The 115343-nt window shown below is 45.0% G+C and carries 104 protein-coding genes and 1 riboswitch (1 of these 105 running past the window's edge); of the genes, 77 read left to right on the top strand and 27 right to left on the bottom strand.

The genetic code is table 11. The features are described from left to right. Nucleotides 1–417 precede the first annotated feature (417 nt). From WH46_RS13975 to ptsP, 7 genes are all read left to right on the top strand, one after another. Nucleotides 418–1581 carry an iron-containing alcohol dehydrogenase gene (locus WH46_RS13975; protein ID WP_046227097.1) on the top strand — a complete coding sequence of 388 codons (1164 nt, stop codon included), beginning with the start codon at nt 418–420 and terminating at the stop codon, nt 1579–1581. Between the two features lie 371 nt (nt 1582–1952). Beyond that, nucleotides 1953–2495, top strand: coding sequence for an NfeD family membrane protein (locus tag WH46_RS13970; protein ID WP_017813496.1), 543 nt, complete (start codon nt 1953–1955; stop codon nt 2493–2495). A gap of 150 nt (nt 2496–2645) precedes the next feature. Beyond that, nucleotides 2646–4250 (top strand): flotillin family protein, encoded by a 1605-nt coding sequence (locus WH46_RS13965; RefSeq protein WP_046227280.1) that lies wholly within the window; start codon nt 2646–2648, stop codon nt 4248–4250. 288 nt (nt 4251–4538) lie between these two features. Then, entirely contained in the window at nt 4539–5390 is an 852-nt protein-coding gene (gene glcT, locus WH46_RS13960; RefSeq protein WP_046227096.1) for a glucose PTS transporter transcription antiterminator GlcT, read from the top strand. A 411-nt stretch (nt 5391–5801) separates the two neighbouring features. Continuing rightward, entirely contained in the window at nt 5802–7856 is a 2055-nt protein-coding gene (gene ptsG / locus WH46_RS13955; protein WP_046227095.1) for a glucose-specific PTS transporter subunit IIBC, read from the top strand. A gap of 514 nt (nt 7857–8370) precedes the next feature. Then, complete coding sequence (locus tag WH46_RS13950; RefSeq protein WP_017813500.1) at nt 8371–8646, top strand: HPr family phosphocarrier protein; 276 nt, start codon at nt 8371–8373, stop codon at nt 8644–8646. Further along, nucleotides 8639–10351, top strand: coding sequence for a phosphoenolpyruvate--protein phosphotransferase (gene ptsP, locus WH46_RS13945; protein ID WP_017813501.1), 1713 nt, complete (start codon nt 8639–8641; stop codon nt 10349–10351). Before WH46_RS13950 ends, ptsP begins: the two co-directional genes overlap by 8 nt. Before the next feature lie 217 nt (nt 10352–10568). Here ptsP and WH46_RS13940 read toward each other — a convergent pair whose 3' ends face one another. From WH46_RS13940 to gcvT, 5 genes are all read right to left on the bottom strand, one after another. Next, nucleotides 10569–10892 (bottom strand): putative quinol monooxygenase, encoded by a 324-nt coding sequence (locus tag WH46_RS13940; protein WP_046227094.1) that lies wholly within the window; start codon nt 10890–10892, stop codon nt 10569–10571. 147 nt (nt 10893–11039) lie between these two features. Further along, nucleotides 11040–11591 (bottom strand): GNAT family N-acetyltransferase, encoded by a 552-nt coding sequence (locus WH46_RS13935; protein WP_046227093.1) that lies wholly within the window; start codon nt 11589–11591, stop codon nt 11040–11042. 701 nt (nt 11592–12292) lie between these two features. Beyond that, the gene (gene gcvPB, locus WH46_RS13930; RefSeq protein ID WP_231584337.1) at nt 12293–13828 is read right to left on the bottom strand and encodes an aminomethyl-transferring glycine dehydrogenase subunit GcvPB; all 1536 of its coding nucleotides are present in this window, start codon (nt 13826–13828) and stop codon (nt 12293–12295) included. Further along, entirely contained in the window at nt 13825–15180 is a 1356-nt protein-coding gene (gcvPA, locus tag WH46_RS13925) for an aminomethyl-transferring glycine dehydrogenase subunit GcvPA (protein ID WP_046227092.1), read from the bottom strand. Before gcvPA ends, gcvPB begins: the two co-directional genes overlap by 4 nt. Before the next feature lie 79 nt (nt 15181–15259). After that, nucleotides 15260–16375 carry a glycine cleavage system aminomethyltransferase GcvT gene (gene gcvT / locus WH46_RS13920; protein WP_046227091.1) on the bottom strand — a complete coding sequence of 372 codons (1116 nt, stop codon included), beginning with the start codon at nt 16373–16375 and terminating at the stop codon, nt 15260–15262. 272 nt (nt 16376–16647) lie between these two features. Then, a riboswitch (glycine riboswitch) is annotated at nt 16648–16745 on the bottom strand. Nucleotides 16746–16926: 181 nt separating this feature from the next. Here gcvT and gcvH point away from each other — a divergent pair. The 4 genes from gcvH (at nt 16927) to WH46_RS13895 (ending at nt 19997) form a co-directional block, all read left to right on the top strand. Next, the gene (gene gcvH / locus WH46_RS13915; RefSeq protein WP_046227090.1) at nt 16927–17319 is read left to right on the top strand and encodes a glycine cleavage system protein GcvH; all 393 of its coding nucleotides are present in this window, start codon (nt 16927–16929) and stop codon (nt 17317–17319) included. A 496-nt stretch (nt 17320–17815) separates the two neighbouring features. Further along, nucleotides 17816–18661, top strand: coding sequence for an SDR family oxidoreductase (locus WH46_RS13905; RefSeq protein WP_046227088.1), 846 nt, complete (start codon nt 17816–17818; stop codon nt 18659–18661). A 208-nt stretch (nt 18662–18869) separates the two neighbouring features. Further along, nucleotides 18870–19403, top strand: coding sequence for a DUF2569 family protein (locus WH46_RS13900; RefSeq protein ID WP_046227087.1), 534 nt, complete (start codon nt 18870–18872; stop codon nt 19401–19403). An 81-nt stretch (nt 19404–19484) separates the two neighbouring features. Next, nucleotides 19485–19997, top strand: coding sequence for a GNAT family N-acetyltransferase (locus tag WH46_RS13895; protein ID WP_046227086.1), 513 nt, complete (start codon nt 19485–19487; stop codon nt 19995–19997). 162 nt (nt 19998–20159) lie between these two features. On the opposite strand, the gene WH46_RS24085 is transcribed toward WH46_RS13895, so the two are convergent. Further along, nucleotides 20160–20330, bottom strand: a complete 171-nt coding sequence (locus WH46_RS24085) for a hypothetical protein (protein WP_156172265.1) — start codon at nt 20328–20330, stop codon at nt 20160–20162. A 342-nt stretch (nt 20331–20672) separates the two neighbouring features. Here WH46_RS24085 and map point away from each other — a divergent pair, with 342 nt between their 5' ends. From map to WH46_RS13865, 6 genes are all read left to right on the top strand, one after another. Further along, complete coding sequence (gene map, locus WH46_RS13890) at nt 20673–21419, top strand: type I methionyl aminopeptidase (protein ID WP_046227085.1); 747 nt, start codon at nt 20673–20675, stop codon at nt 21417–21419. Between the two features lie 396 nt (nt 21420–21815). Beyond that, entirely contained in the window at nt 21816–24710 is a 2895-nt protein-coding gene (gene pulA, locus WH46_RS13885; RefSeq protein WP_046227084.1) for a type I pullulanase, read from the top strand. Between the two features lie 204 nt (nt 24711–24914). Continuing rightward, nucleotides 24915–25880: a Ppx/GppA phosphatase family protein gene (locus WH46_RS13880; protein ID WP_052714234.1), complete on the top strand. Its 966-nt coding sequence runs from the start codon at nt 24915–24917 to the stop codon at nt 25878–25880. Nucleotides 25881–26059: 179 nt separating this feature from the next. Then, the gene (locus WH46_RS13875) at nt 26060–27433 is read left to right on the top strand and encodes a GntP family permease (protein ID WP_046227083.1); all 1374 of its coding nucleotides are present in this window, start codon (nt 26060–26062) and stop codon (nt 27431–27433) included. A 77-nt stretch (nt 27434–27510) separates the two neighbouring features. Beyond that, on the top strand, nt 27511–29088 hold the full coding sequence (gene gntK / locus WH46_RS13870; RefSeq protein WP_046227082.1) for a gluconokinase: 1578 nt from the start codon (nt 27511–27513) through the stop codon (nt 29086–29088). Nucleotides 29089–29294: 206 nt separating this feature from the next. Next, entirely contained in the window at nt 29295–29765 is a 471-nt protein-coding gene (locus tag WH46_RS13865; protein ID WP_046227081.1) for a GNAT family N-acetyltransferase, read from the top strand. A gap of 196 nt (nt 29766–29961) precedes the next feature. On the opposite strand, the gene WH46_RS13860 is transcribed toward WH46_RS13865, so the two are convergent. Then, nucleotides 29962–31677 (bottom strand): glycoside hydrolase family 13 protein, encoded by a 1716-nt coding sequence (locus WH46_RS13860; protein ID WP_046227080.1) that lies wholly within the window; start codon nt 31675–31677, stop codon nt 29962–29964. A 223-nt stretch (nt 31678–31900) separates the two neighbouring features. Continuing rightward, the gene (locus WH46_RS13855) at nt 31901–32485 is read right to left on the bottom strand and encodes a GNAT family N-acetyltransferase (RefSeq protein ID WP_017813520.1); all 585 of its coding nucleotides are present in this window, start codon (nt 32483–32485) and stop codon (nt 31901–31903) included. Nucleotides 32486–32780: 295 nt separating this feature from the next. On the opposite strand from WH46_RS13855, the gene WH46_RS13850 reads away from it, so the two are divergent. The 4 genes from WH46_RS13850 to WH46_RS13835 all read left to right on the top strand — a co-directional run bounded on the left by WH46_RS13850 (nt 32781) and on the right by WH46_RS13835 (nt 38528). Next, a complete protein-coding gene (locus WH46_RS13850) occupies nt 32781–34250 on the top strand; it encodes a carboxylesterase/lipase family protein (protein ID WP_046227079.1) in 1470 nt (489 codons plus the stop codon). A 248-nt stretch (nt 34251–34498) separates the two neighbouring features. Further along, nucleotides 34499–35554 (top strand): HD-GYP domain-containing protein, encoded by a 1056-nt coding sequence (locus tag WH46_RS13845; protein ID WP_046227078.1) that lies wholly within the window; start codon nt 34499–34501, stop codon nt 35552–35554. A 328-nt stretch (nt 35555–35882) separates the two neighbouring features. Further along, nucleotides 35883–37910, top strand: a complete 2028-nt coding sequence (locus WH46_RS13840) for a S9 family peptidase (RefSeq protein ID WP_046227077.1) — start codon at nt 35883–35885, stop codon at nt 37908–37910. A gap of 33 nt (nt 37911–37943) precedes the next feature. After that, complete coding sequence (locus tag WH46_RS13835) at nt 37944–38528, top strand: GNAT family N-acetyltransferase (protein WP_046227076.1); 585 nt, start codon at nt 37944–37946, stop codon at nt 38526–38528. Between the two features lie 112 nt (nt 38529–38640). Here the strand turns inward: WH46_RS13835 and WH46_RS13830 are convergent, their stop codons facing one another. Beyond that, on the bottom strand, nt 38641–39381 hold the full coding sequence (locus tag WH46_RS13830; RefSeq protein WP_017813525.1) for an S-layer homology domain-containing protein: 741 nt from the start codon (nt 39379–39381) through the stop codon (nt 38641–38643). A gap of 401 nt (nt 39382–39782) precedes the next feature. Between WH46_RS13830 and WH46_RS13825 the strand changes: the two genes are divergently transcribed. Both WH46_RS13825 and WH46_RS13820 read left to right on the top strand, forming a co-directional pair. Then, on the top strand, nt 39783–39962 hold the full coding sequence (locus tag WH46_RS13825; protein ID WP_017813526.1) for a hypothetical protein: 180 nt from the start codon (nt 39783–39785) through the stop codon (nt 39960–39962). A gap of 300 nt (nt 39963–40262) precedes the next feature. Then, nucleotides 40263–41051 carry an alpha/beta hydrolase gene (locus WH46_RS13820; protein ID WP_046227075.1) on the top strand — a complete coding sequence of 263 codons (789 nt, stop codon included), beginning with the start codon at nt 40263–40265 and terminating at the stop codon, nt 41049–41051. Nucleotides 41052–41269: 218 nt separating this feature from the next. Here WH46_RS13820 and WH46_RS13815 read toward each other — a convergent pair whose 3' ends face one another. From WH46_RS13815 to WH46_RS13805, 3 genes are all read right to left on the bottom strand, one after another. Further along, entirely contained in the window at nt 41270–42343 is a 1074-nt protein-coding gene (locus tag WH46_RS13815; protein WP_046227074.1) for a mechanosensitive ion channel family protein, read from the bottom strand. Between the two features lie 180 nt (nt 42344–42523). Then, complete coding sequence (locus tag WH46_RS13810) at nt 42524–42781, bottom strand: GlsB/YeaQ/YmgE family stress response membrane protein (protein ID WP_046227073.1); 258 nt, start codon at nt 42779–42781, stop codon at nt 42524–42526. 257 nt (nt 42782–43038) lie between these two features. Then, on the bottom strand, nt 43039–43938 hold the full coding sequence (locus WH46_RS13805) for a manganese catalase family protein (RefSeq protein ID WP_017813530.1): 900 nt from the start codon (nt 43936–43938) through the stop codon (nt 43039–43041). A gap of 414 nt (nt 43939–44352) precedes the next feature. On the opposite strand from WH46_RS13805, the gene WH46_RS13800 reads away from it, so the two are divergent. The 3 genes from WH46_RS13800 (at nt 44353) to WH46_RS13790 (ending at nt 47491) form a co-directional block, all read left to right on the top strand. Continuing rightward, on the top strand, nt 44353–45294 hold the full coding sequence (locus WH46_RS13800; protein WP_017813531.1) for a sugar-binding transcriptional regulator: 942 nt from the start codon (nt 44353–44355) through the stop codon (nt 45292–45294). Between the two features lie 289 nt (nt 45295–45583). Continuing rightward, nucleotides 45584–46033, top strand: a complete 450-nt coding sequence (locus tag WH46_RS13795; protein WP_046227072.1) for a MarR family winged helix-turn-helix transcriptional regulator — start codon at nt 45584–45586, stop codon at nt 46031–46033. A gap of 87 nt (nt 46034–46120) precedes the next feature. Next, on the top strand, nt 46121–47491 hold the full coding sequence (locus tag WH46_RS13790) for an MFS transporter (protein ID WP_046227071.1): 1371 nt from the start codon (nt 46121–46123) through the stop codon (nt 47489–47491). Nucleotides 47492–47579: 88 nt separating this feature from the next. Here the strand turns inward: WH46_RS13790 and bglS are convergent, their stop codons facing one another. Then, nucleotides 47580–48293 carry a beta-glucanase gene (gene bglS, locus WH46_RS13785; protein WP_046227070.1) on the bottom strand — a complete coding sequence of 238 codons (714 nt, stop codon included), beginning with the start codon at nt 48291–48293 and terminating at the stop codon, nt 47580–47582. A gap of 62 nt (nt 48294–48355) precedes the next feature. Beyond that, on the bottom strand, nt 48356–49885 hold the full coding sequence (locus tag WH46_RS13780; RefSeq protein ID WP_046227069.1) for a glycoside hydrolase family 43 protein: 1530 nt from the start codon (nt 49883–49885) through the stop codon (nt 48356–48358). 596 nt (nt 49886–50481) lie between these two features. Between WH46_RS13780 and WH46_RS13775 the strand changes: the two genes are divergently transcribed. The 32 genes from WH46_RS13775 (at nt 50482) to WH46_RS13610 (ending at nt 78185) form a co-directional block, all read left to right on the top strand. Continuing rightward, the gene (locus WH46_RS13775; RefSeq protein WP_046227068.1) at nt 50482–50778 is read left to right on the top strand and encodes a hypothetical protein; all 297 of its coding nucleotides are present in this window, start codon (nt 50482–50484) and stop codon (nt 50776–50778) included. Nucleotides 50779–50974: 196 nt separating this feature from the next. Then, nucleotides 50975–51670 carry a hypothetical protein gene (locus WH46_RS13770; RefSeq protein ID WP_046227067.1) on the top strand — a complete coding sequence of 232 codons (696 nt, stop codon included), beginning with the start codon at nt 50975–50977 and terminating at the stop codon, nt 51668–51670. 405 nt (nt 51671–52075) lie between these two features. Further along, on the top strand, nt 52076–52615 hold the full coding sequence (locus WH46_RS13765) for a hypothetical protein (protein ID WP_046227066.1): 540 nt from the start codon (nt 52076–52078) through the stop codon (nt 52613–52615). Between the two features lie 530 nt (nt 52616–53145). Next, the gene (locus WH46_RS24430; RefSeq protein ID WP_046227065.1) at nt 53146–53349 is read left to right on the top strand and encodes a hypothetical protein; all 204 of its coding nucleotides are present in this window, start codon (nt 53146–53148) and stop codon (nt 53347–53349) included. Then, nucleotides 53350–53601 (top strand): polymorphic toxin-type HINT domain-containing protein, encoded by a 252-nt coding sequence (locus tag WH46_RS13755; protein WP_046227064.1) that lies wholly within the window; start codon nt 53350–53352, stop codon nt 53599–53601. Between the two features lie 15 nt (nt 53602–53616). Beyond that, nucleotides 53617–53859: a polymorphic toxin type 47 domain-containing protein gene (locus WH46_RS13750; protein ID WP_046227063.1), complete on the top strand. Its 243-nt coding sequence runs from the start codon at nt 53617–53619 to the stop codon at nt 53857–53859. A 50-nt stretch (nt 53860–53909) separates the two neighbouring features. Beyond that, nucleotides 53910–54365, top strand: a complete 456-nt coding sequence (locus tag WH46_RS13745) for a hypothetical protein (RefSeq protein ID WP_046227062.1) — start codon at nt 53910–53912, stop codon at nt 54363–54365. A gap of 181 nt (nt 54366–54546) precedes the next feature. After that, nucleotides 54547–54801: a hypothetical protein gene (locus tag WH46_RS13740; RefSeq protein WP_046227061.1), complete on the top strand. Its 255-nt coding sequence runs from the start codon at nt 54547–54549 to the stop codon at nt 54799–54801. A gap of 434 nt (nt 54802–55235) precedes the next feature. Beyond that, nucleotides 55236–55733, top strand: coding sequence for a hypothetical protein (locus WH46_RS13735; RefSeq protein WP_046227060.1), 498 nt, complete (start codon nt 55236–55238; stop codon nt 55731–55733). A 235-nt stretch (nt 55734–55968) separates the two neighbouring features. Then, on the top strand, nt 55969–56478 hold the full coding sequence (locus WH46_RS23435; protein WP_052714233.1) for a hypothetical protein: 510 nt from the start codon (nt 55969–55971) through the stop codon (nt 56476–56478). Between the two features lie 474 nt (nt 56479–56952). Next, complete coding sequence (locus tag WH46_RS13725; protein WP_046227059.1) at nt 56953–57282, top strand: hypothetical protein; 330 nt, start codon at nt 56953–56955, stop codon at nt 57280–57282. A gap of 515 nt (nt 57283–57797) precedes the next feature. Beyond that, entirely contained in the window at nt 57798–58376 is a 579-nt protein-coding gene (locus WH46_RS13720; protein WP_046227058.1) for a hypothetical protein, read from the top strand. 79 nt (nt 58377–58455) lie between these two features. After that, complete coding sequence (locus tag WH46_RS13715) at nt 58456–58965, top strand: hypothetical protein (RefSeq protein WP_046227057.1); 510 nt, start codon at nt 58456–58458, stop codon at nt 58963–58965. A 133-nt stretch (nt 58966–59098) separates the two neighbouring features. Further along, a complete protein-coding gene (locus WH46_RS13710) occupies nt 59099–59746 on the top strand; it encodes a hypothetical protein (protein WP_046227056.1) in 648 nt (215 codons plus the stop codon). Nucleotides 59747–60203: 457 nt separating this feature from the next. Further along, complete coding sequence (locus WH46_RS13700; protein ID WP_046227054.1) at nt 60204–60575, top strand: hypothetical protein; 372 nt, start codon at nt 60204–60206, stop codon at nt 60573–60575. 37 nt (nt 60576–60612) lie between these two features. Further along, a complete protein-coding gene (locus WH46_RS23880; RefSeq protein ID WP_052714232.1) occupies nt 60613–60990 on the top strand; it encodes a hypothetical protein in 378 nt (125 codons plus the stop codon). 571 nt (nt 60991–61561) lie between these two features. Next, nucleotides 61562–62227: a deoxyribose-phosphate aldolase gene (deoC, locus tag WH46_RS13690; protein WP_017813539.1), complete on the top strand. Its 666-nt coding sequence runs from the start codon at nt 61562–61564 to the stop codon at nt 62225–62227. 193 nt (nt 62228–62420) lie between these two features. Then, entirely contained in the window at nt 62421–62816 is a 396-nt protein-coding gene (locus WH46_RS13685) for a cytidine deaminase (protein WP_017813540.1), read from the top strand. A gap of 216 nt (nt 62817–63032) precedes the next feature. Further along, nucleotides 63033–64214, top strand: coding sequence for a NupC/NupG family nucleoside CNT transporter (locus tag WH46_RS13680; protein WP_017813541.1), 1182 nt, complete (start codon nt 63033–63035; stop codon nt 64212–64214). 190 nt (nt 64215–64404) lie between these two features. Continuing rightward, nucleotides 64405–65586: a phosphopentomutase gene (gene deoB / locus WH46_RS13675; protein WP_046227053.1), complete on the top strand. Its 1182-nt coding sequence runs from the start codon at nt 64405–64407 to the stop codon at nt 65584–65586. Nucleotides 65587–65899: 313 nt separating this feature from the next. Then, entirely contained in the window at nt 65900–66613 is a 714-nt protein-coding gene (gene deoD / locus WH46_RS13670; RefSeq protein WP_046227052.1) for a purine-nucleoside phosphorylase, read from the top strand. 230 nt (nt 66614–66843) lie between these two features. Then, nucleotides 66844–68145, top strand: coding sequence for a pyrimidine-nucleoside phosphorylase (locus WH46_RS13665; RefSeq protein ID WP_017813544.1), 1302 nt, complete (start codon nt 66844–66846; stop codon nt 68143–68145). A gap of 416 nt (nt 68146–68561) precedes the next feature. Next, nucleotides 68562–68735 (top strand): aspartyl-phosphate phosphatase Spo0E family protein, encoded by a 174-nt coding sequence (locus WH46_RS13660; protein WP_145953948.1) that lies wholly within the window; start codon nt 68562–68564, stop codon nt 68733–68735. Nucleotides 68736–68946: 211 nt separating this feature from the next. Further along, nucleotides 68947–70308: a helix-turn-helix domain-containing protein gene (locus tag WH46_RS13655; RefSeq protein ID WP_046227051.1), complete on the top strand. Its 1362-nt coding sequence runs from the start codon at nt 68947–68949 to the stop codon at nt 70306–70308. A gap of 209 nt (nt 70309–70517) precedes the next feature. Continuing rightward, the gene (locus tag WH46_RS23425) at nt 70518–71138 is read left to right on the top strand and encodes a DUF1269 domain-containing protein (protein ID WP_156172262.1); all 621 of its coding nucleotides are present in this window, start codon (nt 70518–70520) and stop codon (nt 71136–71138) included. A gap of 307 nt (nt 71139–71445) precedes the next feature. After that, the gene (locus WH46_RS13640) at nt 71446–72477 is read left to right on the top strand and encodes an FIST signal transduction protein (protein WP_046227048.1); all 1032 of its coding nucleotides are present in this window, start codon (nt 71446–71448) and stop codon (nt 72475–72477) included. An 11-nt stretch (nt 72478–72488) separates the two neighbouring features. After that, nucleotides 72489–73439, top strand: a complete 951-nt coding sequence (locus WH46_RS13635) for a methyl-accepting chemotaxis protein (protein WP_046227047.1) — start codon at nt 72489–72491, stop codon at nt 73437–73439. A 511-nt stretch (nt 73440–73950) separates the two neighbouring features. Continuing rightward, nucleotides 73951–74802 carry an amino acid ABC transporter substrate-binding protein gene (locus WH46_RS13630; protein WP_046227046.1) on the top strand — a complete coding sequence of 284 codons (852 nt, stop codon included), beginning with the start codon at nt 73951–73953 and terminating at the stop codon, nt 74800–74802. Between the two features lie 156 nt (nt 74803–74958). Next, the gene (locus WH46_RS13625; protein ID WP_046227045.1) at nt 74959–75627 is read left to right on the top strand and encodes an amino acid ABC transporter permease; all 669 of its coding nucleotides are present in this window, start codon (nt 74959–74961) and stop codon (nt 75625–75627) included. A gap of 74 nt (nt 75628–75701) precedes the next feature. After that, complete coding sequence (locus tag WH46_RS13620; protein ID WP_046227275.1) at nt 75702–76454, top strand: amino acid ABC transporter ATP-binding protein; 753 nt, start codon at nt 75702–75704, stop codon at nt 76452–76454. Nucleotides 76455–76784: 330 nt separating this feature from the next. Continuing rightward, nucleotides 76785–77810 (top strand): Gfo/Idh/MocA family protein, encoded by a 1026-nt coding sequence (locus WH46_RS13615; RefSeq protein ID WP_046227044.1) that lies wholly within the window; start codon nt 76785–76787, stop codon nt 77808–77810. Nucleotides 77811–77948: 138 nt separating this feature from the next. Next, nucleotides 77949–78185, top strand: a complete 237-nt coding sequence (locus WH46_RS13610) for a hypothetical protein (protein ID WP_046227043.1) — start codon at nt 77949–77951, stop codon at nt 78183–78185. Here the strand turns inward: WH46_RS13610 and WH46_RS13605 are convergent. Then, nucleotides 78182–79507 (bottom strand): MFS transporter, encoded by a 1326-nt coding sequence (locus WH46_RS13605; protein WP_046227042.1) that lies wholly within the window; start codon nt 79505–79507, stop codon nt 78182–78184. The two genes, WH46_RS13610 and WH46_RS13605, sit on opposite strands and share 4 nt — an antisense overlap. A gap of 118 nt (nt 79508–79625) precedes the next feature. Continuing rightward, entirely contained in the window at nt 79626–79952 is a 327-nt protein-coding gene (locus WH46_RS13600; RefSeq protein ID WP_017813557.1) for a DUF3817 domain-containing protein, read from the bottom strand. A 419-nt stretch (nt 79953–80371) separates the two neighbouring features. Between WH46_RS13600 and WH46_RS13595 the strand changes: the two genes are divergently transcribed. Continuing rightward, nucleotides 80372–82057, top strand: coding sequence for a methyl-accepting chemotaxis protein (locus WH46_RS13595; protein ID WP_046227041.1), 1686 nt, complete (start codon nt 80372–80374; stop codon nt 82055–82057). A gap of 177 nt (nt 82058–82234) precedes the next feature. On the opposite strand, the gene fabV is transcribed toward WH46_RS13595, so the two are convergent. Then, nucleotides 82235–83425, bottom strand: a complete 1191-nt coding sequence (fabV, locus tag WH46_RS13590; protein ID WP_046227274.1) for an enoyl-ACP reductase FabV — start codon at nt 83423–83425, stop codon at nt 82235–82237. Between the two features lie 394 nt (nt 83426–83819). On the opposite strand from fabV, the gene WH46_RS13585 reads away from it, so the two are divergent. The 3 genes from WH46_RS13585 to moaA all read left to right on the top strand — a co-directional run bounded on the left by WH46_RS13585 (nt 83820) and on the right by moaA (nt 86533). Next, on the top strand, nt 83820–84248 hold the full coding sequence (locus WH46_RS13585; protein ID WP_017813562.1) for a LysM peptidoglycan-binding domain-containing protein: 429 nt from the start codon (nt 83820–83822) through the stop codon (nt 84246–84248). 350 nt (nt 84249–84598) lie between these two features. Continuing rightward, entirely contained in the window at nt 84599–85426 is an 828-nt protein-coding gene (gene fdhD, locus WH46_RS13580) for a formate dehydrogenase accessory sulfurtransferase FdhD (protein WP_046227040.1), read from the top strand. 75 nt (nt 85427–85501) lie between these two features. Beyond that, entirely contained in the window at nt 85502–86533 is a 1032-nt protein-coding gene (moaA, locus tag WH46_RS13575; RefSeq protein ID WP_017813564.1) for a GTP 3',8-cyclase MoaA, read from the top strand. A gap of 248 nt (nt 86534–86781) precedes the next feature. On the opposite strand, the gene WH46_RS13570 is transcribed toward moaA, so the two are convergent. Both WH46_RS13570 and WH46_RS13565 read right to left on the bottom strand, forming a co-directional pair. Next, on the bottom strand, nt 86782–88518 hold the full coding sequence (locus WH46_RS13570; RefSeq protein ID WP_046227039.1) for a methyl-accepting chemotaxis protein: 1737 nt from the start codon (nt 88516–88518) through the stop codon (nt 86782–86784). 103 nt (nt 88519–88621) lie between these two features. Continuing rightward, on the bottom strand, nt 88622–89635 hold the full coding sequence (locus WH46_RS13565) for a BMP family lipoprotein (RefSeq protein ID WP_231584336.1): 1014 nt from the start codon (nt 89633–89635) through the stop codon (nt 88622–88624). 371 nt (nt 89636–90006) lie between these two features. On the opposite strand from WH46_RS13565, the gene thrC reads away from it, so the two are divergent. The 5 genes from thrC (at nt 90007) to WH46_RS13540 (ending at nt 96913) form a co-directional block, all read left to right on the top strand. Continuing rightward, a complete protein-coding gene (gene thrC / locus WH46_RS13560; RefSeq protein WP_046227037.1) occupies nt 90007–91401 on the top strand; it encodes a threonine synthase in 1395 nt (464 codons plus the stop codon). A gap of 407 nt (nt 91402–91808) precedes the next feature. Then, nucleotides 91809–93146 (top strand): SMI1/KNR4 family protein, encoded by a 1338-nt coding sequence (locus WH46_RS13555; RefSeq protein ID WP_046227036.1) that lies wholly within the window; start codon nt 91809–91811, stop codon nt 93144–93146. A gap of 106 nt (nt 93147–93252) precedes the next feature. After that, nucleotides 93253–94662, top strand: a complete 1410-nt coding sequence (gene aspA, locus WH46_RS13550; protein WP_017813569.1) for an aspartate ammonia-lyase — start codon at nt 93253–93255, stop codon at nt 94660–94662. 275 nt (nt 94663–94937) lie between these two features. Beyond that, nucleotides 94938–96203 (top strand): hypothetical protein, encoded by a 1266-nt coding sequence (locus WH46_RS13545; protein WP_046227035.1) that lies wholly within the window; start codon nt 94938–94940, stop codon nt 96201–96203. A gap of 83 nt (nt 96204–96286) precedes the next feature. After that, a complete protein-coding gene (locus WH46_RS13540; protein ID WP_046227034.1) occupies nt 96287–96913 on the top strand; it encodes a DUF4309 domain-containing protein in 627 nt (208 codons plus the stop codon). Between the two features lie 208 nt (nt 96914–97121). Here WH46_RS13540 and WH46_RS13535 read toward each other — a convergent pair whose 3' ends face one another. Then, on the bottom strand, nt 97122–98066 hold the full coding sequence (locus tag WH46_RS13535) for an FUSC family protein (protein WP_046227033.1): 945 nt from the start codon (nt 98064–98066) through the stop codon (nt 97122–97124). 310 nt (nt 98067–98376) lie between these two features. Here WH46_RS13535 and WH46_RS13530 point away from each other — a divergent pair, with 310 nt between their 5' ends. After that, nucleotides 98377–98799, top strand: coding sequence for a MarR family winged helix-turn-helix transcriptional regulator (locus WH46_RS13530; protein ID WP_017812025.1), 423 nt, complete (start codon nt 98377–98379; stop codon nt 98797–98799). 47 nt (nt 98800–98846) lie between these two features. Next, nucleotides 98847–99494: a nitroreductase family protein gene (locus WH46_RS13525; RefSeq protein WP_017812024.1), complete on the top strand. Its 648-nt coding sequence runs from the start codon at nt 98847–98849 to the stop codon at nt 99492–99494. 179 nt (nt 99495–99673) lie between these two features. Here WH46_RS13525 and WH46_RS13520 read toward each other — a convergent pair whose 3' ends face one another. Then, nucleotides 99674–100426, bottom strand: coding sequence for a YdcF family protein (locus WH46_RS13520; protein WP_046227032.1), 753 nt, complete (start codon nt 100424–100426; stop codon nt 99674–99676). 92 nt (nt 100427–100518) lie between these two features. Next, on the bottom strand, nt 100519–101745 hold the full coding sequence (locus WH46_RS13515) for a VanZ family protein (protein ID WP_046227031.1): 1227 nt from the start codon (nt 101743–101745) through the stop codon (nt 100519–100521). Nucleotides 101746–101828: 83 nt separating this feature from the next. Here WH46_RS13515 and WH46_RS13510 point away from each other — a divergent pair, with 83 nt between their 5' ends. The 5 genes from WH46_RS13510 (at nt 101829) to WH46_RS13490 (ending at nt 106591) form a co-directional block, all read left to right on the top strand. Then, nucleotides 101829–102563: a response regulator transcription factor gene (locus WH46_RS13510; RefSeq protein WP_046227030.1), complete on the top strand. Its 735-nt coding sequence runs from the start codon at nt 101829–101831 to the stop codon at nt 102561–102563. After that, nucleotides 102560–103954 carry a sensor histidine kinase gene (locus tag WH46_RS13505; RefSeq protein ID WP_046227029.1) on the top strand — a complete coding sequence of 465 codons (1395 nt, stop codon included), beginning with the start codon at nt 102560–102562 and terminating at the stop codon, nt 103952–103954. Before WH46_RS13510 ends, WH46_RS13505 begins: the two co-directional genes overlap by 4 nt. 252 nt (nt 103955–104206) lie before the next feature. Beyond that, entirely contained in the window at nt 104207–105118 is a 912-nt protein-coding gene (locus WH46_RS13500; protein WP_046227028.1) for an ABC transporter ATP-binding protein, read from the top strand. Between the two features lie 5 nt (nt 105119–105123). Then, nucleotides 105124–105846 carry an ABC transporter permease gene (locus tag WH46_RS23420; protein WP_231584356.1) on the top strand — a complete coding sequence of 241 codons (723 nt, stop codon included), beginning with the start codon at nt 105124–105126 and terminating at the stop codon, nt 105844–105846. 13 nt (nt 105847–105859) lie between these two features. Then, on the top strand, nt 105860–106591 hold the full coding sequence (locus WH46_RS13490) for an ABC transporter permease (protein ID WP_046227027.1): 732 nt from the start codon (nt 105860–105862) through the stop codon (nt 106589–106591). A gap of 76 nt (nt 106592–106667) precedes the next feature. Here WH46_RS13490 and WH46_RS13485 read toward each other — a convergent pair whose 3' ends face one another. The 4 genes from WH46_RS13485 to WH46_RS13470 all read right to left on the bottom strand — a co-directional run bounded on the left by WH46_RS13485 (nt 106668) and on the right by WH46_RS13470 (nt 111449). Continuing rightward, nucleotides 106668–108014, bottom strand: a complete 1347-nt coding sequence (locus WH46_RS13485) for an amino acid permease (protein ID WP_046227026.1) — start codon at nt 108012–108014, stop codon at nt 106668–106670. 282 nt (nt 108015–108296) lie between these two features. Continuing rightward, on the bottom strand, nt 108297–109283 hold the full coding sequence (locus tag WH46_RS13480; protein WP_046227025.1) for an ABC transporter substrate-binding protein: 987 nt from the start codon (nt 109281–109283) through the stop codon (nt 108297–108299). A gap of 119 nt (nt 109284–109402) precedes the next feature. Then, on the bottom strand, nt 109403–110662 hold the full coding sequence (locus WH46_RS13475; RefSeq protein ID WP_046227024.1) for a PstS family phosphate ABC transporter substrate-binding protein: 1260 nt from the start codon (nt 110660–110662) through the stop codon (nt 109403–109405). 16 nt (nt 110663–110678) lie between these two features. Continuing rightward, complete coding sequence (locus WH46_RS13470; protein ID WP_046227023.1) at nt 110679–111449, bottom strand: exodeoxyribonuclease III; 771 nt, start codon at nt 111447–111449, stop codon at nt 110679–110681. Nucleotides 111450–111610: 161 nt separating this feature from the next. Between WH46_RS13470 and WH46_RS13465 the strand changes: the two genes are divergently transcribed. Both WH46_RS13465 and WH46_RS13460 read left to right on the top strand, forming a co-directional pair. Next, nucleotides 111611–112309 (top strand): alpha/beta hydrolase, encoded by a 699-nt coding sequence (locus WH46_RS13465; protein WP_046227022.1) that lies wholly within the window; start codon nt 111611–111613, stop codon nt 112307–112309. Nucleotides 112310–112530: 221 nt separating this feature from the next. Further along, the gene (locus WH46_RS13460) at nt 112531–113370 is read left to right on the top strand and encodes a hypothetical protein (RefSeq protein ID WP_052714229.1); all 840 of its coding nucleotides are present in this window, start codon (nt 112531–112533) and stop codon (nt 113368–113370) included. Here the strand turns inward: WH46_RS13460 and WH46_RS13455 are convergent. Beyond that, complete coding sequence (locus tag WH46_RS13455) at nt 113365–114255, bottom strand: helix-turn-helix transcriptional regulator (RefSeq protein ID WP_046227021.1); 891 nt, start codon at nt 114253–114255, stop codon at nt 113365–113367. The genes WH46_RS13460 and WH46_RS13455 overlap by 6 nt on opposite strands. A gap of 268 nt (nt 114256–114523) precedes the next feature. Here WH46_RS13455 and WH46_RS13450 point away from each other — a divergent pair, with 268 nt between their 5' ends. After that, on the top strand, nt 114524–115343 hold the beginning of the coding sequence (locus tag WH46_RS13450; RefSeq protein WP_082208402.1) for a S9 family peptidase. Its footprint extends 998 nt past the window's final position; the window shows 820 of its 1818 coding nt (coding positions 1–820); its start codon is at nt 114524–114526; its stop codon lies beyond the right edge, outside the window.

Genomic DNA, 115343 nt, shown 5'->3' with positions numbered 1-115343 from the left:
TGGAGCTGTTTCCCTTGGTTGAATTTCTGCCTCATCTATTTGGATGAAATCGAACCAACTATTATGCTCTGATCTCATTATCAGTATCCGCATAACTATCGCCGTATAGAATAAAGCCAATCATTCAGGGAACAGATAATCCCGATGTCAGCAGAACAGTTGGCTAATCCAGTATCTGTAAACGATTCGTGTTGAAAAGCTATGAAGCTCCCGTTTGGCAGGTGTCTGTTGTGGTTAAATCTGCAAAAGGACACGTCGGATTTTATTTTTGTGCCATGACAGTGTATACTTGTAAAGTAGTGAGAAACCGTAACTTACTTATTACTTCCTATCAACATTCTGATTCGAGGAATGAGAAGGGAGTCGTTTCTCATGTGTTTTCCTAAATCTTATATCCTGTAAGGGAGGCTATTTCAGATGAAATCATTTGAATTTTATAATCCAACACGCCTGATTTTTGGTAAAGGCCAATTGGAGACATTGAAGCGTGAAGTGCCAAAATACGGCAAGAATGTACTGCTGGTATACGGCGGCGGTAGCATCAAGCGTGCAGGTCTGTATGATCAGGTAATCAAATACCTGGGCGAGATCGGTGCGAATGTAACCGAACTGGCAGGCGTAGAACCTAACCCGCGCCTGACCACAGTCCATAAAGGTGTAGAACTGTGCAAAGCCAATAATATTGATCTGGTACTCGCTGTCGGCGGCAGCGTTATCGACTGCGCCAAAGCGATCGTAGTCGGTGCCAAATACGATGGCGACATGTGGGATATCATTGAACGTAAAGCGGCTGCAACCGATGCACTGCCACTCGGCGTGGTACTGACAATGGCAGCAACCGGTTCCGAAATGAACTCCGGTTCTGTTATCACTAACAGCGACACGCAAGAGAAACTGGGCTGGGGCAGCGCGTATTCCTTCCCGGCATTCTCGATCCTGGATCCGGAATTCACGTATTCCCTGCCTAAAGATCAGACAGTATACGGTATGGTGGATATGATGTCCCATGTACTGGAGACGTACTTCCATCCAGAACAAAATACACAGGTACAGGATGGCTCCTGCGAATCCGTACTGCGTGCTGTTATCGAAGCAGCTCCACAACTGATCAATGATCTGGAGAACTATGAACTGCGTTCGACTATTATGTATTCCGGTACAATGGCGCTGAACGGCGTACTGAGCATGGGCGTAACCGGTGACTGGGCAACCCATAATATTGAGCACGCGGTATCCGCAGTGTACGATATTCCTCATGGTGGCGGTCTGTCGATCCTGTTCCCGAACTGGATGCAGTATAACCTCAAAGTCGACCCTGCCCGTTTTGCGAAGCTGGCGGTTAACGTATTCAACGTTGATCCTGCAGGCAAGAGCGACGAAGAGGTAGGTGCAGCAGGTATCCAGGCTCTGCGTGATTTCTGGACATCGATCGGTGCACCTAGCCGTCTGGCCGACTACGATATCGACGACAGTCAGATCGACCTGATGGTCGAGAAAACACTGAAGTTCGGACCTTCCTTTGGTAACTTTGCCAAACTGCAGGCAGACGATGTACGCGAAATCTATCGTATGTCCCTGTAAGCAGGGGAGTTTTGGAACCGAAGTATTAGGTTTAATGAACGAACTGTAATGGTAAGACCAGTCCGACTATAACATTTCGTATTCAAAAGCACAGTTTCTTTGATCCTATGGATCATGGGAAGCTGTGCTTTTTTGACGTATTCCAAAGGAATAGAACCATCTGAATATGCGTAGCAATGAGAGATGAATAGAAGAGGGAAAATCGAATTTTTGTAATTTGATTTCCTTTAAAGGTAAAAATATGCAACCTCATCTGTATTTATACGTAAATAAAGGTATATCGCCAACCAGCATTACTTTTGCTTTGAATAAAGCCGGTCTTGAAGGCTATGCGGCGATTATGTCACAAAAACGGAAAGGAGACCGCAGTTATGGAAACGCTATATTGGACCTGTCTGATTATCGGAGCGGTATACGCGCTGTTCAGCCTGCTTTTCGGTGACTTGCTGGGTGACGTCCTGGGCGGATTGGAATTGCCTGGAGTTGACGTGTTCAAGCCGATTGTGCTGGCAGGTATGGTTACCGTATTTGGTGGGGCTGGTATTTTGCTCGCCAGGTATACAGATATGTCTATAGGTGTCGAGTTATTACTATCCATTCTGGCGGCTATTGCAGGTGCATTGTTCGTGTTTTTCGTCTATGTCAAACCGATGGAGAACAGCGAAGTATCCACATCCTATTCGATTCGGGAGATGATCGGACGAATTGGAGAAGTGACCATACCTGTACCAGGTAAAGGGTATGGCGAAGTCATGATCAAGGTAGCAGGTGGCAATACGGTACATATCGCGTCGAGTTTTGAGCATTGTCCTATCGCGGCAGGTGTCCGTGTCGTCATTGTAGAGGAGTCGGCAGGTGTCTTGGCAGTAGCGGAATTCGAACAGGGTCTGGCAGCAGATCCGGCACCATTATAAATAAAACTATACAGCTGTAATCCAGCGATGTCTGACTCAAGCAGGTCGTATTTGGAAATAAGCACGTGACGGAAGTAGTAATCATAAAAACAAGCAGTCTTATCCATTTAGATTAAATACATGTTCAAAGGGGAGAATACAATGACAATAATGAACGAAATGATTCTGATTCCTGCCATTGTAGTAGTTGTTCTGATCGTACTGGGTATTACATTCTGGGCACGGTACAAAACCGTTAGTACAGATGAGGCAATGGTCGTGACCGGTTCTTTTCTCGGCAGTAAAAACATCTCGGATGATGGTGCCGGGCGCAAAATCAAGATCGTGCGCGGCGGTGGTGCATTTATCTGGCCAATTTTCCAGAAATCCGAATTTTTGTCCTTGCTGTCCCACAAGCTGGATGTCACCACACCGGAAGTTTATACCGAGCAGGGTGTACCGGTACTTGCTGACGGAGTAGCTATTATCAAGATCGGCAGCTCTGTCGAAGATGTAGCAACAGCTGCAGAGCAGTTCATGGGCAAGCCGATCCAGGCGCTGCAGGGAGAAGCCCAGGAAGTGCTGGAAGGTCATCTGCGCTCGATTATGGGTTCCATGACCGTAGAAGAAGTGTATCGCAACCGTGACCGCTTTGCGCAGGAAGTGCAGAGTGTTGCCGCCCGTGATCTTAAAAAGATGGGTCTGCAGATCGTTTCCTTTACGATCAAGGATATCCGCGACAAGCATGGTTATCTGGAATCCCTCGGTAAACCGCGAATTGCAGCCGTGAAACGGGATGCCGATATCGCTGAAGCCGAAGCGCTGCGCGACTCACGCATTCAGAAAGCCCGTGCCGAAGAAGAAGGACAAAAAGCCGAGCTGCTGCGCGATACTCATATCGCCGAGGCAGAAAAAGAAAAAGAACTGCAAATTGCCGCTTTCAAAAAAGATCAGGATACGGCTCGCGCTGAAGCCGATCAGGCGTATCAGATTCAGGAAGCCAAAGCCAAACAGATCATGATCGAAGAACAAATGAAAATCGAACTCGTTCGCAAAGAACGCGAGATCGATCTGAAAGAAAAAGAAATTACGGTACGTGAGAAACAATACGACGCCGAAGTGAAAAAGAAAGCTGAAGCTGATCGTTTTGCTGTCGAGCAGGCAGCGCAGGCAGACAAAGCTCGCAAAATGCGCGAAGCCGAAGCCAAACAGTACTCTATTGAAACCGAAGCCAAAGCATCTGCCGAGCAGCAGCGTCTGGCGGGTATGGCGACAGCCGATGCCGAACGTGCCAAAGGTACGGCGGAAGCCGAAGTCATCCGTCTTCGTGGTCTCGCCGAAGCCGAAGCCAAGCAAAAACTGGCTGAAGCCTTCGAAAATTATGGCCAGGCAGCTATTCTTGATATCGTTGCCAAAATGCTGCCGGAACTGGCAGGCAAGATCGCAGAACCACTTGGCAGCATTGACAAGCTGACCGTAGTTGATACAGGCAAAGGAGAAGGTGGAGGCGCGACCAGAGTCAGCAATTATGTGACTGAACTGATGGCGACTGCTCCTGAAATGCTGAAAAGTGTATCCGGTCTTGATCTGGAGCAGCTGATTCAGGGATTCGCTGGCAAAAACAACACTTCTACCGACCGTCAACCTGTACTTTCCGATAAGGCTTATACAGCGCCTATCGAAGCAGGCGATATTCACCCGGTGGAGCTGACAGCACCGACTATGGATGTCCAATCGACCAACCGCATCCCGGATGCAACACTAGATAAAGAATAAAAGTAATCGATGCTTCATATTCTTATGATATAGAGTAGCAGCCATTTGCATACTGGTTTATTGTTTGTAACTGTAAGGTAGTAAGTGTATAATACATGTATCTGTGTACAACGATTCTGGATATCCGGCAGGGATATTCATGAAATAGGTCAAAAGACGATGAAGCCGGATAAATAAAGGCTTCATCGTCTTTTTCGCTCTGACGGAGCAATGTGCAGATTATGTTGACTAGCCTGTTATTTTTTGATAACTTAGTCGGGATAAGGCGATAGTAAAAGGGGTGCAACTGTGAGCAGCCTACAAGTGGCTAAAGTACTGAATAATAACGTAATTATTGCAGATCATCCTCAGTATGAAGAGGTCGTCGTGATCGGCAAAGGAATCGGATTTAACCGCAAGACACGCGATCAGATTCCACTCAACGTCGTCGAGAAAATGTTTATTCTAACCAATCAGCAGGAGCAGGAGCAGTACAAGCAGCTGGCTACACAGATTGATGAACAGATCATTGAAGTGATTAACGAGATTATTCACTTTATAAATAAAGAAAGCAAAACTCCGCTCAACGAGCATATTCATATTGCATTGACCGATCATATCGCATTCGCCATCAAGCGTGCCGAACAGGGTATGACCGTACAGAATCCTTTTTTGTACGAGACACGCGAAATGTATCCGACCGAGTATCGATTGGCGGAACATGCCCTGGAAATGATCAAAAACAAACTGGGTGTCAGTCTGGAGGAAGACGAGATCGGCTTTGTCGCCCTGCATATTTACAGCGCATTGACGGACCAGCATATTACCCAGATCAAAGCGCATTCCCGTCTGATTGCCGATATGGTCAAGGTGGTGGAAGACAGTCTGAATATTACTATCACTGGTGACAGTCTGGATTATTCGAGGCTGCTGACCCACCTGCGCTTTGCCATTGAGCGTATCCGCCGCGGCGAGAAGGTGGCGGCTACCCATCGGCTGGAAGAAATGCTCAAGGTCGAATATCCCGAAGTATATTCGCTTGCCTGGAAGCTGACCAAAATGATGGAACGTCGTCTGCGCCGCCCTGTATATGGAGCAGAAGTTAGCTATCTAACGATGCATCTGCAGCGGTTTGTCGAGAAAAATGAAACCGAAAATTAAGTCTGTAATTTTTTTGGTTGAAAAGGCTTGCATGTTCAAAATGAGAGTGCTATAATTCAGAACGTAATCAACAAACGAATAGCGGTTATAACGTGTTACTGATTCGATCAGGCATGAGTTAACAACGTATTTGTAGCGAAGCTGCATGGCAGAGGGCGTATTCTATCCTTATCTGCACGCATAGCTTTATGTTACAGGTACATTGTTTGCTCATGCCTTTTTTGCATGCTATCCGCAAAGCGGTTGTTGAACGCAGTAAGGTCGAGGAATCATGAAAGTTCCATTTATGTAATAAATTAGACGAATTGGTTTAAATTATTACATGTTTGGGTCATACACATTGAAGAAGTGAATCCTGCCTGCACTGCAACTCAAAATCATACATTATATTCAAGAGGGGAAGTGGCTGTATTGTTTAGACGTCTGTTCGGCGTTTTGCAAAAAGTTGGTAGAGCACTGATGCTTCCGGTTGCAATTCTGCCAGCTGCAGGTCTGCTGCTGGGTATTGGTAACCTATTGGTTAATCCGGACTTTTTGCAGTATATACCTGCACTGAATGCCAAGTGGGTTCAAATTACTGCTGAAGTAATGATGAACTCTGGGCAAATCGTATTTGATAACCTATCCTTGTTATTTGCCGTCGGGGTTGCCGTCGGTCTCGCAGGAGGAGAAGGCGTTGCCGGTCTGGCAGCAATTATCGGTTATCTGATCATGAACGTAACCATGGGTACAGCAATGGGTATCAAAGCTGCGGATGTAGGTACAGGCAACTTTGCTCTGGCTTCCGTACTGGGTATTCCTACACTGCAAACCGGTGTATTCGGCGGTATTATCGTCGGTATTCTGGCAGCATCCATGTACAAGCGTTTCTTCAAGATCGAACTGCCGTCTTACCTGGGCTTCTTTGCAGGTAAACGTTTCGTTCCAATTATGACTGCTGTAACATCCCTGATCCTCGGTCTGATTATGATCGTGGTATGGCCTCCGATTCAGTCTTTGCTGAACAACGTATCTCACAACATGGTTGATGCGAACCCTACATTGTCCGCATTTATCTTCGGTGTGATCGAGCGTTCACTGATTCCTTTCGGTCTGCATCACATTTTCTACTCACCGTTCTGGTTTGAATTTGGTGAATATGTCAATAAAGCGGGCGAACTGGTACGTGGTGACCAGAAGATCTTTATGGCTCAGCTGCGTGACGGTGTACCGTTCACAGCGGGTACATTCATGGTTGGTAAATTCCCGTTCATGATGTTCGGTCTGCCTGCGGCAGCACTGGCGATCTATCATGAATCCAAGCCACAGCACAAAAAATATGTTGCAGGTATCATGGCTTCTGCAGCACTGACTTCTTTCCTGACAGGTATTACAGAGCCGCTGGAATTCTCATTCCTGTTCGTTGCTCCAATCCTGTTCGGTATTCACGCAATCTTCGCAGGTCTGTCTTTCATGACAATGCAGATTCTGGGCGTTAAGATCGGTATGACTTTCTCCGGTGGTCTGATTGACTTTATCCTGTTTGGTGTTATTCCGAACCGTACCCCTTGGTGGGACGTTATCATCGTCGGTCTGATTCTGGCGGTTGTGTACTACTTTGGTTTCCGTTTTGCTATTCGCAAGTTCAACCTCAAGACACCAGGTCGCGAAGACACTGTTGCTTCCGAGGAGAACAGCTCTGGTGGCAGTGCAACACAAGACGAACTGCCTGGCAAGATTCTGGACGCATTTGGCGGCCAGGAAAACATCTCCAGTCTGGACGCTTGTATCACTCGTCTGCGTATCCAGGTTAAAGAACCGAAAAATGTTAACAAAGACCGTCTGAAATCCCTTGGCGCTTCCGGCGTACTGGAAGTGGGTAACAATATTCAGGCAATCTTCGGTACACGTTCCGATACGATCAAGTCCCAAATGCAGGACATTATCGCTGGACGCACACCGCGTGCCACACCTCCAAGTGTAGATAATGAACCAGCCAAAGGAACTGCTGAAAATCAGGTTAACGTAATGACGGAGGAAGTAATCGTTGCTCCGGCAAGCGGTGAGCTACTGAATATCAGTGAAGTACCAGATCCGGTATTCTCGCAAAAAATGACCGGTGACGGATTCGCGATCCTGCCTTCGAGCGGAACTATCGCTTCTCCGGTAAACGGTAAAGTATTCAACGTATTCCCGAGCAAGCATGCGATCGGTATCATGTCCGAAGCAGGCAAAGAGATTCTGGTACACGTTGGCGTGAACACTGTCAAATTGAAAGGCCAGGGCTTCACTGTTCTCGTTGCCGAAGGTGACGATGTTATGGCAGGTCAGCCAATCCTTGAAGTAGATCTGGAATATTTAAAAGCAAATGCTCCATCTATCATTACACCAGTGATCTTCTCCAATCTGCCGGAAGGTGCAGCGGTAACGCTGAAAAAATCTGGAACAGTTAAAGGCGGAGAAGGCGACATCATCACCCTCAAGTAATCGAAGTTCCTTTACAACTTGTATAATACAATCCGGCAAATACAGTCTCTGGACAATGTTTTTGCCGGATCATAGGCTCTGTAATACACTAAGTACTTGATAGCCAATCCTGATTATCCAACTGAATAGTCCAACATCCAGAAAAACAATCATAAATTTGACGAATCAGCTTGATAAGGCTTGGTAAGCTGCTTAACCTCAGGGTTTTCTGTCTAAGTAGTATTAAGTGTATGTATGCAGGATGTGTTCCACAGCAAACTATAGGCGGTTCTTCGGAACTTCGCCTATAGTTTGCTATCATTATAAAATGAAAGCATATTTTGGTAAAAACGAGCATTTGTTTGGTAAAGAAATGAATTTGCCTAAATTTTGCCGCAAATTGCTAGGATTTGCTGAAAAAAGTCGAAATTTTTTCTTCCAGAACGTGCATCATGGTTTATAATGCTGTACAATAGAGTGGATGGCTTGATATTCACATCTATACTACTAATAACAGAAAGCGAGTGACTTTATAATGGAAAAAACATTTAAAATCGTTGATGAAGATGGTATCCACGCACGCCCAGCAACTGCACTGGTAACAGCTGCTAACAAATTTGCTTCTACAGAATCTTTCGCTGAAGCTAAAGGTAAAAAAGTAACCCTGAAATCTATCCTGGGTGTTCTGTCTCTGGGTCTGGAGCAAGGTGACACTATCGTTCTGTCCACTACTGGTGCAGAAGAAGAAGCGGCTCTGCAAGCTCTGACTGACGTAATGGTTAACGAAGGGCTAGGCGAAATCAATGGCTAATATTTTGGGAATTGCGGCGTCTTCGGGCATCGCCATTGCCAAAGCATTCCGTCTGGAACATCCTGAGTATGAAATCACCAAACGCTCAGTAAGTGATACCGATGCGGAACTGGCTAAACTTGATTCTGCTTTGGCACAATCCAAAGTGGAACTTGAGGCGATCAAAGAGCGCACACTGCAAGAAATGGGAGCAAAAAAGGCAGAGATTTTCGAATCTCACCTGCTCATTCTGAATGACCCTGAATTGATCGATCCGGTAAAAGACAAAATCTCTTCCGATATGATCAATGCTGAATATGCACTGAACGAAGTAGCTTCTCAGTTTGTAACCATGTTTGAGAACATGAAGAGTGCTTATCTTCAAGAACGTGCTGCGGACATGCGCGACGTAACGAAGCGTGTGATCAACCATCTGATGGGCGTTAATTTCCAAAGCCCTGCTGAAATTCGTGAAGAAGTGGTCATCATTGCTGAAGACCTGACGCCTTCCGATACAGCTCAGCTGGACCGCAACTATGTAAAAGGCTTCACAACGAACATTGGCGGACGTACTTCCCACTCTGCGATCATGGCACGCTCCCTGGAGATCCCGGCAGTAGTAGGAACAAAAGAAGTTATGGACGTTGTACAAAACGGTGATATGGTTATCGTCGATGGTCTCGAAGGTAACGTAATCGTGAATCCGGATGAAGCGACTCTGGCAGAATACCGTGCAAAACGTGAGGCTTATGAAGCTCAGGTAGCAGAATGGCGCAAACTGCGCGATGAAGCAACGGTATCCAAAGACGGCGTTCACGTCGAACTGGCTGCCAACATTGGTACACCAAACGATGTAGCTGGCGTTCTTGATAACGGCGGCGAAGCGGTGGGTCTGTACCGTACCGAGTTCCTGTACATGGGCCGTGACGAACTGCCATCCGAGGATGTTCAGTTCAACGCCTACAAAACAGTACTCGAAAAAATGGCAGGCAAGCCTGTAGTTGTTCGTACACTGGATATCGGTGGCGACAAAGAATTGCCTTACCTGGTTCTGCCAAAAGAAATGAATCCGTTCCTCGGTTTCCGTGCTATCCGTCTGTGTCTGGATCGTCAGGATATTTTCCGCACTCAACTGCGTGCGCTGCTTCGTGCAAGCGTATATGGTGAACTGCGCGTTATGTTCCCAATGATCGCTACACTGGGCGAATTCCGTGAAGCGAAAGCGGTTCTGATGGAAGAGAAAGAAAAACTGGTTGCTGAAGGTGTATCTGTATCGGATAACATCCAACTCGGCATCATGGTTGAGATTCCTTCTACAGCTGTTCTGGCTGATCAGTTTGCCAAAGAAGTGGACTTCTTCAGTATCGGTACTAACGATCTGATCCAGTACACAATGGCAGCTGACCGTATGAACGAACGTGTATCCTATCTGTATCAACCATATAACCCGTCCATTCTGCGTCTGGTTAAAATGGTTATCGATGCAGCGCACAAAGAAGGCAAATGGGCTGGAATGTGCGGCGAGATGGCAGGGGACGCTACAGCGATTCCATTGCTGCTCGGTCTGGGACTCGATGAGTTCAGCATGAGTGCAAGCTCGATTCTGCCTGCACGCAGCCAAATCGCCAAACTGTCCAAAGCTGAAATGCAAGAGCTGGCTACCAAAGCACTCGATATGCAGACAGCAGAGCAGGTTGTCGAACTCGTTAACGCTATTCAGGCGTAATTGCCGGATACCGTTTTCGGTCTAGTTATTCTTTTTTCCAACAATCCCATTAAGCTGATTTCCTGAAATGATTCGGGAAATCAGCTTTTTTTCTTTTTTATTTGTGCAAAGATGAACAAGAGTTATGAGGGGATTCGCTTCGGGAAAGGATCATTCCGGTGGCCTCCGGTTAAGAATGGATATTTTTGAATCGCCGCTGCGCGGTAAATATCCATTCTTAAATGTCAGCCTTTGGAATGATTCCTTTACCACCGAGAGGGTGGAGGAGGCTGATTCTTTCCATGCCGGTGATAATGGGTTTGGCTTTTTGGATTAGAGTCTGGGTGACTTCCAGTTGAAGGGATGCCTGGTGGGCTTGTTCGCTGCTCCATACTTCATAGACGTACACACAGTTCGGTTCGTTTTCGGTGATGTTGACCGTGTAGATTTCGCATTCTTGCAGATCGTTCATGGATTCTGCAGCGTCGAGCAGGATATGGACCATGGTATCGCGCTGATTTTCCTGTACGGTAAACTTGCCAAATAATCCGAATCGGCTCATAAGAATCCTCTTTTCGTAAAGTAATAGGTGGTATTTAGCGAAAATAGTTGGGCTGGATAACATAGAACAGGATGTCTAAATTGTTTTATTATATGGTCGCATCTCATCGGAGTCGATTTGCAGAAATCGAATTGCTTGAATGTTAAATCAATTCGATGTGTGGCAGCCTAGTTCATAGTAGTTGTTATTGTTGAACTCAAAGCTTTTGATCACATCGAGGCCAAGCTTCTGGGTGTGTGCAGCGTAGGATCTTGGATTGATATGATTGATAAAAGTAATCAGGATCGGGTATCTTTGGCTCATTTGTGTTTTAGAGAATTCAAAAACCTTTTTAAGTACTTCTGTACCCCGGTATTCAGTATCGATACAGATCGGTCCATATTGATAGCTGTTTTCGGTAGATAGCACCGTTCCTTTGTACTCGGTGCGCTGTAGATCACCGATCATATGTTGGAAAAGAGGCCATTTGGACCAGTATTCCCAAGAAGCTGCCATGACGTAAGCAACGACTTTATTCTGATCACAGGCGATAGTGATACCATTTTCTTTTTCAATCAATTCCTGAAATTGCTCATCTGTAAAGAGCGTGGTAACAAAGCCATGTGGTTTGTCTTCTTCGCTGATGGTAGTGACATGGTATTTTTGTTGTAATTCTGCGATAGCAGGGATATCCTCGATAGTAGCATTTCTATAAATCATGATTGTCCTCCTGTGTGGGATGAAATGGAATTTCTCGATCTGAGCTTATGCTCCAGTTACAATTCCTATGTAGAGTACGTATGGAATTGTTTTGAGTATAGCTTTTAAAAAACGATCTTTCAACTGCTGGGTAGCTTTCTTGTGGTCATAAACAAATAGCCGTTCAATGCACAATGATAGGTAGTTGCTGATGAACTCTATGTACTTAGTACATGGGGTTGAAAAGAAAGCTTGTATGACTATTTCCAGTATGCATAGACAAGGTACGATACATTAAGGAATCAATCTGGGTAGACCAGCAGATACCTCAAGAAAGTATATTAAGGAAATGATGTAGTAAAGTCGGCAGAGAAAATAAAATACGAAGGAGCTTATCATCATGATAAGCTCCTTCGTATTTTTTTATGGATCATAGTAATCATATAAAAGAATACGGATATCTTTTACACTGAATATTGTCTTTTATGATCAACACGAGCTTCTATCATCAACATGATCTCATGCGATAAATATTATCTTTTATGATAATCGTGACCTGTTGCGCTGAATATCCTTCTTTGCGATCAACGTGATCTCTTATAATAATTATTACCTCTCATAATAATCATTATCTCATAGAACCAATATTATCTTTTCGATAAACACCATCTCGGGCATAGTGAAGATGCCCTTACAATAACGCATCCTGAAATCTTCTGGAATTAACTGCAAGCGCAGTTGAGTACCGGCTTGCGTGCTGCAGTTGCTTCATCCAGACGTTTGACCACTGTCGTGTATGGTGCATTAATTACCAATTCCGGTGTTTCTTTAGCTTCATTTGCAATCTGGATCATCGTGTCGATAAAAGCATCCAGTGTTTCTTTGCTTTCCGTCTCGGTCGGCTCAATCATAATACATTCTTCCACATTAAGCGGGAAGTAGACGGTAGGCGGATGGTAGCCAAAGTCGAGTAGTCGTTTGGCAACATCGAGAGTACGTACGCCATACTGCTTCAATCCTTTACCGGACATCACGAATTCGTGTTTGCATACATTGTCATATGGCATGATGTAATGATCTTTAAGACGATGCATCATATAGTTGGCGTTCAGTACAGCACATTCGGATACCCGGCGCAGACCTTCCGGACCGTAGGTACGGATATACGTGTACGCACGCACCAGGATACCAAAGTTGCCATAGTAGGCTTTAACTCGTCCGATTGAATCCGGTGAACCGGAGCGTAGTGTGTAGCTTCCATCTTCTTTTTTCTCAACGACCGGCTCCGGCAGGAATGGCAGCAGTTTGTTTTTCACACCAACAGGGCCAGCACCTGGACCACCACCGCCATGCGGGGTACTCATGGTCTTGTGCAGATTGAGATGGACAACGTCGAAGCCCATATCGCCTGGACGGGTAATTCCCATGATCGCGTTGGAGTTGGCTCCATCATAATAGAGCAGACCGCCAGCTTCATGCACAACTTGAGCAATCTTGGTAATCTGTTCTTCGAACAGTCCTAGTGTATTCGGGTTGGTCAGCATCAGCGCTGCTGTATCCGGTCCAACGGCTGCACGCAGAGCTTCCAGATCGACCAGACCTTTTTCATTCGAAGGAATAGTAATGGTCTGGAATCCGGCTACAGTGGCACTTGCCGGGTTCGTACCGTGCGAAGAATCAGGCACGATGACTTTGGTTCGATGTTCACCGCGTTTTTCGTGATAGGCACGAATCATCATCAGACCGGTCCATTCACCATGTGCTCCGGCTGCAGGTTGCAGGGTTACAGCATCCATGCCGGTCAGAGCCGCCAGATCGTTTTGCAGGGTATGCAGCATCTCCAGTGCACCCTGAATACTGGTCTCCGGCTGATACGGATGAATTTTGGCGAATCCGGCATAACGGGCTACATCTTCATTGATTTTGGGGTTATATTTCATCGTACAGGAACCAAGCGGGTAGAATCCATTATCCACACCAAAGTTCAGGCGGGACAGCTCGGTATAGTGACGGATGACATCGACTTCGTATACTTCCGGCAGGGCAGCAGATTCACTACGCAGCATCTCCTGAGGAATTACCGAACTGGTCTCTACGCGAGGAACATCACATTCTGGCAGAGAGTAGCCGACCCGTCCAGGCTGGCTGAGTTCGAAGATCAGTGCTTTTTCCTTGATTACTGCACCAATCAATTCATTGGATGCTGTAGCTGTAGACGGAGTATCTGTATTGGTTGTCGTTACCGTTTCGTTTATCATAGGGATGCCTCCAGTTGGGTAGCCAATTGATCAATCTCGGATTTGGTACGCTTTTCCGTTACGGCAAACAGCATGTGACCGGATAATTCCGGATAGGATAGACCCAGATCATATCCACCGATAACGCCCTGCTCCAGCAGCTTCAGATTCAGCTCGGCAGCAGAGGTGCCTTCCGGCAGAGTAATCACGAATTCATTGAAGAATGGGGACTGGAATGTCAGCTTCAGACCAGCTACAGAAGACAGTTTCTGTGCAGCATAGTGGGCTTTTTGAATATTCAGATCTGCGACGTCGATCATGCCTTGTTTGCCCATAATCGACATATAGACCGAGGCAGACAATGCAAGCAGCGCCTGGTTGGAACAAATATTGGAAGTCGCTTTGTCACGGCGGATATGCTGTTCACGGGTCTGCAGTGTCAATACAAAGCCGCGCTTGCCATCACGGTCTTTCGTCTGGCCGACGATTCGTCCAGGCATACGGCGCATCTGTGCTTGCGATACAGCGAAGAATCCACAGGTAGGGCCACCGAGAGACATGGAGATACCAAGCGGTTGTGCATCACCGACTACGATATCGGCTCCGAGCTTGCCCGGTGCTTCCAGCAGTCCGAGTGAAATTGGATTGGTACTGACAACGAGTAGAGCGCCTTTCTCATGAGCCAGATCCGCAGCAGCGCGAATACCTTCAATACCACCAAAGAAGTTCGGGGATTGTACCAGTACAGCTGCTGTCTGATCGTCCAGTACTTCGGCGAGTGCGCTGATATCCGTTACTCCGTCACCATAGGCAACTTCAACTACTTCCAGATTCAGACCGCGTGCATAGCTGCGTACAACAGCGCGTGCTTCCGGATGAATTGTGGAGAAAGCGACAATCTTGGTCCGGCCGGTTGCGGAAGCTGCCAGTGAAGCGGCTTCTGCCAGAGCAGTTGCTCCATCGTACATACTCGCATTGGCTACAGCCATTCCGGTCAGTTCACAGATATAGGACTGGAATTCAAAAATCGCCTGTAGCTCGCCCTGGCTGATCTCCGGTTGGTATGGAGTATATGCGGTGTAGAATTCGGAGCGGGAAATTACATGGTTGATGACCGATGGGACATGATGATCATAAATGCCTGCTCCAAGGAAGCTCGTATAACGATCGGTATCGGCATTACGCCCAGCCAGTTGTCCCATATGACGGGTGAGTGCATACTCGTCCAGCATCTCCGACATAGGCAGCGTACCCTGATAACGGACAGCTGCAGGAATATCTTTGAACAGATCCTCGATGGATGACGCGCCGACAACAGCCAGCATATCGGCTTCATTTTGCGGCGTCATCGGAATATAGCGATGCAATTTCATTGTATATACTCCTTTCGGCAGATCAGGCTGCCGGATAATGGGGGAAGATGTTCAGTGTGAAGAATACTTAAGCGAACAATCAGACAGTTACCGGCTTTCTCTTATAAAAAGGAGCCTTGACCACTTCGGCTTTGAGCATTTTGCCGCGAATCTCTACCTCGATGACAGTGCCGATAACAGCATGTTCGGCTTCAATCAAAGCCAGTCCCAGATTGCGTTTGAGAGTAGGAGACTGTGTACCGGTAGTGACTTCGCCAATCTGGCGACCTTCCAGGAATACGGGATAATGGGAGCGGGGAATACCACGATCGATCATCTCCACGCCAACCAGCTTGCGGGGAGCACCCTGTTCCTTTTGCTTCAGCAGCACATCGCGACCGATAAATTCACCTTTATCCAGTTTTACAAAGAAACCAAGACCAGCTTCCAGTGGTGTAATATCTGCAGACAGCTCCTGGCCATACAGCGGCAGCTTGGCTTCAAAGCGCAGTGTATCCCTTGCTCCTAGTCCGCATGGCACGAGTCCATCCGGTTCACCTGCTGTCAGCAGTCCGGTCCAGATCTGACCTGCCTGATCGGCAGGAGTATAGATCTCATAGCCGTCTTCACCGGTGTAGCCGGTACGGGACAGGATTACTTTGGCACCAAAGAGCTCCGCATCCGCAATAAAGGAAAAACCGGGAATATTGCTGTACGCTTCACTGCCAGCTGCTTTGGCCAGAATACTGGCGGCCAGCGGACCCTGCAGAGCGATCAGCGCAGTCTGCTCGGAAATGTTCTTCAGGGTTACACTTTCCGGTAAATGCTTCTCCAGCCATTCGATGTCTTTGTCGATATTGGAGGCATTGATAACGAGCATATAATGTTCTTCGCCCAATCGGTACACGAGTAAATCATCCACGACTCCACCAGTCGGATAGCACATTAGTGTGTACTGAGCCTGACCGTCCTGCAACCGTGATACATCATTGGTAAGCATATTTTGCAGATAAGCTAGTGATCCGTTGCCGCTGATCATAACCTCACCCATATGGGAAACATCGAATAGTCCTGCTTGTTCGCGAACGGCTTCATGCTCTTTTTGGATACCTGTAAACTGGACAGGCAGGTCCCAACCGCCAAAATCAATGCAGCGTGGAGAACCGGATGCAGCATATAACGGATATAGCGGTGTACGCTTGAGTTCTGTAGTCATGAATGATTCACCTCATGGTTTATTTGATAAAAACAAAAAACAGAGAGGATCAGGAAATAAACAGGCATCGCCCGCATTTTCCTTTTCCTCCCTGTCCTTGGTACCTGAGAGTTACCTTATTCATCCGATGCGTAATGATCATACAGCATAATCCATTGTGGTATGCTATACTCCTCATAAAAGCACAGAGCCGATATAAGTTTCCCCTTTGGTGATCCGCTCAGGTATGATTATGATAGCTGTTCATAACCGTCGGATTCTCTCCAGAGCCGCGTCCAGTACAGGTCCTTTTGCCTGAGAGATTCACCTTGACGGCTTACTCCTTCGGCGCTGCCCTGGTGCTGGTGGCAGTCTCTCCCTGTACGTTCATCCGCTCACATATGATGTTATGTATTTCCGAACATTCAGTAATAAAATTGTTAAAAATGTATGTATATTATATTAATACTTGATTCATAGAGGGATGTCAAGACTCTTGACAGCGTAATCTTCCTTACTATACGCTTGTGGCATCATAACCAAATCATGACATGAATCGGAGGAATAGGACAATGAGTGAGATCAAAGACCAATTGTTGTACAGTGAAGAGCACGAATGGGTAGAACGTATTAACGAAGACACCGTACGTATCGGCATTACCGACTTTGCCCAGCACCAACTGGGAGATATCGTGTTTGTAGAACTGCCAAAAGCAGGACGCGAAGTAGCTGCTGATGAAGAAGTAGGAACAGTTGAATCTGTCAAAACGGCATCGGAGTTGTTCTGTCCGCTGGCCGGTACGGTCGTTACGTTCAATACGGATCTGGAAACCGAGCCTGAACTGGTTAACTCCGACCCTTATGGACGCGGATGGATGATCGAATTGAAAGTTACCGGTGATCTGGAAAGTGCGTTATCCAAACTGATGGATGCCAAAGCCTACGCCGAGCACGCTCAGGATTAATCGGTCGGCCAACAGATGGTGATAGCATGTTTATTTCTTGTATAGTTGGCTGTAGATGAGTCACTGCAGGTACAGGATTAACAGTCAACCATACATATAACCTTTACAGAACCAATACTTATCCGAAAATGGATATCATATCTGTTTCCTGGATAAATCGTATTTCAACTGCGAACACATTACGTACAAGCACATTACGCAAAAAGAGATCCAGCAGCTTGCATACTGTAACTGGGATAGCATACAGCTATCCTGGAGTAGCCAAGCTTGTCTGCTGTCTGCCGCTCATCAAGCAGGCCATCTTTTTGGTGTAATGTGCTTTTTGGTGTAATGTGCTTTTTGCTGTACAGATCGTTATCTAGGATGCAGTCTAGGACAGGATGCATGTAATTAGGAGTGGCTAGCAAGGATATCCGGTACGTCCTACTGCATAGCATATGCGTGAAAAAGTCTCCTGACGTTTATTTAAAAGAATAAACCCAACAGGAGGAATACGATGAACGCAAAGCGGATATTCATTACAGGCGCCAATTCCGGCATGGGTCTGGCAGCAACTATCGAACTGGCCCGGCGTGGACATGAAGTAATTATGGGCTGTCGCAATGAAGAACGCGGCCAACAAGCGCTACAGCAGGCGCGTCAGGAGAGCGGATCGGACAATATTACGTTGATGAAATGCGATCTGGGATCACTTGCGACCATCCGTCATTTTGCAGAAGAGTATAACAAGCGTTACGATTATCTGGATGTACTGCTTAATAATGCCGGAGTCGTTAACCTCAAACGTAAAGAGACATCCGACGGCTTTGAAATGAGTATCGGAGTGAATCATCTGGGACATTTCCTGCTGACCCATCTGATGTTGGACAGCCTGAAGCAAGCCAAAGCAGGACGTATTGTGGTCGTCAGCTCGGGAGCTTACAAATTGGGCAAAATTCACTGGGAAGACCCCAATCTTCACAGTGGCTATAATGTTATCAAAGCCTATGCGCAGTCCAAATTAGCCAATATTTATTTTACCCGCATACTGGCCCAGCGGCTGGAAGGAACCTCGGTAACAGTTAACAGTCTGCATCCTGGGGCAGTAGCTACCAGTATCGGAGTAGACCGGGAGACCGGTTTTGGCAAACGAATCCTCGCTTCAGTCGCCCATATGCCGTTTTTCCAAACGCCGGAGCAGGGAGCGGAGACAGCGATTTTCCTCGCAGATGATGCGTCGGTAGAGGGCAAATCGGGTGCTTATTATTACCGTAAACAGCTGCATCCCCTGCGCTCCAAAGCGGAAGATCAGCAGGAAGCCGAGCGGCTGTGGACATGGAGCGAACAGCAGGTGGGTCTGTAAAAAACTGCAGCTGAATCTATACCCTATGTATACTCTGACATTTACCATATATCGACTTGGTGAATACCGGGGAAATCAGATCATAATCACCCCATCCATAGTAAGAGTTAAAATGTGATTCTTCTGGAACCTGTGGTAGACTGAATAAGAATGTTGTTGCGGCATCAGGGACTGATGCTAATTTTCAGAGAAAAGAAGGTACGAAAAAATGAATAATAATTATCCGCCTAATCCGAATGACCATGAACGTGAACGTCCGCCCTATGGTGCACCCCAGCCACCGGGCCCACGTCCTCCGCTGGTCGGTCTCGGTGGCTGGTTGGTCGTGTTCCAGATCTATATGTATTGGAGCCTGTTTATAGCACTGGTATCGATTCCTACCTACATAGCGGTGTTGTTCCTGGCAGCCAACGAAGATGCGCTTCCGGAGGAAGTACGCTCTGTGCTGTCCATGTATGGAGATAATCTGCAGTCGCTGTCGGTGTATGAGCTGATTGTAGCGATAATCCAGTTTGTGCTGCTGGTATTGATGATGGTACTGCTGTATACACACAAAAAGTCATTCCCGCGACTGGCCAGAATGTATCTGATTCTTAGTCTGGCTTTTGCTGTTATCGCCTTTTTCGTGGTGCCGCCTACATCGGGCATGGTAGCTTCGATGATCTGGGGAGCCGTATTAACACTGGCATGGAATATGTACTTTACACGTTCGGTACGTGTCAAAAACACATTTATTCGTTAAATTCTGCTCCCGGGCGAGGGAATAGACGAATCAGCATTCAGGTGGTATCGTAGATAAAAATAAATTGCGGGAGTGATACCCTTGAACAATGCTGTTTCCTATGAAATCAAAATTGCCCGGCAGGAGGATCTGCAGCCAATCGTAGAGATCTACAATGCTTCCATTCCAGCGCGTCTGGCAACAGCCGATACCGAACCGGTCACGGTGGAGAGCCGTCATGCCTGGTTTGACGAGCATGTACCGGAACGCCGCCCGCTCTGGGTACTGTGGCAGGAAGGACAGATTGCCGGATGGGCGAGTCTGCAGACTTTTTATGGACGTCCTGCTTATAATGGAACTGTAGAATTGAGCGTTTATGTGCATAATGATTTTCAGGGAAAAGGTATTGGCAGCAAGCTGGTCAGCTATGCGATCGAGCAGGCTCCGGCGCTGCATATACATACACTGCTTGGATTCGTATTTTCCCATAATGATCCGAGTCTCAGTTTGCTGCGCAAATTTGGTTTCGAGGATTGGGGTCATCTGCCGCGTGTAGCCATTCTCGATGGAGTGGAGCGCCATCTGGCTATTCTGGGCAAGCGTCTGGATGCTTGACGGTACAGTTCGAGTATAAATAGGTAAAACAGCAAAACCGCCTGTTCCTCTTGGGGACAGGCGGTTTTGTATGTAACTGTATTCCTATAACAAGTTCGTTCTCATACGAAAAATGTTGTGAGGCTGGTGCAGAACGATACTTTTACAAGCTGCAACTGCACGTCAGATGTGGACTTTTTCAATCTGATTGTATAGTTGTTGACCTTCATGCTGCTGCTTGCCGCGAATAATGTCTTTTAAAAGTAGTACATAGTCATCCAGATTGAGCAGTCCAGCGAGTAGTATCAGGGGAGTGAATAACATCCATTTGCCTATGCGAATCAGAGTACGCATCCTAACAGCTCCTTTCCAAAGAGAATAGTTGTTATACGATAATACGTACCTAAGGTTTCAATGCTGGATATGCGACCAGTTGCTCAAACCGAAAGTTAGGTTTACTATATAATAGATAGTGATAGCTGCTGAAGCAGCTTCGTATGTATAGAAAAAGAGCATATAGATATCTTCATAGCCTGATCTCGATATCTGTTCCATCTTAATCTTCATGCTCTATATAAACAAATAGTTGTCACAACAAATAAATTCCAAATATTGTAAATTAGATAATAACAATCATATTATCTTTCTCATCTGCTCCAGAATGGGATTGTCGATTACGAAAGGAAGTCTATATCCATGATTATACTGAAATCAGCCAAAGAAATTGAAGAAATGAAAACAGCGAGCCAGATCGTAGCTGACTGTCATCGTCATCTGGCACAGATGATTGCACCAGGCATTACCACAATGGAGATCAATGATTTTGTGAAAAAGCATATCAAAAAATTGGGTGGTCAGCAGTTCACAAATGGATACAACGGATTTCAATACGAGACCTGTGCCTCGGTCAATGATGTCATTGCTCACGGATTTCCAAGTCGTCAGCCTTTGCAGGAAGGCGATGTACTCAAAATTGATATTGTCGCCGAATATGGCGGTTGGCTGGGCGATTCTGCCTGGTGTTACGCTGTTGGTCAGGTATCCCCGGCTGCCGAGCAGCTGATGCGGGTGACCAGGGAATGTCTGTATATGGGCATCGAACAGGCTGTGTCTGGCAACCGTCTGGGAGATGTGACCTCTGTCATTCAGCAGCATGCCGAGAGTCATGGTTACGGCGTGGTACGCGATCTGCTGGGACACGGCATCGGACGAAATCTTCATGAGCAGCCAAGCTTTGCTCACATCGGGCAAGCCGGCAAAGGACCGCGCCTCAAAGAGGGGATGGTATTTACCATTGAGCCAATGATCAATGAGGGAACGTATCGCATGACTGTCGATCAGGACGGATGGACTGCACGAACAGCCGACGGTACACTGTCTGCCCAGTACGAGCACACCATTGCGATTACGGCCGATGGCCCTATTATTCTCACAGAGCAATAACAAACGGAGAAGCAGCTGTGGAATAATTCCGCAGCTGCTTCTTATATTCCCGAAGGAAACTCAAAATTGTAATTTTTTATTCAAATGAGGTAATTTGCGGTAATAATAATTCAAATCATAAGCATATACCTGTATAGAATTATAAAACCCAAAAACGACTATATCCTTCTATGCTAACGATTGCACTGGATAGATATTCCTTCTTTCCCATATCCAATCGAAAAGATATAGGACTAAAGTTTTACAAAACCTTCAAAAATTCGACAAAATTTCCGATGAATAAAATAGATGAATAACTTCGCCGTATGGGTTAATAAACCGATAGAGAAAGAAATAGATTCTTCAATCGTGAATAAATACAGAATACAAAAGTCTATGTAAATGGTGGTGAATAATATGCTGGATAAAATGAATCACTCGCTGACCCGTAATATGGATATTGCGACTGACTACTTTTATGATATAGATGATTTGGGCATTCAATACACGCCGCAGCACAGCATTTTCAAGGTGTGGACACCGGATGCAATGCGTGTGGATCTGGTCTTGTATAATGAGCCTGGGGAGTATGACTATGAAGGTCTGGTTCATGATCACACCGGTGGTCTGGAGATCCCGATGGAATCGGAAGAAGGCGGCGTATGGGTACTGCATCATGATGGCGATCTGGCCGGCAAATATTATATGTACCGGGCAGAATTCCGAGATGGCAGTGTAGAATATGCTGTGGATCCTTATGCCCGTGCAGTCTCGCCGAATGGACAGCGTACTGCTATTGTAGATCTGCGCAAGACGGATCCGGAGGGTTGGGAAAATGATATTCGTCCGCCGATGGCAAGCCTGACGGATGCAGTCATTTATGAATTACATGTACGGGATTTCTCGGTGGATTCCGAAGCGCCGATCCAGCACAAAGGTAAATTTCTTGCTTTTACCGAAACCGGACTATGTGATGAGTATGGCAATAGTATCGGGATAGACCATCTGCGTGAGCTGGGTATTACGCATGTGCATTTGCTTCCAATTGCGGACTTCCAGACAGTCAATGAACTGACTGTGGATGATCCGAATTCCGAACAGGTCAAATACAACTGGGGCTATGACCCGCAGCATTACAATGTACCGGAAGGTGCTTATTCAACCGATCCATGGGATCCGACATCGCGTATCCGTGAATTCAAAAAAGTAGTACAGGCACTGCATGGCGAAGGTATGCGTGTTGTACTGGATGTAGTGTATAATCATACTTTTTCGGTCGACGATGGTCCGTTTGACCGTCTGATTCCGGGCTATTTCTATCGTACCGATGAGCGCGGACAACTGACCAATGGCTCTGGCGTGGGCAATGAGATTGCCACCGAGCGTCCGATGGTACGCAAGTATATCAAGGATTCTCTTCGTTACTGGGCAACGGAATATCATCTGGATGGATTCCGTTTTGACCTGATGGGACTGATCGACACCGAGACAGTTACCCAGCTGACTCAGGAGCTGCGCCGGGATATCGATCCATGTATCCTGATCTATGGCGAGCCGTGGACAGGTGGCTGGTCGCCGCTGCCGCAGCAAACGCTCAAAGGTGCCCAGCGCGGCAAGGGGTTCGCTTTATTTAATGATAACTTCCGCAGTGCAATCAAGGGTGGAAGCGATGATGACACTCGTGGTTTTGCTACTGGTGAATTTGGCAAGGAAGGTGATCTGGTCAAAGGCATCTACGGCTCTATTGGTGACTTTACCGATCATCCAAGCGAGAGTATCAACTATGTAACTGCCCATGACAATCTGAATTTGTGGGATAAAATTGTACGTGTAAGCGGAGCGGAGAAAGAGCTGTCATTCCTGCATATGGACAACGGCAGACTGCCTGATGGACGCGATGTAACAGCAGCCGTACAAGAAGCGGATCCTTATAAATATATTGATCCCGAGCATGTACTGGATCAAGAGTGGGTACGCCGTTCTATTCTGGCCAATGGTATCGTATTGACCAGCCAGGGGATTCCTTTTATCCACGCAGGCGATGAGCTGCTACGCAGCAAATATGGTGATCATAACAGCTACCGAAGCCCTGACGCGATCAATGCGATCCGCTGGAGCAACAAGCAGCGTTTCCGCCAGGTATTTGATTATTATCAGGGACTGATCCAGCTGCGGATGAGCCATCCGGCATTCCGTATGATCGACCGCAAGGAAGTGGAAAAGAATCTTCGTGTGCTGCGCAGTGACCAGCAAGTTGTGGCCTTCCAGCTGGGAGAGTATGCGCATGGTGATATATGGCGCCATATTATCGTGATCTATAATTCGGCTACTACCGAACAATCGGTGACTTTGCCGCAATTCAGCCGCCAATGGCAGGTTGTCGTCAATGATCGTGCAGCAGGTGTACATCCACTTGCCTCGGTGCTGGGTGGAGAAGTACTGGTGGCGCCATTATCAATGATGGTGCTGTTCGATGAAGAAGATCAGTACAAGCCTATTCCGGCGAGTCTGGAATGGGAATATACACCAAGCATTATGGAACCCGGTGAAAAGCTGCATCTGAGAGTAGTACCTCGCGATCAGCGGGGACGGATCTACACGGCGGAGCGCGTGCGCTATCAGTCCTCCAATGACAAGGTCGTCTCGGTTCGCTCTGACGGACAAATGAAAGCACTGAGCGAAGGTTCCAGTACAATCTGTGTATCCTGTGGAAATGTAGAAAGCTGCCTGCTGCTGCATGTAGAAACATTGGTGCCGCATATGGTGAATCTGCAAGGAGAACATCAGGTATACATTGGTAAAAGAATGCGCCTTAAAGCAGATGTTCTTGATCAGTACGGACGTCCGATTGCGCGTCCCAAGCTGACCTGGAATTCCAGCGACAAGCGTGTCGCCCGCGTCAACAAAGATGGTGTAGTCCGCGGTATTCACCCGGGCAAGACCAAAATTACCGTTACTTCGGGCAAAGCAACAGCCCAATGGTTTGTAGAAGTTATGCCTTATGTACCTCGCAGTATTGAAGTCGAATACGAACGTCCGAATCAGGATTACCGCGGCTGGAATCTATGGGTATGGGGATCGGTACTCGGTCACCGTCAGGTGGATTTTGAACGTGTAGAGAATGGTCGTGCGATTGCAAATATTCTGATTGCTCCTGATGAGACCAATATCGGATTTATTATCCGGCTAAAGGAATGGCAGGCCAAAGATATTGATACCGATCGCTATATTTTTGTTGATACCAAACAGGATACGATGAAAGTGGTTATCAAGAGCGGCGATCCTGAGTTTGATATTGAACCAACCGGCTGATTAGAACAGAGCCGCCCTGAATAGGGCGGCTTTTTGTCCTTTTGTCGAAGCCGATCCAGTGATCTGGTGCATTGGTTGTGGAAATCATGGACTGTTCCTGTTAAAATCATAACCAACCCGTAAACGTGAATAATGACTTTACCGAAGGAGGAACTCGTTAATGACGATGATTACAACCAGGGATGCGTGCATGGCGAGGACACAATGAGCGATAATCGTAATCGGCTCGGAGTCATTGATATTGGTTCGAACTCCATCCGTCTCATTATCTATGAAGCGGGTAGTGACCGTACCAGCCGTATGGTACACAAGGCCAAAGAAACGGTACGTCTTGGTGTACGCAGGGATGAAAACGGCAATATGAGTGAGCAGGATATCTGGACAGTGATTCCAATCCTGCACAAATTCAAAGATATTTGCAAAGCCAATAGAGCAACACAGATCCGGGCAGTTGCTACGGCTGCGGTTCGCCAATCGAACAATACACAGGATATCATCGCCCGCTGGGAAGAAGAGACGGGGATTGCTGTGCAAGTATTATCCGGGGAAGAAGAAGCTTATTATGGTTTCTTGGGAGTGACCCGTTCGCTGCCTGCCCATATTCATGAAGGATTCATCGTGGATATTGGAGGCGGCAGTACAGAGATCTCTTATTTCAGGCATGAAGAACTTTTGCATAGTACGTCGCTGCCCTGCGGAGCGGTTAATATGACGATGCAAAATGGCGGCCGGGATACATGGAACGAAGAGTCCAGACAGCGTCTAGCTGACAAGATCAGCGGTCAGCTGCAGGACTACCCATGGACAGCGGATCATGCGGGTCTGCCGCTTATCGGTCTGGGTGGCGGTATTCGGGCATTGGCACGCATGGAAAGGGAACGCAGGCATCAGCTCAAACCTGCCGGCGATCCCTTTCCGATCGAAGCGGATACGATCCGTTTTTATGCAGATGCATTGGCCGGGCTCAATCTGGAAGAACGTATTCACCAATTTGATCTCGCTGCAGATCGGGCGGATATTATTGTTGCTGGCACCATGATCCTGAGTACCGTGTTTGAGCATATGCAGTGCTCGGTACTGCTGGCCAGCTGGCGCGGACTCAGCGATGGACTTGCTCATCATACCTTTAATATTGCACAGACGACGCAGCGCCAGATGAATGGCCAATAATAAATGAACAAACAGCTCCTTTTGTATACTCCGGTATATAAAGGGGGCTGTTTGACATAGATCAGGAATACGCATAAATACGCGTATACAGGCAGTGCATCGTTTGAAAAATATCGAAAACAGGTTAATAAGAAAAAGATTCATACCTATCACGGTGAGCGGACAGGAGGAAGAAGCGAATGTATTCTCTTTTTGGACTGAGTCATGAAGCGACCTTGCTATTATGGGCACTGATAGCTATTGTCATTTTGATTGTCATGATTGCCAAGTTTAAATGGAATCCTTTTGTTGTACTGCTGATGGCATCATTATTTCTCGGCTTGATTATCGGGATGAAGCCGCTGGATGTAGTGGATTCGGTACAGAGCGGACTAGGCGGAACACTGGGATCTATCGCTATCGTCATTGGACTGGGTACAATGCTTGGCAAAATGATGGCGGAGTCCGGTGGAGCCGAGCAGATTGCGACTACACTGATTAACCGGTTCGGCGAAAAACGTATACCATGGGCGATGCTGATCGTAGGATTGATCGTCGGTATGCCGGTCTTTTTTGAAGTAGGTATTATTCTGCTGATCCCTATTCTGTTCACCGTGATCCGCAAAACAAATATATCACTGCTCAAAGTAGGTATACCGATGCTGGCCGGATTATCGACCGTTCATGGTCTGCTGCCGCCGCATCCTGCACCGATGATTGCGATTGATGCTTTTGGCGCCAATATCGGAATGACGATTATGTATGCACTAATTGTCGGTATACCGACTGCCATTATTGCAGGCCCGCTGTTTGGTACATATATCGGTAAGCGGATTGTGGTACACCCTCCGCAGGGACTATCCGAACAGTTCACTTCCCATCGGTCGGATCAGTCTGAACGTTCATTGCCGGGGTTTGGCCTGACGATGCTGACGATTCTCATGCCGGTGATTCTAATGCTGACCGGTTCTATTGTCGAGATTGCTGCGCCGGATAGTAGCAGTGGTCTGGCGATGTTTTTCCGTTTTCTCGGTAATGAGGTTGTTGCAATGTTTATTGCGACGGTATTTGCCTTTTTCTCCCTCGGATTTGCTCAGGGATTCAGCAAGGAGGAGATCTCCAAGTTCACCAGTGAATGCCTGGCACCGACCGCTTCGATTATTCTGATTATTGGCGGAGGCGGCGCGTTCAAGCAAATACTGATTGATAGCGGCGTAGGCGAAGCCATTGCCAGCGTAGCGACAGCTGCCCATGTCAATGTCGTAGTATTCGCCTATCTGGTAGCGGCGCTGATCCGTGTTGCTACGGGTTCGGCTACTGTCGCCATGACCACTGCAGCGGGCATTGTAGCACCTGTACTGGCACTGACGCCGGGAGCCAATGTTGAACTGGTCGTACTTGCTACCGGTGCAGGATCACTGATTCTGTCCCATGTGAATGATGCCGGTTTCTGGATGGTCAAGGAATTCTTCAATATGTCTGTACCGCAGACACTGAAGTCATGGACAGTGATGGAGACCCTGCTGTCGCTGGTCGCGTTTATTATCATTTTCATATTGAATATAATGGTATAGAGACATAGCTGTTCAGATACAGAATTGTGATACGGAAAAATAACCACGAATTTATGACGGAAAGTAGGTAGACGAGTATGAGCGAAGCCAAATTTATGATTGGTGTGGATATGGGAACTACCAGCACCAAAGCAGTCCTATTTGAAGAATCAGGTAAAATCGTCGCCCAGGGCGCTGTGGAATATCCACTGCATACCCCCGTTCCGTCGGTAGCCGAGCAGGACCCCGATCAGCTGTTTCGCGCGGTGATTGATTCTATTCGCCAGGCGATAGATAAGAGCGGCAGAGGACCGGAAGATATTTTATTTGTTTCTTTCAGCTCGGCAATGCACAGCATGCTGGTTGTAGATAAAGAAGGCAAGCCGCTGACCCAGTGCATGACTTGGGCAGACAACCGTAGTGCTCCTTATTTCAAACAGCTCAAAAGTGAGAAAAAAGGTCACGAACTATACATGCGTACAGGCACACCGATCCATCCCATGTCTCCTTTGACCAAGATCATGTGGATTACGCGGGAGCATCCCGAGATTGTCAGTGCAGCGCACAAATATATTTCTATCAAGGAATATGTATTCATGAAGCTGTTTGACGAATATGTAGCCGATCATTCCATGGCTTCGGCAACCGGACTCATGAATCTGAAGCAGCTGGACTGGGATGAAGAAGCCCTGTCGACAGCAGGTATTACCCGTGAGCATCTGTCAAAACTGGTGCCAACCACTCATATTATGCACGGATTACATGATACGTATGCCGCAGAGATGGGCTTGAGCTCTTCGGTTCCCTTTGTACTGGGAGCTAGTGACGGCGTACTGTCCAATCTGGGTGTAGGTGCGATTGATCCGGGCGTTGTCGCTGTAACGATCGGTACGAGTGGAGCGATCCGTACGGTTACCGATAAGCCTGTGACCGATCCCAAAGGCAGATTTTTCTGTTATGCACTGACTGAAGATAAATGGGTTATTGGGGGCCCGGTGAATAACGGAGGCATTATTTTCCGCTGGATTCGGGATGAGTTTGCTGCTTCCGAAGTGGAAACAGCCAAGCGGCTTGGCCTGAGTGCCTATGATGTGCTAACACGGATCGCCGAGAAGGTACGTCCCGGTGCAGATGGACTGCTGTTCCATCCGTATCTGTCCGGTGAACGGGCGCCGCTGTGGAACCCGGATGCACGAGGATCGTTTTTTGGCCTCGCTCTGCATCACAAAAAAGAGCATATGATTCGCGCTGCTCTGGAAGGCGTGCTATTCAATCTGTATACAGTGATGCTGGCTGTGGAAGAACAAATTGGCGTTCCTCAGAAAATCCACGCGACCGGCGGATTTGCACGTTCCGAGCTGTGGCGCCAGATGATGGCCGATATTTTCGATCAGCGGGTGATTGTACCGGAAAGTATCGAAAGCTCCTGTCTTGGTGCAGCAGTACTTGGTCTGTATGCCCTGAAGCGAATTGATTCCCTGGATGAAGTATCCAAGATGATCGGTACAACCTACGAGCATAAGCCGTACAAGGAACATGCGGCTATTTACCGGGAGCTGCTGCCCATCTATATTCGTATTTCCCGCAAATTTGCCGAAGATTATGAAGATATCAGTGCTTTCCAGCAGCGTATGCTGGAGAAGGGAATGACGAGCGAGCCTGTAGAAGATCTATAATGTATTTGCAGCCCGGCCGCCGGATCTGGCACACGAAGATCCGGCGGCCGGGTTATATGTATTGGGTGAAATTGGTGCCGAATAAATGAAGAAAGATACGATCCAGTGGATTATTCGACGTCAATCAACGAAGAGGGTAAAATAGAAGAGAACCTGATCAAACAGTAAGATTCAGCCATCCCAATACAGCGAGAGGAGATTAGAAGATGATTGAATTGATCCCAATGGACAGCAAGCAGTATGCGGAGTTTTATCAACTGTCGACGACAGATTATGCTGCCGAGAAAGTGGCGGCCGGAGAATGGAGCGAAGAGGAAGCCATGGATCGGGCTGCCGAATCCTTTCATAAATATCTGCCGAATGGAGCGGATACAGAAGGGGCTTTTATTTACAGTATATTCGAGACAGAGAAGCAGCAAGCTGTAGGACATGTCTGGATGAATATCACGGATACGCCAAAAGGAAAATATGCTTTCCTGTATGATATCCTGATCTACGATGGTTATCAGAACAAAGGGTACGGACAGGAAACCATGAAGGCGCTGGATGAACTGGCAATTCAGCAGGGGGCTATCCGTATTGGACTGCATGTGTTCGGTCATAACCAGCGCGCTTTGCATGTCTATCAAAAGGCCGGATATGTGATCACCGACTATCAGATGTCGAAGACGTTATAATCAGGTCTAAACTGGCAATACAATTATCTTATGTATTGAAATAGAACGGCTATCGATGTGACCAAGACCGTACATACACCAGCTGCTGACAGCACCATGACCGCTGAATAACATCCAAAAAGCTCTGCTAGCATGCCACTGTATCCATACAGGGCATATACTGCAGGGCTTTTTGAATTATTCATAATTGAGCGTATTACATACGGTAAATTAATGCTTCGTACGGACGCAGATGCTTCAGTTCTTCAATCGTATGTTCATCTTCCCGGACGACCGGACGCGAGAACTTGGTATAGTTACCATGCAGCTTGATCATATGGTCTGCCCATTCCACACCTTCGCCGCTCCAGTCAATGTCTACTTCACGATCAGCAAAATTCAGAACGACCAGCCACTTCTCATCTTCCCATTCTCTGATAAAGGCAAAGATCTCTTCGTGCTCTGGCAGCAGCAGTTGAAACGAGCCATGGGACATAATCGGATTCTGTTTGCGCATCTGGATAAGCTGGCGATAATAGTAGAATACCGAATCCGGGTGATTTTCCTGCTCGCTAACACGTTTGCCTTCGATCTGGTCCGCAGGAGGCAGACTCATCCACGGCTCTGCTGTACTAAAGCCTGCGTATTCATTACTGTCATCCCACGGGATTGGAGAGCGTGCCCCATCACGGCTGCGACGCTGGATATTGGCAAGTGCCTGTTCAGGAGAGAGGCCATCCTGCAGCGCCTGCTGATAATAAGCCAAAGTGCCGGCATCCCGGTAGTCTTCAATCCGGTCATAGTTGGTATTGCCCAGACCAAGTTCTTCTCCCTGATAGATAAGCGGTGTACCCGGAATCGTATGGAGAAAAGTCGCAATCAGCTTGGCTGCAGTCACTTCATATTCACCAGTGCCAATCAGATCCGGTATAATGCGTGGATGATCATGCGTGCTGAGATAGAGAGCATAACCTCCCTGGCCAAATACACCCGAATACCAGTTACTCACCGATTCTTTTAACTCGCGAATAGACCATTCCCGTGATCCCCATGGGTTTTTGGGATCTTTGCCGATCCGGATCAGATCCATGGCGAGTACCATATTCATTTCTTGTCGTTCGGGAGCGGTATAGCGTACGACTTCCTCCATCGTTACCGAAGGTGCTTCTCCAAGCGTGATGACTTCAGGATACCGGGAGAAGGTCTGCTCATACATTTCCTGCAGAAACTCATGAATCCGCGGTCCATTTTTGTAAAACTCCTGTCCGGGTGGATGAGGTGCATCTGCTGGAGCATCCGGCAGTTCCGGATCTTTGGAGATCATATTAATCGCATCCAGACGGAATCCATCAATGCCTTTGTCCAGCCACCAACGGATCATGGTGTATAGCTCCTGACGCATATTTTCATTTTCCCAATTCAGATCGGGCTGCTTGCGGTCGAACAGATGCAGATAATATTCACCGCTCTGTTCATCACGAGTCCAGGCCGGTTCATTCAGGAAAGACATCCAGTTGTTAGGCTCCTGTCCATCACTTCCCGGTTCCTTCCATATGTAATAATCCCGGTAAGGGCTGTCCTTGGAACTTTGGGCCTGCTGGAACCATGGATGCTCGTCCGACGTATGGTTGATCACCAGATCCATAATTAGTTTGATACCGTTCTCATGAAGTTTGGACAGTAGCTGTTCAAAGTCTTCCATTGTGCCATAACGGGGGTGAATCTGTTGATAATCGCTAATATCATAACCGTTATCTACCATGGGTGATTCACAGATTGGCCCAAGCCAGACAATATCGACGCCCAGCTTAACGAGATAATCGATTTTGGAGATAATACCCTGCAGGTCTCCCCAGCCATCGCCATTACTATCCTTAAAGCTTTGTGGATAAATCTGATAAATGACGGATTCTTTCCAGGATGGTGCATTCATGTGTCAGCCCTCCGTTAAAGTAATATAAAACGATAAACAAGATATGAAAATAAAGATAGGATTTCTATATTCTTCCTAATGAATGGTTAAACGTAACCAACCTTCATTAAACAGCAAACAACCGGACACACTAAGCGTCCGGTTGGTCCTACAGGCTATATAATCAAATTACAAAAGTAGTACATGTGGTCGTACAGATAACTAGTAGCGTCTTACAGTCAATCTACTTGTTCGAAGGGGAGATAATGGGCAGCTGCTTGATCATCCGGTGATAGGCATGGCCGCGAATGTGAATCATTCCATCTTCGGCATACCCGAGCCGTTCATACAGTGCTCTGGCTTTGCTATTATCTACATCGACGATTAACAATAGACGGGGGTATTCCTGCTCTGCGGCCAGCTGCTCAAAGCTGGCAATCAGCTGTGACCCTATTCCCTGACCCTGAAAAGAAGGATGAACCGCTATCGAATCCAGATAGTACTCATCTGGATGTGCTTCCGGAATCACATCATCAGTCGGCTGTCCCAGCTGCTGCAGTCGCTCGATAATAGGTGCATCCAGCTGATCAATATCTTTGCCGTGATAAGAAAGTGCGAAGCCTGCTACCTGTCCTTCTTGCTCGGTCACCATTACATTCTCGTAACTAAGCCGATTTCCTGGACTGCGAAAAAGCTGCTCCATTACTTTCATAGCCTGGTCGATCTGTTCGGTGCCTGTCAGTACATAGGCAATATCACCAATGGCATCATAGATCAGGGGGATTACAGCGGATGCATCCTCCGGTCGTGCTTTTCTTATTATCATCATTGTTGACCTCCTTTGAAAGAACTGTATATTTTGAGTATATCATGTCAATTCCGTATTTGCAGAAAGGGAAAGTCTTTCCAGGAAGACAATAGATTGATCCGGGAAGCTTATTCGGTCTGGCTGTTCGTTTTGCTGAATATTGTGGCAGAATGGCTGGTTCTGTTTAATGAAGATAGTGGGGTATTTAGTATACTTAACGATTGTATGATAGCAAACAGGGTACAGATACGAGTATTCGTGCAGGAATCAGATGATACTGTACCAATCATAGCAGACGGAAGGATGGCGATTGGCAATGGAAACGACTCAAATTCGTACTCAATATGGAGAAGTACAGGGTGTACGGGAGAATGGTGCAGTGATATGGAGAGGGATTCCATATGCCGAACCTCCGGTTGGAGATCTGCGGTTTCATATGCCTCGTCCGCCGCAACCATGGGAAGGTGTACGGGAAGCGACCCGGTTCGGTCCCGTCTGTCCGCAGCCCGGTAATGAACTGGACAATAGCATGTTTGGACCATCCAATGCGCGTCCGGTACAGTCAGAAGATTGTCTGTATCTGAATATATGGGCATCCGACAAATCCACAGAGAAGCGCCCGGTCATGGTATGGATTCATGGAGGAGCCTTCGTGACGGGAGCAGGCAGCCTGCCGATCTACGATGGGACTTCGCTTGCAGTAAATGGAGATATGATCGTGGTAACGATTAATTATCGTCTTGGACCACTCGGCTTCTTGGATCTGTCTTCGTATGGCAATGCATATGCAGCCAATCTTGGACTGCTCGATCAGATCGCAGCACTGGAATGGGTACGCAGCAATATTGCAGCTTTTGGCGGAGATCCCGAGAAGGTTACCATATTTGGCGAATCCGCAGGGGCGATGAGCATAGGTGCTCTGCTGGCGATGCCGTCAGCCAAAGGATTGTTCCGCGCAGCCATTATGCAGAGCGGCGCATCACAGGTTCTGCCACCGGAAGCGGCCAAGCGAATCGCGGACGGTTATCTGCGGGAACTGGGAGCAAGTCCGGATGATCTGTCGGTTCTGCATTCGGCATCTACAGCAGAATTGCTGCAGGCAGCAGAGCGGCTGCGGCAGTCCGGACAGGAAAATATTCTATCCCTGCTGTTCCAGCCAGTGATCCATCCGCAGACACTGCCGGTAGAGCCGGTGGTCGCGATCGAGAATGGTGCAGCTAAGGACATTGCACTCATTATCGGTACCAATCAGGATGAAGGTTCATTATTTATCAATCAATCTTCGCAAATCCTGCCACGCGAGCAGGTCAGCAGCGCACTGGAAATGATGACCGGACTCAATGGAGATCATCTGGTTGACCAGTATCCGATGACAGTGCAAGGACAGGCGCAGATTATGACGGATCTGTTCTTCTGGCGTTCTGCGGTTCGGTATGCGCAGGCACAGATCGCTCATGGCCCGGTGTGGATGTACCGATTTGACTGGAGTCAGCCTGGTCATCCATGGCTTGGAACGGCTACTCATGCAGCGGAAATTGCTTTTGTATTCAACAATCTGCCGCTGCTGAGACATATCGGTGTACAGCCGGATGAATTGACTACCAATCTGGCTGTACAGATGCAAAAAGCATGGATTACATTTGCCCATACAACGACACCGGCGACGATGGAGATTCCATGGGGCGATTACAAAAAGCATGATCGCACTACGATCATATTTGACCGTCAGATCAATCTGGTAGAAGATCCGGATCATGACAAGCGGGTACAGTTGATCGGAGACTAAGCCTGCAGGATATGAAATATGAAGTAGAAAAAGCGAAGCGGAATCCCCGTTTCGCTTTTTTTATTTCTAAAGAGCGGGGAACTTACATAAATGTGCAGATAGCTACCGAATTATTAAGCAGTAAGTGCTATATAATTAAAGGCTGCATCTGCCGATAACTATTATATTTCACAGATATCTGCTCTACATAATGCAAGACTATCTGACTAGACACTAAATAGCAGGTATACATAAACGGAGGGGTACTATTGTTAATCCATATTTTTGATCTCAAGCAGGGAGATACGCTGCTTGCAGATGCATTTAACCGTCAGGGAGTTCCTCTCTTAAAACAAGGAACTCAACTGACCGATGAAGATATTACGCTGCTTACGCGTCATCAGCTCGATTATGTGGATGTTGCTTCCTCGCAGGGAACAGCAGCATTTACCGAACGGGATACAGAGCATGACCTGATCGGACTGCCAGCCGGTCTCAAGGAAAGTGTAGAACAGTCTCTGCAGGCGTACCAGTCTCTGTTTCTGGAAGCGCTGACCAAGGGCAAATTCAGTGCCGAACTGGCAGATCATCTGATGGAGCCGCTGCTGTTGAATTTGAATGGGCAAAATGATATTGTCTCCCTGCTCTTGATGCTGGAAGCCGAAGATGATCATATCTACAGCCATTCACTAAAAGTTGGTCTGCTCAGTTATTACATTGCTGACTGGCTTGGTTACTCTGAAGAAGAATGTTACCGGATCAGCCGCGCCGGCTATCTGCATGATATCGGCAAAAGCCGTCTTCCTTCTATTATACGTTCCGACCGCGAGAGCATGAACGAATCGGAACGCAAAGAGCTGAAAAAGCATACCCAGTACGGTTACGACCTGATTATGGAATCCCTGAACGACAAAACTACCGCACTCGTCGCGCTTCAGCATCATGAGCGTAACGATGGTACCGGTTATCCGCAACGCCTTTACAAAAATGGAATTCATGCGTACACCCGGATTGTATCGGTAACCGATGTATTTGTGAATATGACTTCTGCCAGCAGCGATGGCAGCAAGCAAGGACTGGTGACTATCTTGCAGAACATCCATGAACTTGGATTCTCCAAACTGCATGAGAAACCGGTACAGGCATTGATTCATCATATGTCTCCCAACCTGGTCGGCAAAAAAGTCCAGTTGGATAACGGCGAAAATGGCATGATCGTGCTTGCCAACCAGACCGATATGTTCCGTCCGCTTATTCAGACAGACAAGCAGTTTATCGACCTGTCCAAAGAACGCAAGATTCGCATCAGCAAAGTATTTATTTAAACCGCTAAATTAATGTTCTCGTTAAGCATGTAATCAAACGTTCTCCATCAGAATACGATTCAAGCTATTGTAATCTATCTATAGTATTTCAGATCACCCGGAAGAAATAGTTGGCACCATGTATTTGATGCCGATTGGTTCTTCCGGCTTTTTGTATTGAAATACAGATGTATACGCAGTTAGCGGAAATAAAAGACTCTGCAAATGTATTCACATGGTCTGTTACATTGCGGAACCTGTCTCCCTGCGCTACTATGCATATAAGGGTGAGGCTGGAAGATGCTAACAGATTCATTTCCAGAAAGCGCCCCGAAGGGAGACAATGGATATGACCGACAAAAGAAATGTACAGGCAGAAGATTTATATCAGTTTCAATGGACAGAACAACCGGCAGCCTCTCCGTCAGGCGAGTGGGTCGTCTATGTAAGTCGGCAGGTCAATGACAAACGTGACGGGTACTACTCCCATCTGCGTATGATCCGGCAGGATGGAAGCGGAGATTATCGGTTTACATCAGGAGAGAGAGATCACTCACCCGCATGGTCACCGGATGGTCGCAAGTTGGCTTTCCTGCGTAAAAAGGATGATCATACCCAGGTGTGGATGATACCCGCAGATGGAGGGGAAGCTTATGCAGCGACGGATTTGAAGCATGGCGTTGCTTCATTCGCATGGTCACCCGATGGCAGTTGGCTGCTCTTGCTGGCAGAAGAGAACAAAGAAGAGCATCTATCAACAGAAAATACCAAAGTAGAACAAAACAAGTCCTCTGACTCGGCATCCTCCAAATCATCTGCCAGTAAAAAGGCAGTCGTTATCGACCGAATTACATACAAGTCCGATGGTGGAGGCCTCTGGCAGGGACGTCGTACACATCTGTATCTGCATTCACTGGTAGATGATTCTGGACGCTGGCTGACAACAGGTGATTATGATGTGCAAAGCTATGTCTGGTCACCAGATAGCACCCAGGTAGCTTTTACTGCCCATATTCCATCTGCAGATGAAGCAGATCCCGATTTTGTACTGACCAATGATTTGTATACGCTCCCTATTCAGGGAGAGGGATTGCACCGCTGGACACAAAATGACTATGGAATCGTCTCGCTGGCATGGTCACCGGACGGTCAACAGATCGCTTTTATTGCAAGTGATCAGTCCTATCATAATGCCACGTTGACCCGGCTGTATCAGCTGACGTTGCCGGATGGTACTATTTCCTGTCTGTGTCAGGATTCCGATATGCTAATTGGCAATTACCTGGTCGGAGATAGCGGTATATCGTCAACGGCAGAACCGGTATTCAGCGCAGATGGCCAGCTGATTTATACGCTGCTGTCCGAACGTGGAGCGGTTCAGCTGATTGCAACGGCGGTAGATGGTTCGGGACATCAGGTGATACTGGATGGCCAGCGGAATATTCATTCCTTTACCCTGACAGCGGATGAACATGTGGTGTTCGTCGCTGCGGACAGTCTGCAGCCGGGTGAGCTATTCCTTCGCGATACGGCTCAGCTGCAGGAACAGCAGCTTACTCACTGGAATGACGAACTGTTGTCAGGGCTTCGGCTCAGTGTCCCGCAGGAGCTTGAGCTTACGGCCGTGGATGGTCGTCCGCTGCAGGCATGGCTGATGCCTCCGGTTCAGGAATATGACGCCGATAACCGTGCACCTGCTGTTTTGGAGATTCACGGCGGACCGCATATGATGTACGGATTTACATTTATGCACGAATTCCAGCTGCTTACTTCACAAGGATATGCCGTAATATTCACCAATCCCCGTGGTAGTCAGGGATACGGTCAGCAATTTGTAAATGCTTGCCGGGGTGACTATGGTGGTGGTGATTATCGTGATCTGATGGAAGTGACCGATTATGTACTGGAACATTATGACTGGATCGACAAAGACCGGCTCGGTGTAACCGGCGGCAGCTATGGTGGGTTTATGACCAACTGGATCGTCGGACATACCGACCGCTTCAAGGCTGCTGTCACCCAGCGCTCGATCTCCAACTGGATTTCCTTTTACGGCGTGAGCGATATCGGCTTTTACTTTACCGAAGATCAGATTGGCGGTACACCGTGGCAGCAGCTGGAGACGCTTTGGAAGCATTCGCCGCTGGCTTATGTGGAGAATGTGAAGACGCCTATTCTGATTCTGCATGGCGAACAGGATCTGCGTTGTCCGATTGAGCAAGCCGAGCAGTGGTTTACCGGACTCAAGCGGCTCGGTGCCGTAACACGCCTCGTGCGCTTCCCGGATGCCGATCATAATCTATCGCGCAATGGACATCCCCAGCTGCGAATCCAGCGTCTGGAACAGATTGCGGGCTGGTTTGAGCAGTATCTATAGAATCTATTTGCAAATGGAGCTGATGAGCTATTGATGTATAGAGACGGAGAGGTATGCATACGCCCGATGGAACAACAGGATATGTATCGCCTCTGGGAAATCGGTTATCAGGAAGCAGCACCCGAATGGAAAAAGTGGGATGCTCCTTATTATGAGCATATTCCACTTACTTATGAGCAGTTCTGTGCGGGAGAGCAAGAGATGCTGCTGCAAAGGCCGGATCGTTGGGGTATTAAAGTCAGTGGAGAGCTGGTAGGAATGATCAGTTATTACTGGGAGCATGAGGCATCACTGTGGCTGGAGATGGGCATTGTGATATTCGTTCCTTCCTACTGGAGCGGAGGCTATGGTACGCGTGCAATTCGAATGTGGATGAATCATCTGTTTACGACGATGCCGCTGGTGCGGGTTGGCTATACGACCTGGTCAGGCAATGAGCGGATGATTGGCGTAGGTTACAAGCTGGGGATGACGATGGAAGCGCGTCTGCGCAAAGTCCGTTTGTACAATGGAGTATATTACGATTCGATTCGGATGGGTATTCTGCGTGAAGAGTGGGAAAGTCATACCGGGTCTCCACATCAGGAAGTGGAACAGGTCAGGTCTGTGCCGGAGTAGATATTTGAATAGTCAAAAGGAAGCTATATAATAGTCCAGCTATAAAATCAAAGAACCCGAAGCGGTCCAACAGCCGCTTACGGGTTCTTTGATTTTATGAAATGATCTATCGTTATGATTGAGGTGTGTTCTCGCTTGATGCTGTATCGGCGGTGCCTTCTCCGGCTGCAGGATCAGCATCTGCTGCAGGCTGACTCATTTGAGGATGCTTTTGCAGATAATCCAGCGCATTGTAGATCATGACTGCGGCTTCTGCACGGGTGATTTTTTCCTTGGGTGCAAAGTTGCCTTTGGCATCCAGTTTATTGATATTCATTGCCAATGAACGCTGCACTGCTCCCTGGTAGGAAGGGTTGAGCTTGGCATCATCATTGATCGTAACCGGTTTGATATTGATCATCGGTAGATTGCCTGCTTTTTGCATGGATGCCATCAGATAATTGGTAAATTGCTCACGGGTCAGCTCGGCTGCAGGATCAATCGAGCGCGGAACTTCAACTCCATTTACAGCAGCGATAATAAATGCATCCGAATACCATGCTCCATCTTTGACCTTGGTATAAGAGTCGCTGGCTTGTGGTGCCTTGATAAATGTATATTGTGCCAGACTCAACTGGAAGCTGTTCACCAGCATCTGGATGCCCTGAGCGGCATTTAATGTCTGATTCGGTTTGAACTCGGTAGCTGTTACCCCACTGACAAACCCACGATCTTTGAGAGATTCGATCTTTTGTTGTCCCTGCACATTACGAATATCCGTAAAAGTACCCTCTGCTGCCAGTGCCTGTCCGCTAATTGAAAGTGTCAGCACCGAAGCTGTCAGAAGAGACAACCATTTAGGCTGTATTCCCATTTCCTATTCCCCTCTCCAGACTATATTTTGGTCATTCCTACTCCTACAGACGTGACTACTTCCTATTAGGTTGCAGTTTCGATACCTTTAATTATTTATTTTAGAAATAAGTATCACCCAATCATGACTGCTTTTTTCGACATATGTAGGTCTTTGGTTTTAGTTATAGTCAAATAATTACAAAATTAATCCTAAGTAAGGTTGAGAGATTTTTGACGAAACCAGGACTGCTGAATCATTTATGAAATACTGCCAAAAACGGGACTATTTAATGTTTTCAATAGGAAGAATAGAGGGTATAACTTAATTAACTAAAGTATCACGTAGGAAACAATAGGAAGTCACTTCCTATTCCGGATAAACGAAACTTAAACCACTATCATAAAGGAGCGTGAAAGGTTATGAACATCAACTTAAGCGTATATCAAGCAACTCCCTACAATCATCAGCAATTCAGACCACAAGCGGCAACTATGACAGCGGACAACACCAGTGTAAATACTGGCGGACAAAGTTTCCAAGAACTGCTGAATGCTCAAATGGCAGCTACTACAAGTGTAACTACGTACAGAAGACGTTAATAGGATCACCATTTCATTAGCAACCGTCATCTTTATTTATAGGGTGGACGGAATATAAATAACAGACTTTCCAGGACCACACATAAGCAGCAAAGTCTTGAAGCATTCTATTTAACGTTAATGATTATGTACGGTTATGGAGAGAATCCATGAAGTACTAGGGTGAACTACATATCAGGGCATGTTCCGATCCGGAGCATGCCCATTATTATGTCTACAAGAGAAATCGCTTTCATTATTAAAAAGAGGTATGATAAAAGAGGCAACGACAGCAACTTCATTTCCGGGAGGTATTCGAGTATGGCTTTAATGCAATGCAATTTCTATTCAGAGGTACTGGGCTTATCGACTTCCATGAACGTTATTATTCCCCAGGAGACGCATACCCAGATCGGTATGGAAGGTCATGCTGCCAGTGGCAAGCATCCTGTACTATATCTGCTGCATGGGTTATCGGATGATCATACGATCTGGCTGCGCCGCACATCAATAGAACGTTATGCAGCAGCCTATGGGCTGGCGATTGTTATGCCCAATGTACATCGCAGCTTTTATACGGATATGCAGCAGGGTGGCAAATATTTTACATTCGTCAGTGAAGAACTTCCTCGGCTCGCAGAATCATTTTTCAACCTCTCTAATCGCCGTGAAGACCGTTTCGTAGCCGGCCTGTCTATGGGAGGCTATGGAGCGCTCAAGCTGGGTATGAGCCTGCCAGAGCGGTATGTAGCGGCAGCCAGTCTGTCTGGAGCAACCGATATTACATCTATGTATACTCGTAGTGATGAGGATTATGAAGCTGAAGTCCGGCGAATCTTTGGCTCGCCGGAAGAAGCCAGAGGTTCGAATAATGATTTGTTCCATCTTGCACAGAACCTGGCATCGACCAAAGAAACTGCAGCATTGCCGCAGTTGTACCAGTGCTGTGGCACCGAAGATTTTCTCTATGAAGATAATATCCGCTTCCGGGATCATATGAGAGAGCTGGATATCCCGCTGACTTACGAAGAAGAACCGGGAGAACATGAGTGGGGCTATTGGGATACCAAGATTCAGCGTGTGCTGGAGTGGCTGCCGCTGTCTCGCTAGGAGAGAGGGCTAATTCAATGATACAGAGAGTCGAACAGGCCCTTTGAACATCATCTATATGCAAGCTAGTAGTATTATCCACTCCAATCATGTACTGCTACACTCTTCAGACAAGAATCAAGCAAAATATAATATTAATATCCAGCAAAAAGCAGCCCTATTATGGATGACAGGGCTGCTTTTTGCTGGATATTAGTATAGTGAACCATACAACAGAATTACGCTTTGTCCGGTTCCTGAACGAGCACGCGATGTGTAGGATAGGCCAGCTTGGCTTCTTCTTCATGAAGAATCTGCATCACCAGCAGATTCAACTTTTGCCGATATTCCAGATTATCTCCCCATGCAGGAGATTTGGTAAAACATTGTACCATGATTCCCAGGCTGCTTTCGTAGAACTCATTGAATTTGACCATAACAGATCCTGGAGCAACAGCTTCGTCATTCTCCAGATGCTCGGTCAGCCGATCGACGATTCGTTCAATGCGGTCTCCCGGTGTCTGCAAGGACAGCTTGATATTGAAAAATATTTTGCGTTTGCCCATTTGGCTGCCGTTCGTAATCGCCGATGACGCCAGCTTGGAATTTGGAACGATAACCAGCGCATCGGTAAATGTACGTATTTTGGAACTGCGGAATGTAATATCTTCGACGATGCCTTCTATATCTGGTGTAGAGATCCAGTCTCCTTTGGAAAAAGGTTTCTCCAGAATAATCACAATCCCTGCGATAATATTGCTGAGTGATTCCTGGGCAGCCAGCGATATGGCGAGTGTACCCAGACCCATACCGGCGACTACACCATTAATGCTGAATCCCCATTCGGCACCAATACTGGTCACTGCCAGTACAACAACGATAAACCGGATCAATTTGGACAGGAAAGGAATGATCATGCTCGAAGAATCGAGACCGAACTTTTTGCCTACACTTTCCAATAGAATGGAGGAGGCGGCAGACACATTGTAGAACCCCCAACCCAGCAGGATCACGCTGATACTGCGGTAGATCCGATTGATATCGATCACAAAGCTCCACTGTTCATGCATAAAGTAACGCAGTGCTGCGTATGTACCGATCAGAATAAAGAAATACTGCAGCGGCTTCTCAAATGCCTCTGCCCAGCGAATTAGCGCCGGATGTTCTTTGAATCGTCCAATTACAAATGCAAACAAATACCGGGTAAACAGCTTACGGAACAGTAAAAATAGAATCAAAATGACGATGGATACGAACAGATCGATCCAGCGTACATTGTAATACCATTGTATCAAGCCATCAATAAAGTACATATTCACCATCCTTGTTATATAAATTGTATCTTTAATGATTACCCTTTTCGTAACGCTGCGATTGATAATTTGGAGGAGGAAATTCATACCAGTCTTTTCACACAGCAAAAAGCCCGCTCTGCAAAAGAGCGGGCTTTTCTACGGGGAACGTTAATGTTCCGTAATCATCTATCCGATTAGTTAGCTACGCGTACGACGCATAGAACGGAAGATCATGCTTGCGATGAATACCAGTACCACGGCACCGATAATCGATTGAATAACGAAGAATCCACCGATTTCCGGACCCCAGTTACCCAGCAGCATGTTACCCAACCAACCACCGATGAAACCTGCGATAATATTACCAATGATACCACCCGGAATATCGCGGCCTACGATCATACCTGCGATCCAACCAATAATACCACCTACGATTAATGACCAAATGAATCCCATAATGTTTTCCTCCTAATATAAATAAGTATCTTTATTAAGATATTCGAATAATTTTTCAAGATAACTTAGGATATCCGTGAAGCTAGTAAGTTAGTTTGGAAAATGTATTCGATTATCTCTTCACGTCTATTTATTAACCACTGATAACCAATTTAAACCGTATGCTAAAAATTTAATAAATAAATGGGTTGGCAAGCCACCTGGCAAAGCACAAAAAAGCCTGCACCAGCAAGGGCGCAGGCTTGATAAAACCTGATTTATTTAATATTTCCGTTCGCTTTGAGACGCTTGGCAATCTCGGCAAAATCTTCCTGGGAAATGCCCGGTGCGAACTCTTCTTCCACTTCCGGATACTCGGGTACAGGAACACCTTCAGGGAATCCATGGATGACTTCCAGTGGTAATCCATCTTCCGGATGGGTACCTTTCCAGATCTGATCAATGGCTTTGAAGTCTTCAGTACTGTGAGTATACAGCTTGGTGTGAACACCTTTGTCCTCGTATTTACGTGCTTCATTGAATGCTTTGTTGCTCAATGAAGGAACAGGTACAAGTTTGGTAACATCTACGCCGGTAGCCATTTGCAGAGCTTTGGCATACGCCACAACGTGCACACCACCACGAACCAGCAGGAAGCCTACGACTTCGCGTGCTGCCGGATGATCTGTCATTTCATAGACTTTCATCTTATGTGTTCTGGCACCACACTCCAGGAAGAAGTTGTGCAGCAGATCCTCTACCAGATTACCACTGTTGAACACATTGTCGCCTGTCCATGGTCTACCCATGGAATCACGCGGCATAGCTCCCTGGGCACCAGCGAGGTATGGATAGCTGAGTCTGGCATTTTTCACTGAATCCAGAGGAGTATCGTCTGGTTCCTTGTAGGACGTGGAGCCGGACTGAATCTTGTTAATTCCGTGCGCGACAAGCTCCACATGCCCCAGTTCTTCGGCAGTAATACTCGTTACCAGATCGTAGAACGGCTTGAGCTTGGTCTTGTTACGGAAATTAAAAGACTGGTACAGATAATTGTTCAGAGTCGACATCTCACCGAATTTGCCGCCCAGCAGTTCCTGTACAGCAGCTGCTGCATTAGGGTCGGGACGGTCCACATCCGGGATTTCAATCATAATCTGGTCAAGACGTGTGAACATAATCATACCTCCAATATTCAGTTGTTTTGACTTTTTCCTTCAATATCGTATTGCAAAAAACTATATTGATGAAAATAAAGCCTATACTACCAATACCCTAATTTATCCACTACAAACGTTAAAGGGACGAAATACCATAATCTTCATTTAACGTTCACAATATAAATGAAATGTGGAAAAATATATGTTAAAGAAAATGCTTCTCCACACCGTTCCATAATCAAGCTCAGAATAGCAAAACAGAGTAGGATACATGCATATTATCATCATGTGGATGTATATTATGTAGAGGGTGCAGCAAAGTAGTTTGAATCCACTTATCGTAATTATTTTGGGAAAAATGTATAATATGTAAACGGTATCTGTGCATGCAAGGGCACAGACAAGATCACGATAGAGATGTGGGATGAAACGATGGATCATGAGAAACAGCGGCTCAGCATCGAGACCGCCCGGTTATATTATTTGTCGGATTACAGTCAGCAGGAGATTGCCTCAAGACTGGGAGTATCCCGGCCGACGGTATCCCGCCTGCTGCAGTATGCCAAGGAAAAAGGTTACGTGCGGATCAATATCGTCGATCCGCTGGAAGATCTGGATGAGCTCGCCGAGCAGCTCAAACGCAAGTACAAGCTGGATACCGTGCATGTATGCTATTCTCCAGTCAATGAATACAAGGAGATCCAGAAGCATATCAGCAAGCGGGCTGCGGACTATCTGTATGAGATTGTGCAGGATTCGGATATTATCGGTGTAACCTGGGGAACGACCATGTATTCGGTAGCCCGGCAGCTGGAACAGAAGCAGGTACGCGGCGTAGAAGTCGTTCAGCTCAAAGGAGGTGTCAGTCACTCCCATGTGAATACGTACGCAGCCGAGACAGTCAATCTGTTCGCCGAAGCTTATCACACGAGTGCACGCTATCTTCCTTTGCCAGTAATTTTCGATAATATTGAAGTGAAGCGTATGGTTGAGGAAGATCGTCATATCCAGCGCATTATTGAACTGGGCCGGCAGGCGAATATTGCCATGTTTACCGTGGGGACAGTCAAGGAAGATGCCTTACTATTCCGGCTGGGCTATTTTAACAAAGAAGAACAGCAGCTGCTGCAACGAACCGGTGTAGGCGATATCTGTTCACGTTTCTTCGATAAGGACGGTAATATCTGCAGTCCCGCGATCAATGATCGGACGGTAGGGATCGATCTGCCTGATCTGCGCAAAAAGGAAAAATCGATTCTGGTTACCGGCGGCCAGCGTAAGATCGAAGCAATCGAAGCGGCTTTGGTAGGGAAATATGCGAATATTCTGGTTACCGACCAGTTTACTGCCCAGGCGTTGCTGACTGGTACATAAGGCGGTATGGAGATCAAGTGAGATCTAAGCGAGTCACGAGCTCAGACCCCTATCCCTGGAATAGGAAGATGCTAATGTGTTGATCCCATATATATTGTTTTTCGAATACAGCATGGAAACTGGAACTTACCAGTATCCATGCTTTTTTTGCTTGAATTTTACAATGTAAAATCTTAATCATTGTATTGACAATAGTTGCGGGCTAAACTAATATTAGTTCGAGTTCGAACTAACGTAATCGTTCATGCACATTCGAAACATTGCACCGGAAAGGAAGTAATTATTGCTCATGGATTCCCAATCGGTACCTTCCAGCGAGACGATGGATAGTCCTGCCCATATCGTCAAAGTGCTCTACATTATGATCCGGCGCGAGATTGAGGCGGTACTTCGTCCGCTCGGTTTGACGCCCCAACAGGGACAGGCGCTGCATGCTTTATCCCAATCACCGGGGCTGACCAATACAGAACTGGAGCATCAACTGATGATCGAGAAATCAAGCGTTACCAGCCTGATGAACGGCATGGAGAAAAAAGGCTGGATCACCCGCCGCAGTCATCCGGAAGATGCACGGATGCGTCAGAATGAATTAACCGAGGCTGGACAGCAGATGAATCAATCCGCTCATGCTGCAGTAGAAGAGGTCAAACTGCGCTCACGTAATGCGCTGACAGACGAGGAGCTTCGGCAGCTTACCGGATTGCTATCCAAGTTGCACCAGGTTTATCGGCAGTCTTGAGAGTGTTATAGCACTTTCTATGGTCTACCAAGCAAGCTTGTTTCATACATTTCATATTTTGAATTATAGAAAGGAATCTATCCCCTCATGAATCAGGAACAACAGGTTTACCCGAACGGCGATAAATTGATGCGGGTGCTTGCTTTTACACTGGTATTTTCCGTGATGAACGCCTCTATGTTCAATGTGGTTATGCCGATCATCAGCCAGGAATTCCATATCGGTGCATCCGAAGTCAGCTGGCTGCTGACCGCCTATATGATCGTCTATGCTGTCGGCTCCGTCACTTACGGCAAGCTGGCGGATAAATATCGTCTCAAGGATCTGCTTACATTTGGTCTGATCTTCTTCGCACTCGGTTCAATCGTCGGTCTGACGGCTACGCATTTCTGGATGATGATTCTGGGTCGCGTGCTTCAGGCAGCAGGAGCGGCTGTTATTCCTGCTACCGCGATGATTGTCCCGGTTCGTTACTTCCCGCAGGAAAAGCGCGGTGCAGCGCTCGGCATGACAGCGGTCGGTCTGGCACTCGGTACCGCGATTGCTCCGATTGTAGCGGGTCTCGTGACCAGCTTTGCCAGCTGGCGCTTTTTGTTCCTGCTGTCTATTCTGCCGCTGATTGCCCTGCCATTTTTCCGTAAATACCTGGACGACGCCAGAGGCACCGCACAGAAGATTGATTTTCTCGGCGGTGGACTGCTCGGGGGTACGGTAGCCTTACTGCTGCTCTCCATTTCGCAGAGCAACTGGATCAGTCTGGTAGTCGGCGTTATTTTGCTCGTGCTGTTCATTATTCGTATCCGCACAGCCAAAGAGCCATTTATCCAGCCTCAGCTGTTCCGCAATCGTCAGTATTCGTTCAGCCTGTTTATCGCGTTTCTGGCGACAGGTATGAGCTTTGGATTGCCGTTCCTGACACCACAGTTTCTGTCCAGTCTGAATGGATTGTCGCCTGCCATTATCGGTCTGATTATGTTCCCGGCAGCGATCTGCTCTGCGATTCTGGGACGTCAGGGTGGACGGCTCGCTGACCGCAAAGGCAACTCGTATCTGGTCTATATGGCTACGACGCTGATCTTTATCTGCTTTGTTACCTTGTCGATTATGGTGGGGATCTCGCCGTATGTGGTATTGTTCCTGCTGATCTTCGGTAATGTAGGTCAGACCTTTATGCAGATTGCCATGTCCAATACAATCTCCCGTACATTGACCAAGGATCAGGTAGGGGTAGGCATGGGTATGTTCTCCCTGCTGAACTTTATTGCAGGTGCGATGGCGACGAGTATTATTGGTAAAGTCATTGATAGCGATGCGCGCGGGTTCCATCTGAATCCTGCCGCACTGTTCAGCGAGGCCTACACATTCAGTAATATCTTCTCCGGATTGGCATTGCTGGTTGTACTCGTAATTGTGCTGTATACCGTGCAGTCAAGATGGACAGCGGGGCAAGCCAAGTAAACGGATATAAGGATATGTTTTTACAACAAAGAAAAGACAGCCCGGTAATGCGGCTGTCTTTTCTTTGTATTTCCCTGAGAGCGGCTTATTAATTGCTTGTGTATTTGACCCAGTCATATTCGGCGTATAACGGATTGGCCCCATTGTAGGAACCCAGCCACTCGTCCACACCTTTGCCATTCCACAGATTCATCATGATTTTGCCGGGATTGCTTGGAATATTGGTTGTGGCAGTGTGCTTCAGTACGCCATCTACATACCATTTGATCGAATTGGGCTGCCAGTCAAATGCATACGTATGGAAACCGGCGGAAGCATCAAATCCAAGATTGATCACTTTCTCGTGGTTGCCTACGCCATTGGTATAGTAGTTGAACTGTACCTTGGTGGTATCTTTACCCAGAAATTCGATATCGATCTCATCCCACGGTGCGCCATCGGAAGGTCCGGTGTAAGTGAAGAAGGAAGAGACAATACCTGTGTTTTTGGCAGGTTTCATGCTTACTTCATACAGACCATATCTGTATTTGTTGGTAGAACGGTATTCTGCGCAATCGAATTTGTTGGTCGCCGAGCTGGTCAGACCGAGCTTCAACTTGCCGTCACTGGTAAAGTTAGCATTTTTTGCACGCCAGGTGCAATTGAACATGTCTCCGTTGGAATAGCCGTCTGCTTTTTGCCAGGTACTGGCATTGAAATACGTCAATGGCTCCCAGAATACAGTTCCCGCAAATGCGCTTACCGATACAAACAACGACAATACTCCTGCAGTGACCAGAGTGAACCAGGATTTCTTTTTCATAAAACACCTCCATGGATGATAGGAACCCAAAATCATATTGCAAGTCATGGCTGGCTTGCAGATCAGGACATAAATTGCCAGTAATCCAGATTAAATAGATCGGCACTTCCGGACCCTGTAAATACCAGATAGACATTGTGCACACCGGTTACGTTATTGATCGTAGTCTGCATTTCTTTCCAGTTCTGCATCCCGCCGGTAGGAGATACTTTCAGAGTACCTACCAGAGGACCTGTCTCGCTGTCCAATCGTACTTCAATCGCTCCACCGATGTTTGCAGCGATACTTGCCTTGAAATTTTTCGCTCCGCCAGCGCCAAAGTCGGCTTTACTTACGGCAATCCAATCACCATTGTGGATATGGGTCACATCCAGATTGCCAATTGGGCCACCGCCTGCTTGGGTAGGCTCTGTATGGATACCTGCTTGCCAGGCGATTGTCTCGGCTTCGGTCCGAATATAGGGATTGATCGTTCCGACCTGAGGCACGCCCGTCATATTGGCTTGTACTTCGGCGATGCTGCCGTCAGGGTTATGCACCAGTTTGTTAATATGCGGAGAACAGTAACCTTTGCCGGTTCCGATCTGTGCTTTGCTGACTGTCTGGGCATGGTAGACTACATACCATTCATTTTTAAAATTGAATACCGCATGATGGTTATTGCCGCCTACACCAAAAAAGGTATATGGATTTTTGAGGAAATGACCTTTGTATGTAAAAGGCCCCATGGGATTGTCGCTGACCATATAGCCGATCTCGCCTGCCGGGAACTGTGCAGGATGGCTGCCCGCAAAATTGATGCAGTAGGAATAATAATATTTGCCATTGTATTTGTGAATGCCGGAATCCTCGAACATATACGGAGCATCTATGGTGGAAGCACTACCGGTGACGCTGATCATGTCGGCGCCCAAACGGATCACTCTGGCTGTTTTCGGATTGGCGATAGAAGCAGGATCTGATTCGTTCGGGATACCGCCGCCGCTGTACAGGTAGCCGTTACCATCATCGTTCAGTAATACCGCCGGATCAAATAGCCAGGTGACACCAGCCATACCAGGTGTATTCTGGGTCAGCAGCGCTTTGCCGAGTGGATCGGTCCAAGGTCCGACAGGAGTATCTGCAGTCAATACGCCGATCCCGGATCCGCCATTCGCGAAGTATAAAAAGAACTTGTCTTTGCCATTGATTCTCTTGGTAGCGACTGCCGGAGCCCAGGAGTTGGCAGCCCACTTGGCAATGCCTCTGCCACCATTCTTGTTATTGGCTCCTGCTACCGGGATCGTACCATGATCGTTCCAATTGACCATGTCCGCTGAGGACATCACCTGGATGCGATCCAATGAGCTAAAGTCGTTTTCTTTGATCGAACCATCGCTATTATATACATACGTATCGCTGGACATGTAGACATATACTCTGCCGTTATATACCAGTGAGTAAGGGTCCGCCCCCAATTTGTGATCCATTAGAGGATTGGCATTGCCCGGAAGCTTGGCCAAAGGCCGATTGGCAGCATCTGCATTCAGCGGGGCCAATACACTGAATAATAAAGCGAAAGTAAGCAACAAACCGAAACACTTTCTGATCATCTGTATACCTCCATTTAATTTGTAGGGTGTGACTGGATGGGTATGGTATGAAGCTGAGGTATATTTGCTTTTGAACGGGCAAAGATAGTCTCAGACATGTACCTGAAAGGAAGAAAAAGAGAAAATTTCGATAAATGATAACGCTTACAATTACAAAAGAGTCAGTAGTTTTGAACAACGAACATACCAGACCGTTTCCAGTTGAGAAACATAAATATGTATTAAATTGTAAATAATGTGTATTCGGCATTATGATAACATGGCAATTTTGATATAACAACCTGTTTACTGTATAAAAATAACGCTATGCAGCATAGTGGTATTGCGGTGATTTTATGAATTTATTTGCATCTATTAATTGATGAAGAAGAGCTTTTATTCACTATTCGATTGGTTAGCTTTATATGTCATATATGATGTTAAATGGATACAAATATTTAAATAAAAATTATAAAAGTTTATAAATATATATTATTCCTATTTTTGTAAACAGGCAGTATAATCTATTTACTCTTATCAAAAGAAGTCTATCCTGTATAGCGATGTGTCTATTGAAGAAATTAAATAATATGTCAAACTAATATAAGGAGAATACAATGGTTTCAGGAATAGTAAGAAAGAAAATGATTACTGCTATAGTAGGCCTGCTCCTATTTTCCAGTATGTGTATTTATATAAAAATACATATGGGAGAATCAAGTAAAACAGTATTTGAACATCAAGTGAACAATTACATACATGAAAAATATTCTGATTTGATAATCATCAAACAAGACACTCGATATAGCTTAATTGATATGAAGTACCATTCAACAGTTCACACACAAAAAGGTAATAAAATAGAAGTGAATGTTGGATACGGTAATAAATTGGAGGATAATTACAATAAATAATATTACGAAGTTGCTATTACCTGTTCTAAAGTATGATTATTGGATCACATAATAAAATCTTTTAATAATGATTAGGCTTATTAAGAATTAACGCAAAAAAAATTATCTAAATGAATGCCTTTATCAACAGGCAATAATTTTATAATGGTTCTTCTGCTCCTGATATTTTTATCTATACATTAATATGGAGGATAAGATGAATATTTCTAAGTGCATAAAAATGAAATTGGTAAGTTCTTTAGCAAAATTGGAGTTTAAGTATGAGAAAGACGGTCCTCTTTGGCTATTTACTAGAGAAGTAGATGGATTCATAGAAACTATTCAGCTGGACAAAGGTAAATGGGAACAAAAAGGCATACGATTAGAATATATAAAAGAAGGACAAACAATTAATAGCCATATGTTTATAGATCCATCTTCTGTTGAACAATACTATTACTACAAAGATGCAGAATCATTAGAAAAATTAATGGATACATTTATAGAAATCACAAAGGAATACGGGCTGAGTTGGTTTGAGCAGGTAACACCTAAGAATACATTTCCAGAAGAAAACTATCTGGAAGAGAATTGGAAGCACAAAACACAAATATTCATGATACAGAATAACTTGGACTACTCTGAGGAAAGCATTCAAAAATTAGAAGAGTTATTAGAGGAGAATCATAGCACAGATCATTTTTTCTGTGCGAGCCGTTACGTCGGTGAATATCTGGTAAATCAGTTTGCAGCAAAATGGGGAATGGATCGGAATTACGGACCTTATGTTGATCATATAGGAGGTTCAAAAACGTTTAAAAGATATCCACATCAGATGATAGAATATTCACTAGAGTCTCATCATGCTACTTCTGTATTGGAACATATCCAAATTATTAAAAATCTGGTGTGAAACTAGTTAATTTAAATACTTTATACGTAAATAACCATTCAGATCTTAGTATTTGAATGGTTATTTAAAATGAAGTGAGAGGTCAAATACATATTAGAACACAAAAAGGTAGGAATATAGAAGTGCATATTAGATACAATAATAAATTAGAGAATAATTTTAACACATAATTTTTTGGATTCACTATTAACTGTTCGAAATCATAAATATGTTGGATAAAAAAGTAAAATATTTTAAAGATTTATACTTACTTTGTAAGTAGTGTGAAAATAAGTATGCATAGATTAATTATAGTTTCACATTCATTAGTAGTAATAGCCAATACATTGGGAAACATATTGTGAGTTTGATACAGCATTTGGTTAACATAAGCTAACATCAGCTGATTTCAGGAGGTAATCAAACTTGGTTGAGATAAAATACCGAATTATTATTGATGAGAGTTACTGGAGAAAAATGAATTTAGATACAATTGAAAAGGAAGGCGGAATTGAAGGATTCTTTCAGTTAAATCTGCATTCAGTTAATTATGGTTATTACCATGATAGAGAATTGGCAGAGGGTGAACAGGGTTTTGACATTATTTCAACTTGGTTATCAAATTTATTAGAAGTATGTATTTTAATAGATGATACGAAGTATGTAGCGATAAAGGATACAGAATCTTACAATACATGGCTTGAATTTATTTCTGCTGATAATGACTTGCTTGTAAGTGTGATTCAGTCGGACAGTTTCATTAGTAAGTATGTCATTACCAAGCCTTTAGAGAATCGAGTTTATCCTGAATGGAAAGACATTATAGTCAAAAAGGAGGAGTTTATCGAAGAGGTAATTAATAGTGTAAAGAAATTTATTTCAGAATTAGCTCAAATAAACTCTCTCATAAGTATGAGCCAAAGAATAGCTCAATTGCAGTCAATGCTCGATAAAGTCAGTCAGTAGATATTTATAGACCTTGAGGGTAACACTTTCAAGGTCTTTCTTTTACCCCCCACCCAGTGCCGAATGAATCGAGTGGCAAAGTCCCCAAGAACTTAATCCTCATTGCCCCCGTATAATATTCCTCTAATATGCCTGTACGCACAGATATGCTTGAATTTTATAACCTAATTAACGCTTAGGCGATACGTCAAACAGGTTCATTATGGTCAGATACCACCATGATTGACCTTTTTTTGTTATCTTCGTTTTCTCACGGTTTTTTCAAAAATGAATCTCAACTGTAAAATACCTTGTTCCGATAGAGAGGGGGAAAAGGAATGCGCATCATCTAGCAAGGATAGCACGACTATTCATAGTAAGGACGGCAACCTTATAGGTTTTTTGATTCTGTCCGCAACTGAACTGACCTTTACAGCGATTGTTACAGCGAAAGAAAGACCTCTGCTGACGAGCAGTTGACATAGAATGGGGTGCGATTCGGCTAGCCGCCCACTCGTTTATAAAAACCAAAATTGGAAGGGAGAATTCGCATGGCGCAAAATATTCAAGAAAGATTGATAAAGCTATCATTGGACGAGAATTGGCACTGTTTTCATAGCACATTCCAACAAAAGATGAGACTGGAGAAGTGGCATATAAAGAGGCCGTGGGGCTGTTCCAAGCAGGCTGACGAAATTTACTATGTCCATATCGGTGAGGAAATCATCGAAGTAACAGGTGAGCATCCGTTTTAGTTGGATGGCAAGGGATGGACGCTTGTTAAAGACCTGGAAGTTGGCGACTGGCTTGTTTCGAGTGACGGTACTAAACTGGCGATAGATAAAATTGAGAAAGAGCCACGTGAGACAACGGTTTATAACTTTGAGGTAAAGGATTTTAATTCTTACTTCGTTTTGAATCTTGGTGTTTGGGTGCATAATTGCAGTACTTTGAGATATGCCCTAAAATCACAAGATTTAGATTGGCGAGGTGCGGGAAAGTTCTAAAGAGATGCGGTTGACTTGGCGTTTAGTAAAACAGGTGTTGATAAAAGTGAATTTACAGTAACAAAATGGGCAAAAGATGCGAATGGAAAATCATTCCCGGTAGAATGGCGTTCAAAAAACGCGGCAGAAGTTAGTATTGATTATTTGCATTATGGAGTGGACAGAAACGGAAACTGGGCTTCCGGCCCTGACGCCCCACATGTTGGTTGGCAAACCCCAGGTAAAAGGAACACAGTAGGACAGACATATAATACTTGATTCTGTACCATTTGGAAGACCGGCAAATAAATAATCTAATGGGAGGACATATGTGGGATATTAAAAAACAAATAATGACCGCATCAAACAAAAAGGGCATTGCATTGAATATCTTACCTAAAGAAGAAGCAGAAAACATCAAGCAGAGCATTTTGAATAAATACTTGGAAGAAGGTTCGTCACGTAATTTTCCGCTTTTTGAAAGATTACATGATTGTGTGGGGATTGACGTTCCAGATTCTTGGATGTGGATAGCCAATTTCGTGAAAAAAACTCCAATCATATTATTTTTTAATCCAGAAGATGAAAAAGAATATTACAGATTAAATAGTGGGGAAGATGTAGTTTCAATTATAGACGAGATATTCAATGTCGAGTTTTATGTAACTAACATTGATACTGAATATTTATTAGGGTATAACCACTCACAATGTTTGGTCGCTTCTGGAACAGCATCGTCCTGGCTAGAGAACCATGAGGGATATAAAGCAAGATATAATAAGTAAATCACAAAGAAGACCTTGGTGGGGAAGAACACCTCAAGGTGCCACCCAGTGCTGCATGAACCGGATGATCTTAATGGGATTTTACTCTCACGAATCTTGCTATAGTTCACTGGTATTTTGTTTTAGAAAATTAATAAGATCAAAAAGCTATAAGTTTGATAAAACAGGAGAATCAAGAAGGATGATTAAAGGTGAGTGCTATTTCAATATTACTACATTCACGAACAGTCTTATTGATTTGAATTGGCTAATAAGAGTTGCAAAAGAAAAAGGAATGAATGATAATATCATCAAAGTAGAGTCTGTAAAAAATTGGGGTTTTGAGGAATTAGCAACCCATGATGTTAAAATTAGCTCCAATGAGATGATCAGGCTTCTTGATAATAAAAGAATAATCTTGGGAGGTAAGTGTGGTATATATTTGAACATCAAGTGAACAATTACATACATGAAAAATATTCTGATTTGATAATCACCAAACAAGACACTCGATATAGCTTAATTGATATGAAGTACCATTCAACAGTTCACACACAAAAAGGTAATAAAATAAAATTGAATGTTGGATACGATAATAAATTGGAGGATAATTACAATAAATAGTAAGCCAAAGTTGCCATTTACTTTAGAAAATTATCTGAAAGAAAAGTAGAATTACAAGACGCAAATATTTATGATATAGAATAACCTGGACTCCTCTAAGGAGGGCATTCAAAAATTAGAGTGGGGCTTTTAGAGGAGTATCATAGCTCCAATCATTTTTTCTATGCTAGCTGTCATATCGGTGAATATCGCTTAAATCAGTAGGTAGCATAATGAGAAATACATCTTATATATAGTATTCCAATAATGTTCAGAAAGGAGCTCTGAATGTTAAAAGAAATCACAGAGATAATAAGCAAGTTTAGATTGGATGAAATATATTTAACAGGTTTTGTAAATATTGAAGAAAATGGGTTGTCAGAATTTGTTGCTAACACGGACTATCTTATTTTTGAGTTCGGAGACCAATTGATTAAAATTCAATCGATTGAGCAATATTCAAAAATATCCATTGCTAAAGTTGATACTATTGAAATAGACATCGATTTTGAAGATGTGATACCTGCAAAATCAAGAATCAGTGGAGTTATTTTTGATAATCCTATGATAGACCATAAGATTGTTATAATCGAGTTGTTTAACTTAGAGGTAAATAATTCTGAGTTGATATGTAGTGCATTAAAATTGATTTTATCCGACAATCAAGAATTATTTATAGATCCTTCATTTTTAGGTATAAACATTGGTGCATCTAAAGTAGAAAACCAATGGAGACGCAATCTGCCGGAAGGATACAAAGAAATTTCAACTGTGATTGAATTATAAATAATCTTAAGTTATTTCATAGACCTTGAGGGAGTATACCTTAAGGTTTTTCTTTTACTCCAACCCAGTGGTCACATGAATCGGATTGATTTTGACTGCAAAGCTCGTAATCAATGTTAGGGTAATCGGATATTAAACAAGATCCTGTAGAGGCTGGCTAGAGGCAGGTACATACTACTTCTATAGATTATGGTCAGTAGATGAGACACGTTTTATAAGGTTTACAAAACATGAAATGGATTCTATCGGGATAAATAAAGGTCATTATCATGAAGAAACTTGGACATATGACCTACATACGAATACGATGGATGTTACTAACATATTTGTTAGAATACAAATAAAAAGGAATCAAATAATGAAGGTTTTGATAATTGATTTTCAGTATATAGATGAAAAGTGTTTCGTATTATTTCAATCGAAATTAGGAAGTGGGAAAGCTTTATGGTATGGAGATTCACCAGTAGTAAATAATGAATATCATGTAGAGATTGAAATTCATGATAATTTGTTGTGGGGTAATAACATTCTTAGCTCGCTTAGTAGGAAATATAATATAGAGTCAGTTAATGATGATCTTATCTTAACTGGAAAAATCGAGTCTATAGATAATGATGGTTACACAGTCATAAGACTAGACGAAAGCATTGTTTGTATTGAAGCAATAGGTAAGCCATTCCCCTTGGGCGCATTTGTTGATGTCTATACTAAGGATGTAGAGTTATTTAACCTGAACTATCTTTAAAATATTTGAAGGCTTCACGGATATTAAATCTTAAGGCTTTTGGCCCTACTTAGTGCTGAATGTATCGGGTAGCTGCTTTGAAGAGAACGTCAGGGTCGAAGAAAACTATTGAAGCAGGCGGAAAAAAGAGTGGGGATGCGACCATTTTTGTTGATCCAAAAACTGGTACTAAGGTTCGGATTCATGCAAATCCTGGTCAAAACCGTGGCTGTCTACACTTTGTAACGATGTGTCACTTGAAGAAGCTAAATAATATTGCGGAGACCTAGTTTGATAAAACAGGAGAAAGATATATGTTTTCCAAAAAAGAAATCGAGAAAATTGATGCAATGAAGGAATTAGGCGGCGATATGCAAATAGATGGGTTTCGTTAATATGCTTTAGTCTTTTATCTGATAAAATATGAGTGGCTGAAATTTGAGAGTAACTGTAATAAACATACACCAAAATTATAAAAATGATGGAGGGTACTAAATGGATAAAGATACATTGCTTATGATCTCAAATTCACTTAATTGTGAATATGAAATTGGCATTTGGTCAGAGGCTAACGATTTCTTAGAAAGACAGAAGAATATTGTGGATTTTACTATTACATACGATGAAGGACAGTATAATGTTTTGATAACGCTATTAGAGTATAACTTGAATACAGTAAAAGAATTATTTGCATCTCTAGTACGATTCCTTGAATATAACTCTACTTTTTATTTAAGAGAAGATACCGAGAACAATATACAGTATTATCTCTTGTCAGCAACCCAATATAAAAAAGCATTCTTGTTCTATATAATATTCCAATAAGATTGAGATCTTATTAGAGCTTTATAGTTCTTCGAGATCTTTTTTACTAATGAATCGGGTGGCTACGATAAAATGAATTTAACGTCTATTATCTCGGTATAAGATACTCTCAAAATCTTGGTATACACAATTTCTTTCAATTAGCTTGAATTTTATACTCCCCTTTAGTTGATTTCTGACAACATTTGTATCTCAAAATCATCCGTTGTCATCCTATATAGTTCGTATTTCCTTCTCCTTGTTTTCTCCTGTTTTCTAAAATAAAGTGTGAATGCAAATCAGTCTGTAATTAACTGTCAATATAAAGCGATGACTATTGTGAGAGAAACAATCGGGTAATGTATCAGTTGAAATTCATCGGTGAGATGACAAGAATAAAGGAAAGCATGTAATAATTGCTTCTACACCATTTGAAAAACTACCAAATAATCCAATAGGGGGACATAGGAGGGATATTCAAGAAAAATATTAACAGCATCAAGATAATTTGGGGAAATCAAGGAAGGGGATTAAAGATGGGTGCTAATTTCAATGTTATTACATTCACGAACAGTCTTATTGATTTGAATAGGCTAATACGAGTTGCAAAAGAAAAAGGAATGAACGCTAGCATCATCAAAGTAGAGTCTGTGAAAAATTGGGGTTTTGAGGAATTAGCAACCCATGATGTTAAAATTAGCTCCAATGAGATGATTAGGCTTCTTGATAATGAAAGAATAATAATAGTAGAAGGTAAGTGCGGCACATATAAATGTGGAATGATAATTTGTAAAGTTAATAATGTGTATGAAACAAGTTTCTCAATAGATACGGCGTATAAACAGATCTTGGACAGCGATACAATAAACGAGGAAATAAAACCCCTCTATGATGAAATCTCTAATATAATACAGTCGCCAGGTAATGTATTTGAAGGCTTGCTTTATGCAGCGATGGGTGTAGAAGTTGTATTGAATTATTCTGCGAATTCCGAGGATTTTTTTCATAATAATCATAATGTGCTTAGATGGTTATTTGGAAAGCAAAAACTAGCAGAAAGTAGTTACCTTAAGGATTATCAACAAGTGTCATCCGGTATTTGGGACAAAACGTAATAATGTATTTTATAGATCATGAATACAAAGTGGGTTTAATGATTATTTAAATATATATGGAGAAGGAGTTTATGTAGCGATGAATTTGAATGTTCATAAGAATAAAATAATTATTACAGCTCTAATCGTAATTATTGCATTATGCACTTTTTATGCACTGGATTCTCAACAAAATATAGAAAAAAATTACTTTAGTAAAATAGGTATAGAAGGATTTGAATATAAACATGTAATCCAAAGTATGGGCAGTCCATTATCTGAAAAGAAAGAAATTAATTTGAAAACAGGAGCAGAATCGGGGAAGTTTTCTTATTATAAAGGGTATACTCTTTACTTTGGATTACGATCTAATGCTAATTCCAATCCTTATTATTTTTTGGATAATATTTCAATAACAGATCCTGACTACAAAATTGGAAAGCAAGAAATTGGGATAGGATCAACCCAACAAGAAGTTGAAAAAGTATACGAGAATGTAAAAAGAGTAAAAGACAAAGAGGATGCTTTCATTGATAGAGATACCTGGATAGAATTTGACTATAACGATAATCAGAAGGTTAAAGCAATGCAGATTTATTATGGGCCTTAAATGCAGATTACATATCAAACTAATTTTGATAATCAGGCAAATAATCCATGATGCAAAAGGCATGTTCTGAACCTGTTGGAGGACTTTTGTTAGTATCAATAAGTCACGTTTGAGAAGAAAGGAATGAGAATGGATGAAAAAAGTATGGCAAACGATATTCACATTATTATTTGTTATAGTGAGTTGCATCGTTGTGATCTCAGTAACTGGAAGCCCTGTTGAAAGGTACGAATTTGAGCAAGGTTCTATTTTTGCAAATCGAGAGACAGAGACAGGCACTACGTTTGTAATAGTAGACAAAGAAAATACATATAAATCCACTTCACTTATTAATAAATCCACTTCACTTATTAATAAATCAACACCTGAAGTAGTAGAGGATTTGATAGGTAAATGGAAGGTAGACCGTCTTTATTCCTATGGAGTTGGTAGCTCAAAAAATGATGAACAGACAATTAAAAAATTAATTGGAACAGAAATTATATTCAGTTCAAATTCTATCAAGTTTGGTAAAGAAAAGACTAAAAAACCTATATTTTATAAAGTTAGTAAAAGTTCCGATGAAAGTTTCTTCTCTGATATGAATTGGCTAAAAGAAAGTACTGTAGCAACAGATTTAAATCTTCAAAGTTTAAAAGAGATAAGTGTATATGAGGACGCTAAGTATGAAAAAATATATTATGGTGATGCAAATATTATGTATTACACCATTAATAAAGAACTCATCCTCAATAAAGATGGTGATTTGTTTTTATTAGTTAAAAGTGACTTTGCGAAATGACGAGGATCTTCCAGTGGCTATATTCCCATTTCCCAACCAAGGCTCTGGCTGAAAAGAAATAACGCATGAATAGCATAGATCAGATTTATTTATTATTTGAAAAAACAGGTTTTGAGAAAATGACCATTAACGAAAAGGTACTTTTTCACAAAGATAATAGATATCATCAGGTTACTTTTGTAAAAGAACTTAATGCTTACATTATTGAATCGGCCGAAGGGATGAATGAAGTGAATAACAATCGCTTTGAGGATAGCGACATCTATCCACTTTCCTTAAATGAAGATTTGTTGAATACGATTTATGCTGATCTAGTACGATACTATTCGTAAAAGGTTAGATTCAAAGTATGAGCCATAGGAAACGATGTGGATAAAAAGCTTGAATAGAAAACGGAATTCTAAATACCCGCCATTGGTTCTTGCTAGGAGCTGCCACGTACAAATAGGAGGACAATATGAAAGTCAGACATGTACTGTTAGAGGTGTTTTGCGAGGGTGATCATTCTGAATCGTCTTTGTGCTGCAAGGCAGGATTGGAACATCCGGGATATCATTGTTTAGCAGACAATTGTCCTAATGTCAGCTTCACCTACGCGCCTTATGAACTTGCTTACTCTGACGAATTTGGAGTAGTACCTGATACAAAGGCATGGATTGGTTTTGGAGGCGATATGCTCCCTGAAGAAGCATTAGACATGGAGCCAATGCTCAAAGAATTATGGGGAAATATATGCAAGAAGAAAATTCAGGAAGCGTATGACGAATACATGGCGGAAATGAAGAGAATTACAGAAGATTCGCAATTTGATAAAAATGAAAAATCATAAATAATCAATTAAGCGAAGAATAAAAGAGGTAACCGATATGACAAACGCTCCCAAATATGTAACCGGAGCAGCGCAATCTTTTCTGATAAACCAGCTGAATTTGTCTGACAAATGGGATCAGGACTGGGAATATATTGTAGCGGATGAATCCCGGATAGAGGAATTTCTTGAGTTTTACACTCGTCATTCTCTTAGCATAGAGCAGAGATTTGCTCTTATGATCATAATTATAGGATCATTTGATGATTATATTACAGTTCATGGATTCAGCTCTGCGATCTGGTCAAGAATCAAACTTCTGCTTGAGCAGCACAAGCAGATCCATTTGAATACGATCATATACTGGTCCTCCGAACAAGATGATATAGAAGATGGTTTTGCTGTAACGCGTTATATGAGAGAGATCGAAGTATAAGTTAAATAGCTAGCTTATAGAGTCGGTAGCCAGACTTCTTCCATTCCATGCAAGTAATGTTCTTGCACAGAATGGAAGAAAGCAAATAAGAGCAAGGAAGATCTTGAACGCTGAGTACTTCAAACATAGGTTAATAAAACAGCGATTTTATGGAGCCGGATGTTTACTGATTTAAGTTTAGAGATCACCTTTTATCTATTTCCTGTGCAGGCTCTCCAGGCTTAACCAGCGTAGGTGCTCTTATTCCTTTTTGAAGTACATGAACTGTGACTTTTAGATACATTTTCCATCCCTGTAAAATGCAGCTAACAACCTCTCAACTCCTCACGAAAAATTCACATGCCAATCCACGAATTTTGTGCTATCATACAATAGTTTTCCCCTTCTGACGAATGTTCGTCCGCCTCTGAACAAACTTTCAAAAACTGTTTTACATTTGTTCATACCAATGCTATGATGTTAATGCAAACAAGATATACTACTGATTTGCCATATACACAGCATGTAATTTGTTATCCAGGGTAATAACAAGCGTATGAAATTATGAATAGTTTAAAGGAGCGATACACATATGAACTTGGCCAAACTTATTGACCATACATTGTTGAAAGCGGACGCAACAAAGGCGGAAATCACCAAACTGACAGATGAAGCAAGAAAATACCAGTTTGCTTCTGTCTGTGTAAACCCTACTTGGGTAGCCTACTGCGCAGAGCAGCTCAAAGGCAGCGGAGTGGATGTATGTACGGTAATCGGATTCCCTCTGGGAGCAAATACTCCTGAAGTGAAAGCTTTTGAAGCAGCTAACGCGATCGAGAACGGTGCAACTGAAGTCGATATGGTTATCAACATCGGTGCTCTCAAAGACGGCGACAACGATCTGGTACTGCGTGATATCCAGGCGGTTGTGAATGCTGCCAAAGGCAAAGCACTTGTGAAAGTTATCATCGAGACTTGCCTGCTGACTGACGAAGAGAAAGTTCGCGCTTCCGAATTGTCCGTTCAAGCTGGAGCAGACTTCGTGAAGACATCGACTGGTTTCTCTACAGGTGGAGCAACAGCAGAAGATATCGCTCTGATGCGCAAAACGGTAGGACCTGATGTTGGGGTCAAAGCTTCTGGCGGCGTACGCAGCCTGGAAGATCTGAACCAGATGGTTGCAGCTGGCGCAACTCGTATCGGTGCGAGCTCCGGTGTGAAGATTATGGAAGGTGGCCAGGCCACTTCGGATTATTAATTCACAGCATCTGTATGGCTCTATGCTTTTCGTGAAATGCACGGAAAGCTGAACCCGGATCAGGCATTACACAGGACAGAAAGACTGCCGAAGATTGCAGAACCACATACACTGATTACACCAGCATTCTTCCGGCAGTCTGACTTTCCAGCTTCATTATCGTCAATTTTTATGCCCGAGGAGGCTATGTACGATGAAAGAACAACTCATTCAGGCGGCTATCGAAGCACGCCAGAACGCCTATGTACCGTATTCCAACTTCCAGGTTGGTGCAGCACTGCTCGCAGACGGCAAAGTATACGGCGGAGCCAACATTGAAAACGCATCCTACGGACTGACCAACTGTGCAGAACGTACCGCGATCTTCAAGGCTGCTTCCGAAGGTATCCGCAAAATTGATGCGATTGCGATTGTAGCTGATACGGACGGACCGGTATCGCCATGTGGTGCATGTCGCCAGGTTATCGCGGAATTCAGTGATGAGAACACTCGTGTTTATCTGACGAACCTTAAGGGAGACGTTACCGAGTGGAGTGTATCCGAGATTCTGCCGGGATATTTCCAGGCCAAGGATATGGACAAGAAGTAAAACGGATGGGAAGTTGTACAAGCCAGATGATGGATCTGGCCCCATTATTTTTTTGCAACGTTCTAACTCGTTTGTTATTTTAACAAACCATGTAAGCGCTTTATGATTATGAAGAAAGCGTTTCGCAAATTTTTCACAGCAAGTTACAATATCGACCGTGATGAACGGGTTCCTGCACCATACCGGATGCAGACTTAGAATAGGAGCTAATCGTTTATGAAATATCTTATCGCTATTATTGGTATTCTCGTAGTATTCGGATTGACTTATATTGCCAGCAATAACAAGAAAAATATCCGCTATCGTCCGCTCATCATCATGATCGTGCTCCAGGCGATATTGGCCTTTGTCCTCCTTAACACTACAGTAGGGGCATTGCTGATCGGCGGATTCTCAACCGTATTTAATCACCTGCTTGGATATGCACATATGGGTACGGACTTTGTATTTGGTGGCTTCGCTTACAAAGAAGGTTCCACACCATTCTTTATCAGCGTATTGATGCCAATCGTATTCATCTCCGCATTGATCGGTATTCTGCAGTATTTCAAAATTCTGCCGTTTATCATCCGTTACATCGGTCTGGTACTGAGCAAGATTAACGGCATGGGTAAGCTGGAATCCTACAATGCAGTAGCATCTGCAATTCTGGGACAATCCGAAGTATTCATCTCTGTGAAAAAGCAAATCGGCATGCTGCCGAAGCACCGTTTGTACACGCTGTGTGCTTCTGCAATGTCTACAGTGTCCATGTCCATCGTCGGTTCTTACATGACGATGCTGCAGCCGCGTTATGTAGTAACTGCACTTGTACTCAACCTGTTCGGCGGTTTTATCATCGCTTCACTGATTAATCCATATCGTGTAACTCCTGAAGAGGATATACTGGAAGTGCAGGAAGAAGAGAGACAGAGCTTCTTCGAAATGCTGGGCGAGTACATTATGGATGGATTCAAAGTTGCCATTACGGTAGCTGCGATGCTGATCGGTTTCGTTGCATTGATCGCGATGATCAACGGACTGTTCGATCTGATCTTCCATATTACGTTCCAAGAACTGTTGGGTTATGTGTTTGCACCGGTTGCATTCATCATGGGTATACCTTGGAGCGAAGCGGTTACTTCAGGTAGTCTGATGGCGACCAAGCTGGTATCCAACGAATTCGTAGCGATGCTGGATCTGGGTAAACATACCGAGCTGAGCGCACGTACGATCGGTATCGTATCCGTATTCCTGGTATCCTTCGCGAACTTCTCTTCCATCGGTATTATCTCCGGTGCAGTTAAAGGCCTGAACGAGAAAAAAGGTAACGAAGTAGCCAAGTTTGGTCTGAAGCTGCTGTACGGCGCGACCATGGTCAGTGTATTGTCTGCGATCATCGCCGGTCTGTTCCTGTAAGAAAGAGTATTTCCAATCGTAACTTATCTGTTGTAAAATAGTCCTTTGCACAATTTTACAGCTCATCAGCTTGTTGAATCGTACCTCTCAGACAGCCCCTGCTGTTTGAGCATGACTACAGGGTGTTATATCCTGTATGGATATGGCGTATGATTCAGCAAGCTGTCTATTTTGAAAGGAGTAATAAACGATGACACCATTCAAACGCGTACACTTGGTAGTAATGGATTCTGTAGGTATTGGTGAAGCACCGGATGCTGCAGAATTCGGCGACGTTGATGTCGATACATTCGGACATATCGCCCGTGAGAACGGCGGACTGAATATGCCGAACATGGCGAAATTGGGATTGTCCAATATTAGCGAAATTGAAGGCGTTCCGGTAGCAGAGCAGCCGCTCGCTTACTACACCAAAATGCAGGAAGCTTCTCGCGGCAAAGATACCATGACAGGTCACTGGGAGATCATGGGACTGTATATTGATACACCGTTCCGCGTATTCCCGGATGGATTCCCGGATGAGCTGATTCAGCGTATCGAAGAGAAAACAGGCCGCAAAGTTATCGGCAACAAGCCAGCCAGCGGTACCGAGATTATCGACGAGCTGGGCGAAGAGCATGTGAAGACCGGCGCGCTGATTATCTACACTTCTGCGGATTCCGTACTGCAGATTGCAGCGCACGAAGAAGTCGTTCCTCTCAAAGAACTGTACGAGATCTGCGAATTCTGCCGCGAGATCACATTGGATGATCCGTACATGCTGGGCCGCATTATTGCACGTCCATTTGTCGGTGAAGTAGGGAAGTTCACCCGTACATCCAACCGTCATGACTACGCCCTGAAGCCATTCGGACCGACGACGATGAATGCTATGCAGGACGCAGGACTGGACGTCATTGCAATTGGTAAGATCTCCGATATCTACGACGGTGAAGGCGTAACCGAATCGATCCGCACCAAGTCCAATATGGATGGTATGGATCAACTGGTAAATGTATTGTCCAAGCCTTTCCACGGCATGAGCTTCCTGAATCTGGTCGACTTTGACGCCCTGTTCGGTCATCGCCGCGATCCAAAAGGCTATGCAGATGCCCTCGAAGAATACGATGCACGTCTGCCGGAAGTATTCGAGAAAATGGAAGAAGACGACCTGCTGATCATCACAGCCGACCACGGTAACGATCCAACCTACACCGGAACCGATCATACCCGTGAATACGTACCACTGCTCGTCTATTCCAAACGTTTTGCAAATGGTGGCCAAGAACTGCCACTGCGCAAAACTTTCGCCGATATCGCTGCAACTGTAGCCGAGAACTTTGGCGTGAACATGCCTGAATACGGCGAAAGCTTCCTGTCCGATCTTAAGTAAAAGATCGAGACATAGACAATCAGGAGCAACTTCAAAATCTATGTCATCTTCATGAGGGAAGATTATAGGATTTTTATTTGTTTAATTTTAAGGGGTTAAGCGAATGCCGTTAACCCCTCCATAAAAATAGCTTCTGTCCAAGCGGAAGCAATGGAATCGGACTGGAACAGCGTAGCGGCCTCCTTTAAGAATGGATATCGACTGCTATAGGCAGTCATTCCGGATATCCATTCTTAACAGAGGGTGAAAGCCGATCCATTGCTGAAGCGAGGTTCCTTCGAAGCGCATACTATTTATCTGGAGGTATATACAAATGAGTGTTCATATTGCTGCAAAATCAGGCGACATCGCCGAAACAATCCTGCTGCCAGGAGATCCACTGCGCGCGAAGTACATCGCCGACACGTATCTGGAAGATGTAACTTGTTATAACGAAGTACGCGGTATGCTCGGCTTCACCGGTACGTACAAAGGACAACGCATTTCTGTACAAGGTACAGGTATGGGTTTGCCATCGATCAGCATTTATGCCAATGAGCTGATCAGCGAGTACGGCGTGAAGAACCTGATCCGTGTAGGTACATGTGGCGGTATGCAGGAGAATGTCAAAGTGCGCGACGTAATCATCGCTCAAGCGGCAAGTACAGATTCCAGCATGAATAACCACATTTTCGGTGGATACAACTTTGCACCGGTTGCCAGCTTCCCACTGCTCAAAGCAGCTTATGATCGTGGTGTGGAAAAAGGTCTGAATCTGCATGTAGGTAACATTTTCAGCTCTGACTCCTTCTACCGTGATGACAAAACGATCACAGGCCGTCTGATGGAATATGGCGTGCTTGGTGTAGAGATGGAGACCAGCGCGCTGTACACACTCGCTGCCAAGTTCGGTGTGAACGCTCTGACGATCCTGACAGTAAGTGACCACCTGCTGACAGGCGAAGAGACTACATCCGAAGAAAGACAAACCACTTTCAACGAGATGATGGAAGTCGCTCTGGATGCAGCGATCTCTTTTCAAAAGTAAGAGATTCAGCGTTAAGTAAGAAATACAAATAGCCGAGAAGTAGTGGCTGCGTGAGGACGAGAAGATTGAAGCAAGATCGTTCTCAAAATCATAAGCCAGCATTTCTCCAGAATTGCATACAGCACAGCAGCATCTGATCCTAGCCCGATTAGCGGTTGGATGCTCTGCTGCTGCTTCCCATTATGTTAGATTGATGTCAAATATTTCATTACAAGTGAGGAGATTTTACAATGAGAATGGTAGACTTGATTGAGAAAAAACGCGATGGTAAAGAACTGACTACAGAAGAAATCAACTTTATTGTTGAAGGATATACAAACGGAGACGTGCCGGATTATCAGATGAGTGCGTTTAACATGGCTGTATTCTTCCAGGATATGACCGAGCGTGAACGTGCGGATCTGACGATGGCTATGGTGAACTCCGGTGAGACGATCGATCTGTCCGCTATCGAAGGTGTCAAAGTCGACAAGCACTCTACAGGCGGTGTAGGCGATACTACAACTCTCGTACTGGCTCCACTCGTAGCAGCTCTGGATATTCCGGTAGCCAAAATGTCCGGACGTGGTCTGGGACATACAGGCGGTACGATCGACAAGCTGGAAGCCGTAGAAGGATTCCACGTTGAGATCACCAAAGACGAATTCATCAAGCTGGTGAATGAAAGCAAAATCGCTGTTATCGGACAAAGCGGTAACCTGACGCCTGCAGACAAAAAGCTGTATGCACTGCGTGACGTAACAGCTACAGTTAACTCGATTCCGCTGATCGCAAGCTCCATCATGAGTAAGAAAATCGCTGCTGGTGCAGACGCAATCGTACTGGATGTTAAAACAGGCGCAGGCGCATTTATGAAAACACCGGAAGATGCCAAAGAACTGGCACATGCCATGGTAAGCATCGGTAACAATGTAGGCCGTAAAACAATGGCAGTTATCTCCGATATGAGCCAGCCGCTGGGTCTGGCAATCGGTAACTCCCTGGAGATCCAGGAAGCAATCGATACACTCAAAGGACAAGGACCAAAAGATCTGGAAGAACTGTGCTTTGCACTGGGTAGCCAAATGGTCTTCCTGGCAAACAAAGCAAGCTCTCTGGAAGAAGCAGAGCAAAAACTGAGAGAAGTAATTGCCAACGGTAAAGCGCTGGAGAAATTCAAACTGTTCCTGGCTAATCAGGGCGGCGATGCATCTGTCGTGGATCATCCGGAACGTCTGCCACAAGCGAAATTCCATATCGAAGTACCTGCTAAGCAAGATGGTGTTGTCGCTGAGCTGGTAGCCGATGAGATCGGTACAGCAGCTATGCTGCTTGGTGCAGGACGCGCTACCAAAGAATCCGAGATTGATCTGGCTGTAGGTCTGATGCTGAACAAAAAAGTAGGCGATTCCGTTAAAGCTGGCGAATCCCTCGTAACGATTCACTCCAACCGTGAGAATGTGGACGATGTAATGGCTATGCTGTATGAAAATATCCGTATCGCGGATCATGCAGATGCACCAACACTCGTATACGGCACAGTTACCGAGTAATGGAATAGCACATGGATATGTTGTAATTGCAGCAGTGTATCCTGAGCTGATTCAAGGTCAAGCAGACGAATAATCATTTTTAAAATGAAGCAATAGACGTACCTTTATAATCTTTTGCTCTCTGCTGACTGTCATTCAGACAGCAACTTTTCTCAACAGTATGATATTGAGAAAGGTTGCTGTCTATTTTTTTACATAAATATGGGATTATACATAAAAATAATACAAATTTTGAGAGCCTGTCCGCCGATATAAATAATAGTCGTCTTTACCGCAAGATTGCTGGCAGCTGGTCGTTAAGCGCAGCTCTACCAAGAGTAGGATGTACCCTTATGAAGCTCAAGGTAAATTCAAACCAATAATAAGATGAATATAAAAGAAGACTATGGAATCAGAGGAAGGGATGACAGGTGGACATGATCGGATGCTTAAAAAGGATTGAACAGGAGCGTGAAGAACTTCATTATCTGGTAGAACAATACGGATTCTCGGATCACCGTGTACTGGTCAAGTCTCAGCAGCTGGATCAGACACTGAATGAATTTAATCGAAATGCCTGCATTTATGATAGCAGCAAATTAAAAATGTAAATCTCGAAACCTCGAAGTTCCTTTGGCACTCCGAGGTTTCTTTATATGAATAGAAAGTATAGACAGATCGAGTAGAAGATTTTGATAGAATGCATATTGATTTATAAGTATATATAATATAAAAGAAGAAAACCTAAGTATTTGTATACATAGTTTCTATAAAGTTCTGAAAATGACTTTGAATAGAATCAAGTTAGGGAGAGAAGTTAGTATGGTAAAACAAAACGATATACGTTCTATTATAGAGCAAGAGATGAAAAAAAAAGGTTATAATCTAAGTCAATTTAGTCGGTTTTCTGGAATGAATCGTGGTACGCTTAGTCTTATACTTAATAAAAATCCTGCTAAATTGCCTTCAATTCCACAAATTGATAAAATAGCCGAGGCCCTCGGTTACGAGCAAGGATGGTTATATGAATTGTATTTAGAAGAATGCTTTGAACGGGAAGTACCTCATTGGAGAAGATTAAAAAAGTTTTTGTATCGTTGTCTTCAGTTAAATAAACAAGTACTTATAAATCGAGTTTTGAGTTGGTTAATAGAAGATCTTGACCAGACAGTAGCTGTATTTGCTGCAGCAGAAGAATGGTACTATGAAGGATACCGTAAAGAGTTGATCCCTTTTTATCAGTACGTAGTTAATAATGAAAAATATCTTCATGCCGAACGCTTGGCCATAAGTCATTATCGAATTTTCTGTTTAAGCCAAGGTAGAAATTCAGAAAATAATCTACGAGCTGCCATTATTTTTGAACCTTACAGATACAAGCTACCTGTAGGTTATAAATTAGATGCATTGATGAAAATTGCCAATGTTTATTATATTCAGAAAATATGGGGGAAAGTAGAACTATTCGCTGATGAATTACGTGAGGTAGCTAAAGAAGTCTATAAGAGTAGATTTTATTTAAATAATGTTTACGACGAACCTGGTTTATCTACTGAAAGACATCTGGTTGTTTATTATGGTCAAGGTTATGTTTTAAAAAGTAATGCTTTAGCTGAGCAGGGAAAATACGAAGATGCTTTGAAATATATGAATGGTTACCAGAATTTGAGTTGGTTTGATGGGTTAGATAAAGATGGAGAAAAAGAAGTATTAAAATTATCTCATTTTGCTAAAGCTAACTTTTTTGCTGTGAATGTTTTAAAAGGTAATCAAGAATTTTTTCCAAAATATGTAGAATTTTTAAGATCTAATTATAATGAGGTACTTCCTGGATTAATGACTATCTTAACGGCTGCTAATAAACATGATTTTATAATAGATCATATAATTAATGAATTTTTAACAATAATTGAGATGATGAAAGAGGATCTTCAAAATAGTGATAAATATTATACGAATGCTAGTAATATCGATAGATTTGAGAATTTATATCGTCAACTTGCTATATACCATTTCCGCCAAGCAAATTACTCTCAAGGCATCGAATATATGTCCAAATGTCTCGCTATCGCCAATCAGATCAACAAAAAAAGTGAGTTCACCGAATATCCGGAATTACTTAAAGTATTAAAAGAATGGTCTCTACTCATGGAGCGTAATCAAAAAGCTGACCCAACAGATTAATGGATCGGCTTTTTTGGTTATGCTCATTTCATTCTCCAACAAAAATCATTCGTATAAATGCTTAAAACATACATATGCTTAACTACCCTCGTAATGATCACATCTTCTTCACCTAACTTATTATTTGCGCATCTACAAACGGGTAATATACATAAGACACACCGATCATCTTCTTAATCATCCAATTTTCTTACAAAGAAAGCAGGTGCATGATGGAAAATGTAATGACGGTCGTATTCAAAGAAGAGAGCAAAACGTATCAAGCCCTATCCGAGCTCAAAAATCTGCGTCTCAGCGAGCAATTTACTGTTCTCGAGGCTGCAATTGTCAAAAAAGAAGACGGGCAGGTACAGTTCAAAGATGGATTTAGCGCAGATGGTGCAGTAGCCGGCAAATGGATCACAGGCGGTCTGCTTGGTTCGCTGATCGGAATATTGGGCGGACCTCTGGGCGTGCTTTTGGGCGGCAGTATCGGCTCCATGATCGGAGCTTCCATAGCAGCAGACAAGCTGTCAGAGGATGTGGGCATGATTCAGGCCACTGTCCGTCAGCTGGACGAAGGACAGCTCGCTCTGATTGCTATTGTGCAGGAAGAGAACATGAATGGATTGAACCAGGTACTGAACCCGCTCGATCCTGCTTTTATGATGCGTCGGGAAGTTAATGAGGTGAGTGCCGAGGTCAATCAGGCACGTCAGGTAGAACGTGAACTGGAGAAGGAAGCACGTGAGCGGATGCGTAGTCAGCGTCTGGAAGAGTTCAAAGACAAAGCAGAAGATATTCGCGACCGGGTACGTGAACAGTTTGATAAGTTAAAACAGCGATTCTGATACGTTCGTCTAATTTTAGCGAAATTTGTCATTTAATTATTTACTTGTATAAAATTTAGTCGAGGAAAAGCCGATAACTAAATAAATTGCTGATTGAAAAGTCATTCTGCAGACGATATAAGAATTATCTATCGTTTGCAGAATGACTTTTAATTTGAAGAAAAGGTTACATATTGCGTTTAGGTAATATGTATTTTTTTATCAATCATTATTCCATTAACTTAATTATTTAATAGTCTTATATTAATTCCGGTAGCCATACTATACCGCCTGCTCGCCACTATCTCTGTAAGGAGAGGAAGATACGATGAAATCACTATATTTCAAAACAACCATTCAAGCCAAAGACTACATCGAGTCTAACCCTGATAAAGGTATTGTTTTGTTTACAACTGTCGAAAATGTTAAGGAAATAAGCACGTTTGCCACAGAGCATGTAGTGTTGTGCTCCACAGCCGGCGAATACACTTCCGAAGGATTCAAGGAAGGCGTTATCAGCGGATTTGCCTATCAGCGAGATCTGGTAGAGGTCATCGAGATCAAATCACCAGCCATCCTCAGTATTGAAGAGCTGCAATCCGGCTACAACAAAGTACGCAATAACAAAAATGCGTTCATGTTTATTTTGTACGATGGATTATCCGGACAAGAGGAAAGCGTAATGACAACGCTATTCTTTATGGATGAGAAGTTCAAGGTTATTGGTGGTAGTTCCGGCGACTATGTGAAGTTCAAGGAAACAGCAGTCTATATCGGTAGCCGCAAAGTAAACGGAGTAGCGCTTTATTTCAACTGGCCAAGACGAACCCAGCTGCTCAAGGAAAATCTTTACTACACTACAGGTCAGCGTCTGCTCGTTACCGATGCGGAACCTCTCAACCGGCTCGTACGCACCTTCAATAACCGTCCGGCAGCCGTAGAATATGCGAATGTACTCGGTATCCCTGAGCACCAGTTGGAACAGGCATTTATGAACAATCCGCTGGGCAAGGTAATCAAGGATAGCACCTATATCACCTCACCGATGAAAGTAAACCCGGACAAGTCGATTACCTTCTACTCTCAGATTGCTCCCAACACGTATGTCGATGTGCTGCAGCCGTTAGATGTTCACCAATGCTTTCAGGAAACTCTCAATGCGATGGAATTCCAGCCAGCATTTATTCTGTCGGTGCACTGTATTCTGCGCAGCCTGAAATTCAAAAATGAAAACACATGGAAAAGCCTGGATGACAAACTGCTCAGTGTGAGCCGCAACCAGGCAGGATTTATTAGTTATGGCGAGCAGATTCACAACAAGCACTTTAACCAGACGATGGTACTTTTGGCATTTGAATAGGGGGAAGCAAAATGCTGAAAAGCGTATTTAAAATTAAAAAGCCGGATGTAATCGAGATTAGACCCGAGATCCAGCAACTTCAGGTAGAGAAGCCATTTTCGGCGCTGCCTTATGTATATATGTTAACGCATGAAATAGAAAAGAATGTTCAGTTGGTTCTGGCCGAGGAACGCAATATCACCTACGGATTCAAGCAAGCTGCCGCTTCATTGAACGAAACGACAGAGGAAATTAAAAGTATCGAGACTGTACTGCATGATCTGGATAAAGAAACCGAGACGATCATCAATGAGGTAGCTTCCAGCATCGAAGTCTCGCAGGATACGATTATGGATACACAAAATTTGGTGAATCAGTCCGCTGGGAATATGAATGAAGTGTCTACCGTTTTCGAGAATATGGTCGCCGTATTCAATGCGATCGAAGTGAAATACAAAGAGATCAATCAATTTGCCAGCACGATCACCAGTATTGCCACCCAGACCAACCTGTTGTCGCTTAATGCCTCGATTGAAGCTGCACGGGCGGGAGAAGCAGGAAAAGGCTTTGCCGTCGTAGCCAGTGAAATCAAATCTCTATCCGATACGACCAAAAAAAGCGCCACTGATATTCTCGATCTGCTAGGAGACATGAGCCATATCCTTGAATCGATCCGCCTGGAATCCAACAAAGGAAAAGATATTGTAAAAGTAGCCAGCGATACCATGCAGCGTTCCGCTGAGAGCTTTGAGAGTGTTATGACTGCCGAAGCGCAGGTAAACCGGCAACTGCAGGCTGTAAAATCTTCACAGCTCAAAAGTATCAACGATATCGCCAGAAACATTTCCAATATCGCTGACCTGTCCAGCAAGCAGAACCAGAATATTGATGAACTGATCTACAATGGAGACAAAAAGTCTGAGCACTATCTGTATATCCTTAATCATATGAATCAGATCCGAATGCTGGAACAGAAAAAATAGCAGTTATCGCAGTCATATAAAAGACTCCATTCCTGAAGCAGGATTGGAGTCTTTATGCTGCTATACAGATTATCTTATAGGTAATGTACAGCTATAGCAGGCCCGGCTAATGATCTTTGGGTTTCAGTTAAGGCGACATCTGCATATTATGCATAGATCATCTTGCCTGCATATAACGAAATAATGTTTGAATAAGCGTATTTTTGGCTATGAATGAGGTGGAATGGATTTATTGATTTTTCACAATTTATCCCTGTTATGTTATTTATCAAATAGTCAAAACGGGCAAATTATGATAAATTAATTAAACCAACCATTTTTATCGGAAAAAGAGTTGACGAATAATGTCAGACGGTGTACTATACAATTTGCAGTTCGTTATTTTTTGAGACCAAGTGAGTAAATACTATTGTATGAATTGCAGAAGTTTCAACAAACAGCGATCGAGGGACTCCTATTGGAGTCGAATGTATAGATATTCACAACATTCATATTGAGGGGAGTATTACAAATGAAAAAATGGGGTTCTTTAACTCTGATGCTGATTCTGACCATGCTGGTAATCGCTGCATGTGGTAACAGCTCCAATACAGCAACAACAGGCAGCGGTGCCGATCAATCGGCAGCGACTACCGAAGCTACGCCTTCTTCTTCTGGCGGTCCAACACTGGAATCCGTTAAAGCCAGCGGCAAGCTGCGCATTGGTACAGAAGGTACGTATGCTCCGTTTACTTTCCATGATGAGAGTGGCAAGCTGACTGGATTCGATGTAGATATTGCTACAGAAGTGAGCAAACGTCTGGGCGTAGAGCCTGAATTCGTTGAAGCCAAATGGGACGGTATGATTGCCGGTCTGGATGCTAATCGTTTTGATACAGTATTCAATGAAGTAGGCGTAACTCCTGAACGTAAAGAAAAATATCTGTTCTCTGATCCCTACATCACTTCCAAAGGCGTACTGATTGTACGTGACGACAATACGGATATCAAAACCTTTGCTGATCTCAAAGGCAAAAAATCCGCGCAGTCCCTGACCAGTAACTTCGGTAAAATTGCCGAGCAAAATGGTGCAGAACTGGTAGCAGCTGATGGATTCCCACAAGCTGTACAATTGCTGGCATCCGGACGTGCAGATGCAACAGTTAATGACAATCTGTCCTATCTGGATATGAAAAAGCAGCAGCCGGATTCACCGATCAAAGTGGTAGCAGAGCAGGATGATGCTTCCCAGAGCGCAGCGATTTTCAATAAGAGCAGTCAGGATCTGGTAGACGCTGTAAACAAAGCGCTGCAAGAGATGAAAGCAGACGGTACTTATCTGGAAATCTCCAAAAAGTACTTTGGTGAAGATGTATCCAAATAATTGATAACGAACAGTGAACGGCTTACTGCCGTTCAGCCTGTTGCAGCACAATATCTTGACGCTCCTATAGGACGTCAAGATATTGTGTTTTTATGAGAAGTCTTGTAAACCGATCGGAATATATGAAATTACACTTTACTCTGAGGAGGAATAGCGATGAATGACCGCCAGATCCAAATTGTACTCGACTCCTTCTGGCCTTTATTTGAAGCCGCACTGAAGTACACCCTCCCGCTGGCGATTAGTTCTTTTGCTATCGGATTGCTACTGGCTGTGCTGACCGCGCTGGCGCAAATCTCCGGCGTACGTATTCTGAAATTTATTGCCCGTGTATATGTATGGATTATCCGGGGAACACCATTGCTCGTACAGCTGTTTATTATCTTTTATGGTCTGCCGACGATTGGTATCATTCTGCCTGCTTTTGTGGCAGCTCTGATCGGTTTCTCACTGAGTGTAGGAGCTTACGGTTCGGAGATTGTACGCTCTGCTATCCAGTCCGTACCCAAAGGACAGTGGGAAGCAGCGTATTCGATAGGGATGACACGCGGTCAGGCGCTGCGCCGGGTTATTTTGCCGCAGGCCGCCCGTGTATCGGTACCGCCGCTGGCGAACTCTTTTATTGGACTGGTTAAGGATACTTCACTGGCTTCCAGTATTACGTATATTGAGTTGTTCTACAAATCGCAGCAGGTCGTAGCGCGCACGTATGAAGCATTGATTTTATATGCGGAAGCAGCTGTCATTTATCTGATTTTCACCTCGGTACTGTTTGTACTGCAGAGCTATCTGGAGAAACGGCTGGGTCGTTCACTTTCCAGCTGATTACGTTCAATTCCAATCATGATGAATAAACTAGTCATCTTTCTATTTTGAGGCAAAGGAGTGATTCAACGATGATGCTGGAGATTCGCAATTTGCACAAAGCATTTGGTTCCTTGGAAGTACTCAAGGGAATTGATGTGAATCTGGAAAAAGGAAAAGTACTCGCGATTATTGGACCTTCCGGTTCAGGGAAAACAACTCTGCTTCGTTGCATCAATTTGCTGGAGATGCCGGATCAGGGAACAATGAAGCTAAGTGATCGGGAGCTGGATTTTCAACCGGGACGCAAAATTTCCAGCCGTGAAGTGACCGAGCTGCGCAAGCATACCGGTATGGTATTCCAATCCTATAATCTGTTCCCGCACAAAAATGTAATGGATAACATTATGGAAGGCCCTGTCGTCGTGCAGAAAAAAGATAAAGCCCAGGCGTTCAAAACAGCACAGGCACTGCTGGAAAAAGTAGGGCTTGGAGATCGGGGGAGTTATTATCCTCATCAGCTCTCCGGTGGGCAGCAGCAGCGTGTCGGTATTGCCCGTGCGATGGCAATGGAGCCGGATGTATTGCTGTTTGATGAACCTACCTCTGCACTTGATCCCGAGCTGGTTGGTGAGGTGCTGCGTGTAATCAAGCAGTTGGCACTGGAAGGGCGCACAATGGTAATTGTTACTCACGAGATGAAGTTTGCTGCCGACGTAGCCGATCATGTTATCCTGATGGATGGTGGGCATATTATCGAACAGGGGCCTCCCGATCAGGTTATCAACCATCCGCAGAGTGCTCGTGCACAGCAGTTTATGAATCGAATTAGCGGTGAAGATATTTAAGCAATAGAGATATGCAGGCGTTATATGGGCCTATGCCGGCATCGTATAATGATTGAATTCATGCGCTTTCTGTTAATAGGATACGAGTGAACCACGTATAGATGAACTATTCAGCAACTTCTACCAGTACTGACTGGAAGAGGTTGCTTTTTGTTATCTATCGAAATAAAGTGGGAGCCGAACCTTTATTTTCTGGTTCTCTATAATAGTAAATCTTCGTCTGACTTATCTAAATTTGGGTAATTATTCCCCAGGTGCTGGATTAATAGGCAGGAATTCGATAAGATAACTGTTGAGCACTTCACTTCAATTCTAGGAGGAATGGGATTCATGGGTAAAGTCAGAGTAGCAGTAGTCGGATGCGGAAGCATCTCGGAACGTCGTCACATTCCGGAATATGCAGCGAACCCGGATGTAGAGCTGGTTGCTTTTGCTGATCCGGTACTAGAGAGAGCACAGAGCTATGCAGATTTGTACAATGCCAAAGCCTATACCGATTATAAAGAATTATTGGCGGCTGGTGGGTTCGATGCTGTAAGCGTATGCACACCGAATGCACTGCATGCCGAAGTAGCCATTGCCGCATCCAAAGCAGGTGCGCATGTACTCGTCGAGAAGCCAATGGCGGTATCGGATGAAGAAGCGCTGGAGATGATCGCGGCAGCTGAACAGAATAATGTGTTCCTGATGGTTGCACATAATCAACGTCTGATGCCTCCGCATATCAAAGCCAAGGAAATCCTGAAACAGGGTCATTTGGGCCGCGTTCTTACTTTCCGTACAGCGTTTGGTCATGCTGGTCCAGAAGGTTGGAGTATTGATGGCAAGAACAGCTGGTTCTTCCGTAAAGGCGAAGCCGTAATGGGCGCAATGGGCGATCTGGGCGTACATAAGTCGGATATGATCCGCTGGCTGCTGGATGATGAAGTTGTTAACGTAAGCGCATTTATTGGAACTCTTGATAAAACCGATACGGATGTGGATGATAATGCCATCTGTCTGCTGCGCATGGCCAGTGGAGCCATCGGTTCTCTCGTAGCAAGCTGGACGTCTTATCGTGGTGAAGATAATGGTACTGTACTCTGGTGCGAGAATGGCGTTATGAAGATCGGTACCGATCCAGTGGATCAGGTTATCGTAGAACTTCGCAACGGTACAATCGAGCGCTACCAGATCGGTGAGATTGCTACCAACGAGAAGCAGGTAGCGAGCGGCGTAATGGACGAATTTGTCAGCTGTATTCAGACTGGTACAGCGCCGATTATCTCCGGTGAAGAAGGTCGTCGTTCCCTGAATGTAATTTTGGCTGCATTCCAGTCCCAAGCTGAAGGCAAGACCATTACACTGAATTCCTGATTTCTGATTATCGATAAATAAAAAAGAGCTGCTGTCCTATAGGGCAGCAGCTTTTGTATCAAAAGCTGGGATATTCAGGATAGAAGTGGTAAAATAAAAAGAGTTACTTCATAATTATAATCCTGGGAGTGAATAGAAATGGCACGTACACAGACACAAAAGGCAGCTCGCAAAGCACTGCGAAGCGGCAGTATAGCACCAACTTTGGAACGCAGATCCAATCAGGAATATGCAGCGATCTCGCAGCATACAAGGGTTACCCCGAGCAAGCAGGAACGGATGCAAAAAATCAAACACAAGAAGCGGATTCTACGGGATGATGCTTCTTTTTTTATGCCCTTTATTATGGCAGCTGCATGCTGTAGATGCTGTTAATCAAATCGCCGAATAGCAGGTATACATAATCCCAGTATAACAAGCAGTATCCCTATAGCAGCAAACAGCCCGATTGTGAAGATACCTCCAACCTGATCTGCCAGCCATCCGATCAGCAGATAACCGACCGGCAGCAGTGCAAAAGAGCCCAGCATATCCAGGCTGACTACCCGTCCGAAGCTTTCTGTCGGTACCATTTCCTGCAGGCTTGTCTCCCATACAAGTGCAAACATCATCAGCCCGAATCCTTCCAGCATCATTATCATAATTAGACCCGGTGCCCACGTAATCACGGATAATAGAAATAATGCGATTCCGCTCAATAATGCTCCGCCATAGCCTATCCATCCACGCCGTCGCCAGTATACTCGTGAACCGAAGATCAGTGCACCGATAATAGCCCCGACGCCGGTCGCTGCCATCGCTAGTCCGTACAACAGGGGTGTCAGCTGATAATGGACTTTGAACAGCCATGGAACCATTACTGCAATAATTCCCTGATAGCAAATATTCAGCAGGGAGAAGATGACGATTGTAATCCACAGCCATGGGACTTTTTTCAGAATCCAGACCCCTTCCATCAGATCTCTCCAGATCGAGAAACGGGCGTGGGGATGCCCTGCAAGATCATTCTCAGCAGCTGTTGACAGTGGTCTGGCTGTGATAGAGCGTCGACTGGATACAAAATGACGGCCCAGCATGATAAAGCAAAACAGTGAAATCAGATAAGTAAGCGAATCCAGGGCGAAGCCGCTGCCCGGAGAAGTGAATGTAACCAGCAATCCTCCAAGGGAAGGACCAAGCAGGCGTACTCCCTGTATGCTCATCTGTGTCAGCGCATTGGCAGCGTTACGAATATCCGGTGTGAATATCTCTGCACGAAGCGCGGCATAAGCCGGATTGAAAATCCCATCCATCAATCCATACAAAGCCAGTCCGATATATAGACGGGGCAGAGTCAGCTGATCGGTAAAAATCAGTATAGCGCCTGTCAGCATTACCGCGAATCGTACGGTATTGGTAAATAGGATAAGCCGGACCCTGTCGGTATGATCCACAATCCAGCCAGATACGGGAAGCACCATTACATTAGGTAAAATATAGATAGTCATTGCCAATCCCATAATCGTAGAAGAACCGGTGAGATTGTAGACGACAATTGGCAAAATAATCATCGTAACCGAACTGCCCAGCATGGCGATCAGCTGCCCAATCCATAAAAAAGTAAAAGCCCGTGACTGCCGAACCGGAGAAAGCAGACGAGCGATCATGGACACGGATTCTTCAGCAGGCTGAGATTGTGTTTTAACATCAACTTGCATCCCTGGCCTCCTGTGATTCTATTATGTATAATTCTTATTTCCCCATTGTACACAGAACATGCAAAAACGGCTATGCGTACATAGCCGTAAATGAATAATTATGTAGCGTGCCCCATGCTTATCCTTTTTGAATGCGAGTTTCCGGCACAAGGGAGGGTTCCTGGCGTTTTAGATAACGGTCGAAGACAAAGGGACCAAAAGGCAACATAGAGGCAACCATAGCGAGTACAGCTTGCTTGAAAGTCAATTTGCGAATAATCAGCGTAAGAGCGATAACAGCAGCATAACTGACGAACAGTACACCATGAATCATACCCACATAAGTAACCATCAATGGTTGATCAGCCAAATATTTAAGCGGCATGGCTACCAATACCAACAGCAGGTAGGATAACGCTTCCACATTACCGACGATCCGTAGCAGTGACATTGCATTTTTGAACATTGTTGCATTTCCTCCTATTCATTACCTCACCCATAAGGAATACAGTGCATTTCCTTTACATGAAATAACAAGAATTTTAATAATTTAAATATAGCGTATAAAAGAATAAAAATCTGCTCATAAAGTTACGAATTATTGAAATTCAATACAAATTAGCAATAATATGAAATAGCATACATAACAGCTATATAATTCTCATAACAACGAAATAGAACGTTAATGTGTGAAATAAAATGAGTATGCATACATATGGTTCTTATTTCCCTAATATAGTTCTATGGATTCATATCCAATATCAATGAATAATATGGATATAAATGGGTATTTAGTCGTATTACACCAAAATGTTTAGCTAAATTATATTGTGAAAAACCCGATAATAAAGTTAGTTACAGATCAACAATTCGGGGGAACGCAAAATGAAGGTTAAAACAAGGCTAATACTAATTTTATCTATACTGATTATTTCAATTCTGGGCAGCGGTGCACTGTCCGTTAGCACTATTGCACAGTCTGTTAAACAAAGCAGCGAGCTGCAGGGGAAAATGGAGCTGCAGGAGCAGACCAAGCAGCTGGAATTCCTGCTCTCGGGACTATCCAATGACGAACGTGGTTATCTGTTGAACGGCGAACAAGATTATGTAGATGGCATGAAAGAAAAAATCCAGAATATTCAGGCAACACTGACAACGATTCAGCAGTCGCCTTATGGTCAGGATTATGTGGCTTCTGTACAAAAATTAAACGATACTCTTACCCAGGCTATTGCCATGAACGAGAAAATGGTTGCTCTGCGTGCACAGGATGAACAGGCCGCCACTTCACTGCACTTTGGAGAAGAGCGTACACTGCGCAAGGAAGTGCTCACTCCGGCTGTCGACACGCTGGTCAATACACTTGCTAATGATGTCAGTCAATTGAAGACCCATAATGATCAACAAGCGAAAATGAGCAATCTTATTCTGCTAATTGTGACGATTGCTGCTTCTGTAGTAGGGATCATACTGGGCATTATCCTGCTGCGTTCGATTCTGAAGCCGCTCAATCTGCTGAACAAGCAGATGATGGATATTGCCGAAGGCGAAGCAGATTTGACTCAGCAGATAGATATCAAGCAAAAAGACGAGTTTGGTATATTGGCAGGAAGCTTCAACAAATTCGTCGCTTCTCTGCGGGATATTGTTAGCCAGATTGGTGCTTCTTCCGAAATGGTTGCTGCATCAGCAGAAGAATTCTCTGCCAGTGCAGGCCAGTCCAAAGCGACTTCACAGCAGGTAGCCGAATCCATGCAGGTGATTGCCGATCAGGCTGGTCGTCAGACACGCGAACTGGATCGTACCAGTGAGACCCTTCAGAACTCGCTGGATAAATTATCGACGATTTCTGTTAATGCTACCGATATGGCAGACTTCTCCAATATGATGCGTCAGCAGGCTGAAGAGGGATCCCATTCGATTCGTCAGGTGGGTGACCAGATGCACTCGATTCATCAATCTGTCGATCAGGCGGATCAGAGCGTATCTGTGCTGGCTACTCATGCCAGTCAGATCGATGCGATGACCACACTGATCAATGAAGTATCTGCACAGACGAATCTACTGGCCCTCAATGCAGCGATCGAAGCTGCCCGCGCCGGTGAACATGGCAAAGGATTTGCCGTTGTTGCCGATGAAGTGCGCAAGCTGGCTGAACAATCTGCTGCCGCCACCCAGCAGATCAAAGACCTGGTTACCCGTATTCAGACCGAGACCCAGTCTACGCTTGGAGCGATCCAAACGGTCAAAGCCGATGTAGCTGCAGGCAGTGAAGTTACCCGCTCTACGGTCGAGCAGTTTACCCGTATTCTGCAGGCGGTTGAAGATATTTCCGGCAAAACCAGCGAGATTGCCCAGCATACCGTCCAGATGAATCATGATTTTACCGAATCTTCCCAGGCGATGAATCAGGTCAACCAGGGCACACGCGATATCTCAGGCAGCACGCAGGAAATTGCAGCAGCTACCGAAGAGCAGCTGGCATCGAGTGAAGAGATTATGTACTCCGCTGCTTCACTGACCGATCTGGCAGAAGAGCTGCAAGTACTCGTACACCGTTTCAAAGTATAATTTCAAATTTCAAAAGCGGCATATGCATTCGTTCGAATAAAACAAATTACTATGTATACTGTACAATTCCATTATGGATACCTTACAAATTCCGCTATATCCAAAAAAGCACGTCTCCTGTAAACGGAGCACGTGCTTTTTTGATTAAATTAAACTGTTGGAAAAGTTAACTTATTATTAGCGAGCGTTAGGAACTTTTACATCCGGATCGACATCTGCTTCATAATCGACACCCTCTGTCTCAAAGCCAAACAATTGGAAGAACTCGCTGCGATAGCCTTCCAGATCAGTCAATTCGTATACATTGTCCGTACTGATCTCATTCCATATACGGGATACTTCCGCTTGGACATCTTCACGCATCTCCCAGTCATCCAGACGCAGACGCTGCTTCTCATCTACAGGCGTATCACCTTCCATGTAGAGACGTTCCGCATACATCCGGTACATTTGTTCAATGCAGCCCTCATGCAGTTCTTTTTCTTTCATGACTTTATACAGGGCAGACATATAGAGCGGAACAACCGGAATCGCGGAGCTGGACTGGGTTACCAGTGCTTTACATACCGCTACATACGCACGGCCGCCTTTAACACCAAATTGTTCATTCATATGACGTGCAGTCGCTTCCAGATGATCTTTGGCACGGCCGATAGAGCCCTGGCGATAGATCGCCTGGGTAATATTCGAGCCAATATAGGAAAAGGCTACAGTTACTACATCGTCAGTAAGGACGTCTGCAGCACTCAGCTGATCCATCCAGGACTGCCAGTCATCGCCGCCCATAACGCGTACGGTTGCTTCGATCTCTTCTTCGGAAGCAGGTTCGATGCTGATATCTGTCACTTCGCCGGTATGGAAATTAACCGTTTTGTTCGTGTAGGTCTCGCCGATAGGCTTCAATGTGGAAGTATAGGTCTCGCCGGTATTTGGATCGGTGCGACGCGGTGCAGCCACACTATAGATAACCATATCGACTTTGCTGAATTCCTGACGGATCGCTTCAATCGTGCTGGCTTTTAATTCATTGGTAAAAGCATCGCCAATTACGCTGAGGGACTTCAAGCCTGCTTCCTGTGCAGCCTTTTCAAAAGCCGCAGAGTTGTACCAGCCTGCAGAAGCTGTACGGCCTTTGACAGAGCCGCCATCACGGTAGACACCAATCGTATTCGCCCCTGCACCAAAAGCAGCAACAACGCGTGCAGACAGTCCGTATCCGGTGGAGGCACCGATAACGAGCACGTTACGCGGTCCTTGAATTTTCGGCTGGGATTGTACATATTCAATCTGTTCCTGAACCTGACGGGCACAGCCGTCCGGATGAGCAGTCGTACAGATAAATCCTCGAGTTCTTGGTTTAATAATCATAGAATTGAATTCCTCGCTTTCCATCATATACCTATCAGTCATTATTATCATATCTGCTGATGCTGTGTTTCCAAGTAACATACCTTACGTATTGTAGCATTTTTTGCAAATCCGTACACCTGGTGAAACAGTACAAGTATGAAGATAATCGGTAGTAGTTGATCAATCGCTAACTAAAGTTGTAATTTGTAAAATTAGTGTTTAAAATATAGTTAGGTTGGTTACCAATATAGTATGATAATTAATTTTGTCCAATATAATAAAAATATATTTAAATAGGGTTGCAATCTTCTTTAATTGATGGTATATTTAGTTCATAAGGTTACGAAGTAAATGTTTATCACTTTATTAAAGAAGATTATTATATTAAATTAAAAAAGAGGAGCAATTCAAAATGAACAGTAAATTTCAAAAAGTAATGTTGTCCACCGCTTTAGCAGCCAGTCTGGGAGCAGTTGCCGTTGTAGCACCAATCGGAGGCAGCCATGCTTTTGCCGCAACAGATAGCCAGTCCGGTCACGAGAAACGCAAAGACAGAGAAGAGAACCGTGCTAACAATGCGGCATTCGTAGCTGCACAGGAAGCTCAATTCAACAAGTTGTTCGGTAGTCAAAATGAAGAAAGTACTACACCGGAACAACCAGCAACAACTACACCTGCTGCTACAGAAAACACAGATGCTAAATCCCCAATCACTGTTGTTGTTCCACAAGGTGCCAGCCTGACTGAAATTGCTGCTCAATACGGTATCACTGTAGACGAACTGGTTGCTGCCAATAACCTGTTGCCTGCTGGATACCAACTGACTGTTCCACAAAAGTAAGAAGCTGACCAGAAGTACCCCCTTTAGATCGGCCAACAATCCCTTGTCCAATCAGTATCTGCCAAATACCGATTGGACAGTTGATATAAAAAGCTGACGCCCTCCCCTGAGCGTCAGCTTTTTTTGCTATTTGCTATATGAATATCTACCTGATCTATTTATTATTGTTTTCTGATTTGGCACATTCAGGCAGCAGTGAGGGCAGGAAAGACATCCAAGTTTGAGACTTCTTGCATATAATCATCATCGTTAAGGTTCGAAATCACTGGTTTGGTTTACCGATATTACAGTAGGCCGCGCAGGATGGCTCTGTTAGACCTCCTCAAAAAACAGCGAACAGGGATGAGATTATGGACTATAACATAGAGCAGCAGCGCAGTATTGTCCGCTATCAACGGGGGCAGTTCACCGAAGAGCCGGACATTGTTGTATCGGAACAGCCGGTAACGATCAAAGTTAATGGGGAAGAATTTGTAACTTTGGTCTGTACACCTGAATATATCGAAGATATGACGATAGGTTTTCTGGCTTCGGAAGGGGTCATTCAGCAGTACAATGATATTCAGGAGTTATGGATACAGGAGCAGCAGGGTTATGTACATGTACGTACGGATCGCTGGAATCCCAAGCATCGTCAGCTATTCACCAAACGTTATATTACTTCCTGCTGTGGAACAAGCCGGCAGGGCTTTGTTTTTTTTAATGATGCCCGTACAGCGAAGAGAATGGAAGAGATTCATGTACGTGTATCTTTCGAGCAGTGCTTTCAGCTGATGGATGCAGTTCAGCAATCGGCGGAGCTGTTTCAACGAACCGGTGGTGTGCATACAGCTGCACTGTGTGAACCGGACCATATTTTGCTCAGCCGCAGTGATATTGGACGTCATAATGCGCTGGATAAAATCTATGGCTGGTGTCTTCGGCATCAGATGAGCATAAAGGGCAAGATTATTGTTTTTAGCGGGCGTATTTCTTCCGAGATTCTGACCAAAGTATCCAAGATTGGCTGCGAGGTTATTTTGTCCAAATCTGCGCCTACTGCGCTGGCTCTTGACCTGGCTGATCATTTGGGAATCACGACAGTTGGTTTTGTGCGGGAAGACAGCTGCAATATCTATACACACCCACAAAGAATCCGGGAATATGCGGACAAAGCGCAAAACTCTATGCTATTCTAAAAGGAACAACATGGGGCAGGCTGCATGAAATAAAGCAGCTTTTCCACCTTTGTTGGATTAAACAGGAAGCAAGCGATGATTGGAGGAGATACGATGACAGCCTATGACCAGCATAACCGTATATTAAGAGACTTACGGATCTCTGTCACAGATCGCTGCAATTTCCGCTGCCGGTATTGTATGCCTGAAGAAATATTCGGCAAAGATTATGCCTTTTTGCCTGATGAACATATGCTAAGCGAGCAGGAAATTGGCCGAATTGCAGCCATTTTCGTCGGCATGGGAACCAGAAAACTGCGTATTACCGGCGGAGAACCGCTGCTGCGCAAAGATCTGGTGAGCATTATCCAGCGTCTGTCCGCTCTTGATATTGAGGATCTATCTCTGACGACCAACGGCAGTCTGCTCGCCCGCAAAGCTGCTGCTCTAAAAGAAGCGGGTCTGCACCGGATCACGGTCAGTCTGGATAGCCTGGAAGATGATCTGTTCCTGAAAATGAACGGCGGACGCAGCCGGGTACAGCCTGTGCTGAATGGGATTGATGCAGCTGCAGCTGCAGGATTGCAGGTCAAAGTGAATATGGTCGTTCAAAAAGGATTCAACGAAGAAGCTGTGGTACCTATGGTGGAATATTTCCGTGAGCGTGGTCATATTCTGCGAATGGTTGAATATATGGATGTAGGAAATACGAATGGATGGAACAGGCAGCATGTGGTCAGCAAGCAGGAGCTACTGGACAAGATCGGTGCCCACTGGCCACTGGAACCGATTGCACCGAATTATGAGGGCGAAGTAGCCACGCGTTACCGGTTCGTCGATGGCAAGGGAGAAGTAGGTTTTATTTCCTCTGTAACCGAGGCATTCTGTTCTACCTGTACACGGGCTCGCTTGTCTGCCGAAGGCAAGTTGTACACATGCCTGTTTGCGACCAAAGGACATGATCTGCGGGCACTGCTGCGCTCCGGTCAAACGGACGAAGAAGTTGCCCATGCTGTAGCCGGAATCTGGAGTAATCGCCATGACCAGTACTCGGTAGAGCGTGGAAGCAGCTCCAGCGTCCGTAGTCAGGATGGACCACGGGTAGAAATGTCTCATATCGGTGGCTGAATGTAGTTTGGATCAACTTGATATGAGGATAAACAAGAGTACGAATATAGATACACTAGCTGGTTGAATGATACCGAGCGGTGGTTGTCCGCAAGCAGTTTCTGTTGAGCGAGAAGTCTTGGCCACATCATACAGGATAGCAAAAAGCCGCCCGGTTATTTCCGGAGCGGCTTTTTGTCTCAGACATAGATCACTTTCACATAGGCTGTGAGTCATACATTATCATGCTTATGGTGGATAAATGAAAATTAATCTTGTAATGCAGAAGCTGTCGAGATAGATGGCGAAGCGTTATCTGCTGTACTGTTCGAAGCAGCAGGCAGGGTGGAAGCATCCATATGGAAGCGATCCAGCTCATGCTGCATTTCCTGACGAATCTGGCGCAGCATTTTGACTTTTTCGCCGGACTGACGGAATGCATTTTGCTGTTCTACGGTGGAAGCAGTAATCTCCTGGCTACCTGCAGCCGATTGTTCGGTGATGGCGCTGATATTTTCAATAGCCTGCTGAACCTGGTTGCTCAGTTCATGGGATGTCTGCATATCCTGGGCGAGCTTGTTCACCTGACTGGCAATCTGCTTCACCTGTTCACTAATCTCGGCAAAAGATGCATCAGTCGACGCAGTCGCCTGTTCCTGCTGTTGGAACAGTGTAAGGCTTTGGGAGACCGAAGCCTGTACCTGGCTTACTGCAGATGTAATCGAATCGACCGCTTTGAAAATCTGGCTGGCGGCTGTTACCGATTGATCAGCCAGCTTTTTCACTTCTCCAGCGACCACGGCAAATCCCTGACCGGCTTCACCGGCACGTGCTGCTTCAATCGAAGCATTCAATGATAGCAGGTTGGTTTGCGAAGCGATCTCGGATACGAGCCTGGTCATGCTGGCGATCTCGGCGGCGTTCGTTTCCAGAGCACTTACCGTCTGGGCTACTTCGGCCATGGCAGCGCGGTTGCTGGATACGAGGTGCAGCTGTTCTTTCATCTGGCTGCTGCCGTGTTCAATGGATTGAATCGCACCTTCACTGTAAATGGCCGATTCTGCAGTAGTTTCCAGGTTGGCCTGGAACTTGTGCTGCATCTCATCAACAACAGATACAGTTACACTGAGGTCTTCGGCTACTTTCTGGCTGCCGATCGCCAGTTCTTCTACCGATATGGCAACCTGATTGACCATTTCCTGCATACGATCATTGCTGCGATCAATATCCTGGGCCATATCATCTACGCGATTACCTGCATGTCCGATCGAGCCGACAATACTGCGCAGATTGCCAATCATCTGGCGGAAAGAAGCATTTAGCTCATCAAGTTCATCTTTGCCCTTGGTTGGAGCCAGCTCTACGGTCAGATCTCCATCCGCGATTCGCTGCGCAGCAGCATTCAGGACATGAGCACGTTTGGCAAGCTGGCGGGCAGTATGGGTATTGAACCAGCCTACTGCGATTAACAGCAGGATTGCTCCGGCAACGGCAATCTGCCAGGTCATTTTGATACTGTTGGTCAGATCTTTGGTGTATTCGCTATAACCGGCTTTGGTCAGCTGATCCAGCATATATACATCATTTTGAATACCTTCTATGCGGATACTCTGGCGTTTGGCTTCTGCGCTGTCCATATTATTCATGGCAGTGGCAGATTCCTCGCTTAGTTTTTGGAATTTGGTTTTGGCTGCTGCCAGCAATTTTTGTTCTGCCGGATCCTGCAGCATGCCATTGGACAGGGTATCAATCGTTGTCTGGATTTTTTGCAGCTGTTCTGTTACCAGTGCCTTATTACTCGCAGACATGGAAAAAGAGAAATTGCTCAGTGCTTGTCCGGTCTGTACGAGGTCTCCGTCCAGCTGCTGAACATCCAGCATGGCCGGTACCAGATTATTATTTTGGGAATTAATGCTTAGCAGCTGGAAAATGATATAACCCACCAGCACCAGTGAGGCGACCAGCGATATCATCGCATTCAGCACCAATTTGCCTTGTAGTTTCATATTAGCCTCCATTTACGGCGTCTGATTGTCAAACGCGTGGTTCAGTCAATAATAGTCGTTGTATGACGTAGATAAAGCCGTTGGTCCGGATTCAGCTTTGGGTTCAGGAATTCGGGATATTAATTTTAATTTCGCCCGAGATCAGTTTTTGCTGCAGCTCTTCCAGCTGTGCCTGCTGTTCCTTGGTCAGTTCCAGCAGATGAATCTGGGTCAGACCCACACCGCCATCCTGAAGTCCGAACACCATGTCCTTTTCCGGGAATGAAGCATTGCTCTTCATGTACGTCTGCAGTGCATTGTAGATGGCTACATCAATATTTTTGACCATGGATGCAATTACGGATTTCTCGGCAAGGAAGAACTGGTCGCTATCGACACCGATAGAGTATTTGCCCTGTTTTTGAGCTTCCTGCAGTCCGCCGACGCCGGTCAATCCAGCAACAGTATAGATGACATCTGCATTGTCACGGGTGATCATTTCTCTGGCAGCAGTTGCTCCCAATTCAGCTTTGCCAAAATCACCGGTGTAATTGACCGAGAAGCTGGTATTTGGGTTAATGGCGCGAGCGCCCTGTTCGTAACCGATCTGGAATTTATGAAGTAAAGAAGATTCGACACCACCGATGAAGCCCAGGTGACCGGATTTGCTGGCCATTGCGGCAAGTGCGCCGGCGAGAAAACTGCCTTCTTCTTCTTTGAATGTAATGGATGCGACGTTCGCCAATTCCGATTTCTCATCGATTAGCAGGAACTGACGGTCCGGATGTTTTTTGGCTGTGGCTTCCAGACTTTCTTTGACAGAGTAGCCCAGGCCGATAATGATATCACTGCCTTCATTTACAAGCTGTTCGAATCCTACATCATAGGTTCCTGTATCAGCAATTTCCTTGTAGTCGAACAGAATGTCGCCTTCGTCACGTGCCTTGATCAGGCCTTTGAATGCTCCGTCACTGAATGACTGATCGCCAAGACCAATATCCGACAGGACGATTCCAACCTTTAATTTGTGTTTGCTGGCGGATGTATCCGCTATCTTTTGTCCGGAGCATGCACTCAGGAAAAGGGCGGCAACCAGAATCATACATCCCAGATAACTCCACGTTTTATGTTTCTTCACTGCTGTTATCCTCTCTATGTGTAATCGGAATTTACCTAGTTTATATCGGTTGTGAGGATTTGTTAATGAAGAGTGAGAGCAGGGTGAAACGCAAATTTGCTAAATAACTTAGACGTGCCGAAACAAATGGTGAAAAATAGGCTGAAATGAATGCTGGAAATTTCGGAGATCACAAAAGATGTGATTTATGATAATATGTTGAACAAATAAAAAAGGGCAAACCAGCATGACTTTAGTAAATTAATGCTTGGATGCAGCTCTGTGACAGGGTATGATAGAAAGTAACGTGTTTGACGACGAATAGCAGAGATCTGCAGAAGCGTACACTTTGCAGAATCCAGGCTTGAATATTAATCAATTGGGGGATATGTATGAAATATATCAGTACCAGGGGACAGGTTGAGCCAAAAGGATTTATCGATACAGTATTAATGGGACTGGCCGATGATGGCGGTCTGATGATACCTGAACAGATACCGGTAATCTCGCCGGAGGAGCTTCGCGAATGGAGTTCACTAAGCTATGTAGAACTATTTTTGCAGATATTTGCACGATATGTGAATGACGAGATTCCGGCAGCGGATCTGCGCGAACTGGCAGAACGCAGCTATAGCAACTTCCGTCATCCGGAAGTAACACCGGTGAAGAAGATCAGTGATTCTCTCTATATTATGGAGCTGTTCCACGGACCGACTTTTGCTTTCAAAGATGTGGCTCTGCAGTTTATGGGTGAGCTATATTCCTATATGTCCCGAAAAAATGGAGACATCATTCATATTCTGGGCGCAACTTCCGGTGATACGGGAGCAGCTGCTATCCAGGGTGTGCGCGGCAAGGAAGGCATCAAGATCTGTATTCTGCATCCGCACGGCAAGGTCAGCAAGGTGCAGGAACTGCAGATGACGACGGTAGATGACAGTAACGTACTGAATCTGTCGGTCAAAGGAAACTTTGATGATTGCCAAAAAATGATCAAGGATCTGTTCGCCGATCTGACATTCAAAAAGCAGCATCATCTGCGCGCGATCAATTCTATTAATTTCGTGCGTATTCTGGCACAAACCGTGTATTACTTCTATGCCTATTTCCGGGCGCAGGATGAAAGCAGTGAACGCAAAATTAATATCAGCGTACCTTCCGGCAACTTTGGCAATATTTTCTCGGGTTTCCTGGCACGTCAGATGGGACTACCGATTAACAAGCTGATTATTGCTACCAACGAGAATAATATTCTGGAGCGTTTTGTGAGAACAGGAGAATACCAGCCAGGTGAATTCCGTAGTACACACAGTCCATCCATGGATATTCAGGTGGCGAGCAACTTTGAACGTTATCTGTATTATTTCCTCAAGGAAGATGCGGCTAAAGTGTCCGATTATATGCACACGCTGCAAACGGAAGGTAAAATTGTGCTGAGCCAGGAAGATCTGGAGCATGTACAGCGCGACTTTGCAGCTTACGGAGCTTCGAATCAGGATTGTCTGCAGTCCATTATCAAATACAAAAATGAGTATGATTATCTGCTCGACCCTCATACTGCCTGCGGAATTGCTGCTTATGAGCAATGCAGCGGACCGGAGGAAGTATGCATTACGCTGGCAACAGCGCATCCGGCCAAGTTTGACGAGTCTATCATCCTGTGCGAAATCGAGCAGGAATTCCCGGCTCCGATCCAGGCACTGTTCTCCATGCCGCAGCATCAGACTATTATTGATCATGATCTGAATGAAGTAATTCACCAGTTGGAAGCCTTCTATACCCGTTAATGTATAGAGAGTATCTATCTGAACTGACACAAAGTGAGGCCGCAGCGATTCATGCTGCGGCTTTTTGGTTTTATGAATTATGCGTAATGTGTAGAGCAACATAGAACACGTTGATAGAAGCAAAGGCTGAAGCCCAAAAGACAATTTTATAAATATAAAGTGTTCAAATGTAACAATACGGTCATGAACGGTACGAAATCGTAATCCCTTTAATGCGGGAACGTATTATAATAAAAGGTACGCTCTGATCGAACAAATAGCGACCAATGTCGCTACCGGAGCTATAATTCCTCATTTCATACATTCTGGTGACTGCAGGATTCCAGTTATCCGAACAGCGACCAAGCTGCTTTTACAAATAAACATAGAAGAATAAAGATCATAAAAATAAGGAGAGGATGGAGAGGATGACAATACATGAACGATGGAAAAGTTGGCATGGGCAGTGGAAGCAGATCGTCGAATCGTTTCAGGCCAGAGGCGCTGATGCTGTGTTGATAATCAGGCCGACGGCAACATTAGAGCAGGTTGCGACAGCAGAAAAGCGTCTAGGTATACCATTGCCTGGAGAATTAAAAGAATTGCTGACGATAGGCGGCTCGGAGGGATTTATCGTTTGGTCCATTATGGATAATAGGCTTGTGCCGTTTGGTGCTGCAGGTGATCTGGGCTGGTCTTTGGAAGTTCTGGATTTTCCGGATTTCCAGGAAGAAACAATATATGAAGAGAAACGGTTTCTTACTTTTCATATTGCCGGTAATGGAGATATGCTGATGCTTGATCTGGAGAGTCATCCGGAGCATCCGGCAGTTGTTCACTGGTATCATGAGACGAATGAAATCCAGCTACTAGCCAGTTCATTGACGGATTTTCTGGATCGGGTAACCACTTTGTACGGCATAGGTGCAGAATCATGGCAGTATGAACCATTCCTCGATCACTTTGGTATTAATGTAAATAGTGCTCATGCAAAGCGGTGGAAGAATTGGATAAATGATTTTCTGCATCTAACACTGGAAGAAGCCAGAAACGATCTGCAGCTACTGATTCGTTATACGGAAGTTCGGGGAAAAGACGATCCCGAGCTGCAGGCTGCTTTTGCATCCCATGATCCGAACCATGTATTTAAGAGCTGGATGCAGCGGATTGAACAGGAAAAGGATAAGGATATACGCAACAGCCTGATGGAATATGCAGGCGCGATCAGCGGTCAGTATGCTGCAGATTGGGTGAGAAGCTTATGGATATTGCCGGAGGAAGAACGGATTAATTCTGCTGTGCTGGCAAATCTGACAGCTTCCTGTCTCCCGGAAGAGGAAGGATTAAACAGGGTATGGACCAGGCTGGAACAGGCCGAAGCACAGAAGCGTCTGAACGGGTATACCGCCAATTGCTGGCTGAAGCCATTTCGCAGCCGACGTGTCATTGAGTGGATGAGCGAGCGCAAGCGCGTAAGCTATCCGTATGATGGCTGGGATCAATTGTTTGCTATTTCCAATCCTTCAGCTGAGGATGTTATCCGCTGGCTAAACGGGAATGGTGTACAGCGGCAGGTAGTTATTACCGCATTGGCCCAGTTTGCCAATCCTGCAGATATTTTTGCGAATAGAGAGCAGGTGCAGCAAGCCAGATTACTGCTAAATGATGAACTGGAACGTGCAGTAACCAAAAAAGAGAAAAATATGGTCGGCGGTGCGCTGCTGGCTCTGACTGATCTGCAGTGGGATGAGAGCAATGCACGGTAAATTAGATTGATATACTACTGGAACCTTCCGATCAGTAAACGTATAATAGGACTGTTGCAAGGCATAACCATAAAACCAATAGTCTAGCTAGCCGGAGGAATGAATCGTGAGAGTAGAAAAGGATTTTCTGGGCACCAAAGAAGTTCCGGACGAGGCGTATTACGGCATTCAAACATTACGGGCAGTAGAGAACTTTCCGATTACCGGTCAGCGTCTGCATCCGGAGTTGATCCGGGCGATGGCCATGGTCAAAAAAGGAGCTGCGCTCGCCAATATGGAACTGTCGCGTCTGTATGGCCCCAAAGGGGAAGCTATCGTACAGGCGGCGGATGAGATTCTGGCAGGCCAGTGGCTGGATCAATTTATCGTCGATCCGATTCAGGGCGGCGCCGGCACTTCGATTAATATGAACACCAATGAAGTTATTGCTAACCGGGCCCTGGAAATTATGGGCAAGGAAAAAGGCGCTTATGTGGACATCAGTCCGAATAACCATGTCAATATGGCACAGTCTACCAATGATGCTTTCCCAACAGCCATCCATCTGGCTACACTGTCCATGATTGAAAAGTTGCTGGTCGCCATGCGCGAGCTGCAGCAGTCTTTCCAGACCAAGGCCGATGAATTTGATACGGTAATCAAAATGGGACGTACGCATCTGCAGGATGCGGTACCGATTCGTCTGGGGCAGGAATTCCAGGCGTATGCACGTGTACTGAGCCGCGATATCCGTCGTGTAGAAGCGACCCGCGAGAACCTGCTGCACATCAATATGGGGGCGACAGCGGTCGGCACCGGTCTGAATGCAGATCGTCGTTATATTACCCGTGTTGCCGAGATTCTAGCAGAGATCAGTGGATTCGAAGTAACCGCTTCGGATCATCTGGTGGATGCTACCCAGAATACGGATGCGTATACCGAAGTATCGGCAGCGCTAAAAATCTGTATGATGAACATGTCCAAAGTCGCCAATGATATTCGACTAATGGCTTCCGGACCGTATGCCGGTCTGAATGAATTAAGCCTGCCTGCACGTCAGCCGGGATCTTCCATTATGCCGGGCAAAGTCAATCCCGTCATGTGCGAAGTGATCAACCAGATCGCTTTTCAGGTAATCGGTAATGATAATACGATCTGTCTTGCTTCCGAAGCAGGTCAGCTGGAACTGAACGTAATGGAGCCGGTACTGGTCTATAATCTGCTGCAATCATTGGAGATTATGAAACAGGGCTTCACCGTATTCCGTTTGCACTGTGTAGACGGTATCCAGGCGAACGTAGATAACTGCCGCCAGTATGTGGAGCGCAGCGTCGGAATGATTACGGCACTGAATCCGCATCTGGGCTATGAAGTGGTGTCACGGATCGCCCGTGAAGCGATTCAGACAGGCAAATCGGTACGCGAACTCTGTCTGCTATACAATGTGCTGACCGAGGAAGAATTGAATATTATTCTGGATCCTTATCAGATGACTGAACCGGGAATTGCCGGCGAAGAACTGCTGCACAAGGATTAAAGAAAAAAGATAACAGGGTAGACCTCAAACGGGCTGGCAGATGGATATTTCATCTGGCCGGTCCGTTTTTTTTTCAAATCCAGCCTATTGGGTTTAATCGTATATAGAACTAAAAAAGCAAGTTAATTCATGTGTCATTACCTGCTTTAGATTCCAGTTTCCGTATATGATATATTAATATCAGGAAGTAGATACTCACGACTCACCTGTTAGGAGGGATGAAGTAAGCGATCTCAATTACCAATGACTCGATCTGCCAGAAAGGATGAATTTATATGAAAATCAGACAAATGATTACCCCGGCTCTACTGGCGGGATGTATTATGATAACCGGAAGTTCGGCTTTCCCTGTAAATGGTTATACCGCTCAGGCGTCCCAGACTGCCAATGTGGATGTAACTTCCCGATTACAGCTGCTCGGACAGCCTTTTAATAATGAGCCTTATGCCCGCAATGTATGGGATATGCAGGTATTTGATGGCAAAATCTATCTGGGTCATGGCAACAGCAGTAATTCCAAGCCCTCTCCCAATGCAGGGCCGGTCCCGATTATTTATTATAATCCACAGACCGGGAAATTTGTCACACAAAAAGTTGTGGTGAATAATGCCAAGACCGGCAAGCAGGAGACACGTGAAGTTACCGATGATGAACAGATTGATACGTTCAAAATTTTCCGTAATAAACTGTACATACCTGGCAATGATTCCGTTATACCGGGTTGGGCGTATGGTAACTATTACGAGCTGAACGGTGATCACTGGAATGAGTATCAGAATCTGCCGGGCGGTATTCATGTCTATGACATGGCCTACTATCAGGGCAATCTGTTCGCAGCGATTGGTACAGAGGATGCACCGGTTGTGCTGATCTCCGGAGACGACGGCAAAACCTGGAAAGAGTTTGCCAAGATCGATGGACTCGGAAGCCGTACGTATAAGTTTTTCCAGTTTAAAGGAATGCTGTATGCGTCTGCGATCATTATTCCGGATAACAAAACCTGGGATGACGAGACCAACCTGCTTGCCATAGACAAGAATCTGAATATCCATCAACAAAAGGTAACAGGCAAAACGCTGCTGCCCGGTATGAGCTTTGTAGCCAAAGCCGGCTCCAGTCCTTACAAAAAAATCAGTAAAACGGTTGTACTGAATAATCAGCTCGTCTATATTGCCGGAGAGTTGTACAATGATTCCCAGATCATGCCCGAATCGCTAATTGCAGCCAAAAATATAAATAAGGCAAGAGCGATCCAGCTGCCTGATCCTAACGCCCGTCCAACTGATATGATTGTACGCGGCAAAATGCTCTATTTGCTTACCTACACCAAGCAGTCGGATGGAAGCTATATTAGCCGGGTATACAAAACGCGCAATCTGAACAAATGGACCGAAGTATTGAAATTCAAACAGGATACGTATGCCAAATCGCTGGAAGAGTATCAGGGAGACTTCTACTTTGGGCTGGGAACAGACACCGATCCTATCTCGGAATCTGCCGGTAAAATCCTGCGCATCAAAGCAGCTGATTTGCCCAAATAAAAGATCGTTGTGACAAACAGGTCATTGGTGGAACGGTATGAATAAAGGAGAATGAACAGATTGAAAAAAGGAGAATGAACAGATTGAAAAAAGCAGTATGGATTATGACAGCTGTAGTTGTTATCGGAGTGGGCAGCGCATTGTGGTATGCCTATAATCAGAACAGAGCATCACAGGCTGCGTTAACGGATACAACGTCACCACAGCAGTCAGGAGCCAATCATACATCTGCCAAAAAGGAAACGGTCCAGCAGCAACCAAAATCCGGTTCGGCAGACGCTTCGAATATCCAGCTTCCCTGGCTGACCAAAGCGCATGTATCACAGGGCAAGCTTGATGATGAAGAAATAGGTATAGGTACAACTGCAGCGGAACTAACTGCGGCACTGGGCAAGCCGGATCGGATAGATAATTATGAAGGCGTGTATTACGGTTATCAGGATGCAGCTTTTTTCTTTCCGAGAAGTGTAGCTGATGAAATTGAGGATAGTGACCCGATTGTGAAAATGGTACTGAATGTGGAAGAGCATGAGCTAACCCGATCCTTTCTGAATCAGCGATTTGGTCAGCCTGTAGATGAAGGGTTGATGGAGAGTACAGGAGATTATCTGATTTTCTACAATGTTGGTAAATACACACTGGCAGCCAGTCCGGATGACGGTGATAAAAACAAGATCATTGGTCTGGAATTATCACAAAGTGAGAAGTAATCCTCGGATTATCCATATTTACAGGAGTCCGGAAGATTAATAGAGGTGACAATCATCCATGTGAATAGATACATGGATGAGAATTAAGGATAGATAATGAAATGAAAAGAACCTTGCTCCCTATTACAGCGGAGGCAAGGTTCTTTTGGGTACATTTTATAAACGATGCATCATTATCGCATCTAACGATATGAGGGTAACCATCCTTTTATTCTACCAATTCATTGCTGATCGCAATTTCAGTCCGGATAGGCTGGAGCTTTTTGGGAGGCGCGATATGAGCCGGGATCATCAGACCAAGTATCTGCATTTCCTGGATAATACAGTGTACATGATACTGATAGATCAGCGGCAGATATTCCGGATGTACCGTAATCGGAGCAGCGACCAGAGAACGAAGTCGCTGAATGACTCCTGGAGCCAATTCGGTCTCTGGTTCATCGGTGAGCAGCCGCAGCATACGCATATGAGAGTACGTATTGTGATAAATATCGATCTCCTGCTCAATGTGATCGATAAACAGCTGCTTGCTGAGATTCAGCCGGAATTCGGACGTATAGGTCTTGTAAGCTTCTTCCATCGCTGTCATATCATCGCGAAGGGAACTAATATGTACACCGCCGCCTTCGCGAAGCAGTTCATGTGCGAGACGCGTCATATTGCGACGCAGAACCATGCGCTTCTGTTCCAGTCCACGCTCATGGTTGGGTGGATAGACGAGATAGTTAACCAGTACGGCAACCCCGATACCGATCAGCGTATCCATTACGCGGTGGGTACCATACAGGAGTGGACTCTCGCCTGGACGTAGATTCAGCATAATTGCCAGAAATACGATACTGGCAATGGAGACCGATTTATTCCAGCCCAGCAGATTGCAAATATAGATAACCATAATGATACCAAGCGCCGCCAGAATTGCATTATGCGGATCGATCAAAGCGAATATCAATCCACAAAAGGCGCCGACAATCGTGCCCATCATCCGATTTTTACCAACGGTATACGAATTGGTGACCGAATTCTCCATTGCGATAATAGTAGCAATAACAGCATAAAACGGATACTCCAGATGCAGCAGCTGTGAGATGATCAGACAGATCAGGACAGCAAGTGCTGTTTTGAGGTTGCGCATTCCAATAGCAAATTTCATAAGTTCAATACGTTCCTTCCTGAATCATACAAGTTAACATTGGACTATGTACTATAACTTATTATTCTTTTAAAGTCTATGAACTATGATGAACCATTCCGCAAAAGGTCAGGATAAAAAATGAGAGCGTATACAAACTGTTATAAGTCATTAATAAAGATTTTTATCAATTTAATTTTCTGTAATACAATTGCAAATTGAAAACAGGTATGATATCATTTGATATGTCAATGATTGATGAGTCAAACGAATACATGTTCCACACTATTTCATAAATAACCGCCGTACGGTCAGAGAGGAGAGAAGTCCGATGCCAGAATTATCATCCCAGGAAATATTCAACCAGATTCACGGTCTTCACCGTCAGCTGACCAGTACATTTGAGCGGTGTGCAGGAATTAGTGCTTCCCGCTTGCAGCTGTTATGTCAGTTGTATCAGTCTGACGAGATTAGCCAATCTTCCTTACAAAAGCTGGTTGGTATCGACCATGCAGCCATCACCCGTCATGTGAAGCAGCTGGAAGCGGAGAATATGGTTATTCGTCGCATCAGTCCCGAAGATAACCGCTTTACACTCGTGCAGCTCACCGAGCATGGACGCGAGAAAATTATAGCTTTTCGGGAGGAACGTGAAACGTTCCTGAACCGTATGCTCGATGGCTTCAGCAGCAGCGATCAGGATCAATTGTCTGATATGCTGATGCGAATTAATCAAAATATCAGCCAGCTCTAAGCCGAATCTGATATCATTTACACCCATATAAAAGGAGAGTTTACTGTATGACAACAACAAATGCTGTAACCCAAACCAATGATTTCCGCAAAATTGCCCTGGAGCGCCGCTCTATTAAAAGTTACGATCCATCCGTAAAAATTAGCCGTGAGGAAATGACCGAGATCCTGAATGAAGCTACTCGTGCTCCATCTTCCATCAACCTGCAGCCTTGGCGTTTCCTCGTTATCGAGAGTGAAGAAGCCAAAGCACAGCTGCTGCCACTGGCGAAATTCAACAGCCATCAGGTAGAGACTTCTTCCGCAGTTATCGCGATCTTTGGCGATCTGCAGCACGAACTGAACGCAGAAGAAATCTTCAATACAGCTGTAGAACTGGGCTATATGCCTGCTGAAGTCAAAGAAAGACAGCTTCCATTTGCTATGGCTTATTATGAAAACCTGTCTGAACAAGCACGCAAGGACATCGCTCTGATCGATAGCGGTCTGGTATCGATGCAGCTGATGCTGGTAGCCCGTGCACATGGTTATGACACCAACCCAATCGGTGGTTATGAGAAAGAACAAATGTCCGAATTGTTCGGCATGGATACCAAACGTTATGTTCCGGTTATGCTGCTGACAATCGGTAAAGCAGCCAATGAAGGCTACCCTTCGATGCGTCTGCCAATTAACAGCATCGCAGAGTGGAAATAAGAATAACTGCATTAATGAAGTGAATGTGGATTAACTTAACACATGGATAAAGTGGATGAACAGGCGACACAAATATAAAGCCTGCTATAGATAAAAAGAGAGACAGCCTCTGAGGCATGTCTCTCTTTTTCGTGTTGTAAAATAGGTGTGTTCGCTGTCTGCTGCAAGCAGGAGATCATTTATGATTTGATCGTAGCTACTAACAGTCCCAGGTATTCCTTGAGCGCTGTGCTGGTAGAACTCATCGCTCCGCCGGAAGGCGAGAATTTGCCGGGATACATGGCTTCAGGCTGACTTACCCAATAGTCTGTAGGGTACGGCTGCACAGCCAGTCCAGCTCGCTGGAATTCCACGACCGAACGAGGCATATGAAAAGCGGACGTTACCAATACCGGATGGCTCCATTTTTTTTGCTGCAGCAGAGCGGCTGTATTGACTGCATTTTGCTCGGTATTCAGAGACTGGTTCTCGGCGAGGATATCTTTGGCAGGGATACCCATACCAATCAGCTGCCGGCGCGCAATATCGGCTTCATTGCCGCTGTCAGCGAATACCTGTCCACCCGAGAAAATAATCGGCAGACCGGTCTGACTGTACAGACGCACAGCTGTAATCAGCCGGTTGCCGGCAGCTCCTGACAGATTTCCCTGACCATCGATATCCGGTGTACCCTGTGTTGCTCCACCGCCCAGTACAACGATCACATCGCCTTGTATCGAGGCTGGCGGAGCATAACGCTGTTCCAGGCTGCCGATCAGAGCGTCACTGACCAGACCTGTCGTAGACAGATACAGCAGAATAGTCATTACCAGCAGTATGAGCGCCTGCCGGAGTCGTCGTCGCCATAGCCAGATAGACATCGCCAGCAGCAGAATAATAAACAATCCGGGTGGAAGTACAAAGCTGTACAAAAACTTGATTACATATAACAAGAAAATCTACCGCCTTTGACAAAGAATAAAGGAATAATTAGAAACATAGGCTAGGATTCATATCATCTGCCTATACAGCTCGCTGTATTGTATCATGATTGAGGCGGCATATCATCGGACTCAGGGGAGGATGTATCCTGTACTGCCGACGAGACAGCAGTATCTTTTATAGCATTTGCATGGTTATGATCCGGCGAATCTTCTCCCGAATCACCGGGCTGATCGGGCCAAGTAATTCGGTGCGAGGTATGACTGATCTGCTCATAGAACAATAACGATCCCTTTCTGAAAAAACGAGTAATCAGATGGATAAAAAATCCGGCATTGATCACAAACAATACAGCCAGATACACAATAGCTTCCAGTCGGGAAGGGTTGCTTGTGATAAAAGGAATATTCAGCAGCCGGTTCAGTCCGAAAAATCCCCAATACAATAATCCATAACGAATAAGCAGTGCCGAGAAAGGAGGTCTGCGCTCTGGCTGATCCCTAAATACCAGATGGATACGTACCATCCATTTCCCAACTGTACGACCTCCGGTTATATAAGGCAGTAGTATAAAGTAAAGACCACTGGATAACCAAAATGTGAACGGAACCTGCATTCTTGTCAGAATAGAAGATAGTATAGACCAGACCAACATATCGATTATAAAGGCAATTCCTCGGCGGGTGTAGGTGACTCTTCGCTGTGACCGATCCAACTGCTTATCCATCTGCCGTGCATCCGGCAGCCTCTCGGAGATCCAGGATGCCATAAGCAAGCCGATCATGCCACCAAATGTATTGCAGATCAGATCATCCACATCAAAGATCCGATAGGCATGATCATAAATGCCAAAAATGCCGGTTAGCTGAATCGTCTCAAAAGACAGCGAAAGCAAAAAAGACCAAATCAGAGCCGACCACCAGCCCTGACGAAAATAATAACGCAGGAACATTCCGAAGGGCACAGTCAGCAGGATATTGAATAGGACCTGCAAAAAGGCGCGTTCTTTTAATAAATGCATATAGGTCGCCGGATCATGCAAAGAGACCGAGGTTTCTTTCAAAAAATCGCTTACGAACTGAAAGGGTACCAGTTGTAAATCGCCATGCGCCAGCGGCAGATTATGCCGGGACGCCGGAAATGGTAAAATAACAAGGAAGTAGGCATTCATTAGATAAAGCAGTAGAGCATACAGTGTGATCGCCCGAACAATATTAATGTATCCATACTGTCGGTACTGATACACCAGAAAAGGAAAAGTAAATAACGCTGCCGCCAGCGGAAAAGCAAGGAAAGCATATAAAACAGGTAATAAATAGGCGTTGTACATAGATATCATGCCTCCCGATGAACCTTACTCTACCACGCAGAAATAACTATCGATATGTAGACTATTATAAGGAGGAACGCCTTATGAATGAAAGCAGCCCAGCCTTGTCTGCGCGCAGGATTGTTATTATTGATGATGAACCGGATATTACAGACTTACTAGCTACAGTATTGCAAAAAGAAGGCTTTCGGCATATTTATACAGCAGCTACAGGAGAAGCGGGCATTAGCTTATGCCGGGAACAGCAGCCGGATATTATTATTCTGGATATTATGCTGCCGGATCTGGATGGATTTGCTGTCTGTCAGCAGCTGCGTCAGTTTAGTCAGGTACCGATCTTTTTCCTGTCTGCCAAAAATGAAGATATAGACAAGATTATAGGTCTTGGAATCGGTGGAGATGATTATATTACCAAGCCATTCAGCCCCAAAGAACTGGCTTACCGGATCAAGGCACGTTTTCGGCGGGACCTTATGTTGTCCGGCATGATCAGAGAGCAGCGTCCTGTATATGAATATGGCAATATTCGTATTGATGAAAATAAGGGAGAAGTGACTCGTAATAGTGAACCTGCAGGTTTGACAGCCAAAGAGTACAAATTGTTACTGTTATTGGCTTCCCATCCTGATCAGATATTCAGCAAAAGGCAGCTGTACCGAAAGGTATGGGAAGAAGATGACAGGGGCAGTGATAACGTCATTATGGTTCATATCCGGCATCTACGGGAGAAGCTGGAGGAAGACCCGTCCAATCCGCAGCGGCTGCTGACAGTACGCGGGATCGGTTATAAATGGACTTCGCGGAGCAGAGAATCATGAAATGGAAAATCACCTCGCTGTACGTCGGTTCTTACATTGTCCTACTTGGATTATTTTTGATTATCTATACAGCAGCTGTTTTTTATTTTATCGATAATGGCAGCGAATTCAGTCCGGTTGAGATGACACTGGAGTTTCAGCAGTACATTATTGGAGATAGCCAAGATCAGCCGATCATTACCGATACCGGTAAAAGTCTGCTTCAGCAAAATAAGGCATGGATTCAGGTACTCGATGAAAATGGGACAGAGATCGCTGCCTGGAACAAACCGGATCATACGCCGGAGCATTATACGCCCAGCCGGCTTGTTTTTATTAATAAATTTTCGGTCAATGGATCAACCATTTTCACGGGCGTGCGGGAGTGGAAGGACAGAGAATGGAGTTATTTGATTGCTTTTCCGGAGACTCAGGTAAGTAAATACCCGGTGAATTATGAACCACGCTACATGTTTAACAGTCTTTTTTATATTTTGGGCATATTGATTTTATCGATTCTGCTGATCGGGTATCTGTTTGGCAGTATACTGAGCCGTCCTACATGGAAGCTGATTCAGGCAATCACCCGTCTGTCCAGACGGGAGTACAGTCCCCGTTATAATGCGCGGGGATTATATCGTAACGTATACGAGAGTCTGAATACCTTGTCGGATAAGCTGCAGGAGCATGAGAGCGAGCATCAACGAATGGAGAAGATGCGGGATGAATGGATCGCCAATCTGTATCATGATCTGAAAACACCCCTATCTTCGATTCAGGGATATGCCGAATTGATGAATGATCCTATGGAAAGTATCAATGCAGAAGATCGTTCCCGTTACAGCCGTATCATTGCCAAGAATACTACTCAGCTGGAAGCGCTGTTGAATGATCTCAAGATCACATACCGCCTCCAAAATAATATTCTTCCCTTGACTATGCGCACTGAAGATCTACTGGAGGTGATTCGTGAGACGGTTATTCAGGTGTTAAATAACCCTATGTATCGGGAACGAGAGATTGATCTGGATTCCGATCAGGAGACGATCTTCATGTCGATTGATCATCAATGGATGCAGCGTGCCCTGAATAATCTGATTCTGAACGCGCTCATCCATAATCCGGTATCCACCCGAATTCGTATTCGGGTGCAGCGCCGACAGCACGAGGTTAAAGTACAGATTATAGACAATGGCAAAGGAATTCCGATTAACGAGCAGCAGCGGCTGTTTGAACGTCATTATCGGATAGCCGATGCCAGTCAGCCTACGGTTGGTTCCGGTCTGGGTCTGACGATTGCCAAGCAGATTGTAGAAGCTCATCAGGGAAGTATTACACTGGATAGTGAGCCTGATCGAGGAACAGTAGTCACGCTCCTTTTTGCCCATCCTTCTTCCTGTCCCAACGAGTAATCTATTGTTAAATATACCGTTCATGAATACACAGCAGGTGGATGATGATCCATACTAATCACTGTGAGATGACAGCTGCTTCAAAGCGCCTTTCCAAAATAGATCTTTTCTACAAAAGGCAGATACCGATGCAACAGGTATCTGTCTTTTTGCTTAAGCCAAACTTAAGGTGATTACAGTACTGCACTTAAACTTGGGTCCGTATACTGGGTGAAGAATCATTAACCAACCCGATATAAAGGAGCAGAAAAAATGAGTAAATGGATCATGGAGACACAGGGACTTACCAAAGCCTACAGGAAATTCATACCGGTCGATCAGCTTCAACTGCATGTGCGTGAAGGCGAAGTCTATGGATTTCTTGGTCCCAATGGAGCCGGCAAGACAACCACTATTCGTATGCTGCTGGGATTAATACGTCCCAGCGCCGGCAGTATTCGTATATTTGATCGGGAGCTGCCTCGGCACAGGTCTTTCATTTTGCGGCAAGTTGGTTCGATGGTAGAGGCACCTTCCTACTATGGGCATCTGACAGGTAGAGAGAATCTGAAGCTGACTTGTACACTGCTGCAGATCCCGGAAACCGAAGTGGATCGTGTGCTGGATATCGTACGCCTCAGCCAGGCACAGCACAAATTGGCGCGGACTTATTCACTAGGGATGAAACAACGTCTGGGTATAGCACAGGCACTGCTTGGCAATCCCAGATTGCTCATACTTGATGAGCCGACTAACGGACTGGATCCGGCAGGTATTCAGGAGATCAGGGAACTAATTGTAGAGCTGCCCCGGCAGCATGGGATTACTGTATTTATTTCCAGTCATATTCTCCGGGAGATTGAACGGGTGGCCACTCGTGTCGGTATTATTCATACCGGACGTTTACTTTTTGAGGGAGAAATGTCCGAACTGCAGAGAAAAGGTCATCCTTTTGTGCAGTTGTCTGCCGAACCGATGCAGCAGACGATAGATTGTCTGAGGGATTGGGGATACCTGGTAGAGAAAGCGGATCATGGCATGAATATTATGACAGATCCTGCAGAAGCATCGGTAATTAATCGGAGGCTGGTGAGCCATAATATCGAAGTATCGCATCTGAGTATAGGAGGCCGCTCGCTGGAAGATATCTTTTTGGAAATGACGAAAGGAGCCGACAGCCTGTGAATTTTATGAGAGTGCTATATACGGAATGGCTCAAACAGCGACGTGGATTACTTCCATGGATTGTAGTTGGTGGGCCTTTGATGTTTGCCGGTATGATGTGGGTGGATCTGTATCTGAGGTATAGCTATCTGAGCGGCAGACACCCGAACCTTAGTTCATGGGAACTGCTAATGCAGGAAGGATTCATGATATGGGCACTCTTTTATCCGATAGGTATTACACTGATCGCAGCGCTGGTTCATTATCGGGAATATACCGATCAGGGCTGGAAGCATCTGTTGGCGCTACCGGTGACCCGGTTATCTGTATATACAGCCAAGTGGCTTCTGATCTGGCTATTATCCTGTTCAGCGGCAGGGTTACTGCTAATTTTCATGTATATGACCGGTATAATTTTGCACTTTTCGGAGCCATTTCCTCTGGGTCAATATATACGATATGGTATCAATCTGTGTATTGCAGCCTTGGGAGTAGTGAGTCTACAGCACTGGCTGAGTTCGAGATTAGCTAATCCACTGTACGGGATGGCTATCGGTTTCTCGGGCAGTATGGGAGCTTTATTTTTTGCCCAGTCCGAGATGATGCGATTTGTTCCTTATGCGTCTGCCTTATTCACTATGACAGTAGACAATGAGGATCAATGGCTGGCAATCACAACAGGGCTAGTCGCAGGACCGCTGCTGCTGATCGCTGGATTGGTAGAATTCAGACAGCGGGATATCCATTGAGAGGAGAGAGTGCATGATTCGCTTATTTCAATATGAGTTACAAAAGATGAGACGGACGCGGCTTCTCTGGCTTGTGGCGATCGCTCCGTTGTTTATGGTGTTTCAGGGAGTTCAGAATTTTATTCGTTACAGGCAAATCTGGACGAGAGAAGCATGGGAGGTCATTATGGAGCAGACCTTTATCTTTTATCCTTCTTTTCTGTATCCTTTATTGATTGCCGTTATTATGGCCATGGTGGCGCGCGTTGATCACGTACAGGGTGGCTGGAAGTATATGCTGGCTCGTCCGGTATCCAGATCAGATGTATACATAGCCAAACTAGCAGTAGGAATATTGTATATTTTAATCAGCATGCTGGCTTTTGGCAGCAGTGTGGTGTTGGGTGGATTAGTTGCAGGAGCAGGTAGCAGTATTCCATGGGAAGAAATTTTCCGGAAAATGGCAGGCTGCTTTCTCGCTTCACTTCCTGTTATTATGATTCAATATGAGATCAGTGTACGTTTTAATCATGTAGGAATACCTCTGGCTTTAGGTATTATTATGAGTGTACCTTCTATTCTGGTAGCCAACTCCGAACAGTTCTGGCTACTGGACCCATGGACATATCCGGTTGTACTCATGCTGGGTTCACGTCTGGGTATGGATAATGGACAAGCAGGGATGATGAATATAGTTATTGTCATGCTGACGCTGCTGGTTTTCCTGATAGGAATAATGGGTTTCCGTCGCAGGGATATAGTATGAAATATAATATAAAAAAGCCTGTTCTCTCTGTGGCGGAGAACAGGCTTTCTTGAGTGGTTAGGCAATTATATTTGTTTTAGGTTGTACGGCGGAACTTGAACAGCGAGCTGATGAACAGAATGATCAGGAAAATAACACATGCCCCAATACTAATCCGGTTGCTCGCATCAAACAGGAACAGTACAGCAATTACACTGAGGCAGATGGCTGTCAGTCCGGAGATGTACGGATATCCCCAAATGCGGAATGAAGGCTGGATTGGATAGCTTTTGCGCAGCTTGAGCTGGGACAGACAGATGCTGATCCAGACGAGCAGTACAACAAAGCCAGGTACAGCAATCAAAATACCGAATACCTGATCCTGAGCTACATAGGCAAGCCATGAACCGAGCAGCAGGACTACAGCACATAGAATCAGACTGTTTACCGGTACACCGCGGCTCGACGTTTTGGCCAACATGGCAGGAGCTTCATTGTTGGTCGCCATGGAGTGCAGCATCCGGGTGGCTCCATAAATCCCGGAATTGGCAGCAGACAGGACTGCTGTAACGAGAATAAAGTTCATAATATGAGCTGCACCCTGAAGTCCGGTTGCTGTCAGTACCTGTACAAACGGACTGGTCTGGTCACTCAGCTGATTCCACGGGATCAATCCACAGATGATCAGAATCGGCAGGGTATAGAACAGCACAACCCGCAAAATAAAGCTTTTCACGATCTTTGGCAGTACTTTATCTGCATCGGGCGTCTCGGTCAGTGTCAGACCGATCAGTTCTGAACCTCCATATGAAAAGGTAACAACAAGCAGTGCCGACAGAATCGCGGCCCAGCCATTCGGCAGGAATCCACCGTGGGCTGTAAAGTTGCTCAAATAAGGAGCAGGGCTGCTACCCGGGATAATACCGAACAGCAGACAGCCGCCCAGTACGATAAAGATGATAATCATCGCAATTTTGATTCCGGCGAGCCAGAATTCAAGCTCACCCAATCGTCCGACGCTCATCGTATTAACCAGTAAAATAAAGGCAGCACTGGCCAGACTGAGCGTCCACAGTGGTACATCAGGGAACCAGAACTGCAAAAAGCTGCCGGCAGCGATGACTTCAATCACACATACGGCAAGCCACATAAAGCAGTACAGCCAACCGACAATAAAAGCGAGCCGTTGACCGTAAGCCAGAGAAATAAAGTCTTTCATGTTTTTGTTGGGATAAACCGTCGCCATCTCTGCAATGGCGCCCATAACGACCAGCAGGAGCAGACCTGCAAATACATAGGAGAGAATAACTCCAGGTCCTGCGAGGTTGATCGTTTCGGAACTACCTTTGAAGATACCTGTTCCGATAACACCGCCCATTGCCATAAACGTAATATGCCGTGGACGGAGCTTTTTCTGTAATGATGCTTCTTCATTTGCTTTCAAGCGTAAGTCCTCCTCAGTGTGATACTGCTTTAAACCACTCCAGTGTATTTATCTATACTAACTTATAATCGGCATTTTCGATATGAAATTCAATGCTGGCTAGGTATCTTTTTGAATGAGATATTATTTGGACAGGATCAAGAGATAGAGAATAGATACGAAGCACCCTAAAAACAAATAAAAAATGCCTTAACCTGGGCATTATCCGATAAATTACAGGTTTGCGTACTGTAATCTACCGAGAATGCAGGTCAAGGCGGTTGGATAAATCGATTTTATAAATTAATTGGCGGCTACGTTTTTCATAATATCATCGATAATCATCGAGTTAGCGATCGGGCCGGTGTATAACCAGCTGGAATCCAGACTCATCGTATACGCATGTCCTGCTTTAACAGCTGGTATACTGTTCCATACTTCCGGACTAATATGATTTTCCGGAGATTCATCATCCTTGATAATAACAAACAGATAATCGGCATCCAGCTCGGAAAGGCTTTCCTGGGATAGGGAGCTCCAGTTGGCTTTGCTGCTGGCAGAGGCTTTTTTGACGACTTCAGGTACACTCATGCCCAGATCTTTGTACATGACATCCCCGCTAGACAGATTCTGGTTGACGATAAAGATACTTTTGCCGCTGATCCAGATGGCAGCAGCTGATTTGGTACCGACTGCCTGCTGCAGCTGCTGTTTGGCATTTTTGGCTTTGGTCTCATAATCCGCCAGCACTTGCTCGGCTTGATCGCTTTTGCCAAGTGCATTACCGACACTTTTCAGTTCTTCGCGCCAGTCATTGTTCTGTGCATTGCCGACGACATAGGTAGGAGCAATCTGGGCGTATTGATTATATTTTTCGCCTGCTACCATTTCTGCACTGTCCATCAGTAGCAGATCAGGTGTGAAATTAATAACAGCTTCATACGGTAATTCGGAAGAGATAGCAGGGACACCTTTGAGCTTGTCTTGCAGATAATCCTGGACATCGCCTTTGCCGATCGACCACTGTGCCACAGGAGTGACGCCAAGTGCAACGAGTGGATCTTCGAGATAGGAAGCGATAATACGCTGCGGATTGGCAGGAATCTTCACTTCATGTCCCATACTGTCTTTTATTGTGCGTTCCGCTGCAGCCGTATCTGCAGGAGCAGCTGCTTCATTACCGGTTGAAGATGGAGTAGTGGCGGGTGCTGAAGATGAGCAGGCGCTTGTAACAAGTACTGCGGACAGAAGCAGAGCAGCCGTTCCGAATGGTTTGTTAAAACGATACATATGTAATTCCCTCCAGATTTGATGTTTGCTCATGTTGGTTGGTGTATACCCAAGTCAAGCATTAGGTACAGTATACATCATTTCCGAAATAAATGAGAATTATTATCAAGTAGATAATTCTACGAAATAATGACTATTTGTTGAGACGGTAAAGGGAAATATCCTGTCTTTCTTATTAATTCTTGGCCTTCCGGGGAAAGAATCCAGGTCAGTAAAGGTTGAATATTTGGATTGCTGGATACTTTCGCTTTCTTGTTTGATGAATCATCGGTACCTTTGGATAATTGATGTGCAGTAACTGCGTAGAAAGGAGCAATCAGCTTATACGTACCATTTGCTATACTTTTGGAATCCGGGTAGATACCATCGACTGCCAAAAGTCGAATATCCGAATTGGGATTCATCGTCGTAGCAAAAAAATGAAAAGAGTAGCCGATCGCATTGTTATAGTTTCGATACGAAGCGACTTTTTCCATAATATCGCCCATACCTGAAGCCACACTGTCGGTTGGCGGATTCATCGGTTGTTCGCTGCCCATCCACCTGCGCAGCATGGCTTGGCTTCCGCTGTCCTCTGGCCGCTGGAAAGCCTGGATCGATTCATTTTTGCCACCTACCTGCTGCCAGTTGGTAATTTTGCCGCTATAAATCTCTTTGATCTGCTCAGAAGTCAGATTCGTAACCGGATTATCCTTGCTCACAAAGAATACAAATGCTTCCTTGCCAATAGGTGTCAACTGCAGTTCAAGATCATTTTGCCGGGCCAGCTGCTCTTGCCCGCTGGAAGGAGCAGCAGCGAAGATCATGTCTGTATTGCCAGCGATTAGTCGTTCGTATGCGGGCCCGGTACCGTTGCCTTGTACGGCACTTTTTTGCTCATGTGGATCATAGACAGCACGCGGATAGACGGCCTGGACAAAGGCAGAATAGACCGGATACAGAGCTGTTGCTCCATCCAGACGTGGCAACTTTGTCCCTTTGTCCAGATGATAGGAAGAAGTTCGTCCCAAAGAAGCGACCAGACTTGGCTGCTGCTCTGTCTGGAAAGGTTGGTATTGCTGTAGATCAATATCCTGCACACTGACAGCGACCATACTTTGATCATAAAGGGTATAGCCTTTGTAACTGGCAGCAGCTACGATGCATCCTGCCAGGCAGACAATGAGGAGCCTTTTAAATAGAGGATGATGCAGTATGTTCTCGAAACAAGCGAGAATAAAAGCAATCTCCAGAATGAGCAGCACAACATAGAAAATAATGATATAGGCGACAGGATGATCACTCGTAAACCCGATCACGACCGTTCCAATCATTCCTGCAAAAACACAACCTGCTAGCCCCAGCAAGGCGGCTCCGATCGTCGTCAGTACGCGTTCCATGAATAGTTCTCCTTTGTTAAGAAAGTAGTGCCGGATCATTCATTTCCAGAATTACCGGACAATGATCGCTGCCCATAATCTGACAGTCGATCTGCGCGTCAATCAGTACCGGTGCCAGCCGAGAAGAAGCGAGGAAGTAGTCAATCCGCCAGCCAATATTGCGCTCGCGTACTTTGGCCATATAAGACCACCAACTGTACATATCTTCGCGATCGGGATAGAAATGCCGGAAAGTATCGATAAATCCCGATTCCAGCAGGAGGGTCATTTTGCCACGCTCTTCATGGGTGAATCCTGAATTGCCTATATTGGAGCGGGCATTTTTGAGATCGATCTCCTGATGGGCGACATTCAGATCTCCGCAAATAATGACAGGCTTGTGCTTGTCCAGCTCCAGTACATAGAGGCGGAATCGGTCTTCCCACTCCAGTCGGTAGGGGAGTCTCAGCAGGTCGCGCTTTGCATTGGGAGTATAGACATTGACCAGATAAAACCCCTCGTACTCCAGCGTAATCATGCGGCCTTCCTCTTCATAATTTTCCTCCAGTCCATAGTGGACAGATAACGGCTTAATGCGGGTAAATACGGCTGTACCGGAATAGCCCTTTTTCTGTGCATAATTCCAGTACTGCTCATATGCTCCACCATGATCAAGTTCGATCTGACCGGCTTGCAATTTGGTTTCCTGAATGCAGAAAATATCGGCATCCACACGGTCGAAATAATCATTAAATCCTTTTTTGACAGCAGCTCTCAGGCCATTGACGTTCCATGATACAAGCTTCATTGGTGTATAATCTCCTTAGGGGTCATAATGGAATAATCGATATGTACCAGCACACAATCAAACAAGCAGAGCATGAACAGCCTGCATAGAAGCAGATCATCAAGCTTTGCTTGCTGAATAGCATACTATCAGTGTACCACGACTGCGAAAAGGAGGAACAGATGAGTAGCATATGTCTGCTGATCCATGGCTTCACTGGAGGACCGCATGAGGTCGAACCACTGCGCGCCTATTTGGAAGAAAGGAAATGCATCACCAAAACATTTATACTGGCAGGACACGGCGGCACAAGAAAAGATATGATGGATGTGAGCTACCAGGACTGGATAGCTGGAGCGGATCGTGAGCTTCAGGAGCTGCTGGAACAGCATGAATATGTCCATCTGATCGGCTTCTCGACCGGAGCACTTATTGCTGCCCATCTGAGCATACGTTATCCGAATCGGATTCGGACACTCACGCTGTTGTCTGCGCCCGTCTTTCCACTGAATCCACGGCAAATTATGAGGACGCTGATACAACCGCATATGGTTCGTGCATACTGGCGTAATCTATGGCAGGTTCCTCCACAGGCGACGCGAGAATTTTATAAAATAGTCCATGCTTCGCATAGGATTTACAAGCAGATAAATACACCGGTATTCATTGTTCAGGCTGAACAAGATCATCTGGTCAAACCGCACAGTGGCACCTATTTATATAATCAATTACAAATGGGGGAAAATAACAAACACTTATTGGTCATAGCGGATAGCGGACACTTGGTCTGTCACTGCAAAGACCCATCCGAATTATTTAACGCCGTATACGAGTGGATCTGTCGTCATGCATCTGATCAAAATGCTGCAGGAAAAAGATAAGTAGATCAAGATGCTATGAAGCATAGCCAGATTACATAGTAGCCGAAAAAAGAATAAATGTTCGTATAAATGGATTGACAGACCTCACCGCATCCGCTATATTAAAAACAAATTCAATATGCTGTGCGGGTGAAGCACCTCGCAGAAACAGGCTATATGCTGTTTCTGGAGGTGCTTTTTTTGTTGTCTGCCTGTCAAACATATCATAGGAGGAATACATAATGAACAGCACCCATTCAAGCAATACAGTCGCTAATCAAGAAAGAACAACAACCATCGTGAAAAGAAAAAGATTTTCTACACATTGGAGGTCGGGGCTGCTATCGATAGGATTAACGTTAATCCTGCTGACTTCGCTTTTGCCTACCGGGCATGCGTATGCAGATAACTGGACTACAGCTGTAAATGGCATAGAAGCCGTATATGATGGAGTTGCTTCGTTGGAATCCGTGATCCAGCTAGAGAATCAGCAGACCCAGACTCTGCGTAAGCAGAATAACAGCCGCCTTCAAATCGTCAATGCCAGAATCAAAGACATAGATAAAGCCAAATTAGCTGCTCTCAAAACAGCAGTTACGCAAACTGAACAGAAATATGCTCCCTTATTCTCGGAGTATGGAGAGCTTGGTAAACAGGCAGCCGCAGCTCGCAAGCAAAAAAATACCAAAAAAGTCGAAGTAATCAGTCTCAAACGCAACAAAATGAAAGCCGAGGTTACTGCTGCCCGCACTGAAATTAAACAAAAGAAAGCAGCTCTCACCCAGGCAAGAAAAGAAACAGCAGCACGCAAAAAGACCGTCAAAGAAGCGTTAGCTCCTGTACAGACGGTCAAAAAACAGATCACTGCCGAAAATAAAATCATTTCTACCTACAAAAAAAGCCGTTCTGCTGCACGGAAAAGCTATCATGCAGCTGTCAAAAGAGGAGATGCGATCAGTGCAGCTGCCTATCTGACAGTTGTCTATAACAAGCTTGGAGCAATCCATGCATCCCAGCAAAAAATATACAACTGGGAGCAGCAGATTACGACGATTATCAAAACAGCAGAATCCCGATTATAGCTCTTCAAAAGCCAGATTCAGCGGCTCATTCGGCAGCGCTCTCTCCGGCTCCAAATTGGTAACCGGAATGCTATGATCAACTTCTTCGAAGCGGAATCCATCTACCCAGACATGGCCTGTACCGTTAAGAAGTATGCCGATCAGAATTATCTCGCTTGTCTGGGGAATATCCAGCACGATAGCATAGTGATTCCAGTCTGTATCACCCGAAATAGGCCGGTTATTCATATTATCAAATTGCAGAATCTGCTGATCGGCACCGTCGACCCGCATCCATAATCCGCACGCAAGATGAACATTGCTGGTTTTGACAAAGCCCGAAAAGCGTATTCGTTTACCTGTATAATGATCTGCTCTGAATTCCTGCATCAATGTGGCAAACGCAAATGGTTCAACGGGATGAATCGATTTGAGATAAGCAGCAGTGCTGCCGGTATGCACAGTATGATGATCCAGACCAATTTCATAATGCGGAGTATCGGTTCCACTCAGGAACCAGCCCTTGATCGGTGAAGTGGTATCCATTATTGACTCTCCTTTATCCAGATAGGGTGAGAGGGAAGCAAAGACCTGACGATAGCGGCCGGGAGGAAGTCCGTATATTTTTTTGAATGAGCGGGTAAATGCTTCCTGACTCTCGAAATGGCAGTGCAGCGCAATATCCAAAATGGGAGTATGAGAGTGTAGAAGCAATACTGAGGCCTGACTGAGACGGCGCTGCCTTATATAATCAGCAATATTCATACCTGTGGTTCGGCGAAACAAACGGTGAAAGTGATAAGGAGAAAAGCCTGCATAAGCTGCAATCTGCTCAAGTGTCAGTTCTTCCAGCAGATGGTTCTCTATATATTCAATACTGCTCTGAATAAGCGTTTTCTTGATCAATGCTGTCCCTCCTTTCTACAATTAGAATACCAGACAGGAAAGATAGATTTTTGATCATTTTTGCGGTCTTGAGGGTCCTTTTAACATCAATAATGTCCAGCAAAGAAGTACACGAAGACATAGAAGGATGTCCTGTTCTGAATATTATGTCCTATTTGAAACTTGAAAAACACACTATACAAAAGCTGCTAATAGACACGTATAGTTGTAACCGCCAGTTGTCAGGGGTAAGATGGGGCTAACGTACATATTCAGGAGGTTACCCAAAATGAGTACTGACACTATGCTGATGGATTATCTGACTGTTCACTCTGCGTATCATCCGATTGCAATACCCGACAGAAATCGCTGGACGTACTTTTCCAAAATGACTGGCTTTCCGCAATTATGGACACTGGATGATTCTGGTACATCCCGGCTTGTAGTAGAAGCGGAAGACCGGATTTTGAGCGTAAAGTATAGCCCTCTGGGAGATCGTGCTGTAGTAGGAATGGATCATCATGGTAATGAGAAACAGCAGCTGTATATTATGCATCTGCTGAATGAATCCACCCCACCAAAAGCAAGTAGCGACTCGTTGGTTCCACTGGTGCAATCGCTGGAACATTTTCACCACATTGGTGGTTGGTCTCCGGATGGCCGACTGTTATCCTATTCAAGCAATCGAAGAGACCCTGCCTTTTTTGATATTGATGTTATTGAAGTAGATAGCGGAGAAGTGCGGACTATTTTTCAGTATGATGGTAATTGTGTACCGCTTGGCTGGGTAGATCAGGAGCATCTGCTGGTTCGTATTCAGGAGACGAATCTGGATAGTGGTATTTATTTGCTGGATATCCAATCAGGTATACGTATTCGTCTTGGATCGAATTCGAATCTGGCACGTTATGAATCCATACTCACGGCAGATCAGGGACGTGCAGGCTATGTACTGACGGATGCTGGTGAAGAGACACTATATATTGCCCGGTTTACATGGGATCAGCCGGAACAATTGCACAAGCTGCTGGGCATATCAGGTTGGGATATCGAAGAGATTGCTTTAACACCGGATCAGACGATGCTGGCTTTTAGTGTTAATGAGGATG

This window comes from Paenibacillus dauci, from assembly GCF_000971985.1.
Lineage (GTDB): Bacteria > Bacillota > Bacilli > Paenibacillales > Paenibacillaceae > Saccharibacillus > Saccharibacillus dauci.
Note: the sequence above shows the minus strand (reverse complement) of the source record. Positions and strands in the feature narration are given on the sequence as shown.

Excerpts from the sequence above, each read along its gene's own strand:
- WH46_RS13975 (WP_046227097.1), top strand. The coding sequence starts at position 418 with ATGAAATCATTTGAATTTTATAATCCAACACGCCTGATTTTTGGTAAA.
- WH46_RS13970 (WP_017813496.1), top strand. The coding sequence starts at position 1,953 with ATGGAAACGCTATATTGGACCTGTCTGATTATCGGAGCGGTATACGCG.
- WH46_RS13965 (WP_046227280.1), top strand. The coding sequence starts at position 2,646 with ATGAACGAAATGATTCTGATTCCTGCCATTGTAGTAGTTGTTCTGATC.
- WH46_RS13950 (WP_017813500.1), top strand. The coding sequence starts at position 8,371 with ATGGAAAAAACATTTAAAATCGTTGATGAAGATGGTATCCACGCACGC.
- ptsP (WP_017813501.1), top strand. The coding sequence starts at position 8,639 with ATGGCTAATATTTTGGGAATTGCGGCGTCTTCGGGCATCGCCATTGCC.
- WH46_RS13940 (WP_046227094.1), bottom strand. The coding sequence starts at position 10,892 with ATGAGCCGATTCGGATTATTTGGCAAGTTTACCGTACAGGAAAATCAG.
- WH46_RS13935 (WP_046227093.1), bottom strand. The coding sequence starts at position 11,591 with ATGATTTATAGAAATGCTACTATCGAGGATATCCCTGCTATCGCAGAA.
- gcvPB (WP_231584337.1), bottom strand. The coding sequence starts at position 13,828 with ATGATAAACGAAACGGTAACGACAACCAATACAGATACTCCGTCTACA.
- gcvPA (WP_046227092.1), bottom strand. The coding sequence starts at position 15,180 with ATGAAATTGCATCGCTATATTCCGATGACGCCGCAAAATGAAGCCGAT.
- gcvT (WP_046227091.1), bottom strand. The coding sequence starts at position 16,375 with ATGACTACAGAACTCAAGCGTACACCGCTATATCCGTTATATGCTGCA.
- gcvH (WP_046227090.1), top strand. The coding sequence starts at position 16,927 with ATGAGTGAGATCAAAGACCAATTGTTGTACAGTGAAGAGCACGAATGG.
- WH46_RS13905 (WP_046227088.1), top strand. The coding sequence starts at position 17,816 with ATGAACGCAAAGCGGATATTCATTACAGGCGCCAATTCCGGCATGGGT.
- WH46_RS13900 (WP_046227087.1), top strand. The coding sequence starts at position 18,870 with ATGAATAATAATTATCCGCCTAATCCGAATGACCATGAACGTGAACGT.
- WH46_RS24085 (WP_156172265.1), bottom strand. The coding sequence starts at position 20,330 with ATGCGTACTCTGATTCGCATAGGCAAATGGATGTTATTCACTCCCCTG.
- map (WP_046227085.1), top strand. The coding sequence starts at position 20,673 with ATGATTATACTGAAATCAGCCAAAGAAATTGAAGAAATGAAAACAGCG.
- pulA (WP_046227084.1), top strand. The coding sequence starts at position 21,816 with ATGCTGGATAAAATGAATCACTCGCTGACCCGTAATATGGATATTGCG.
- WH46_RS13880 (WP_052714234.1), top strand. The coding sequence starts at position 24,915 with ATGAGCGATAATCGTAATCGGCTCGGAGTCATTGATATTGGTTCGAAC.
- WH46_RS13875 (WP_046227083.1), top strand. The coding sequence starts at position 26,060 with ATGTATTCTCTTTTTGGACTGAGTCATGAAGCGACCTTGCTATTATGG.
- gntK (WP_046227082.1), top strand. The coding sequence starts at position 27,511 with ATGAGCGAAGCCAAATTTATGATTGGTGTGGATATGGGAACTACCAGC.
- WH46_RS13865 (WP_046227081.1), top strand. The coding sequence starts at position 29,295 with ATGATTGAATTGATCCCAATGGACAGCAAGCAGTATGCGGAGTTTTAT.
- WH46_RS13860 (WP_046227080.1), bottom strand. The coding sequence starts at position 31,677 with ATGAATGCACCATCCTGGAAAGAATCCGTCATTTATCAGATTTATCCA.
- WH46_RS13855 (WP_017813520.1), bottom strand. The coding sequence starts at position 32,485 with ATGATGATAATAAGAAAAGCACGACCGGAGGATGCATCCGCTGTAATC.
- WH46_RS13850 (WP_046227079.1), top strand. The coding sequence starts at position 32,781 with ATGGAAACGACTCAAATTCGTACTCAATATGGAGAAGTACAGGGTGTA.
- WH46_RS13840 (WP_046227077.1), top strand. The coding sequence starts at position 35,883 with ATGACCGACAAAAGAAATGTACAGGCAGAAGATTTATATCAGTTTCAA.
- WH46_RS13835 (WP_046227076.1), top strand. The coding sequence starts at position 37,944 with ATGTATAGAGACGGAGAGGTATGCATACGCCCGATGGAACAACAGGAT.
- WH46_RS13830 (WP_017813525.1), bottom strand. The coding sequence starts at position 39,381 with ATGGGAATACAGCCTAAATGGTTGTCTCTTCTGACAGCTTCGGTGCTG.
- WH46_RS13825 (WP_017813526.1), top strand. The coding sequence starts at position 39,783 with ATGAACATCAACTTAAGCGTATATCAAGCAACTCCCTACAATCATCAG.
- WH46_RS13820 (WP_046227075.1), top strand. The coding sequence starts at position 40,263 with ATGGCTTTAATGCAATGCAATTTCTATTCAGAGGTACTGGGCTTATCG.
- WH46_RS13815 (WP_046227074.1), bottom strand. The coding sequence starts at position 42,343 with ATGTACTTTATTGATGGCTTGATACAATGGTATTACAATGTACGCTGG.
- WH46_RS13810 (WP_046227073.1), bottom strand. The coding sequence starts at position 42,781 with ATGGGATTCATTTGGTCATTAATCGTAGGTGGTATTATTGGTTGGATC.
- WH46_RS13805 (WP_017813530.1), bottom strand. The coding sequence starts at position 43,938 with ATGTTCACACGTCTTGACCAGATTATGATTGAAATCCCGGATGTGGAC.
- WH46_RS13800 (WP_017813531.1), top strand. The coding sequence starts at position 44,353 with ATGGATCATGAGAAACAGCGGCTCAGCATCGAGACCGCCCGGTTATAT.
- WH46_RS13795 (WP_046227072.1), top strand. The coding sequence starts at position 45,584 with ATGGATTCCCAATCGGTACCTTCCAGCGAGACGATGGATAGTCCTGCC.
- WH46_RS13790 (WP_046227071.1), top strand. The coding sequence starts at position 46,121 with ATGAATCAGGAACAACAGGTTTACCCGAACGGCGATAAATTGATGCGG.
- bglS (WP_046227070.1), bottom strand. The coding sequence starts at position 48,293 with ATGAAAAAGAAATCCTGGTTCACTCTGGTCACTGCAGGAGTATTGTCG.
- WH46_RS13780 (WP_046227069.1), bottom strand. The coding sequence starts at position 49,885 with ATGATCAGAAAGTGTTTCGGTTTGTTGCTTACTTTCGCTTTATTATTC.
- WH46_RS13775 (WP_046227068.1), top strand. The coding sequence starts at position 50,482 with ATGGTTTCAGGAATAGTAAGAAAGAAAATGATTACTGCTATAGTAGGC.
- WH46_RS13770 (WP_046227067.1), top strand. The coding sequence starts at position 50,975 with ATGAATATTTCTAAGTGCATAAAAATGAAATTGGTAAGTTCTTTAGCA.
- WH46_RS24430 (WP_046227065.1), top strand. The coding sequence starts at position 53,146 with ATGGCGCAAAATATTCAAGAAAGATTGATAAAGCTATCATTGGACGAG.
- WH46_RS13745 (WP_046227062.1), top strand. The coding sequence starts at position 53,910 with ATGTGGGATATTAAAAAACAAATAATGACCGCATCAAACAAAAAGGGC.
- WH46_RS13740 (WP_046227061.1), top strand. The coding sequence starts at position 54,547 with ATGATTAAAGGTGAGTGCTATTTCAATATTACTACATTCACGAACAGT.
- WH46_RS13735 (WP_046227060.1), top strand. The coding sequence starts at position 55,236 with ATGTTAAAAGAAATCACAGAGATAATAAGCAAGTTTAGATTGGATGAA.
- WH46_RS23435 (WP_052714233.1), top strand. The coding sequence starts at position 55,969 with ATGGATTCTATCGGGATAAATAAAGGTCATTATCATGAAGAAACTTGG.
- WH46_RS13725 (WP_046227059.1), top strand. The coding sequence starts at position 56,953 with ATGGATAAAGATACATTGCTTATGATCTCAAATTCACTTAATTGTGAA.
- WH46_RS13720 (WP_046227058.1), top strand. The coding sequence starts at position 57,798 with ATGGGTGCTAATTTCAATGTTATTACATTCACGAACAGTCTTATTGAT.
- WH46_RS13715 (WP_046227057.1), top strand. The coding sequence starts at position 58,456 with ATGAATTTGAATGTTCATAAGAATAAAATAATTATTACAGCTCTAATC.
- WH46_RS13710 (WP_046227056.1), top strand. The coding sequence starts at position 59,099 with ATGAAAAAAGTATGGCAAACGATATTCACATTATTATTTGTTATAGTG.
- WH46_RS13700 (WP_046227054.1), top strand. The coding sequence starts at position 60,204 with ATGAAAGTCAGACATGTACTGTTAGAGGTGTTTTGCGAGGGTGATCAT.
- WH46_RS23880 (WP_052714232.1), top strand. The coding sequence starts at position 60,613 with ATGACAAACGCTCCCAAATATGTAACCGGAGCAGCGCAATCTTTTCTG.
- deoC (WP_017813539.1), top strand. The coding sequence starts at position 61,562 with ATGAACTTGGCCAAACTTATTGACCATACATTGTTGAAAGCGGACGCA.
- WH46_RS13685 (WP_017813540.1), top strand. The coding sequence starts at position 62,421 with ATGAAAGAACAACTCATTCAGGCGGCTATCGAAGCACGCCAGAACGCC.
- WH46_RS13680 (WP_017813541.1), top strand. The coding sequence starts at position 63,033 with ATGAAATATCTTATCGCTATTATTGGTATTCTCGTAGTATTCGGATTG.
- deoB (WP_046227053.1), top strand. The coding sequence starts at position 64,405 with ATGACACCATTCAAACGCGTACACTTGGTAGTAATGGATTCTGTAGGT.
- deoD (WP_046227052.1), top strand. The coding sequence starts at position 65,900 with ATGAGTGTTCATATTGCTGCAAAATCAGGCGACATCGCCGAAACAATC.
- WH46_RS13665 (WP_017813544.1), top strand. The coding sequence starts at position 66,844 with ATGAGAATGGTAGACTTGATTGAGAAAAAACGCGATGGTAAAGAACTG.
- WH46_RS13660 (WP_145953948.1), top strand. The coding sequence starts at position 68,562 with ATGATCGGATGCTTAAAAAGGATTGAACAGGAGCGTGAAGAACTTCAT.
- WH46_RS13655 (WP_046227051.1), top strand. The coding sequence starts at position 68,947 with ATGGTAAAACAAAACGATATACGTTCTATTATAGAGCAAGAGATGAAA.
- WH46_RS23425 (WP_156172262.1), top strand. The coding sequence starts at position 70,518 with ATGATGGAAAATGTAATGACGGTCGTATTCAAAGAAGAGAGCAAAACG.
- WH46_RS13640 (WP_046227048.1), top strand. The coding sequence starts at position 71,446 with ATGAAATCACTATATTTCAAAACAACCATTCAAGCCAAAGACTACATC.
- WH46_RS13635 (WP_046227047.1), top strand. The coding sequence starts at position 72,489 with ATGCTGAAAAGCGTATTTAAAATTAAAAAGCCGGATGTAATCGAGATT.
- WH46_RS13630 (WP_046227046.1), top strand. The coding sequence starts at position 73,951 with ATGAAAAAATGGGGTTCTTTAACTCTGATGCTGATTCTGACCATGCTG.
- WH46_RS13625 (WP_046227045.1), top strand. The coding sequence starts at position 74,959 with ATGAATGACCGCCAGATCCAAATTGTACTCGACTCCTTCTGGCCTTTA.
- WH46_RS13620 (WP_046227275.1), top strand. The coding sequence starts at position 75,702 with ATGCTGGAGATTCGCAATTTGCACAAAGCATTTGGTTCCTTGGAAGTA.
- WH46_RS13615 (WP_046227044.1), top strand. The coding sequence starts at position 76,785 with ATGGGTAAAGTCAGAGTAGCAGTAGTCGGATGCGGAAGCATCTCGGAA.
- WH46_RS13610 (WP_046227043.1), top strand. The coding sequence starts at position 77,949 with ATGGCACGTACACAGACACAAAAGGCAGCTCGCAAAGCACTGCGAAGC.
- WH46_RS13605 (WP_046227042.1), bottom strand. The coding sequence starts at position 79,507 with ATGCAAGTTGATGTTAAAACACAATCTCAGCCTGCTGAAGAATCCGTG.
- WH46_RS13600 (WP_017813557.1), bottom strand. The coding sequence starts at position 79,952 with ATGTTCAAAAATGCAATGTCACTGCTACGGATCGTCGGTAATGTGGAA.
- WH46_RS13595 (WP_046227041.1), top strand. The coding sequence starts at position 80,372 with ATGAAGGTTAAAACAAGGCTAATACTAATTTTATCTATACTGATTATT.
- fabV (WP_046227274.1), bottom strand. The coding sequence starts at position 83,425 with ATGATTATTAAACCAAGAACTCGAGGATTTATCTGTACGACTGCTCAT.
- WH46_RS13585 (WP_017813562.1), top strand. The coding sequence starts at position 83,820 with ATGAACAGTAAATTTCAAAAAGTAATGTTGTCCACCGCTTTAGCAGCC.
- fdhD (WP_046227040.1), top strand. The coding sequence starts at position 84,599 with ATGGACTATAACATAGAGCAGCAGCGCAGTATTGTCCGCTATCAACGG.
- moaA (WP_017813564.1), top strand. The coding sequence starts at position 85,502 with ATGATTGGAGGAGATACGATGACAGCCTATGACCAGCATAACCGTATA.
- WH46_RS13570 (WP_046227039.1), bottom strand. The coding sequence starts at position 88,518 with ATGAAACTACAAGGCAAATTGGTGCTGAATGCGATGATATCGCTGGTC.
- thrC (WP_046227037.1), top strand. The coding sequence starts at position 90,007 with ATGAAATATATCAGTACCAGGGGACAGGTTGAGCCAAAAGGATTTATC.
- WH46_RS13555 (WP_046227036.1), top strand. The coding sequence starts at position 91,809 with ATGACAATACATGAACGATGGAAAAGTTGGCATGGGCAGTGGAAGCAG.
- WH46_RS13545 (WP_046227035.1), top strand. The coding sequence starts at position 94,938 with ATGAAAATCAGACAAATGATTACCCCGGCTCTACTGGCGGGATGTATT.
- WH46_RS13535 (WP_046227033.1), bottom strand. The coding sequence starts at position 98,066 with ATGAAATTTGCTATTGGAATGCGCAACCTCAAAACAGCACTTGCTGTC.
- WH46_RS13530 (WP_017812025.1), top strand. The coding sequence starts at position 98,377 with ATGCCAGAATTATCATCCCAGGAAATATTCAACCAGATTCACGGTCTT.
- WH46_RS13525 (WP_017812024.1), top strand. The coding sequence starts at position 98,847 with ATGACAACAACAAATGCTGTAACCCAAACCAATGATTTCCGCAAAATT.
- WH46_RS13515 (WP_046227031.1), bottom strand. The coding sequence starts at position 101,745 with ATGTACAACGCCTATTTATTACCTGTTTTATATGCTTTCCTTGCTTTT.
- WH46_RS13510 (WP_046227030.1), top strand. The coding sequence starts at position 101,829 with ATGAATGAAAGCAGCCCAGCCTTGTCTGCGCGCAGGATTGTTATTATT.
- WH46_RS13505 (WP_046227029.1), top strand. The coding sequence starts at position 102,560 with ATGAAATGGAAAATCACCTCGCTGTACGTCGGTTCTTACATTGTCCTA.
- WH46_RS13500 (WP_046227028.1), top strand. The coding sequence starts at position 104,207 with ATGAGTAAATGGATCATGGAGACACAGGGACTTACCAAAGCCTACAGG.
- WH46_RS23420 (WP_231584356.1), top strand. The coding sequence starts at position 105,124 with ATGAGAGTGCTATATACGGAATGGCTCAAACAGCGACGTGGATTACTT.
- WH46_RS13490 (WP_046227027.1), top strand. The coding sequence starts at position 105,860 with ATGATTCGCTTATTTCAATATGAGTTACAAAAGATGAGACGGACGCGG.
- WH46_RS13480 (WP_046227025.1), bottom strand. The coding sequence starts at position 109,283 with ATGTATCGTTTTAACAAACCATTCGGAACGGCTGCTCTGCTTCTGTCC.
- WH46_RS13475 (WP_046227024.1), bottom strand. The coding sequence starts at position 110,662 with ATGGAACGCGTACTGACGACGATCGGAGCCGCCTTGCTGGGGCTAGCA.
- WH46_RS13470 (WP_046227023.1), bottom strand. The coding sequence starts at position 111,449 with ATGAAGCTTGTATCATGGAACGTCAATGGCCTGAGAGCTGCTGTCAAA.
- WH46_RS13465 (WP_046227022.1), top strand. The coding sequence starts at position 111,611 with ATGAGTAGCATATGTCTGCTGATCCATGGCTTCACTGGAGGACCGCAT.
- WH46_RS13460 (WP_052714229.1), top strand. The coding sequence starts at position 112,531 with ATGAACAGCACCCATTCAAGCAATACAGTCGCTAATCAAGAAAGAACA.